This is a genomic window from Mucilaginibacter sp. P4_C11 (genome assembly GCF_056402115.1).
The window spans coordinates 1-115,343 of the sequence record NZ_JBFUIA010000009.1 but is presented as its reverse complement, the minus strand read 5'-3'; the positions used below and the strand labels follow the sequence as shown (position 1 = coordinate 115,343).

95 protein-coding genes and 1 pseudogene (1 of these 96 running past the window's edge) are annotated in these 115,343 nt (G+C 43.7%); 46 read left to right on the top strand and 50 right to left on the bottom strand.

Annotated elements, in window-relative coordinates; translation table 11 throughout:
• Positions 1 to 43 carry the 3' end of a hypothetical protein gene (locus AC1DU2_RS10510; RefSeq protein WP_477384195.1) on the top strand. It extends 155 nt beyond the left edge of the window, so 43 of the gene's 198 nt are visible here — the last part of the coding sequence; its start codon lies beyond the left edge, outside the window; it ends in the stop codon at positions 41 to 43.
• A 76-nt stretch (positions 44 to 119) separates the two neighbouring features.
• Positions 120 to 335, top strand: a pseudogene (locus AC1DU2_RS10505) (type II toxin-antitoxin system YafQ family toxin); the annotation flags it as partial.
• A 7-nt stretch (positions 336 to 342) separates the two neighbouring features.
• On the opposite strand, the gene AC1DU2_RS10500 reads toward AC1DU2_RS10505, so the two are convergent.
• The 7 genes from AC1DU2_RS10500 to AC1DU2_RS10470 all read right to left on the bottom strand — a co-directional run bounded on the left by AC1DU2_RS10500 (position 343) and on the right by AC1DU2_RS10470 (position 12,777).
• Positions 343 to 1,326, bottom strand: coding sequence for a glycoside hydrolase family 43 protein (locus AC1DU2_RS10500; protein WP_477384193.1), 984 nt, complete (start codon positions 1,324 to 1,326; stop codon positions 343 to 345).
• 116 nt (positions 1,327 to 1,442) lie between these two features.
• The gene (locus AC1DU2_RS10495) at positions 1,443 to 2,447 is read right to left on the bottom strand and encodes a family 43 glycosylhydrolase (protein WP_477353736.1); all 1,005 of its coding nucleotides are present in this window, start codon (positions 2,445 to 2,447) and stop codon (positions 1,443 to 1,445) included.
• A gap of 200 nt (positions 2,448 to 2,647) precedes the next feature.
• Complete coding sequence (locus AC1DU2_RS10490) at positions 2,648 to 4,621, bottom strand: alpha-L-arabinofuranosidase C-terminal domain-containing protein (RefSeq protein ID WP_477384191.1); 1,974 nt, start codon at positions 4,619 to 4,621, stop codon at positions 2,648 to 2,650.
• A gap of 268 nt (positions 4,622 to 4,889) precedes the next feature.
• Positions 4,890 to 6,377 (bottom strand): family 43 glycosylhydrolase, encoded by a 1,488-nt coding sequence (locus tag AC1DU2_RS10485; protein WP_477384189.1) that lies wholly within the window; start codon positions 6,375 to 6,377, stop codon positions 4,890 to 4,892.
• A gap of 220 nt (positions 6,378 to 6,597) precedes the next feature.
• Positions 6,598 to 8,154, bottom strand: coding sequence for a RagB/SusD family nutrient uptake outer membrane protein (locus AC1DU2_RS10480; protein WP_477384187.1), 1,557 nt, complete (start codon positions 8,152 to 8,154; stop codon positions 6,598 to 6,600).
• Positions 8,155 to 8,182: 28 nt separating this feature from the next.
• Positions 8,183 to 11,464 (bottom strand): TonB-dependent receptor, encoded by a 3,282-nt coding sequence (locus AC1DU2_RS10475; RefSeq protein WP_477384185.1) that lies wholly within the window; start codon positions 11,462 to 11,464, stop codon positions 8,183 to 8,185.
• Between the two features lie 218 nt (positions 11,465 to 11,682).
• On the bottom strand, positions 11,683 to 12,777 hold the full coding sequence (locus AC1DU2_RS10470) for a FecR family protein (RefSeq protein ID WP_477384183.1): 1,095 nt from the start codon (positions 12,775 to 12,777) through the stop codon (positions 11,683 to 11,685).
• A 187-nt stretch (positions 12,778 to 12,964) separates the two neighbouring features.
• On the opposite strand from AC1DU2_RS10470, the gene AC1DU2_RS10465 reads away from it, so the two are divergent.
• The 5 genes from AC1DU2_RS10465 to AC1DU2_RS10445 all read left to right on the top strand — a co-directional run bounded on the left by AC1DU2_RS10465 (position 12,965) and on the right by AC1DU2_RS10445 (position 16,928).
• Complete coding sequence (locus tag AC1DU2_RS10465) at positions 12,965 to 13,156, top strand: DUF1016 N-terminal domain-containing protein (protein WP_477353724.1); 192 nt, start codon at positions 12,965 to 12,967, stop codon at positions 13,154 to 13,156.
• A gap of 106 nt (positions 13,157 to 13,262) precedes the next feature.
• On the top strand, positions 13,263 to 14,309 hold the full coding sequence (locus tag AC1DU2_RS10460; protein WP_477384181.1) for a PDDEXK nuclease domain-containing protein: 1,047 nt from the start codon (positions 13,263 to 13,265) through the stop codon (positions 14,307 to 14,309).
• 65 nt (positions 14,310 to 14,374) lie between these two features.
• Complete coding sequence (locus AC1DU2_RS10455; RefSeq protein ID WP_477384179.1) at positions 14,375 to 15,049, top strand: cyclase family protein; 675 nt, start codon at positions 14,375 to 14,377, stop codon at positions 15,047 to 15,049.
• 84 nt (positions 15,050 to 15,133) lie between these two features.
• Positions 15,134 to 15,478: a hypothetical protein gene (locus AC1DU2_RS10450; protein WP_477384177.1), complete on the top strand. Its 345-nt coding sequence runs from the start codon at positions 15,134 to 15,136 to the stop codon at positions 15,476 to 15,478.
• Positions 15,479 to 15,608: 130 nt separating this feature from the next.
• Positions 15,609 to 16,928: an ATP-binding protein gene (locus tag AC1DU2_RS10445; RefSeq protein ID WP_477384175.1), complete on the top strand. Its 1,320-nt coding sequence runs from the start codon at positions 15,609 to 15,611 to the stop codon at positions 16,926 to 16,928.
• 16 nt (positions 16,929 to 16,944) lie between these two features.
• Here AC1DU2_RS10445 and AC1DU2_RS10440 read toward each other — a convergent pair whose 3' ends face one another.
• Both AC1DU2_RS10440 and AC1DU2_RS10435 read right to left on the bottom strand, forming a co-directional pair.
• Positions 16,945 to 17,535: an RNA polymerase sigma-70 factor gene (locus tag AC1DU2_RS10440; protein WP_477384173.1), complete on the bottom strand. Its 591-nt coding sequence runs from the start codon at positions 17,533 to 17,535 to the stop codon at positions 16,945 to 16,947.
• A 53-nt stretch (positions 17,536 to 17,588) separates the two neighbouring features.
• Positions 17,589 to 18,761: an aldose epimerase family protein gene (locus AC1DU2_RS10435; protein WP_477384171.1), complete on the bottom strand. Its 1,173-nt coding sequence runs from the start codon at positions 18,759 to 18,761 to the stop codon at positions 17,589 to 17,591.
• A 307-nt stretch (positions 18,762 to 19,068) separates the two neighbouring features.
• Between AC1DU2_RS10435 and AC1DU2_RS10430 the strand changes: the two genes are divergently transcribed.
• The 6 genes from AC1DU2_RS10430 to AC1DU2_RS10405 all read left to right on the top strand — a co-directional run bounded on the left by AC1DU2_RS10430 (position 19,069) and on the right by AC1DU2_RS10405 (position 27,618).
• Complete coding sequence (locus AC1DU2_RS10430; protein WP_477384169.1) at positions 19,069 to 19,776, top strand: NUDIX hydrolase; 708 nt, start codon at positions 19,069 to 19,071, stop codon at positions 19,774 to 19,776.
• Between the two features lie 101 nt (positions 19,777 to 19,877).
• Positions 19,878 to 21,596, top strand: coding sequence for a ribulokinase (locus tag AC1DU2_RS10425; protein ID WP_477384167.1), 1,719 nt, complete (start codon positions 19,878 to 19,880; stop codon positions 21,594 to 21,596).
• Positions 21,593 to 22,291, top strand: coding sequence for an L-ribulose-5-phosphate 4-epimerase (locus tag AC1DU2_RS10420; RefSeq protein WP_477384165.1), 699 nt, complete (start codon positions 21,593 to 21,595; stop codon positions 22,289 to 22,291). The genes AC1DU2_RS10425 and AC1DU2_RS10420 overlap by 4 nt, the downstream gene beginning before the upstream one ends.
• A gap of 2 nt (positions 22,292 to 22,293) precedes the next feature.
• Complete coding sequence (locus tag AC1DU2_RS10415) at positions 22,294 to 23,661, top strand: glycoside hydrolase family 27 protein (RefSeq protein WP_477384163.1); 1,368 nt, start codon at positions 22,294 to 22,296, stop codon at positions 23,659 to 23,661.
• 159 nt (positions 23,662 to 23,820) lie between these two features.
• Entirely contained in the window at positions 23,821 to 25,311 is a 1,491-nt protein-coding gene (gene araA, locus AC1DU2_RS10410) for an L-arabinose isomerase (protein ID WP_477384161.1), read from the top strand.
• A 600-nt stretch (positions 25,312 to 25,911) separates the two neighbouring features.
• On the top strand, positions 25,912 to 27,618 hold the full coding sequence (locus tag AC1DU2_RS10405; RefSeq protein WP_477353700.1) for a sodium:solute symporter family transporter: 1,707 nt from the start codon (positions 25,912 to 25,914) through the stop codon (positions 27,616 to 27,618).
• Positions 27,619 to 27,709: 91 nt separating this feature from the next.
• Here the strand turns inward: AC1DU2_RS10405 and AC1DU2_RS10400 are convergent, their stop codons facing one another.
• Positions 27,710 to 29,644: a PAS domain-containing protein gene (locus AC1DU2_RS10400; protein WP_477384159.1), complete on the bottom strand. Its 1,935-nt coding sequence runs from the start codon at positions 29,642 to 29,644 to the stop codon at positions 27,710 to 27,712.
• A gap of 714 nt (positions 29,645 to 30,358) precedes the next feature.
• On the opposite strand from AC1DU2_RS10400, the gene AC1DU2_RS10395 reads away from it, so the two are divergent.
• Positions 30,359 to 30,784: a hypothetical protein gene (locus AC1DU2_RS10395; RefSeq protein ID WP_477353696.1), complete on the top strand. Its 426-nt coding sequence runs from the start codon at positions 30,359 to 30,361 to the stop codon at positions 30,782 to 30,784.
• Positions 30,785 to 30,802: 18 nt separating this feature from the next.
• Here the strand turns inward: AC1DU2_RS10395 and AC1DU2_RS10390 are convergent, their stop codons facing one another.
• Complete coding sequence (locus AC1DU2_RS10390; RefSeq protein ID WP_477353694.1) at positions 30,803 to 31,204, bottom strand: hypothetical protein; 402 nt, start codon at positions 31,202 to 31,204, stop codon at positions 30,803 to 30,805.
• Positions 31,205 to 31,321: 117 nt separating this feature from the next.
• Between AC1DU2_RS10390 and AC1DU2_RS10385 the strand changes: the two genes are divergently transcribed.
• From AC1DU2_RS10385 to AC1DU2_RS10360, 6 genes are all read left to right on the top strand, one after another.
• A complete protein-coding gene (locus tag AC1DU2_RS10385) occupies positions 31,322 to 31,846 on the top strand; it encodes a DinB family protein (RefSeq protein ID WP_477353692.1) in 525 nt (174 codons plus the stop codon).
• 208 nt (positions 31,847 to 32,054) lie between these two features.
• A complete protein-coding gene (locus tag AC1DU2_RS10380) occupies positions 32,055 to 34,526 on the top strand; it encodes a TonB-dependent receptor (RefSeq protein ID WP_477353690.1) in 2,472 nt (823 codons plus the stop codon).
• A 628-nt stretch (positions 34,527 to 35,154) separates the two neighbouring features.
• On the top strand, positions 35,155 to 35,397 hold the full coding sequence (locus AC1DU2_RS10375; protein ID WP_477353688.1) for a hypothetical protein: 243 nt from the start codon (positions 35,155 to 35,157) through the stop codon (positions 35,395 to 35,397).
• Positions 35,398 to 35,673: 276 nt separating this feature from the next.
• Positions 35,674 to 36,252, top strand: a complete 579-nt coding sequence (locus tag AC1DU2_RS10370; RefSeq protein ID WP_477384157.1) for a murein L,D-transpeptidase catalytic domain-containing protein — start codon at positions 35,674 to 35,676, stop codon at positions 36,250 to 36,252.
• Positions 36,253 to 36,458: 206 nt separating this feature from the next.
• Positions 36,459 to 37,265, top strand: a complete 807-nt coding sequence (locus tag AC1DU2_RS10365; RefSeq protein ID WP_477353684.1) for a helix-turn-helix domain-containing protein — start codon at positions 36,459 to 36,461, stop codon at positions 37,263 to 37,265.
• Positions 37,266 to 37,312: 47 nt separating this feature from the next.
• Positions 37,313 to 37,792: an anthrone oxygenase family protein gene (locus AC1DU2_RS10360; RefSeq protein ID WP_477384155.1), complete on the top strand. Its 480-nt coding sequence runs from the start codon at positions 37,313 to 37,315 to the stop codon at positions 37,790 to 37,792.
• Between the two features lie 69 nt (positions 37,793 to 37,861).
• On the opposite strand, the gene AC1DU2_RS10355 is transcribed toward AC1DU2_RS10360, so the two are convergent.
• Positions 37,862 to 38,056, bottom strand: coding sequence for a hypothetical protein (locus tag AC1DU2_RS10355; RefSeq protein ID WP_477384153.1), 195 nt, complete (start codon positions 38,054 to 38,056; stop codon positions 37,862 to 37,864).
• 72 nt (positions 38,057 to 38,128) lie between these two features.
• Positions 38,129 to 39,862 (bottom strand): discoidin domain-containing protein, encoded by a 1,734-nt coding sequence (locus AC1DU2_RS10350; protein WP_477384151.1) that lies wholly within the window; start codon positions 39,860 to 39,862, stop codon positions 38,129 to 38,131.
• A gap of 181 nt (positions 39,863 to 40,043) precedes the next feature.
• Here AC1DU2_RS10350 and purD point away from each other — a divergent pair, with 181 nt between their 5' ends.
• Complete coding sequence (purD, locus tag AC1DU2_RS10345; protein WP_477384149.1) at positions 40,044 to 41,318, top strand: phosphoribosylamine--glycine ligase; 1,275 nt, start codon at positions 40,044 to 40,046, stop codon at positions 41,316 to 41,318.
• Between the two features lie 96 nt (positions 41,319 to 41,414).
• Here the strand turns inward: purD and AC1DU2_RS10340 are convergent, their stop codons facing one another.
• The 3 genes from AC1DU2_RS10340 to AC1DU2_RS10330 all read right to left on the bottom strand — a co-directional run bounded on the left by AC1DU2_RS10340 (position 41,415) and on the right by AC1DU2_RS10330 (position 45,168).
• Entirely contained in the window at positions 41,415 to 42,548 is a 1,134-nt protein-coding gene (locus tag AC1DU2_RS10340; RefSeq protein ID WP_477384147.1) for a redoxin domain-containing protein, read from the bottom strand.
• Positions 42,549 to 42,757: 209 nt separating this feature from the next.
• The gene (locus AC1DU2_RS10335; RefSeq protein WP_477384145.1) at positions 42,758 to 43,930 is read right to left on the bottom strand and encodes a redoxin domain-containing protein; all 1,173 of its coding nucleotides are present in this window, start codon (positions 43,928 to 43,930) and stop codon (positions 42,758 to 42,760) included.
• Positions 43,931 to 43,986: 56 nt separating this feature from the next.
• Positions 43,987 to 45,168: a formimidoylglutamase gene (locus AC1DU2_RS10330; RefSeq protein ID WP_477384143.1), complete on the bottom strand. Its 1,182-nt coding sequence runs from the start codon at positions 45,166 to 45,168 to the stop codon at positions 43,987 to 43,989.
• A gap of 200 nt (positions 45,169 to 45,368) precedes the next feature.
• Here AC1DU2_RS10330 and AC1DU2_RS10325 point away from each other — a divergent pair, with 200 nt between their 5' ends.
• From AC1DU2_RS10325 to AC1DU2_RS10310, 4 genes are all read left to right on the top strand, one after another.
• Positions 45,369 to 46,334 carry an NAD-dependent epimerase/dehydratase family protein gene (locus AC1DU2_RS10325; RefSeq protein ID WP_477384141.1) on the top strand — a complete coding sequence of 322 codons (966 nt, stop codon included), beginning with the start codon at positions 45,369 to 45,371 and terminating at the stop codon, positions 46,332 to 46,334.
• A 14-nt stretch (positions 46,335 to 46,348) separates the two neighbouring features.
• Positions 46,349 to 46,876 carry a PH domain-containing protein gene (locus AC1DU2_RS10320; protein ID WP_477384139.1) on the top strand — a complete coding sequence of 176 codons (528 nt, stop codon included), beginning with the start codon at positions 46,349 to 46,351 and terminating at the stop codon, positions 46,874 to 46,876.
• A gap of 90 nt (positions 46,877 to 46,966) precedes the next feature.
• Complete coding sequence (locus AC1DU2_RS10315; protein ID WP_477384137.1) at positions 46,967 to 47,953, top strand: acyltransferase family protein; 987 nt, start codon at positions 46,967 to 46,969, stop codon at positions 47,951 to 47,953.
• 282 nt (positions 47,954 to 48,235) lie between these two features.
• Positions 48,236 to 49,525: an HAD-IB family phosphatase gene (locus AC1DU2_RS10310; RefSeq protein ID WP_477384135.1), complete on the top strand. Its 1,290-nt coding sequence runs from the start codon at positions 48,236 to 48,238 to the stop codon at positions 49,523 to 49,525.
• A 92-nt stretch (positions 49,526 to 49,617) separates the two neighbouring features.
• Here AC1DU2_RS10310 and AC1DU2_RS10305 read toward each other — a convergent pair whose 3' ends face one another.
• A complete protein-coding gene (locus tag AC1DU2_RS10305) occupies positions 49,618 to 50,085 on the bottom strand; it encodes a universal stress protein (RefSeq protein WP_477384133.1) in 468 nt (155 codons plus the stop codon).
• A 196-nt stretch (positions 50,086 to 50,281) separates the two neighbouring features.
• Here AC1DU2_RS10305 and AC1DU2_RS10300 point away from each other — a divergent pair, with 196 nt between their 5' ends.
• Positions 50,282 to 51,229, top strand: coding sequence for a tryptophan 2,3-dioxygenase family protein (locus AC1DU2_RS10300; protein WP_477384131.1), 948 nt, complete (start codon positions 50,282 to 50,284; stop codon positions 51,227 to 51,229).
• Between the two features lie 30 nt (positions 51,230 to 51,259).
• On the opposite strand, the gene AC1DU2_RS10295 is transcribed toward AC1DU2_RS10300, so the two are convergent.
• The 5 genes from AC1DU2_RS10295 to AC1DU2_RS10275 all read right to left on the bottom strand — a co-directional run bounded on the left by AC1DU2_RS10295 (position 51,260) and on the right by AC1DU2_RS10275 (position 57,322).
• Entirely contained in the window at positions 51,260 to 52,585 is a 1,326-nt protein-coding gene (locus AC1DU2_RS10295; protein WP_477353656.1) for an MFS transporter, read from the bottom strand.
• Between the two features lie 357 nt (positions 52,586 to 52,942).
• On the bottom strand, positions 52,943 to 54,328 hold the full coding sequence (locus AC1DU2_RS10290; protein WP_477384129.1) for a M20/M25/M40 family metallo-hydrolase: 1,386 nt from the start codon (positions 54,326 to 54,328) through the stop codon (positions 52,943 to 52,945).
• 138 nt (positions 54,329 to 54,466) lie between these two features.
• A complete protein-coding gene (gene recG, locus AC1DU2_RS10285; RefSeq protein ID WP_477384127.1) occupies positions 54,467 to 56,569 on the bottom strand; it encodes an ATP-dependent DNA helicase RecG in 2,103 nt (700 codons plus the stop codon).
• Between the two features lie 235 nt (positions 56,570 to 56,804).
• Positions 56,805 to 57,182 carry a RidA family protein gene (locus AC1DU2_RS10280; protein ID WP_477384125.1) on the bottom strand — a complete coding sequence of 126 codons (378 nt, stop codon included), beginning with the start codon at positions 57,180 to 57,182 and terminating at the stop codon, positions 56,805 to 56,807.
• Positions 57,179 to 57,322: a DUF6728 family protein gene (locus AC1DU2_RS10275; RefSeq protein ID WP_477353650.1), complete on the bottom strand. Its 144-nt coding sequence runs from the start codon at positions 57,320 to 57,322 to the stop codon at positions 57,179 to 57,181. Before AC1DU2_RS10275 ends, AC1DU2_RS10280 begins: the two co-directional genes overlap by 4 nt.
• 404 nt (positions 57,323 to 57,726) lie before the next feature.
• Between AC1DU2_RS10275 and AC1DU2_RS10270 the strand changes: the two genes are divergently transcribed.
• Complete coding sequence (locus tag AC1DU2_RS10270) at positions 57,727 to 61,047, top strand: SusC/RagA family TonB-linked outer membrane protein (protein WP_477384123.1); 3,321 nt, start codon at positions 57,727 to 57,729, stop codon at positions 61,045 to 61,047.
• A gap of 18 nt (positions 61,048 to 61,065) precedes the next feature.
• A complete protein-coding gene (locus tag AC1DU2_RS10265; RefSeq protein WP_477384121.1) occupies positions 61,066 to 62,898 on the top strand; it encodes a RagB/SusD family nutrient uptake outer membrane protein in 1,833 nt (610 codons plus the stop codon).
• Between the two features lie 418 nt (positions 62,899 to 63,316).
• Here the strand turns inward: AC1DU2_RS10265 and AC1DU2_RS10260 are convergent, their stop codons facing one another.
• The 4 genes from AC1DU2_RS10260 to AC1DU2_RS10245 all read right to left on the bottom strand — a co-directional run bounded on the left by AC1DU2_RS10260 (position 63,317) and on the right by AC1DU2_RS10245 (position 70,114).
• A complete protein-coding gene (locus AC1DU2_RS10260; RefSeq protein ID WP_477384119.1) occupies positions 63,317 to 64,189 on the bottom strand; it encodes an EamA family transporter in 873 nt (290 codons plus the stop codon).
• Positions 64,190 to 64,826: 637 nt separating this feature from the next.
• Positions 64,827 to 66,170 (bottom strand): M28 family peptidase, encoded by a 1,344-nt coding sequence (locus AC1DU2_RS10255; RefSeq protein WP_477384117.1) that lies wholly within the window; start codon positions 66,168 to 66,170, stop codon positions 64,827 to 64,829.
• Between the two features lie 134 nt (positions 66,171 to 66,304).
• Complete coding sequence (locus tag AC1DU2_RS10250) at positions 66,305 to 66,847, bottom strand: transposase (protein WP_477384115.1); 543 nt, start codon at positions 66,845 to 66,847, stop codon at positions 66,305 to 66,307.
• Between the two features lie 96 nt (positions 66,848 to 66,943).
• Positions 66,944 to 70,114 (bottom strand): ATP-dependent helicase, encoded by a 3,171-nt coding sequence (locus AC1DU2_RS10245; protein ID WP_477384113.1) that lies wholly within the window; start codon positions 70,112 to 70,114, stop codon positions 66,944 to 66,946.
• Positions 70,115 to 70,254: 140 nt separating this feature from the next.
• Between AC1DU2_RS10245 and AC1DU2_RS10240 the strand changes: the two genes are divergently transcribed.
• Both AC1DU2_RS10240 and AC1DU2_RS10235 read left to right on the top strand, forming a co-directional pair.
• Complete coding sequence (locus AC1DU2_RS10240) at positions 70,255 to 70,488, top strand: addiction module protein (protein WP_477353635.1); 234 nt, start codon at positions 70,255 to 70,257, stop codon at positions 70,486 to 70,488.
• Between the two features lie 7 nt (positions 70,489 to 70,495).
• Positions 70,496 to 70,795, top strand: coding sequence for a type II toxin-antitoxin system RelE/ParE family toxin (locus AC1DU2_RS10235; protein ID WP_477353633.1), 300 nt, complete (start codon positions 70,496 to 70,498; stop codon positions 70,793 to 70,795).
• Positions 70,796 to 70,902: 107 nt separating this feature from the next.
• On the opposite strand, the gene AC1DU2_RS10230 is transcribed toward AC1DU2_RS10235, so the two are convergent.
• Entirely contained in the window at positions 70,903 to 72,627 is a 1,725-nt protein-coding gene (locus AC1DU2_RS10230) for a glycoside hydrolase family 3 protein (RefSeq protein WP_477384111.1), read from the bottom strand.
• A gap of 221 nt (positions 72,628 to 72,848) precedes the next feature.
• Here AC1DU2_RS10230 and AC1DU2_RS10225 point away from each other — a divergent pair, with 221 nt between their 5' ends.
• Complete coding sequence (locus AC1DU2_RS10225; protein ID WP_147053557.1) at positions 72,849 to 73,532, top strand: porin family protein; 684 nt, start codon at positions 72,849 to 72,851, stop codon at positions 73,530 to 73,532.
• A 120-nt stretch (positions 73,533 to 73,652) separates the two neighbouring features.
• Here AC1DU2_RS10225 and AC1DU2_RS10220 read toward each other — a convergent pair whose 3' ends face one another.
• Positions 73,653 to 74,678, bottom strand: coding sequence for a hypothetical protein (locus AC1DU2_RS10220; protein ID WP_477384109.1), 1,026 nt, complete (start codon positions 74,676 to 74,678; stop codon positions 73,653 to 73,655).
• 286 nt (positions 74,679 to 74,964) lie between these two features.
• Between AC1DU2_RS10220 and AC1DU2_RS10215 the strand changes: the two genes are divergently transcribed.
• Positions 74,965 to 75,870 (top strand): glycosyltransferase, encoded by a 906-nt coding sequence (locus AC1DU2_RS10215; RefSeq protein ID WP_477384107.1) that lies wholly within the window; start codon positions 74,965 to 74,967, stop codon positions 75,868 to 75,870.
• On the opposite strand, the gene AC1DU2_RS10210 is transcribed toward AC1DU2_RS10215, so the two are convergent.
• The 5 genes from AC1DU2_RS10210 to AC1DU2_RS10190 all read right to left on the bottom strand — a co-directional run bounded on the left by AC1DU2_RS10210 (position 75,858) and on the right by AC1DU2_RS10190 (position 81,701).
• Positions 75,858 to 76,667 (bottom strand): DUF5672 family protein, encoded by an 810-nt coding sequence (locus AC1DU2_RS10210; protein ID WP_477384105.1) that lies wholly within the window; start codon positions 76,665 to 76,667, stop codon positions 75,858 to 75,860. The genes AC1DU2_RS10215 and AC1DU2_RS10210 overlap by 13 nt on opposite strands.
• Positions 76,664 to 77,620 carry a hypothetical protein gene (locus AC1DU2_RS10205; protein ID WP_477384103.1) on the bottom strand — a complete coding sequence of 319 codons (957 nt, stop codon included), beginning with the start codon at positions 77,618 to 77,620 and terminating at the stop codon, positions 76,664 to 76,666. Before AC1DU2_RS10205 ends, AC1DU2_RS10210 begins: the two co-directional genes overlap by 4 nt.
• 37 nt (positions 77,621 to 77,657) lie before the next feature.
• Entirely contained in the window at positions 77,658 to 79,532 is a 1,875-nt protein-coding gene (locus AC1DU2_RS10200; protein ID WP_477384101.1) for an ABC transporter ATP-binding protein, read from the bottom strand.
• 100 nt (positions 79,533 to 79,632) lie between these two features.
• Positions 79,633 to 80,634: a glycosyltransferase family 9 protein gene (locus tag AC1DU2_RS10195; protein WP_477353619.1), complete on the bottom strand. Its 1,002-nt coding sequence runs from the start codon at positions 80,632 to 80,634 to the stop codon at positions 79,633 to 79,635.
• A gap of 71 nt (positions 80,635 to 80,705) precedes the next feature.
• Positions 80,706 to 81,701 carry a glycosyltransferase family 9 protein gene (locus tag AC1DU2_RS10190; protein ID WP_477384099.1) on the bottom strand — a complete coding sequence of 332 codons (996 nt, stop codon included), beginning with the start codon at positions 81,699 to 81,701 and terminating at the stop codon, positions 80,706 to 80,708.
• Between the two features lie 187 nt (positions 81,702 to 81,888).
• Here AC1DU2_RS10190 and meaB point away from each other — a divergent pair, with 187 nt between their 5' ends.
• On the top strand, positions 81,889 to 82,755 hold the full coding sequence (gene meaB, locus AC1DU2_RS10185) for a methylmalonyl Co-A mutase-associated GTPase MeaB (RefSeq protein WP_477384097.1): 867 nt from the start codon (positions 81,889 to 81,891) through the stop codon (positions 82,753 to 82,755).
• Positions 82,756 to 82,835: 80 nt separating this feature from the next.
• On the opposite strand, the gene AC1DU2_RS10180 is transcribed toward meaB, so the two are convergent.
• On the bottom strand, positions 82,836 to 84,128 hold the full coding sequence (locus AC1DU2_RS10180) for an aminopeptidase P N-terminal domain-containing protein (protein WP_477384095.1): 1,293 nt from the start codon (positions 84,126 to 84,128) through the stop codon (positions 82,836 to 82,838).
• A gap of 148 nt (positions 84,129 to 84,276) precedes the next feature.
• Between AC1DU2_RS10180 and AC1DU2_RS10175 the strand changes: the two genes are divergently transcribed.
• Both AC1DU2_RS10175 and AC1DU2_RS10170 read left to right on the top strand, forming a co-directional pair.
• Positions 84,277 to 85,596 (top strand): OmpA family protein, encoded by a 1,320-nt coding sequence (locus AC1DU2_RS10175; protein ID WP_477353611.1) that lies wholly within the window; start codon positions 84,277 to 84,279, stop codon positions 85,594 to 85,596.
• A 147-nt stretch (positions 85,597 to 85,743) separates the two neighbouring features.
• A complete protein-coding gene (locus AC1DU2_RS10170; protein WP_477384307.1) occupies positions 85,744 to 86,055 on the top strand; it encodes a serine aminopeptidase domain-containing protein in 312 nt (103 codons plus the stop codon).
• Between the two features lie 233 nt (positions 86,056 to 86,288).
• On the opposite strand, the gene AC1DU2_RS10165 is transcribed toward AC1DU2_RS10170, so the two are convergent.
• Genes AC1DU2_RS10165 through AC1DU2_RS10155 form a run of 3 tightly spaced genes read right to left on the bottom strand, consistent with a single transcriptional unit; the run spans position 86,289 to position 88,197 of the window.
• Positions 86,289 to 87,086 (bottom strand): ABC transporter permease, encoded by a 798-nt coding sequence (locus AC1DU2_RS10165; RefSeq protein ID WP_477353609.1) that lies wholly within the window; start codon positions 87,084 to 87,086, stop codon positions 86,289 to 86,291.
• Positions 87,087 to 87,091: 5 nt separating this feature from the next.
• On the bottom strand, positions 87,092 to 87,991 hold the full coding sequence (locus AC1DU2_RS10160; protein WP_477384093.1) for an ABC transporter ATP-binding protein: 900 nt from the start codon (positions 87,989 to 87,991) through the stop codon (positions 87,092 to 87,094).
• Entirely contained in the window at positions 87,985 to 88,197 is a 213-nt protein-coding gene (locus AC1DU2_RS10155; protein ID WP_477353606.1) for a hypothetical protein, read from the bottom strand. Before AC1DU2_RS10155 ends, AC1DU2_RS10160 begins: the two co-directional genes overlap by 7 nt.
• A gap of 236 nt (positions 88,198 to 88,433) precedes the next feature.
• Here AC1DU2_RS10155 and AC1DU2_RS10150 point away from each other — a divergent pair, with 236 nt between their 5' ends.
• The 3 genes from AC1DU2_RS10150 (at position 88,434) to AC1DU2_RS10140 (ending at position 91,901) form a co-directional block, all read left to right on the top strand.
• Positions 88,434 to 89,486, top strand: coding sequence for a sensor histidine kinase (locus tag AC1DU2_RS10150; protein ID WP_477384091.1), 1,053 nt, complete (start codon positions 88,434 to 88,436; stop codon positions 89,484 to 89,486).
• A gap of 154 nt (positions 89,487 to 89,640) precedes the next feature.
• Entirely contained in the window at positions 89,641 to 90,975 is a 1,335-nt protein-coding gene (locus tag AC1DU2_RS10145) for a 3-keto-disaccharide hydrolase (RefSeq protein WP_477384089.1), read from the top strand.
• Positions 90,976 to 91,175: 200 nt separating this feature from the next.
• Complete coding sequence (locus tag AC1DU2_RS10140; RefSeq protein ID WP_147053573.1) at positions 91,176 to 91,901, top strand: LytR/AlgR family response regulator transcription factor; 726 nt, start codon at positions 91,176 to 91,178, stop codon at positions 91,899 to 91,901.
• Positions 91,902 to 92,298: 397 nt separating this feature from the next.
• Here AC1DU2_RS10140 and AC1DU2_RS10135 read toward each other — a convergent pair whose 3' ends face one another.
• Positions 92,299 to 94,056 carry an ABC transporter ATP-binding protein gene (locus AC1DU2_RS10135; RefSeq protein ID WP_477353599.1) on the bottom strand — a complete coding sequence of 586 codons (1,758 nt, stop codon included), beginning with the start codon at positions 94,054 to 94,056 and terminating at the stop codon, positions 92,299 to 92,301.
• 73 nt (positions 94,057 to 94,129) lie between these two features.
• Positions 94,130 to 94,693, bottom strand: coding sequence for a ribosome recycling factor (frr, locus tag AC1DU2_RS10130; protein ID WP_477384087.1), 564 nt, complete (start codon positions 94,691 to 94,693; stop codon positions 94,130 to 94,132).
• A gap of 195 nt (positions 94,694 to 94,888) precedes the next feature.
• Between frr and AC1DU2_RS10125 the strand changes: the two genes are divergently transcribed.
• The gene (locus AC1DU2_RS10125; RefSeq protein WP_477353595.1) at positions 94,889 to 95,248 is read left to right on the top strand and encodes a hypothetical protein; all 360 of its coding nucleotides are present in this window, start codon (positions 94,889 to 94,891) and stop codon (positions 95,246 to 95,248) included.
• A gap of 82 nt (positions 95,249 to 95,330) precedes the next feature.
• On the opposite strand, the gene AC1DU2_RS10120 is transcribed toward AC1DU2_RS10125, so the two are convergent.
• The 3 genes from AC1DU2_RS10120 to AC1DU2_RS10110 all read right to left on the bottom strand — a co-directional run bounded on the left by AC1DU2_RS10120 (position 95,331) and on the right by AC1DU2_RS10110 (position 97,400).
• Complete coding sequence (locus tag AC1DU2_RS10120) at positions 95,331 to 95,729, bottom strand: hypothetical protein (RefSeq protein ID WP_477353593.1); 399 nt, start codon at positions 95,727 to 95,729, stop codon at positions 95,331 to 95,333.
• Positions 95,730 to 95,841: 112 nt separating this feature from the next.
• Positions 95,842 to 96,243, bottom strand: coding sequence for a DUF5655 domain-containing protein (locus AC1DU2_RS10115; protein ID WP_477384085.1), 402 nt, complete (start codon positions 96,241 to 96,243; stop codon positions 95,842 to 95,844).
• A 143-nt stretch (positions 96,244 to 96,386) separates the two neighbouring features.
• Complete coding sequence (locus AC1DU2_RS10110; protein ID WP_477384083.1) at positions 96,387 to 97,400, bottom strand: Kelch repeat-containing protein; 1,014 nt, start codon at positions 97,398 to 97,400, stop codon at positions 96,387 to 96,389.
• Positions 97,401 to 97,647: 247 nt separating this feature from the next.
• Here AC1DU2_RS10110 and AC1DU2_RS10105 point away from each other — a divergent pair, with 247 nt between their 5' ends.
• Positions 97,648 to 98,148 carry a VOC family protein gene (locus AC1DU2_RS10105; protein WP_477384081.1) on the top strand — a complete coding sequence of 167 codons (501 nt, stop codon included), beginning with the start codon at positions 97,648 to 97,650 and terminating at the stop codon, positions 98,146 to 98,148.
• A 53-nt stretch (positions 98,149 to 98,201) separates the two neighbouring features.
• On the opposite strand, the gene AC1DU2_RS10100 is transcribed toward AC1DU2_RS10105, so the two are convergent.
• Positions 98,202 to 98,360, bottom strand: coding sequence for a hypothetical protein (locus AC1DU2_RS10100; RefSeq protein ID WP_477384079.1), 159 nt, complete (start codon positions 98,358 to 98,360; stop codon positions 98,202 to 98,204).
• Positions 98,361 to 98,544: 184 nt separating this feature from the next.
• Here AC1DU2_RS10100 and AC1DU2_RS10095 point away from each other — a divergent pair, with 184 nt between their 5' ends.
• Positions 98,545 to 98,820 (top strand): hypothetical protein, encoded by a 276-nt coding sequence (locus AC1DU2_RS10095; RefSeq protein ID WP_477353584.1) that lies wholly within the window; start codon positions 98,545 to 98,547, stop codon positions 98,818 to 98,820.
• A complete protein-coding gene (locus AC1DU2_RS10090) occupies positions 98,807 to 99,505 on the top strand; it encodes an ATPase (protein ID WP_477384077.1) in 699 nt (232 codons plus the stop codon). The genes AC1DU2_RS10095 and AC1DU2_RS10090 overlap by 14 nt, the downstream gene beginning before the upstream one ends.
• A gap of 65 nt (positions 99,506 to 99,570) precedes the next feature.
• Here AC1DU2_RS10090 and AC1DU2_RS10085 read toward each other — a convergent pair whose 3' ends face one another.
• Positions 99,571 to 100,602: a HAMP domain-containing protein gene (locus AC1DU2_RS10085; protein ID WP_477384075.1), complete on the bottom strand. Its 1,032-nt coding sequence runs from the start codon at positions 100,600 to 100,602 to the stop codon at positions 99,571 to 99,573.
• A 271-nt stretch (positions 100,603 to 100,873) separates the two neighbouring features.
• Between AC1DU2_RS10085 and AC1DU2_RS10080 the strand changes: the two genes are divergently transcribed.
• Positions 100,874 to 102,379: an NAD(P)H-hydrate dehydratase gene (locus AC1DU2_RS10080; RefSeq protein WP_477384073.1), complete on the top strand. Its 1,506-nt coding sequence runs from the start codon at positions 100,874 to 100,876 to the stop codon at positions 102,377 to 102,379.
• 346 nt (positions 102,380 to 102,725) lie between these two features.
• Here AC1DU2_RS10080 and AC1DU2_RS10075 read toward each other — a convergent pair whose 3' ends face one another.
• The 6 genes from AC1DU2_RS10075 to AC1DU2_RS10050 all read right to left on the bottom strand — a co-directional run bounded on the left by AC1DU2_RS10075 (position 102,726) and on the right by AC1DU2_RS10050 (position 107,510).
• On the bottom strand, positions 102,726 to 103,577 hold the full coding sequence (locus AC1DU2_RS10075) for an anti-sigma factor (protein WP_477353577.1): 852 nt from the start codon (positions 103,575 to 103,577) through the stop codon (positions 102,726 to 102,728).
• Between the two features lie 2 nt (positions 103,578 to 103,579).
• The gene (locus tag AC1DU2_RS10070; RefSeq protein WP_477353575.1) at positions 103,580 to 104,131 is read right to left on the bottom strand and encodes an RNA polymerase sigma factor; all 552 of its coding nucleotides are present in this window, start codon (positions 104,129 to 104,131) and stop codon (positions 103,580 to 103,582) included.
• A gap of 24 nt (positions 104,132 to 104,155) precedes the next feature.
• The gene (gene lipA / locus AC1DU2_RS10065; protein ID WP_477353573.1) at positions 104,156 to 105,037 is read right to left on the bottom strand and encodes a lipoyl synthase; all 882 of its coding nucleotides are present in this window, start codon (positions 105,035 to 105,037) and stop codon (positions 104,156 to 104,158) included.
• A gap of 295 nt (positions 105,038 to 105,332) precedes the next feature.
• On the bottom strand, positions 105,333 to 105,662 hold the full coding sequence (gene ytxJ / locus AC1DU2_RS10060) for a bacillithiol system redox-active protein YtxJ (protein ID WP_477384071.1): 330 nt from the start codon (positions 105,660 to 105,662) through the stop codon (positions 105,333 to 105,335).
• A 370-nt stretch (positions 105,663 to 106,032) separates the two neighbouring features.
• On the bottom strand, positions 106,033 to 106,527 hold the full coding sequence (gene ribH, locus AC1DU2_RS10055; RefSeq protein ID WP_477384069.1) for a 6,7-dimethyl-8-ribityllumazine synthase: 495 nt from the start codon (positions 106,525 to 106,527) through the stop codon (positions 106,033 to 106,035).
• 305 nt (positions 106,528 to 106,832) lie between these two features.
• Positions 106,833 to 107,510 (bottom strand): tetratricopeptide repeat protein, encoded by a 678-nt coding sequence (locus AC1DU2_RS10050; protein WP_477384067.1) that lies wholly within the window; start codon positions 107,508 to 107,510, stop codon positions 106,833 to 106,835.
• 743 nt (positions 107,511 to 108,253) lie between these two features.
• Here AC1DU2_RS10050 and AC1DU2_RS10045 point away from each other — a divergent pair.
• The 3 genes from AC1DU2_RS10045 to AC1DU2_RS10035 all read left to right on the top strand — a co-directional run.
• Positions 108,254 to 108,616 (top strand): hypothetical protein, encoded by a 363-nt coding sequence (locus AC1DU2_RS10045; RefSeq protein ID WP_477384065.1) that lies wholly within the window; start codon positions 108,254 to 108,256, stop codon positions 108,614 to 108,616.
• Between the two features lie 78 nt (positions 108,617 to 108,694).
• Complete coding sequence (locus AC1DU2_RS10040; RefSeq protein ID WP_477384063.1) at positions 108,695 to 113,086, top strand: RHS repeat domain-containing protein; 4,392 nt, start codon at positions 108,695 to 108,697, stop codon at positions 113,084 to 113,086.
• 52 nt (positions 113,087 to 113,138) lie between these two features.
• Positions 113,139 to 115,343: DUF6443 domain-containing protein (locus AC1DU2_RS10035; protein WP_477384061.1), on the top strand; the 2,205-nt coding region annotated here is incomplete at its 3' end.

Genomic DNA, 115,343 nt, shown 5'->3' with positions numbered 1-115,343 from the left:
ACGAAAATTCAAAAGTGTCGATGAACTGTTCGGTAGTATCTGATCAAGGAAGATGTTTGAAATAGTTACTTCCACAAAATTCTTAAAAGATCTGAAACTGCTTAAAAAACGATCTAGTTAAAGATTTACAGTTATTGCAACAGGTTATTACTACTCTTGCCGAAAAAGGGCACAGTGGATTATCTAAAAAACACAATGTCCATAAGCTCAGCGGCGACTATAAAGGTTATTGGGAATGTCACGTAAAACCTGATCTGCTGCTTATTTGGGATGAAAATGAACAAATAATGCTTCTTGAGTTGGTACGCACCGGCACGCATTCCGATCTTTTTTAATGAAATCCTACTTAACCTTATTCACCCCCTCGCTTGTCATCACCACTCTTTTTATAGTACCATCTTTATTGTAGTACAAATAATCGATACATACCGAGCGATGGAAGCTGCCTGCATCGGGCACCAGGGCGCCGTTGTGGTATATAAAATAATCTTTGCCTTTAAAGTTGATGATAGCCTGGTGGTTGGTGTTGGAGTTACCGGCAATTTCGTTGATGATGCCTTTATAAACCCAGGGGCCATTGATATTGCGGCTCATGGCATAGGCAATTTTCTCGGGGAACTCATAGGCGTATGAAAGATAATACCAGCCATTACTTTCATGTATCCATGGCGCTTCGGTATAATGCGGCAGTGTAATGGTTTTAATTTCGCCGTCCAGTTCGGTCATGTTGGGTTTTAGTTTGGCGTAGTAGCAAATACCGTTGCCCCAAAACAGGTAAGCCTGCCCGTCTTTATCAATAATAACCGATGGGTCTATGTCGTCCCAGGAGTGTTTAACGGCTTTGGTCATATCGTTGGTAACCAGGGCCGTTCCGCGGGCGTCTTTGAAGGGGCCTGTTGGGCTGTCGCTTACACCTACACCAATGGCTTTGCCATGTATGGTGGCGTGCTCAACAGCTACATACCAGTAAAACTTGCCATTGCGCTCAATTACCTGCGATGCCCAGGCATCATCCCGCGCCCAGGTAAAATCCTTTACATTCATTGGCGAAGGATGTTCTGTCCAGGTAACCATATCCGAAGATGAAAAGCATGTCCAGTTATGCATTACGTACCCGTTATGGTTGGCTGGGGCCTCGTCGTGCCCGGTATACAGGTATACTTTGCCTTTGTATACCATCGCAGCCGGATCGGCGGTATATTCATGGCGGATAATGGGATTACCGTTTGTACGGATAACGGAATCTGATTTTACGGTTTGCGCTTGCGCCGAAGCGAGGCTGCATAGCGTTAATGATAATGCGAGCAGGTATTTTGATGTCTTCATAATGTATTACATGAACCGTCATTGCGAGGCACGAAGCAATCCTACATGCTAAGCACCAGATAGTTCGGGATTGCTTCGTACCTCGCAATGAGGGTAGTTTTATTTAGCGTTTTTTATCATTCTCCTATCACCGGCCATCCATTAACCCAGTTCATTTTTTTTAATTGCAATTTGGATATGCCCCTGTCTGCTGCGTCGTAACCATGATAAATGATGTAATCGTCGCCGTCAAAGTGGGCAACGCCATTATGCCCTACGCCATACCAATTACTATCACCTTCCAATAAAATGCTGCCGCCACCTTTGTTCATGGCCAGGCCGGTTTTATCCAGGTAAGGCCCCTTTAACGTTTTTGAGCGGCCAATGATCATTTTATAAGTACTTTTAGGTCCTTTGCAGCAGTAGTCTATTGATGCAAAAAGGTAAAAGTATTTATCGTGCCTGTAAATAAACGGGCCTTCAATGGCGTTACCACCGGCATCAACCGGGTTACCATCCACAGCGGGCAGGTTTTCGCTAACCGCTTTTCTGCGCGTTGCAATGGTTGGGATATTGTCTATATTTTCGTCAACGCTTAACCTGTCGTTATTAAGCTTAACCAATTTCAATCCATCCCAAAACGAGCCGAATACCAAGTAAGGCGTGCCATCTTTATCGGTAATTAAATTAGGGTCGATAGCATTCCAATTGGTTTTACCGGGGACAGATTGGATCACTTTACCATGATCAACCCATTTATAAGCCGGATCATTGGGATGTAAAGTGGTATTGGTAGCCACGCCGATAGCCGATGTGTTTTTGCCAAACGCCGATACCGAATAAAACAAGTAGTAAAGACCATTGTAATACGAGATATCCGGCGCCCAGATATGCCCCTTAAAGCCAGGGATAGCATCAACCGCCCATTGCGGCGCGCTTGCGAACACAGGCTGTTCGCGTTTCCAATGCAACTTATCTGCCGACGACCACATGGATATACCCATGCCTGTGCAAAAAATATAATACGCACTATCCTGCTTCATGATCACCGGATCATGCACCGATATACCGGTTTTTAACTCCTGCGCATGGGCAACGATGCAGGAGGTTATCAAAAGAATGGCGATGGTTAGTTTTTTCAAAATCAATTGTTTAACTGAAGTTTTACTCCCCGTCATTGCGAGGTACGAAGCAATCCCCTACATGCTCAGTCCCACAGAGTTCAGGATTGCTTCGTACCTCGCAATGACGGAAGTTTAGGACTTGGTTATTCCTTCTATACCTTACAGATTCCGTTTTCAGGCTTCTCCTGAGGATATTCGTGACATAATCATAACCGTTTCTACTTATTCTTCAGCCTGATTATTTTAAACGTATTAGGCTCCACGTTAACATTTACCGATTTACCGCTTACCGCCATGGTGCTTTGTACCGGGCTTATCGCTGTTGGGTTATCCAACGAGTTTTCGTCGCTGCCTTTTTCGCTGTGCAGTGTTATTACGGTAGCTTTTTTCTGGTAGTTTCCGCCGTCTATTTTAAAGCTCACATTTTGGGCAGTGGCGGCGGTATTCACAAATTTGATGATCAGTTCATTGGTGTTTTTATCCAAACTGGCGGTGGCATAACAGCCATCCTGCCCTGCAACCGACTCGTTGCCCAGCATCAGGGGTACTACATCGGTACCTTTGTTAAGCGAAAATAACTGCTGTACGTAGTAGTTTGGCGTACCATAGCTTTTCAGATTATCAAACCAAATCAAATCTGGGGTCCATTGCCAGCCGTCTACATGGGCAAAAAGCGGCGCGTATGAAGCCATGCTAACAACATCGGCATTACGCTCAAGGCCGGTCATAAAGGCTGCCTCGGCAAGGGCGCATTCCCATGTATTTTTGTTTAGGGGGCTACCTGTTTGTACGCTTTGCGCGGCATATTCGCCGGCAAATATTTTTGGCCCTTTGCGGTCGTAGTTATCATAACGGCGGGCATTGTCCCTAAACCATTTTGGCGATGCGTAATAATGCTCGTCCAGGATGTCGGCACCCAGGCTGCGGAAAGTTTTGTTCAGCAGATCAAACTCCGGCCCTTTAGGGAACGGACCTAAGGCGGATACTATTTTTACATCGGGATATTTTTCTTTGATGGCTTTAGTAAATATTTTCCACCTGTCAATGTACTGTGGGCCCCACTGTTCGTTACCCACACCAATCAGTTTCAGATTAAAAGGTGCCGGGTGACCAAGATCAGTACGCAATTTGCCCCATTTGGTATTTGCATCGCCATTGGCAAATTCAATCAGGTCAAGTGCATCCTGCAAATAAGGATCAAGCTGATCCAGCGGAACCATTTCGGAAGTGTTAAACTCGCAGGCCATACCGCAATTCAGGATTGGCAGCGGCGATGCGCCAATATCTTCGGCTGTCATGAAATATTCCATAAAGCCCAAGCCAAAAGTTTGATAATAATCGGGCGCCGGGCGATGTGCGAATTCGGTATTCCAGCGGTTAATAATGTTGGTACGTTTATCAATATCGCCAATACTTTTTTTCCACTGGTAGCGGGTATTCAGCTCGCGGCCTTCTACAATACATCCGCCCGGGAAACGCAGGAAGCCAGGTTTAATATCGGCCAGCTTTTGTACCAGGTCGGCGCGTAAGCCTCCGGGCCTGTTTTTCCAGGTATGTTCAGGAAACAGCGAGATCATATCCAGGTCAATTACGCCTTTGCCCGTTAGCCAAACATAAACCTTTGCTTTTTTAGCAGTGGCCGATGCAGTAAATTTCACGCTGTAGCGGTTCCACTCCTTATCGGGAGCACTCAAATCGGCTTTGCCTATAATAGCATCGTTATCACCATGCAACTCTATATTCAGTTTTACGTTACTGTCGCCATTTTGCCTTGCCATTACCGAAAAGCTGTACGTTTCGCCCTCCTTAATGCCGGTTCCTCCGCGGAAACCTTCATTTTCCAGACCGAACGATCCGGTTTCTGAGGTTATATAAGCTTTAATAAAGTGCGGATTTTCCGGCCTTTCTGTAGCGCGGTTAATTACTTCTACCCGGCCTTCGCCGCCGTCTTTTTTGTGATCGTCCCAGGCCATCATCGGCATGTTAAACTCAAACGACCGGTTTTTTATTAATTCGGCATACACACCGCCATCAGCAGCCTGGTTAATATCTTCAAAAAAGATACCGTACATGGTTTTTTGTATGGGCGTTTTAATTTTATCGGCTTGTATGGTATAAACCCGGGGCGTTTGCGCCTGTGCCGACAAAAGCATGCCTGCACCGCAAAAAGTAAAAAAAGCTTTCCTGATCATTGTTGGTTTGTATTGGTACGCTAAAACTACAAAAAATTATTAATAAGTGTAATTTTCACAATCATTATTTTGAAGGTTTTTTCTTTTTTATCCCCTCTCGAGAGGGGCGCGCTGCGGGTTGAGCGATGGCGGGGTGTGTTGTCCTGCGTTCCCAATAAACGCTGGCTAAACACACCCCTCCGCCCCTCTCAAGAGGAGATTCGCACATTGCCTCGCTTTTGTATTTTGTCCTTTATCTTTTGTGCAAAAATCCTTTATCAAAAAAAACTTATTTCTTCTTCCCCCAAACAGCCGTACCTGTATTATCCAGCCCGGTAAATATTAAGGTTGATGCAACTTTGTTTTCCCAGTCGCGTTCGCGTTCAACTTTTAATTTGTAGGTGGCGCCGGCGGCATATTTTAGGGTAATGTAAGGTGATGCATAAGTCCAGGTGTCGGTGGCGTTGCCATCTATGGTACCGGCGGCATCCAGTTTAAAGGTAGTAGCTACCTGGAAATCGGGATTGGTTTGCTCGGTGCCGTAACCCGGAACAACGTGGTAACCTAAAGTTATCTTTTCATAAGTACCTGCAACATCCGCGGCAGCAATAGCTGTTTGGGCAACATTGGCATAACGCTCCGGCGATACTACCGGCCAGCCATCAGGTGTCCATGATATTTTGCGAACATGAAGATCCATGAAATAGGAGTTAACGCCCGGCCTGCCCTGGTGAGCCATAAAATATTGTCCGCTGCCGTCGTCAAATACAGCGCAATGCCCGGTTCCCTGCCAGCCACCATGGCCGTTAAACTGGTATGGTGCTAAAACCATTGGCCCATGATCAACGTTGGTATTGATATCCTGCCCGTTATAATCATAAAACGGACCGGTTGGGCTATCGCCCCTGCCTACCCTAACATTGTATTTGGTTTGCAGCCAATCGTAACTGATAAACAGGAAATATTTTTTCAAGTCGGGACTGTAAATCACCTCGGCACCTTCAATGTTGCCATTGTATTTGCCGCCCGTAAAACCACGGTTGGCAATGCGTTTACCTTTATCGCCGGGCGATGCTGCCAGGCCGGTTGAAGCATCCAGCTTTAAAATATAAATACCATCCCATGCCGAACCGTAATACATATACTGTTCCCCCGCAGTCGTAGTTACCACCGTTGGATCGATAGCGTTGGTTTGGATGGATGCATCATTGGCCGATGTTACCACTACCCCCTTTTCTGTCCACGGCCCCTCGGGCGATGTGGCAGTTGCCATACCGATAACACTTAACCGCGCTACGGCCGATGACAGGGAATAATACAGCCGGTATTCTGATCCCACCTTCATTACATAGGGTGCCCATAACGAGTTGAACGGGGTACCTCCTTTACCTGTGATATATGCCGAGCCCTGCCCCGGTAATGTTGAAAACACCCAGCCTACAAATTCCCACTGAACCAAATCCTTAGACCGGCGAATTTGAAGACCTGAACGGACATCTATCCCAAAGCCAACATCGGTACTGTAGCAATAATAGTAATCGCCAAATTTTTTGATGGATGGATCGTGTACATTGTATACCGTCCATTTTGGGTAATAGGTAAAAGCCGAGATATCTGCATAGGTATCCGTTATGGAATTGATATCAAAAGCTGCCGGGGTTACCGGTGTTGTTTTGGTGGTATCCGTTGGTGTTGGTGTAGGCGTTTCCTTTTTTGAGCAGGAAAATAGTACTGTTGCTAAGCTTGTTATTAACCATAAGTTTCTACCTCTTTTCATATTCATAGCTTTCTTCTTATCTCCTTAAATAAAATCATGTCATTTCGAACGATAGAGAGAAATCTTATACACTATGTTTTGCAAACTTTGCATACACGCTCGTCGCTTGTTTAAGATTTCTCTTTCGCGCTCCCGCTCTTCTCCCCGCTGCTCTATCGAAATGACATTTTTATAAAAAACATTTCAAAAGCCCTCCCCTTCAGGGGAGGGCTGGGTGGGGCTAATACCCCGGATTCTGCTGCAAACCAACGTTGGTTTGTACCTCGGTAAGCGGTATTGGCAAATACTCTTTTCCTGTTGTATAAGTATTAAATTCCGGATCGCGCGATTTTAACCAGGCCAGTTTGGTTGGATTTTGTAACCATCCCCAGCGGCGGATATCATCAAAACGGTGACCTTCCAACGAGAACTCAAGGAAACGTTCGTGACCAATCTGATCGCGCATTTCGGCCTGGCTCATGTTTGGTTTTACAGTAGCCAGGCTTGGCAAACCAACACGTGAGCGAACCTGCTGAATAAACGGATAAGCGTCGCTGGTTTGGCCCAGTTCATTCAAGCATTCGGCATACATTAACAACACATCGGCGTAGCGCATCAACCTTTCGTTAATGCCAGATCTCCAGTCGTACTCATCAGCCTGGCCGCTATCGCCGTTCTCGTATTTATGGCAAAACAAGGCATTCAGTGATGAGCTGCCTGCGTATCTATCAGCAAAATTCTGGTTGTATAATTTTTCGCCTGGTTTGTTGTAATACATGGTTACATCCAGCCGTGGGTCTGTTCCACCTGTCGCGGTTTTTTCCTGCAGATACTCGTTATACAAAGCAGGTGTTGGCTGTACATCGGTAAAGCCAAAGCTTGCAGCGCCAAAAGTAATGGCCCTGGCAGATGTACGGCCCCACCCTGACGACGGATCGCCTCCCCAGCCCAAGTCTGTTCCCCCGGCATCTCTTGAAAACTGAACCTCGAATATCGACTCCGAATTATTCTCGTTATTGGCAAAAAAGTTATCGTAATAATTGGGTACCAAACTGTAAATCCCCATATCTATCACCGATTTAAATTCAGCGGCAGCTTCGGTATATTTCTTGGTGAAAAGGTATGTTTTACCCAGGTATGCAGCGGCGGCACCTTTTGTGGCGCGGCCAACCTGGCCATCAACAGATAAACCTACGTATGTAGTTGGCAGCATGCCTTCGGCAGCTTTAAAGTCGCTGATAACCTGTGCCCAAACTACATCCTGTGTTTGTTGTTTCTGAAAGTAATCGGTACTTGACGCGGCCGGCGCCAATGGCATCGGTACATTTTTATAAAAATCGGCCAGGTGAAAGTAATATAAGCCACGCAGAAAATAAGCCTGGCCTAATACCCTTTTTTTCAGCTCGGCATCCATATTAATATCAGGCACATATTTTAAAACCTCGTTGGCGCGTAAAATACCCTGGTAGTAGGCGGTCCATGAAAACAGTACGCCATCGCCGGTACTTTGCATGTTAAACTTACCCATGTTGTAAATCTGGTCCCAGGGACTGTAGCTGGTGGCATCATCGCCCCTGGTATTCTCAACAATTGGCGAAAACCGCATATACGATCCGTCTATAATTAGGCTGCCGTATGCCGCGTTAACGCCTTTAACAGCATCAGAGGCGTTTTGCCAAAAGGTTTGTGATGTTTGAGCATTGGGGTTAACAGTAGTTAAATCCCCTTTTTTACAACTCATAATAAAACCCGACAGTACTAAACCAGTAACTACCGTTTTTTTGAATATATTTTTCATTATACTAATGTTTAATGTGAACCAATAATTATAAGCCTACCTGTAAACCAACTAATAACGTACGCGGATTAGGGAACGATCCGTAATCAAAACCGCGGTTAATAGTACCATCATTAATAAAATCAGGATCGTAACCTTTGTATTTGGTTATGGTGTACAGGTTTTGACCCGACAGGTATATCCTGAAGCTCCTGAAAACATGAGTACGGTTCAATAACGTTGCCGGTAATGTATACCCCAGTTGCGCTGTTTGCAAACGTGCGTATGAACCGCTTTGTATAAACCTGTCTGAGTTGCGGTTATTAGCATTCGGATCGCCAATTATTGGCCGTGGCACATTGGTATTGGTGTTTGAAGGTGTCCAGAAATTCAGTTCATCGGTACTGGCATTGGTGTACTGGCCTGTCATTAACGCCTGGTAAACGCCATTGGCGATTTTACTGCCGTAATTGCCCTGTATAAATATGGAGGCATCGATGTTTTTGTAGTTGGCACTCAAATTAAAGCCATAATATAGTTTAGGTATCGCCGAACCTAAGTAAACACGGTCGGCATCGTTAATAACACCGTCTTTATTGGTATCCACAAACTTAACATCGCCGGGCGCTGCACCTGTTTGGGTAGCATGCGCTGTTACATCGGCTGCATCTTTAAAAATGCCCTCGGTTTTAAATGCATAAAGCTCACCTACTTCGCCCCCTACAGCTGTTTTACTGTAAGCGCCGTAAATAGGATTACCACCATTACCCAACGATAACACTTTGTTTTTAACCGTTGATGCGTTTGCACTTATAGTATAATTAAACGGCCCGGTATCCCTGCTGCGATAAGTAACCGTAAACTCGATACCCTTGTTGGTAAACGATGCCGCGTTAACCAATGGTGTATTTATTGCACCAACCGAAACCGGAATTGGAACCGGTAAAAGGATACCTATAATTTTATTTACGTAATACTCTGATGAAAAAGCAAGCTGATCATGAAACAAACTAACATCTACGCCAATATTAGTGGTACGTTTTTGCTCCCATTTATTGGTTTGGTCAAATACCTGGGTTTGGGTTGCTCCCGATGCCAGGGTATTACCAAACACGTAACTGGCGTTTGCATTAACAACAGCCTGGTATGGATAAAAAGCAAGTGCGTTAACGTTACCCAATGTACCGTAACCTGCTTTTAATTTTAATTGGCTAATAGCATCAGGTAAATGCAGGAATTTTTCTTTCGCAAGGTTCCAGCCCACAGATACACCAGCAAAATCGCCATAGCGATTATATGATGGCAGCTGCGATGATCCATCGCGCCTGTAATTGGCCGTTAACAGGTACCTGTCATCATAATTATAGTTTATGCGCCCAAATATTGGCGAATAGAACTTACGTTCGGCGCTGTTACCAAACACTGTTTTATCGGCAGTGTTGCTTACGTTATCAAACGAAAACAGGTAAGGTTGCGGCAAGTTATAGGCAATACCTGTAAGATTATCGTTTTTGTCTTTTTGGTAAGCGGTACCGGCAAGCACCTCTACATTATGCTTCCCGACACTGAATTTGTAGCTTAATGTATTTTCGATAAGCGCTGTATAGTAGTTACCGCGTGCATCACTGTAATAGGCAGATGTGTTTGGGTAAAACCAGCCCAGATCATAAATAGGATCGAAATAAGTATTCTTGAAATCGTTACGATCGTAGCTGCCGCTTAAACGGTATTTAAGGTTTTTAATAATTTCAACTTCCATCCAGGCCGATGCCAGCATGCGGTTGCGTTGGCCGGTGCTGTTCAGCAAATTATTTACGCCAATAATGTTAAGTGAAATAGCGCGCTGTGTGTTTTGATCGACACCGCCATAACCGCCAACGCGGTTAGGATCAAGAATAGGCATGGTTGGTATAGCCGTAACCAAATCAACTATTTGGTTACCCGTACCATGTAAATGCGGATACGCCAGGTTATTATAATCGCCCTCGGTATAGGCAAACTTGGTACCGAAAGATACGATCCCTTTTTTACCCTGCACATTACCGCTCAGATTATAACGGCTGTATGAGGGCCCCGAAACTGTTGTACCTGTTTGGTTAAAATAATCAAAGGCAACGTTATAGTTAACAGTTTCGGTACCGCCCGACAGGCCCAGGTCATGGCTTTGGGTATAACCGGTTTTAAACCCCGATTTTTGCCAGTCGGTATTTACGTTGCTGATAAATTTGCTTGATGATGGGTCATTACCTGGGGCCAATGATAAACCTGCATTAGTTTCGGCAGCATCGGCAATTTTCTGGTAACCTACCCTATCGGTAACAGATAAAGTTTTAGGATTTTTTTGGAAGCCTGCATACCCGTTATAGTTAATTTTCATCGGCCCGTTTTTACCTTTTTTGGTGGTGATGATAACCACACCATTAGCACCCCGGAAACCATAAATGGCACCCGCAGATGCATCTTTAATAACCTGCAAACTTTCTATATCGGTAGTAGGAAAATCAAATGGTTCCATAGTTGGCACGCCATCTATGATATACAACGGATTGTTATTTATTAATGAGCTTACACCACGGATGCGGATAGATACGCCTTCGCCCGGCACACCCGATCCGTTTACCTGCACGCCTGCCACCTGGCCTTGTAACGCCCTGGCAATATCGGGAGTGGTACGTTTGTTGGCCTCTTTAAGGTTTACCACAGTAACAGAGCCCGTAAGGTTCTCCTTTTTTTGTGTACCGTAACCTACAACTATAACCTCGTTTAATGAATTTGACGCCGCCTTAAGCTGCATATTGAGCGAAGAATTGCCATTTAAAGGCGATTCCTGGCTGGCATAACCCACAAACGAAAATACCAATACTACATTGCTGGCGCTGGCATCCGGTATGTTTAATACGTACCGGCCCTGTACATCGGTTTGGGTGGCCACGTTAGTGCCTTTTACCTTTATGGTAACGCCCGGCATGGGCTGGTCGGTTTCGTCGGTAACCTTACCCGTTATGGTAAGTACCGAAACCGTGGCGCCTTTTTCCGATAATATCACCAGGTTATTATCACTCAGCTTATAAACCAGGTTGGTTTTGGCAAGCAGTGCAGCCATTGTTTCGTCTAACGACGCATTGGTAACATTAAGGCTGGCAGGCAAATCATTTTTAGCCAGTATGTCATCATTGTACAAAAAACGGTAGTCAGATTTTTTTTCAATCTCCTTGAACGCCTTTTTTAAGGTAACATTCTGAAAATTAACATTTATAATCGTCTGGCCGTATCCTTTTGCGAAAGCCTGTAATGACGAAGCAATCACCAGGGCAAGGATAAATTTACACATAAGAAATATTTTCAAAAATTGGTTTAACCGCACTTGGTTAATGCGGTGTACATTTTTTTTCATAATTTAGCATTAAGGTTGTTTAACTATTTGGTTTTCAAAAGGGCTGGTAGTTAACTTTTACCACATATACGGGGGGATGCGTCAACATTCTCCCGTTTTTTGGTTTTAGTTTAGATACTTATTCAAGCATAGGCTGTTAATTTTTGGTTAAATGATTAATAAACTAAAATTTGATTGTTATCGGTTTTATAATGGAAATAGGTTGTGGTTTGCAGGGCTATTAAAGCTTTACCAATAGTTTCGTTTTGAAATCTACCTGTAAATCTTAATTTCTTTAGTTCGTCGTTCCTGAAGGAAATAGTTACACCATAGCGGCGTTCCAACTTTTTGGCCAGGCTTTCAAAGTCTTCGGCATCAAAAGCAAATTTATTTTCTACCCAAAGAGCTTCTGATGGCAGGCTGTCTTTTTTGGCCAGGTGGATGCGACTTAAGGCCATCAATGGTATTTCTTCGGTTATTTTAGTGGCTAATTGGGCCGGCAATTTTGCGGGGGTAAGCGCAGGCTCGTTGTTAATGGTAAGCTTATCAGCTGCCTGTAAAATAATTTTCTTTTCAGGGGTTTTTAAAACGGTAAGTTCAATGCGGCCCCGTATCAATGATGCCTCGGATGTTTTATCATTGCTATAGGCCCGCACGTTAAATTTGGTACCCAGCACCTTAATGCTGATGGTTGACGTGGTAACTATAAATGGGTGTTCGGTATCTTTTACAACATCAAACAAGGCCTCCCCTACAAGCTTAACATCTCGCTGCTCCATGCCATACCCTGCGCCATAAACCAACTTACTGCCCGAGTTTAACCAAACCCGGGTACCATCCGGCAGTTGAATTTTGCTTATGCCGTTTGCAGGCGCTGTTATCTCGTTGGTTTTGTTATTGTTGGCAGCACCTTTTTTGCTAAATATCACAAATACCAACGCGAAACAGGCTGCTATAGCCAGAGATATAATTTTAAGGTATTTCACAATACCTGATTTTGCTGTAACCTGTCCAGAGTTTTCTGATTGGGCCAACTCGCCGGCCTCTGCTTTATCGGCTGTATCAAGTTTATCTTCAAAGGCAGCCCATTTAGCTTCCAGTTTGTCGTCGGCTTTTATTTTATTTTCTTCGCGCCATAAATTTTCCAGTAAATCAACCGGATATAAATCGGTACCGCCTTGCCGCAAAAGTTCCTCCAGTTCGGCCAACTCCTCGGCGGTAGCCTCCCCACTTAACTTTTTACCAATAAGTATCCAGATATTGTTGATCATTATTTACGTCTCTATTTGTAAAGACTGCAATTAATGGAAACACCCTGGTGGGAATGTTATTTTTTTAATTAATTTCTCGTCTATCGCAGCAAAGGGTTTAGCAGAAATAATCTGATTTATATGAGGCCTTTTATACCTGAGTAACCAATGGGCGGGAAGCCTTTTCACTTATTAAGATGGGCACATCATGTTGAATATTAAAGGCCGGCATATTGTCGAGTTTGAGCAAGGCGGCGCTGAACGTGCGAAATATGGTTCGGAGTTGTTAATCAAGCTCGCAAAAGATTTGTCTGGGCTGCACGGAAAAGGATTTAGTTTCAGTAACGTCAATTATATGAGACAATTTTACATTGCTTACCTCATTGGCGCGACGGTGTAGTACCTATTGACTTGGTCATATTTAAAAGAGTATGACAACACTTTTTGCCTCATCTATATCAGATGTATAATCATTCTTAGTAGTTTTGACATAGCAGCATGCAGAAATGAAATCACAAAACAATCCCTTCCCGCTTTTAGAGAATATCAAAACCGTTATCGCCGAGACGCAACATTACATTGTGAGGAATGTTAATGCTGCTATTATCCTTGCTTATTTTCGGATAGGCAAGATGATTGTTGAAGATGAGCAACAAGGGAACCAACGGGCTGAATACGCTAATGAAACTATTGCCCGCTTAAGCAGAGAATTGAACAGAGAGTTTGGCAAGGGGTACTCTTCAGATAATCTTGAGCGGTTTCGCAAATTTTACATTGTATATCAAAATCGAATTTCCGCATCGTTGATGCGGAAATTCGATCAGTCATTAATTTCCCAATCACCGACTGGGGAATTTACTATCCCTTTTCATTTAAGCTGGACTCACTATATCCAATTACTTAAAATTAAAAACGAAGATGAACGCAACTTTTATGAAATAGAAGCTGCGGCAAATAATTGGTCGGTAAGAGAATTGCAGCGGCAATACAATTCGGCATTATTTGAAAGGTTAGCTTTAAGCAAGGATAAAGACGGAGTTAAACAGCTTGCAACAAAAGGACAAATAGTAGAAAAGCCTGCCGATGCACTTAAAAGCCATTACGTGTTAGAGTTTCTTGGATTAAAAGAAGAAATTAAGTACTCTGAAAATGACTTTGAAACCGCCATTATAGATAAGTTAGAGCATTTTATGCTGGAACTTGGTAAAGGGTTTCTATTTGAAGGAAGGCAGCGCAGGTTCACATTTGAAGGAGATAGCTTTTTTGTTGATCTTGTTTTTTATAACAGACTTTTAAAATGCTTTGTACTTTTCGACTTAAAGATTGGAAAGTTAACCCACCAGGATATCGGGCAGATGCAGATGTATGTAAACTTTTATGATAGAAAAATAAAAACGAAGGATGAAAACCCAACAATAGGTATAATTCTTTGCAAAGAGGAAAACAGAACGGTTATAGAATTCACCCTTCCAGAGGATAACAATCAAATATTTGCCAAGGAGTATAAAGCGGTATTACCAAGCAAAGAAGCCCTTAAAAGGCAGCTGGAGTAAACAGATAATTATATTAAAGCACCATTCAAATAAAATTCACCCAATAACTACCACCCCCGCAGCCAATGAAGCCGTCCTATAATAACCCCAAACTGATAGATCTGAGCCACGTTATTTTCGACGGATTGATAACCTATAAAGGTTTACCGGCGCCAATCATTTGCGATTATTTAAGCAGCGAAAAATCAAGAGGGCTTTATGAAACCGGCACAGAGTTCCAGATAGGGAAAATTGAAATGGTAACCAATACGGGCACTTACATTGATTGCCCTTTCCACCGGTTTGAACATGGAGCCGACCTGGCCGAAGTTTCTCTTGAACAATTTGCCAACCTTGATGCCATCACTATAAATGCCAGCGATGTAACAGCAATTGGCGCTGATTTTTTTCGTGACAAGAGCGTTCGGGGTAAGGCAGTAATTGTATTTACCGGCTGGAGCAAACATTGGAATACCGACGCCTATTTTGAAAACCACCCCTATCTTACAGCCGAAGCTGCCCAATACTTAAAGGAACAGGAAGTAAAGCTGGTGGGGATAGATAGCCATAACATTGATGATACTACTGGCAAAAGCCGGCCGGTACATACCACATTATTGGGTGCCGGCATTTTGATAGTGGAGCATTTATGTAACCTGGACAAACTCCCCCCGGATGGTTATAAATTTAACGCTGTGCCACCTAAGTTTAAGGGCGTAGGTACCTTCCCGGTAAGGGCTTACGCGATGGTGGCGGGCTGATGAGGAAGCTTCACGTGTTAACAAAGCAATTTTCAATAGCCTGTTTGTGTTTATATACCAGATATTTGATTAAAAAATCACCAAATGACCAGGAAAATAATATCGGTTATTGCAGGCTATGTTGTGTTTGCAGTCAGCTCGGTTTTGCTGTTTAAATTAATGGCCCAGCCACCTCATCAGGATGCATCAATCACTTTTAAACTATTGACCATAGTTTATGGCGCATTTTTTTCGGTTTTAGCCGGTTTTATATTGCAACTGATAGCCAGGCAAACAAAACTTACACTGAATTTCATTTTAGCTTTAGTGATCTTTTTGCTGGCCGCCATATCAATGCTGACATCTGCCGGAAGCCACTGGACACAGTTATTTGCTATGTTTATTTTTGCACCGGTATCTGTTTTAGGCGGGTATTTGAAGCTGCGGTAGGTGAAGTAAGGGGCTGAAAAACTAAAGAAATTAAAAGCCAAAACAATCACATTGCCTTGTATAAATGTAATTTATTAACTAATATTGCCTTGTATAAATGTAAATTAAGTCGCAAAATTGCCTTGTATAAATGTACTTATTCAGAAATATAGATAAAGAACTAACCTCATGGGGTAAAGAAAAAGAGGGTAAACCTTTGTTGTTGCGAGGAGCACGGCAGGTGGGCAAATCCACTGCTGTCAAGGAACTATCAAAACAATTCGATTATTTTTTAGAAATTAACTTTGAAGAGCAGCGACGGGTCCATCAACTTTTTGAAGGAGATTTAAACCCTGAAGAGCTTTGCGAAAACCTGTCGATATTATATAACGTTCCTATTATGCCCGGTAAAACGCTGTTGTTTTTTGATGAAATACAGGCTTGCATACCCGCCATATCTTCTTTGCGTTTTTTTTACGAAAAATATCCACGATTACATGTAATTGCAGCAGGGTCGTTACTAGAATTTGCCCTGGCTGAGACTCCCTCTTTCGGAGTAGGCAGGATAAGATCACTTTTTGTATATCCACTATCATTTAACGAATACCTTGAAGGCATTGGTGAACATCAACTTTTAACTGCAAAAAAAAACGCCTCTATTAAAAAACCATTGGCTGCGCCTATACATCAAAAATTACTGGCTCATATTAAACGTTTTTTGGTATTGGGTGGCATGCCCGAGGTGGTGGCAGCTTACGTAAACAATGGTAATCTTAATTCCTGCGGACAAGTATTGGATGATCTTATAATCTCTTTAAAGGCTGATTTTGCGAAATACAAAAAAAGGGTTCCTTCATTACGCATTTCAGAAGTGTTCAACTCTGTAATACAGCAGTCTGGAGGCAAATTCATATATAACAAAGCTGCTATAGAGGCCAATCACAAGCAAATTAAAGAAGCAACAGACCTGCTCATCATGGCCGGATTAGTTATCCCCGTAACCCATACATCAGCAAACGGGCTGCCTTTGGGGGCCGGAGCAGACCCTAAAAAACGTAAGATGCTATTGTTAGATACAGGCATCTTTCAACGTTTACTGGGTTTGCCTATTTCAGAGATATTGTTTGAAGATGATTTTGACGCCATCAACAAAGGGGCTATTGCCGAACAATATGTGGGATTAGAGCTACTAAAATCATCTTCATGCTACCGGCAGGAAAATCTGTATTTCTGGCACCGGGAAACAAAAAGTAGCAATGCCGAGGTAGATTATGTTGTTCAGCAAAATGAAAATGTCATACCCATCGAAGTAAAATCGGGTAAAAAGGGATCCATGCAAAGCTTGTTTCTTTTTTTAAGCGAAAAAAAAACGCCATTTGGAGTTCGTTTTTCGCTGGAAAATTACGCGGCTTATGAAAATATCAGAGTATATCCCATTTACGCGGTGTCCGAGCTCAACCCAGCGGTGTAAACAAGGCGATCACCTGTTATTTTTCAGAAAGCACTTTTCCGTGAGCAGCCACCTGGTCTTTTTGCGAATTAACTATCCCAACCGAAATTTGCCGCAGCGCATTGCCCATGTGGTATTCTACCGTTTTGATAGATAAGCTTAACAGTTCGGCAACTTCGCGATATTTAAGGCCATCTTCTTTTACCAGTTTAAAAACCAGTTTGCATTGGTCTGATAGCTTACTGAGCGACTTGTTGATAAGCGCTGCAGTATCACTGCATATCATTTTGTCTTCGCCTGTAGCTGCCGAATCGACAATCTCAACCTCAACATCATCAATATTTACCTGGTTCAGCTTGGCTTTTGAAACATGTGTTAACGATTTATTTTTAACCGACATGTAGCAATAGTTATTAAAGTTACCAATGTCGGCTAATCTTGCGCGCTGCATCCAAAGGTTTAAAAACACATCGTCTATGATCTCCTCGGCGGCCTCATCGGTTTTTACAAACGATTTAGCAAACCAAAATAATTTGCTGTAATAAAACAGGTACACCCTTTTAAAGGATGCCCTGTTGTTATTTAAAGCAATATCATTTAGCAGATATTTTATTTCGGTATCCAACATCTCAATTCGGGATAATAATCATCAAACGGTAACACCAATTAGCTTAAACAATCCTATTTATTGCTGAATTTGTAGATGGTTGTGGTATGATAAGTTTGCCCCGGCTTTAACAAGGTTGATGCAAACGCAGGCTGGTTTGGCGCATCAGGAAAATGCTGCGTCTCCATACAAAATGCCGAACGGTGTGGGTATGCTTTACCGTCTTTACCATCTTTGGTTGCACCGGTTAAAAAGTTACCGCTATAAAACTGCAGGCCCGGCTCATCGGTATATATGTCCATCACAATACCTGTTTTAGGGCTGCTTACCGTAGCTATCGATTTACTGATGTCATGCTTATTCAACGCGAAGTTATGGTCGTACCCTTTACCGTTTTTCAGTTGGTCGTCTTTATCGTTAATATTGGCACCAATGGCTTTTGCGGTGGTAAAATCAAAAGGTGTGCCTTTTACCGGCTGTAATTTCCCTGTCGGGATCAGTGTGGTATCAACCGGCGTTATGTTGTCGGCATCAATTTTTACTACGTTATCTAATATAGTAGAGTCGCCCGCGCCGTTCAGGTTAAAATAGGCATGGTTGGTAAGGTTTACTATGGTAGTTTTATCAGTAGTTGCGGTATACTCTATTTTCAGCGCGTTATCAGCAGTTAGGGTATAAGTTACTTTGCTGGTAAGCGTACCGGGGTAGCCACCTTCGCCGTCGTTAGATACATAGGTAAGGTTAAGGGTACTGTCATTGGGTTGCGCGGCTTCAAATACCTGCGCGTAAAAACCTTTAAAGCCACCATGCAGGGTATTTACACCATCGTTTATATCCAGCTGGTATGCTTTGCCGTCCAGGTTAAATTTTCCTTTGCCAATGCGGTTACCGTAGCGGCCTATAATAGCGCCAAAAAATGGTTCTTTTGGCTTTTGGTAAGTTTTTACGCTATCATATCCTAAAACCACATCCGTTAAAGCTCCTTTATTATCGGGTACCAGCAGGCTTACAACGCGGCCGCCATAATTGGTGATGGCTACGCTGGCGCCTTTGCTGTTTTTTAATGTGTAAAGTTTAACAGGCTTGCCATTTATGGTAGCCTCAAAGTTTTTGGCATCGGGTGCCGCGGCGGCTACTGTTGATGTGGAATCGGTGGCAGGCTTCTTTTCGGCAGGGCCGCTGCAACCAACTAATAGCGATAACGCCATGCTATAAAATAAGTACTGTTTTTTGTATACTTTTTGCATAATTCCTGAAGTTTTTTGCCGCTTTTTTAACCTTTTTTGAAGTTTTTTTAACGGTTTAACTGGTTATAATTTGGTGTTTGGTTTTGTGATCGGGGCAATTGGCCGCCCTAATTAAAATCTAAGGTAGAATAAAATTTATTTAATTGTGAAAAAAACAATTAAAATATTTTTACTTTTATTGGTGTAAGCCAAACACCAATAAAGCCCGCCAAATCAATTTTAAAGCTGTTTTGCCAGTAAAATGGCATTATATTTTACTTTTTGAGCGGTCAAAAAATTACATTTGGCGCTTTTTTTACCCCTCCACATGCAAAAATATTCGAAACAAACGCGACTTTTACTGGCAGTTGACTGCATTATATTTGGATTTGATGGCGATACTTTAAAAATTTTGCTGATTAAAAGGGGCTTCGAACCCGAGAAAGGGAACTGGAGTTTGATGGGCGGTTTTGTACAGGTTGCCGAGAGCCTTGACCAGGCGGCCAACCGCATTTTAAAACAACTTACCGGCCTTGAAGGTGTTTATTTAGAGCAATTACACACATTTGGCAACACAAAACGCGATCCTATTGAACGCACCGTATCAATTACTTACTTTGCCTTAATAGATATCAACAAATACGAAATACAGCTAAGTAAAGATTACCATGCCGATTGGTTCCCGCTAAAACGTGTACCCAAACTCATTTTCGACCAGCAGGAAATGGTAGAGACTGCAAAAAAACGCATCAGGTACAAAGCCGCCATGCACCCTATTTTGTTTGAACTTTTACCGGCCAGGTTTACAATTCCGCAATTGCAAACCCTTTACGAGAGTGTTTTTAACACCCAGATTGACAAACGGAATTTTAGCAAACGCGTTTTGGCCACAGGTTTACTCATTAAACTAAATGATAAAGACAAAGCCGGCTCAAAACGCGGCGCATACTATTACCAATTGAACATGCAAAACTATTATGCTAAATTTCAGGCATTTATGAATTTTATCCCCAACCCGGATACCCTATCAAACTAAGGTTTAAAGCCTCTGTTTTAGTAACAATTAAAATGTTTTTGAATAAAAATTTTTTATTGTAAAAAAATAAGTGTTACTTCAACACGAATTATTTAACCAATATGAGAGAAGACCAATTTGTGATTGGAGTGGACTATGGGTCCGACTCCGTTCGCTCCGTGTTAATCAACGCACACAACGGCGAAGAAATAGCCTCATCCGTATTCAATTACCCGCGCTGGCAGCAGGGTTTATTTTGCAAACCGGCCGAAAACCAGTTCAGGCAACACCCCCTTGACTATATAGAAGGATTAGAAACTACTATAAAAGATTGTATTGCAAAGGCAGGAGGCGCCGAAGTAGCCAAAGCGGTAAAAGGCTTATCGGTAGATACTACGGGATCAACCCCTATTGCTGTTGATAAAACAGGTACGCCATTAGCATTAACGCCCGGTTTTGAGCAAAACCCTAATGCCATGTTCATCTTATGGAAGGATCATACCTCGGTATTGGAAGCTGCCCAGATCAATGAACATGCCACAAAATTTGATACCAATTATTTAAAATATGTAGGCGGCATCTACTCCTCCGAGTGGTTTTGGGCCAAATTGCTGCATATTGTAAGGGTTGATGCCCAGGTACACCAAACCCTGCACTCCTGGGTAGAGCATTGCGATTGGATCCCGTTCCTGTTAACAGGCGGTACCGATGTTAAAGAAATTAAACGCGGTCGTTGCTCTGCCGGTCACAAAGCCTTATGGGCCGAAGAATTTGGCGGCTTGCCGCCGGACGAATTTTTCTCGTCGCTTGATCCGTTATTGACGGGTATTACCGATAAGTTATTTAAAGATACCTACACCGCCGATGAAGCTGCAGGAACCCTGAGTGCAGAATGGGCCGAAAGATTAGGCTTATCAACCGATGTTATTGTAGGTACAGGCGCCTTTGATGCACACATGGGCGCGGTAGGCGGCCAGATTGAGCCATACCACTTAAGTAAAGTAATGGGTACATCAACCTGCGATATTTTGGTTGCACCATCTGTTGAGGTTGAAGGCAAACTGGTAGCTGGTATTTGCGGGCAGGTAAACGGCTCGGTTATACCGGGCATGACAGGTTTAGAAGCCGGCCAGTCGGCCTTTGGGGATACTTATGCCTGGTTTAAAAACGTGCTTTTATGGCCTTTAAATAACCTGTTATCGCAATCAGCCATTATTGATACAGCCACCGCCGAGGCTTTAAAAGCCGAAATGGCCGAGCTAATCATCCCTGAACTAAGCCGCCAGGCCGATTTATTGCCTTTGGATTTTGATAATGAACTGTCTATCGATTGGTTTAACGGCCGCCGCACACCGGATGCCAACCAGGAATTAAAAGGTGCTATAACCGGTTTAGGCTTAGGCAGCGATGCGCCGCGCGTATTCCGCTCATTGGCCGAGGCTACCTGTTTTGGGGCTAAAAGCATTGTTGAGCGTTTTATTAGCGAGGGTATTCCGGTTAAAGGTATTATAGGGATTGGCGGCGTGGCCAAAAAGTCGCCATTTGTAATGCAGATGATGGCCGATGTTTTAGGGATGCCTATCCGCATTCACCAGTTTAAGCATACCTGTGCCCTGGGCGCGGCCATGTTTGCAGCTGTTGTTGCCGGCATTTATCCAACGGTTGAAGATGCCATGCAGGGTATGGGTCGCGGGTTTGATGTGGAGTATTATCCTAATAAAGAAAAAGAGGCCTTGTACCTGGCCCGTTACAACAAATACAAAACCTTAGGCAGTTTTATAGCGCAGCAAATAGTGGCAAAAGCAACCCAGGATGTTAAAGATAATTCTGTTTTGGCATGAGTAAGTATCAACACATAAAACAAGCTGCCTATGACGCTAATATGCAGCTGCCCAAATTGGGCCTGGTACTTTTTACCTTTGGCAACGTAAGCGCTGTGGATAGAGAGTTGGGCGTTTTTGCTATAAAACCAAGTGGTGTACCTTACGAAGATCTGTCGCCCGAGAAAATGGTGATCGTTGATTTTGATGGGGTTACAGTAGAGGGCGATCTGCGCCCATCGTCAGATACCAAAACACATGCGGTACTGTATAAACACTGGCCAAACATTGGGGGTATTGTGCATACGCACTCTACTTATGGTACTGCCTGGGCGCAATCGCAGCGCGACATTCCTATCTTCGGCACCACACATGCCGACCACCTAACGGCCGATATCCCTTGCGCGCCGCCCATGAGCGATGCAATGATTGAAGGCGACTATGAATACCAAACAGGTTTCCAGATCATGGATCATTTTACAGCCGGTGGATTAGATTATAACGAAGTTGAAATGGTTTTAGTAGGCAACCATGCCCCATTTACCTGGGGCAAAACAGCGCACAAGGCGGTTTACAACAGCGCCGTTTTAGAGGCAGTTGCCCAAATGGCCTACTTAACCGAACAAATTAATAACCAGGCCCCGCGTTTGAAGGATTCGCTCATCAAAAAACATTTTGAACGCAAACACGGACCAAACTCATACTACGGCCAATAATTATGAAATCACTACGCTACCTCATTATCCTTGCGGCTGGTCTACTGGGAGCAAAAACATCATCGGCACAAACGGTTGCTGCTACGCCGCCTATGGGCTGGAACAGCTATAACTGCTTCGGCTCGGCCGTGCATGAGGATGAAGTAAAGGCCAATACCGATTATATGGCCCAAAACCTGAAGCAACATGGCTGGGAGTACATTGTGGTCGATTTTTTATGGTCGTACGATAACCCTCCGGGCAGCAACATCGGTAATCCTTTTCAATTGCGCTTGCAGGATGGCTCCTACGTGCCCTGGCTTACTATGGACAAATGGGGTCGTTTAACTCCACAACCTACCAAATTCCCTTCGGCGTTCGGCGGCAATGGCTTTAAGCCCTTAAGCGATTATGTACACGCCAAAGGATTAAAATTCGGTATCCACGTAATGCGTGGTATCCCAAGGCAAGCATACTGGTCAAAATCACCCGTTAAGGGCACCAACGGTATAACTGCCGATATGGTGGCCGATACCAACAGCAAATGCCCCTGGATGAACCACATGTATGGCCTGGATATGAAAAAGCCCGGTGCGCAGGAATACCTGAATTCGCTACTGGAACTTTATGCCTCATGGGGTATAGATTTTATTAAGGTAGATGATTTATCGCGTCCATATAGTAATGCCGAGGTGGAAGGCTACCAAAAAGCCATTCAAAATTGTGGCAGACCTATAGTATTAAGCCTCTCGCCGGGCGAAACACCTGTAGCACAAGCGCCCCATGCAGTTAAGTATGCCAATATGTGGCGCATGGCCGATGATTTTTGGGATAACTGGAAAGAGATATTGCACATGTTTGATTATGCCAAAAGCTGGGAAGGCGTAAGTGGCCCCGGTCATTGGCCCGATTGCGATATGATACAGATTGGCAAGCTAAGCAAACGCGGCCCGGTTGGGCAGGAGCGTTACAGCCGCTTTACCGAAGATGAAGAAATTACCCACATGACGTTCTGGAGCATTTTCCGCTCGCCATTGATGATTGGCGGTAACATGCCCGAGAACCGTGAATTTGAGCTAAAGCTATTTACCAACGATGAGGTTTTGGCGGCCAACCAAAAAGGGGCCAAACCCAAACAACTGTACAAAAAAGATGGTGGCATGGTTTGGTACTCGCAGATACCCGGCAGCAAAGATATTTATGTAGCCCTGTTTAACATTGGCGATGTAAATAAAGACGTTGCTGTTGATTTTGCTGCGCTGGGCCTTAAAGGCAAAGTAAAAGTGCGCGACCTGTGGAAAAAACAAGATGTTGGCCAGTTTAATAAAACTTACCAGCAAAACATTAACCTGCACGGCGCAGCGTTATTAAAACTATCGCCGGCAAAATGATAATTATTGAATTATTGATTGACTGAATTATTGAATATAAAAACCATTAACAAGCATGTATCGCGATTTTAATTTCCAATTCAATAGTTACTTCAATCACTAATTTTAATAATTCACTAACTCAATAATTCATTAATTCAATAAATCACTAATTATAAAATGATCGATCTTAAAAAATTTGAAGTTTGGTTTATTACAGGAAGCCAAAACTTATATGGGGAAGAAACGCTGAAAAAAGTTGCCGAACATTCGCAGGAAATAGCCGCTGGCATTGACGCTACCGGCAACATCCCCGTTCGTGTGGTTTACAAACCTGTGGTAAAATCGACCGAAGAAATTTATGAAACCCTGCAGGCTGCTAATGTGGCCGAAAACTGTATCGGTATCATTACCTGGATGCATACATTTAGCCCGGCTAAAATGTGGATCCGCGGGTTAAGCATCCTTAAAAAACCGATGCTGCACCTGCATACCCAATATAACCGCGATATTCCATGGAGTTCGATAGATATGGATTTCATGAACCTGAACCAAAGCGCCCATGGCGACCGCGAGTTTGGCTTCATGGTATCGCGTATGCGCATGAACCGTAAGGTGGTTGTTGGCCATTGGCAGGATCCTGAGGCTTTGGCCCAGATTGAAACCTGGACCCGCGCCGCTGCCGGCTGGTACGACTGGCAAGGCGCCAAATTTGTACGCTTTGGCGATAACATGCGTTTTGTGGCCGTTACCGACGGCGACAAAGTAGAGGCTGAATTGAAATTCGGTTTCTCGGTAAATACCTACGGTGTTGGCGACCTTGTAGCCGTGATTAACGCGGTAAGCGAAGAATCGGTTAGCGAACTGATAGAGGAATATGAGGCCACCTACACCATGGCCGACGACCTTAAGAAAGGCGGCGCTAAACATCAGTCGGTATATGATGCTGCTAAAATTGAGTTAGGCTTACGCAAATTTTTGGTTGACGGTGGCTTTAAAGGCTTCTCGGATACGTTTGAAGACCTGCATGGCATGATCCAGTTGCCAGGTATTGCCGCCCAGCGCCTGATGGCCGATGGCTTTGGCTTTGCCGGCGAAGGCGACTGGAAAACCGCTGCCCTGGTACGCGCATTTAAAGTGATGGGTGCCGGCCTGCCAGGCGGCAACGCTTTCATGGAAGATTATACCTACCATTTTGACCCTAACAACGCCTTGGTATTAGGGTCGCATATGCTGGAGGTTGACGCATCATTAGCAAACGGCCAGGCAGCCTTAGAAGTTCACCCATTGGGCATTGGTGGTAAGGCCGATCCTGCGCGTTTGGTATTTAACGTGGCCGGCGGTGCAGCGCTTAATGCTTCAATTGTGGATATGGGCAACCGTTTCCGCCTGCTGGTGAATGAGGTTGAAGCCGTTGAACCCGTTGAAGACCTGCCAAACTTGCCTGTAGCCCGGGTACTTTGGAAACCACTACCCGACATGAAAACCGGCTGTGCAGCCTGGATTTACGGCGGAGGCGCACACCATACCGCTTACAGCCAGAATTTAACTGCCGAGCATATGCAGGATTTTGCTGATATGGCCGGCATTGAGTTTTTAAGAATTGGCAAGGACACAACTATTCCACAGTTCAGAAATGAGATTTTGTGGAACGAGGTAGCTTATAAATAGAAGCCGAAGCCCCCTCTAAATCTCCCCCTGAAGGGGGAGACTTTTGATTTGCATGATATCAACCCGTCATTGCGAGGTACGAAGCAATCCCGAACTATGTGGGACTTAGCATGTCGGGGATCGCTTCGTACCTCGCAATGACGGATTATTTAAGAATTTGCATAAAACGAGGAATTCTGTTAATTCTTAAATTCTGAAAATTCTGATTCAGACAAATGCGTTAGGGATAGCAGCGGATACCGGCCCGCGATTAAGGCCTGTGTAGTATGAGCGGATAGCCCGGGCCAAAGGCAACGCCGGGGAAAGAGTCAAGAGATTAGAATCAAGAGTTAAGACTTTTGAGGATTGGTGGATAACGAAGGAATACATAAAACTATGCTATTGCGAACGTAGCGCGGCTATCGCGAACTGTGCAAATCCGCTGTGCATGCGACAAGGTTGCCGCGCTACGCTCGCAATGACAAGTATTTTAGCAATGACAAGTGTTTTAATAAATTAAATGCAATTAAACACACAACCTACGATGGGATTCCGGTTGTGTGTTTTTAAATAACAGCAAAAGAGAGAACGAATACAATAAAACTAATTTAAACCCAATTTATGAACAAATTTTCAACCATTGATTACGTCATATTCGTGATCTATTTTATTGTGGTATCCAGTTATGGTTACTGGGTGTACAGCCGCAAAAAAAAGGCCAGTATATCGGCGAGTCATGATTTCTTTTTGGCCGAGGGGTCGCTTACCTGGTGGGCCATCGGGGCATCGCTTATTGCGTCTAACATATCCGCCGAGCAGTTTATTGGCACCAGCGGACAAGGTTTTGCAGTGGGTTTAGCTGTGGCGGCTTACGAGTGGGTGGCGGCTATCGCGCTTATTATAGTGGCCGTGTGGTTTATCCCGGTATACCTGAAAAACAAAATTTTCACTATGCCGCAGTTTTTGCATACCCGGTACAACGAAACGGTGAGCTTTATTATGGCCATTTTCTGGCTGTTTTTATACGTGTTTGTTAACCTTACCAGTATATTATACCTGGGCGCGCTGGCCATTAATAACCTGATAGGCGGCGACATCAGTTCGATGCACAACATCATCATTGCATTGGCCGTGTTTGCCTTATTCATTACCCTTGGCGGTATGAAGGTAATTGGCTTTACCGATGTAATACAGGTATTGGTGCTTGTAATAGGCGGCCTGGCTACTACTTACATAGCTTTAACGCTGGTAAGTGAGCATTTTGGTTTAGGCAAAGATGCTATAGCCGGTTTAAAAATGATGTTTAAGGACTCGCCCGAACACTTTAAAATGATGATGGCTAAACCAAAAATAGACGCCCCACAAGCCGAAATTACCAAATACCTGGCGCTGCCGGGCATAGCCATGTATTTTGCAGGCCAATGGATTGTGAACCTTAACTATTGGGGTTGTAACCAATACATTACCCAACGTGCTTTAGGTGCCGATTTAAAAACCGCGCGTACGGGCATCCTGTTTGCCGGGTTGATGAAACTGGCCATGCCTATAATAGTAGTAATACCAGGTATTGCAGCTTATGTATTATACAAAAATGGCGGCTTGCAACATGAGATGGCATCGGGCGGGCATTTCAATTCGGATAATGCTTACTCGGCTATCCTGGGCTTTTTGCCTACCGGGCTTAAAGGGCTTTCGGTAGCAGCGCTTACCGCGGCTATTGTGGCTTCACTGGCAGGTAAAGCCAACAGTATATCTACCATTTTTACGCTGGATATTTACAAAAAGCACATGGTGAAGGATGCCGACGAGAAAAAGATGGTTTGGGTGGGCAAGCTAACAATTTTGGCGGCGCTTGTATTCTCCATCATCCTTACCTGGAAAGATCTTTTAGGTATTGGCGGCGAAGGGGGCTTTACCTTTATCCAAAAATACACCGGCTTTATCAGCCCGGGAATCTTCGCCATATTCATTTTAGGTTTCTTTTGGAAACGTACTACAGGCGCGGCAGCTATTGCGGGGATACTTACAGGCTTTGCTATGTCGGTACTGTTTAATAACTATGCACCGGCTTTATTTGGTCACGAAACCTTCCTGTACACGGCCTTCCCTAATGGCAAAGGTGGCTGGGAAATTCCATTCCTGATCTGTATGGGATTATCGTTTATGTTTACCATTATTGTAATGGTGGCCATCAGCCTGGCCGGACCTAAAATAAACCCTAAAGCTTTTGATATTCCGCGTGCAATGTTTAAGGTTGATAAACAAACCCTGGCATTAATTATAGTAACGCTGTTATTGCTTACCATGCTTTATGCCAAGTTCTGGTAGTACAAGAATTTTGTTATAGGTTACATTGATTGAATCCCCCAATGGCTTAATTGCCAGGGGGATTTTTTATTGCACTGTTGTTGGGCCCCAATCATGATAAATCCACGGCGTCATCAATCTTGCTGTGGATTTGATGAACAATGCTATCCATCTCGTTGAGGGTAATTTTAAGCAATGCAAATATCTCCTCCTTATCTTCGGCGCTGTCGGCCATATCTGCCAGGTACATGAGGCCCAGCATGGTGGCAACCGGCCGCCTTATCTCATGCGAGCTTAGCCATGCTATTTCTTTTAAAAATTCGTTCTGCCGCTTATTTTCCTGGATAGATTGTTTTAAATCGTTGATGTCTTTAATAACCCCTATCAGCCTTATGGGCTCCTTTTGTTCGTTATAAATAAAATAGCCTTGGTCCATAATATACTTATACACGCCATTGCCGCAATTTATGCGGTACTCGCAGGCCCAGTTTGTTTTACCTTCGATTTTAATTTTTTGCTGGCTGGCTACTACTTCCACAACATCATCAGGATGGATGAGCTGGCGCCACCATGCCAGGTTATAAACTATCTGGTCATAAGCAACATCGACCAATTGGGTTAAACTGGCGTTATAAACAATGGTATCTGTGGGTATATTTAAATCATAAATTACATCTTTGGTGGCCTGTGCCAGCAGTTCGTACCGTTCTACCGCTTCCTTTAGCTTAATATCCTTTAGTTTATTTTCGGTTATATCCGAAAAATAAACCGCAACGCCATCGTCGGTTGGGTAAGCCGCCAGCCTTATCCATTTATTTAGTACCAGCGAATAATCTTCCATCCTCACAATTACCCGCTCTTCCAGTGCCTTTTGATAATAAGGGTACATGCGGTTTCGCTCTTTAGGGAAAAGCGTAAAAATACTTTCGCCAACAATTTTAGCAAATCTCCCGCCAACAATATCTTCAAAAGCCTGGTTAATGCGGGTAATGCACATGTTATAGTCCAATGCAAAAAAAGCATCACTAATACTGTTCAAGGTATTTTCAAGGTTGCTTAAATGCCTGTTTTTTTCAACCTCCAGTTGCTTAAGCTCGGTAATGTCCTGCATCGAACCAATTACTTTCAGAGGCATGCCCGGCACGGTTTCTAAACGGGCCAACTGCCGCATGTACCGGGTTTCGCCGTCGAGCACTTTAGTGCGGTGGGTTACATCAAGGGTTTTACCATTGGTCATTAAATCATTAAGGCCGGCAATCATCATTGGCCTGTCCTCCGGGAAAATATGTTCCAGGTAAATATCAAAGGGTTCCCGCCCATCATCCGGGTTAATACCCGTAAGCGTGTACAACTCATCAGACCATAGCAACTTACGGGTATCCGGAAAATATTCCCAGCCGCCTACCTTTGATATCAGTTGCGTTTCTCTTAAGTTTTGTTTTTTATTGAAAATATCCTGGTTTATTTTCTCTAACCGTTGCTCAAATAATAGCTGTTCGGTCATATCCCGAACCATTACCATCACATTTGGGCTATTATTAAAAATTATTTTATGCGATGTAACGCTGACATGAATAATGCTGCCATCTTTTTTAATATGCCGCCAGTTACCATTCAAATTCAGGCTGGCTGACAAACGTTCGGCAGCCTCAATTAACTTTTCTGCATCCTCGGCCGGGCGGATATCCAGAATACTTTTTGTTAAAAACTCGTCGTGGCTATAACCATAAGTGCTAACAGCGGCATCATTAACCGAAACAATGTTCAATGTATCGTCATATATCCACATAGGCACCGGGTTGCTCTGGTACATATTGCGGTACTGGGTTTCGCTTTGCTTGAGCTTTGCGTCGTTCTTTTTTATCAGGTAATACAAAAAGAACCCGCTGCCAATAACAAAAAAATACCCCTTGGCACTGCTAATGAGTAAAAACTGCTCACCGGTAAAATTATGCTCCAGATAAAACAGCAAACGATCACTAAAAGTGATCCAGAGCAAACTGATAATGATATAAATAAGGGCTATCCGTAAAGCACCATGCCGCATTAGCTTCGCGTTAAATTATTTATTAAATTAAACGTTTAAATACATTATTGGTTACAATAAATATTTATAGGCGCCAATATATGTATTTACAGCTTTTAATATTAAAGTGTTTTTAAAGCATGCTATTAATGTAATAAATATATTTATTCAAACATTAAAAGCTTTAAAACACAAGAATTGTGGCAACAGGGAGGGGCGGATTTTAAGAGCAACTTGATTTTTTCCATGCCGTTGCCTGCGGCCCGCGCTATCTGCTCATACTGCACGGGCATTAGGCGCGGGGCCGGTATCCGCGCCTATCGCTAACGGGAAGGGTGGTTGGCGAGGAGAACTCGGTTTTATTGATTGTTTTAGATATCTTTAGGAAATCAGACCCTATTCGTTTAAATGAAAAACCTATTCCAATTAATGCCTATCACAAGTTTTTTTCAAGCAGTAACTTTTTGCACAGAAACCTTATGTCGATACCCAAAAGAATAAATGAGACTCGAAAAAAGACCTCCTTGAGAATTTACGTTACTGTGTTAACCTTGATAACCTGCATTAACTATTGCAATGCTTACAAATCGCGATAAACTTAACTTGTTGAACTTTATACTCAGAACCGGGATGTATATAACAACTGCCGACGAAAACAATATTGTAAGTTTTATTCACGGGTACGAATTTGGGCTAAATGGAGAATGCGATTTTACCGAACAACTAAAAATATATTTGGTAAATCATTTAAAAATAAGCTCCAGCAGTGATGGTTGGTCGGGGCAAATCACACGCTACTCGAGAAAAAAATCAATTCCGTGGGCAGTTGCGTTTAAGCAACTGGGGCTTGAAATATTGGCATCAGATGAAATTGGTGGATTAAACGATCAAATGCAGCAATTGATTAAAGTGCGGGTTAACACTTTAATCACACGTATCGATGACGCCAATCCATGGTTGAATGGAAGTTGGGTTGAGGAATGCGTGGCTTTATTTGCTATAAAAAGTATTTGGTTTAAAAGTTTGTGGACCACTGCAGAATATCAATCGCTAAAATCAATTCGGCGAACGATTGACCAGGGGCGGTTTTCTGAAAACAGTTACCCTTTTAAGCCAACAAAAGCCCTTTTAGATTTAAAAAATAAATTTAGCGGCACCTAAAAACCTTACACTAACTAATCAAACCCGAACACCATAATCCAATTCAACATTAACCTCGAATGTAACGTCTGCTACCCCATCAATCATTGGTACAGCAACTAACAGGATAGGAACCTGCAATTCAGAGATATCCTCAACAACAGCCCAGCCATTCGCAACCCATACTGCTATTCTGGTTAATATTGGGGTAGGGAAATAGTATTGAGCAGCAGCATAGTAAGCGGTATCTTTTATTTTTAAAAGGATAAAAGGATCAACCATATTGGCAGTAATATTGGTGGTGCTGGTAACCGGGCGCTGATAACATTCCTGGTCGTGGATGCCGTCCTCATTAAAAGTATTTATCCAAATGGGGTATTGGAGGTAATCATTAATAGTAATGTTTTCTTCCAGTTTCGCAGAACCCGTAATGTAACTCATGGCACAAAAATATGTAAAGGATTTTTTTCATAGCCAAAGATAGTTGCACTCCCAAACATTAACTTACTGACAACCTTTTTTAAACAGCTTTGTTAACCTTTAAAACAAAAAAATACCATGAACGACAAATTGTTAGCACAGGAGTTTGTGAAAGAACTGGAGGCCGAGGTGCCATCGACCCTGAAATGCCTGGAACGTATACCGCCGGAAGTGTTTGGTTATAAACCGCACCCAAAATCAATGGAGATGGGCTACCTTACCTTGCTTGTTGCCGAAATTCCGTTATGGATAGCCCACATCATTAGGCATGCCGAAATTGATTTTGCCACCTTTAAGCACATAGAGGCCAAAACCACGCAGGATATGGTAAATCATTTTAAAACCAATGTAGCCGATGCCAAAGAAGCCCTGCTTGGTATTACCGAAGGTGCTTTGGCCGAACCTTTTTATTTAAAAGCAAACGGGCAAATACTGTTTGCATCAACCAAAGACGAGCAAATAGGATCAAGCATTAACCATATGGTACATCATCGCGGGCAGCTTACCGTTTACATGAGGCTAAATGATATTGCCGTGCCATCTGTTTACGGCCCATCGGCTGATGATAAAAGCTTTACCAGCAACAGCAGGGGGGCGAAATAACATAGTTGGTAATGGCAGAGGCATGGTTTCCCCCCTACCAACCATTAACCCCGTATATCTATCGACCAAGGGCCTGTTTGTGCCGATGAAGCGCTACCAGCTATACCTAAGCAGCCCTCCGTCATGTTGATTTGTCTTCCGGTCGATTATTTCTTTACGCCTGTCTATTGCGTTTTAGCAAACGGCCCCATTGGTTTTTATTTGGGGTATGAAACTAAAATTACAATTCCTGCTATTGTTCCTTTTACCATTCACTATGGTAAAGGCCGCTAATATAATTACCGATGCGGGCACCGGAATTACCGGTACTGTTATCGATTCGGTGAGCCAAAAACCGGTAGATTATGCTACCGTATCTGTTTTTGACCAGGCAAGTAACAAGGTTGTAAACGGCACCGTAACAGCCACCGATGGCAAATTCACCATTGATAAATTGCCAGCAGGCACTTACCGCCTAAGGATAAACTTTATGGGCTATGCCAATAAAACCATCGCCAATATTAAAGTTGAGGGCGGCATGCTTAAACTGGGCCGCATTTTACTTAGCCCCGATAGTAAATTGCTGAAAGAAGTACAGGTTACCGGTAAAAAAGCATTGATTGAAGAAAAAATAGACCGCACTGTATATAACGCCGAAAACGACCTGACAGCCCGCGGCGGCGATGCCACAGACGTAATGAAACGAGTGCCCATGGTATCTGTTGACCTTGACGGTAATGTGAGCGTGCGCGGCAGCTCAAACATTAAAGTGCTCATTAACGGCAAACCCTCGGCCATGGCATCGGCCAGCGTGTCCGACGCTTTAAAACAAATCCCAGCCGATTTGATTAAAAGCGTGGAAGTGATCACTTCTCCATCGGCCAAATACGATGCCGAAGGATCTGGCGGAATCATCAACATCATCCTGAAACAAAATACATTGCAGGGCCTTACACTTAACCTGAATGCAGCAGCGGGAACACGCGGCGCCGATCTGGGCCTTAACGGCGGCTACAAAACCGGCAAGCTTACCTTTTCATTAGGTGGCTTTGGGCGTACAGGCTACAATATCCCCGGCGAGTTTAACAATAGCCAAACAGTAACCAGCCTTACTAACGGCGATGCCTTACAAACCACACAATCGGCCAATACACACAACAAATATTTGTTTGCCCGGTATAATGCCGGATTAGATTATGATATCAGCGCGCATAACTCGCTTAGCCTGGGGGTAGTGTTTGGCGCCAACAACCACCCTACCGTTCAGGACAACTTTTTAACCAACAGCTACCTGAATGATGTGCTTACCGGTTCGTCGCTGCAAAAAAACAATATCACCAACAACTCCAACTCGGTTGATGCTACCCTAACTTACACGCTCACCGGCAAAAGGCCCGACCGTGAGTTCAGTTTTCTGACGGAGTACAGCCAGAATAACCGCCACAACAACTTTGAAAGCATTTTTCTTGATCAAACCGATGGCGCATCAACGGGTGGATTAAAAAACAATAACAACAGCGTTAATAAAGAACTTACGCTTGAGGCCGATTACCAAACGCCGCTTGCCAAAAACCAGCTGCTTGAATTTGGCGCTAAAGATATTGTAAGAACAGTAACCAGTAGCTACACCTACCTATCGGCTGCCGATGGTTCGCTTAACTATCAGCCGTTATCATCGGCCAGCCTGTCAAATGCGTTCAACTACAAGCAAAATGTGGCATCAGGCTATGTATCATTTACTTTTAACCCCTTTAAAAATTACACCATTAAAGCGGGTACCCGGTACGAGTACACGTCTATCAGCGCCGATTTTCAGAGCGGGCAGGCAGTCAGCATCCCCGATTATGGCATTCTGGTACCCAGCCTTAACATCAGCAAAAAGTTTGATAACGGCGATATGATTAAACTGGGTTACAACCGCCGCATCCAGCGCCCATCTATCGAGTTTTTAAACCCCAATATACAGGCATCCAATGCCTTAAATATAACCAGTGGTAACCCCGGCCTACAGCCCGAGTTTACCAATAATTTTGAACTGGCTTACAGCACCAATATCAAGAGCAACCATTTCAATATTTCGGCTTTTATGCGCAATACTAATGATGCTATCCAAACCATCCGGTCAAGCAGCGGCGATACCATAAAAACAAGCTATCAAAATCTTGGCAAGCAAAATGCCTATGGCATGAGCTTATCGGCCAACCTTACGCTCACCAGCAAACTAAGTCTCAACGGCGGCCTTGATATGTACTATTTAGATTTGGACAACCAGGACCCCGACCCGCTTTTCCGCGCATCAAATCATGGCTGGGTGGCCAACTACCGCATATTTGGCAGCTATGACCTGTCAGACAAGTACTCGGTACAGGCATTTGCCTTTCGCCGCTCGCGCCAAATACAGCTACAGGGTTACCAAGGCAGTTTCGGGGTGTACAACTTAAGCTTTAACCGGAAATTTGCCAATAAAAAAGGCAGCATCGGCATTGGTGCAGATAACTTCCTGACTAATGGTTTCAGGATACCAACAGTTGTTAATTCGGGCAATATCAATCAGAACGCTGTAAACATTATGCACAACCGAAGTTTCGAACTAACATTTACTTATAAGTTTGGTGGCCTGTCGGCCGAAAAGCCTAAGAAACCCAAAAAGACAATTAACAATGATGATTTGAAGGAAGGCAGTAGTAGTAACAATAATTAATAAAAAAATCGCCCCTCACTTTGGTATTATATACCGGCGGGGGGCGGATAGTTTATCACTATATCATATCTATTAATTTCCAGCTCCGCCATAGCGAAAGCGGGTAAATTCCGAAAGTTAAGATTTACTTCGTTTTATATACTTTCTGTACAAGTATTCGGCATATCCCACACTAATGTAATCTGGAAACTTCCAGGTAGGATAATACCGTCGTTGAATATATTTTACGCCGCTAAAAAACAGAATAGCCGCTATTAATAAAATACCCAAACTCAATAGTATGATCCCGAGTACTATAACAATATCCATAATTTATTCATTTTTGGTTTGTACGCATCAGCTAAAATAAAGGTTTCATTTGTTTCAATTAATAATTTTCGCTTTCTGCCCCAGAATTAACCTTTAAACAAACTTATTGATAAATCTTTGATAATTGATATGCCCCCGGGTTGTAAAATGCAAACAATTAAAACAGCCTGCGTTTAAAGCCCGTAAAAAAACATATTTTTTGACGCTCTCGGCTACCCTTTCATTTTGTAACAATTACGCAACAAGCAATCCACTCTATAATATTCACAAAATCCGGACGTTTTTAGGCCATTAGCATCTGAAATACCCCAAATTAATAATGAACATACAAGTTAACCTTGCCCAAATCCGTTTTAATACCGAAAGCGATGGTCAAAACAAATGCTGGCGGCTGGTGCTGGATGGCGAAGAGATACTGGTAGAATCTGTAAACATCCTGGCCCCTGTTTTTACCTCCCGCGATTGGATTGAGCCCATCAACAAATTTAAACACCATATTTCTGTTGCCGATTGCCTTGTGCATATCGACGACGCCGGAGCAGCGCTGATAACTGCTGTTTGATGGGCTACAGTGTGTGCCCCCTATTTTTTGGATCTGGTCCATTAATAAAACTGCTTATCGTCTTGGTTAACCAGATGCTTTTTTAAAAAAAGTACCTGGGGCCGCATACCAGACAATAAACTATTTCGATACAATAAGCATCCTCCCCTCAGACTCTTCTCTAAGGGGTAAAATATTACCAGCACCACTTAATACTAATCGCATCTTTCAAACGTTTCACATCATCACAATATTTATTAATCACCGGTGAAACCTTGTCTTAAATTCCTTGCACTATTGCAGTTACTGCTATTAACCACAGCTGCTAATGCTGAAACCCCGCATATTGATATTAGCCGCACCAGGCTAAAGGCCAAACAAAGCCTTGCTTTTTGCAAACAAAAAGGCTACAATACCCGCTATTGTATTTTAATAGATATGAGCCTGCACTCGGGTGTTAAGCGCTTTATGGTTTGGAATTTTCGTAAAAACGATACCATGATTACAGGCCTGGTAAGCCACGGCTGTGCCAGTGCCCCGTGGTCGGGCGTGTGGACAAAGGATAAACCCGTTTTTAGCAATAGTGACGGTAGCCATTGTACCGCCCTGGGTAAATACCAAATTGATGGCCGGGCCTATAGCGCATGGGGTATCCATGTAAAATACTTTTTAACCGGACTGGAGAGCACTAACAATAATGCCCTGATCAGGCAAATCGTATTCCACTCCTGGGACCAGGTTTCCGAAACCAATGTATATCCCAACGGTACGCCCGAAGGGTGGGGCTGCCCTGCCATATCAAACAATACCCTAAAAATTGTCGACGCGTTGATCAGAAAGCAAAAAAAGCGGATGCTGATGTGGATATATAGTTAGTGATACAAGCATGATACCAGTTATGCCTTAAGCCTAAATCAGGCCAAGTCGACATAAGCAATTTACTCTAAGATACTTGTACCAAAAAATAAAAACCCGTTTCTTTATATAACCGGCAAAATCGAAGGAATTGAAATTCCATACTTTCGCCGGACTACCCACGTTAGCGGTAATTTTTAACGGGCCTTATAATCAATTCCTTAAAATTGAACTACAGCTATTATATACCCCAGGAGCCGTGTTTTAAGCATGCCATCCATGCAATTTGGCAGGTTGATACCTTCCATCAGTTTCATCAGGAATACATTATACCCAAAGGAGTAGTAGAAGTTATTTTCAACTTTAGCGATAGCTCATTTATCCCGGCCCGGCTTGGCGGTAAATTACATTATTTATCAAATTGCTTTATTAGTGGATTCAACACAACGCCAATACAGCTTCATCTTCCAAAACAACAGGTTTTTTTTGGTGTCCAGTTTCAACCTTTGGCCATAAAAGATATTTTTAAGGTACCTGCCTGCGAATTTTTAAATATTACAGTCGACTTAACCCTCCTTGATTCAACATTCAACTCTCTTTGGCACCAGCTTGCCGAACAAAATGATTTCGACGCGCGGGTATCTGTTTTTTTGGCCTGGCTCAGGCCAAATTTGATTGCCTGGCAACCCAGGGAGCAATTAATGAACAATTTTATTTACGCACCCAATCAACATGATGCGTCTGTAACAGCGCTGGCAAACTCCCTATGTTATTCGCCCCGGCATTTATCAAGGAAACTCGTTGATGCAACAGGAATGAATACCGAAGAAATTTTGCTTTATAAAAAGTACCTGCGTGCAGTGGATTTAATTCACCAGGGCGAATTGTCGTTGACGGAAATTGCTTTTCAAAGTCATTTCGCCGACCAATCACATTTTATCAAAACTTTTAAAGCTTATGCCGCAATAACGCCCGGCGAATACAAACGGAACATGAGCAAGATAAAGGGGCATATTTATACAGATGTCCGTTAAATACAATTCTGCGGCCCGTCCGGCAGCCATCTTTGCAGAAAAAAAACATGAAAACAATAATTTTATTTGCCTCAATCAGTATTGCCTGCGGGCTGCTGTTTGTAAACCTGTATACTTCCCTGGTTGATGTGAAATCATGGGGAATTGATATTCCCCATTCCATTGCTGTTACAAGAGCCTATTTTAAGACGGTAAATCCCGGAAATTTTTTCAGGATATTTTCGCCCGTGAACCAGGTGCTGGGCCTGGCGGTACTTGTACTTTTTTGGAAAACGTCTCCTTCTATCCGGCTATGTTTGGGGGCTGCGCTTGTTTTATACATTTTAGCCGATGTATTTACTTTTGCCTACTTCTATCCCCGCAACGACATTATGTTTAAAACTGCTCAACTGAGCGATGTTGATTTGCTTAAAAGAACAGTATCGGAATGGAGCGGGATGAATTGGCTGCGTTCTTCAGTTATACTGGCAGGCCTCTTTTTCTCATTTATGGCGTTGCATAAAATTTATTTGCTTCGGTATAAATAACAGCATTTCATTCGTTCAGGTTCCTCTCCACGAGAACCTGGACGGATAGAAGCTATTTTCTGCTACAAATTACACCTCCTTTTTCAACGGGCTAAATTCAATTATCAACGCGGCGTCTAAAACCTGGTCATCTAATCGCCTTGATGATAAAACAAGATACCAGCCTACCGGCGCTAAAAATAAACAAAGCAAAAAACTGGTGAAGCCCCCAATAACGCGCTTCGAGCCAATTTTGGCAAAAATAAAGGCTACAATGATATTCATGTGCAAGGCAGTAAAAAGGTCGTCCTCAAAATAAACATAAAAAAGAAAAAAAGCAACATGCCGCCAACCCTACTATGGCTTATACGTCCACACATCGCCCGAACGCATGGTAACCCGCGGGCTGGTATACAGTAGGGTGGTACCATCGGTATCGTAAACAAAAAAGTGGCCGGTTTCCATATCGGTATTCATGTAAAGTACAACCTGGTTTGGCCCGTGCGCTCTTTCAATATCGCCCCAGCGAGCTTTTGTTCTGTCGCTAATAAAAATTATTTTTTTTGTAAGCCACCTGGCGTGTAACGAATTGTGGCTCAAATCGCCGGTAGGCCCTGCGCCGTAAATAATGCCGTATAACCTGTTGCTATTGGTTACAAAACCCATCGAAACAATATATAAATCGGCTGCATTGTGATTGCCCAGTAAAAAGCTGCTGGCCGGGAAACTGGTGAGGCTGTTGCTTAGGCTGTATCTTAATTCCTGCCCGTTATGGTGCATACCCATCAAATAATAAGTGGTATTGTTGTAGCTAAAAGCTTTTACATCCTGTGCAATAACATCTTCGGCCAGCACATCGCCGGTGTAGTTGAAATTAACGCCATCGGCACTTACCGCATGGTGAACTGCCCTGCGCATGGTTGCAAAATCGTTAAAGTACAAATGATAGGTACCATTTTCCAGGTAGCCCACATTTGACCCGTTTACATCGGCAGCGCTCCAGCCTGCATAATTGGCCATAGTTAACAAGGAACTTCCCGAGCCTGCATTTGGCGTCCAGGCAACGCCATCGGGTGAGGTTGCAAAGCTGGGCTTATTGGTAACCGAGTTTTGAGGTAATGATGTATAATACATCAGCCAACTGCCATCAGGCTTTTTAAGTACGGTTTCGTTATTTATATGGCGCCTGTCGCCATTGCCAATCATTAACGTGTGATTGCCAAAAGTTAAAAAATCATCTTGGGTTACGGTAGCAAATATCCGGTCGTTTTTTGCTGATGTATTATCCCAGCCTCCATAATAAATATTCCAGTTGCCGCCATTATAAACTATGTTTGGCGCATATATATTGGGGTTAACAGTAAGGGGTGTAGCCCGGATAATGGGGTCGCGGTCATCCTGTATCCAGTTAAAAATGCGGTTTGGGTTAAACGTGCCCGAGCCGGCGTTATTAACCCGGTTTTGCCTAGCGGCGTTATCGTTGCTGGTCCACTTAAAATGATTGAAACCATCATCGTATCCTGCGGCCACTTCAGCAAATTGTAAATAATAGTTGGGGCCATCGGCGCGTAGCCTGGTAACTTCTATTTTTATGCCGCTGGCATGCACGGTAACCGGCAGCGGTATGATCACAGGCAAATTGTAGCTGTCGTTTTTTTGAGGATTGGCAAAATTAGTGAACGACTTTACGGCTACCCATGATGTGCCTGTATAATAATAAATTGTAAAATTTAAGGGGAAGCATAAGCCTGCATTATTAGTGCCATACCTTGGGGTTAGCTTCACATAATTTACATCAGTTGCGCCGCTAAAATAAAACTGAACAAACTCCACGCCGTCGGGGCTCACATGCCGCACCGAACTCCAGCTGGTGGCAGCATTACTGTCAATAGCATTTGATGCACTCCAGGAAGGATAGGTTGATGATACCGAAATACTAACAATAGGTATGTTGGTATTTACCAACGGCACTTTTAAACTTTGGTTGTCAAGCGTAATGGCCGACTTTGTATTTTTTTCCGGCACATCTTTGCTGCACCCTGCCAAAAAAACAACAGTTAGAAGAAGCAGTATGCGCAAAATTTTACTCATGATAAAGGTTGGCAGGTTATTAATACGAGGTAGCGCGACTGCTATTGGGAGTAAAAATAGCTGAATATTTTATTCCCGTCAAATGCGCAGAAATAATTTTTATTTGGCAGCCCTTGTACCTAAGCAAAAAAGCCAACACTGGTACTAATGCTACTCATCCAAAAAAACTATCTTTGCCCCCATGAATATCCTGATCCTCGGTTCGGGCGGAAGGGAAAGCGCCTTCGCCTGGAAAATTGCGCAAAGCCCTAAATGTGAAAGGCTTTTTATAGCCCCCGGCAATGCCGGCACCCACCAGTACGGCACCAACGTTAACATTAAGGTTACCGATTTTGAGGGTATTAAGGCCCTGGTATTGGAACAAGGCATCAACCTGGTACTGGTAGGCCCAGAAGAGCCGCTGGTAAAAGGTGTTCACGATTTCTTTTTGGCCGATGAGCAATTAAAAAATGTACCCATAGTAGGTCCGCAGCAGGAAGCCGCCCAGTTAGAGGGCAGTAAGGATTTCAGCAAGCAATTTATGCAAAGGCATAACATACCTACGGCAGCCTACAAAACTTTTACTAAAGATACCTTGCAGGAGGGCCTTACCTACCTGGCAACTGCCGGCCTTCCGGTTGTGCTTAAGGCCGATGGCCTGGCCGCAGGCAAAGGGGTGCTTATATGTACTTCGCTTGAAGAAGCCCAGCTGGAACTTACCCAAATGCTTGCCGAAGCTAAATTTGGCGATGCCAGCTCGAGCGTGGTTATTGAGCAATTTTTACAAGGCATCGAGCTATCTGTTTTTGTGATGACCGATAGCAACAACTATAAAATACTTCCCGAAGCTAAAGACTATAAACGCATTGGCGAGGGTGATACCGGCTTAAATACAGGTGGTATGGGTTCCATTTCGCCGGTACCATTTGCAGATGCCGCTTATATTAAAAAGGTTGAAGATTTAGTTATCATCCCAACCGTAGAGGGTTTGAAAAAAGATGGAATCCCATACAAAGGCTTCATTTTTATAGGCCTGATGAATAAAGATGGCGAGCCCTGGGTGATAGAATACAACTGCCGCATGGGCGACCCTGAAACCGAAAGCGTAATGCGCCGTATCGATAGCGATTTTGTTGACCTGCTGCAAGGCGTAGCCGAAGGCAACCTTAATGAAAAAGAGTTAATTATTTCGCCAAAAACTGCTGCTACCGTAGTTATGGTAGCGGGCGGCTATCCCGGCGAATACCTTAAAAACAAGGTAATAACCGGCACCGAAAACGTGCGCGACAGTATCGTATTCCACGCAGGTACCAGTTTTGATGGCGAAAACGTGATTACCACAGGTGGCCGAGTTTTGGCAATAACTACCCTGCAGGACAATATGTTTAACGCCCTGCAGCAAGCCACAGCCGATGCCAGCCGCATTTATTACGATGGCATGTACTTCAGGAAAGATATCGGATTTGACCTTTTGTAGAAGGCAGTTGATTAGGTTGATTAAGTGAGTGGTTGATTGGGTTTTTACCTGGCTAACTTAATCAACCTAATCTAACTTAATCAACCACTCACCAAACTATATTTTCCCAAAAATCTCGGCAAGTTTATCTTCCAGATCGTCGCCGCGCAGGTTTTTGGCAATTATTTTTCCGTTGGGATCTAACAGAAAGTTTTGCGGAATACCGCGAACGGCGTATAAACCTGCAGCTTTGCTATCCCAAAATTTAAGATCAGAAACGTGGTTCCAGGTTAGGCCATCTTTGTGGATAGCAGCCAACCATTTGTCTTTAGCATTTGGCTTATCAAGCGATACACCCAAAATAGTGAATTTTTGACCTTTGTAATGGTTATAGGCTTTTACCACATTAGGATTTTCCCTGCGGCAGGGGCCACACCACGATGCCCAAAAATCAATCAAAACATACTGCCCGCGAAATGAAGACAGGTTGATAACTTTTCCGCTGGTGTCGGCCTCGGCAAATTCCGGTGCAACAGCGCCCAGGGCTACAGCCTTAAGTTTAGGCATTCTTTCGCCCAGTGCTTTACCTGCGTCGGTGCTTTTTACAGCAGGCGTTAAGGCATCGTATAAAGGTTTAAGATCAACATAATCGGCACTGTAGGCCAAAGTTTCAAGGGCGTTCAGGCTAATGATTGAGTTTGGGTTTTCCCTGATGAATTTTTTATCAGTGGCCGCGCTCAAATCGTCTATCGCTTTTTCCTCGGCTTTCTCTTTTTTAATATATTCCGGCGATGCTTTTTGCTCAGCCGTAGCTGCTTTTTGCTTTTCTTCCAAAGCAGCGTAGGCATCGTTTACAGGCTTTTGTAACAACTGGTACTTTTCGTTTTCCTGGTTGGTTTTAGGGCCGTCAACTGTGGCGTTTTCTATTTTATCTACGGCGTTTACACTAATTAAGCCAGGTTCAAGATAAATAGCCCGGTAGCCATCGGACTTACCCGTGCCCGTACCTTTTGAGTTAAACAACAAATAAGCGTTAAGCGGCGCGGCGCCAACCGAGCCTGCAAAATGGAATTTACCATTAACCACGGTACATGAATCATAAATAGGCTTGCCCTTCGGGAATCTGTATTCCAGGTACACTTTGGCAGGCGCATTAAAATCACCTATTTTACCTTGTATGTCATATTTGTTATCCTGTGCAAAAACAATAGCAGGCCATGTAGCTAATGCTAATAATATTATCTTTTTCATAAGCGATAAAGTTCAACTTGCAATATAATACGTAAAAACTATATATTACATATAGTCAGTAAAAAGTTACATTGTTTTCAATTTATACAAGTGGTACCGAATTGATGGATGAATCAACTCATCACATAACCGAATCGGCAATTTATCAATATCAGTTTTGCCAGGTCGACACAATCAAACTAATCTAACCCAATCAACCACTCACAAACCTATATCTTCCCAAAAAGCTCGGCCAGTTTGGCATCAAGGTCTTCGCCGCGAAGGTTTTTGGCAATGATCTTTCCATCCGGTCCAATCAGGTAGTTTTGTGGGATGGAGGTTACAGAATAAAGCGCCGCGGCAGCGTTATTCCAATACTTAAGGTCAGATACCTGCGTCCAGTCAAGTCCATCACTTTTGATTGCCGCAAGCCACGCCGATTTGTTTTCGGCCTTATCTAAGGACACACCCACAATGGTGAAGTTTTTAGTTTTATACTTGTTATAATTACGTACTACATTGGGGTTTTCCTGGCGGCAAGGGCCACACCATGAAGCCCAAAAATCAAGCAAAACATATTTGCCCCTGAATGACGAGAGTTTAACCGGCGTACCGTTTACGTCGTTCTGCACAAAATCGGGCGCTGTGGCGCCTATTGCCGTAACTCTTAGGGCATCAAGTTGCGCTTTCATCACTTTACCGGCTTCGGTATTCCTTACATCGGCCGAAAGCGAGTTGTACAAAGGCTCAATTTCACCCGGATCGGGCGCCGGGCCACCAACCGAGCTCAATGCCAGCAGGCTCAGGTAGCTGTTGGGGTTATCGGTTATAAAGCTTTTTAAAGTATAGCTTTGCAGCGTTTGCAATGCTTTATATTTGCTTTGTATGGCGCTTTGGAATGCAGGCGATTTTTGTTGTTCGGGTGTAGCAGCCCTAACTTCGGCCATCAAATGCTCGCCGCGCATGTTGATGCTTTTTAGCTGGGCCTGTAGTTTAATATTATCAAGGTTAAGCTGCGAGCCGGTGATTTGCGCTTTTGAAACAGAATCTTTACTGGTAATAGTCAGTGTTCCTTTATCAATAAAAAAGTTAAGGTTGTCGGCATTTTTTGATAATGACCGGCCATCGCTATATTGCTGTGTAAATTTTTCTATCCCTAAGCCTTTGTAATCAACCACCAGCGTGGCATTAACCGGGTTAAGCATCGAACCTTTGAAACTAAAAACACCATTTACAATATCGGCCGAATCAATAACGCTGTTGGCGCCCAATTGATACGATAAATAAATTTTTGCCGGTGCGCCTACGTTACCCAATTTACCGTCTATAGTAAAGGTATCAGTAGTTTGGGCAAATGTAATTGCCGGTAATAAGGTTATAATTAAAAAAAATATTTTCTTCATCAGAGTTAAAAACTATAAGGATTGATAACGTTAAAATGCTGGTATAATTGCTATTATCAGTTTAATTTTTGATAGGTGCGCCACCAAAGGTCGGGCAATTCGCCGGATGTGGCCGTTTTATAGTCGGCATAACTACAGGGCACCAGGTGAAAGCGTTCGTTTTTTGAGCCCCCTGTTGGGTAGGGTACCTGCATCCACCAGCGGTCTGATTTTTTGCTTTTTACAAACACAACCTCCTGGTCTTCATGCTTCAGGCTGGTTTTGTATATAAGGTATTGCGATTTTGGGTTGAGCGGAAAATCGCGCTTGCGACCGTAAAAACCATCAATAAAATACCAGATCATCTGCGCCAGCAACATAGCCGTTTGGCCATTATTATCGTTGGCCGGGTTAAACTCGTAAAAGCCTATCGAACTTAGCTTATCATTAAAACCGGCGTACCGGCATAGCTGGCAGGCCTCCTGCCCGTTAAAACCATTGGGGGTAGCATTCGCGTTGCCCGCAGCATCGGCCGACCTGATAGCTCCCACATCAAAACTCACCATGCTGGCATTGCGAATGGCAGGCTCGGTTACGGCAATGTTGCCGCTCAACTCGCCAAGGCGGTGTACATCAAAGTAAAGCTTATCCATCACCCGCAAACTTTCCTGGCTGGCAAAATAAGTTTGGTATCCCAGGTTACTGAAATTAAACAGGTAATTAGGCTCGTGTAAAAATATCTTGTTGAGGTATGATTGCGAAGTTGTTTCCAATCCTGCCGGGGTTTCATCCTCGTCAAGGTCAAAACGGGCATCTACTACCACCAGGTCAACCTTCTGTTCCAGGTCTTCGTAGCCCAGGTATTGGGCGTAGGTTAAATCCTGACCGCCACCTAAAATAATGGGGATAATATCTTTTTTTACCAGCTCAGAAACCACGGTTTTAAGGGCAAAGTAGGTATCGGTAACCGACGCGCCTGCTGCGATATTGCCCAGGTCGGCAATTTTTAAGTTGTAACCACCCTCATTAAGCTGGTAAAGTTTCTCGCGGATATAGTCGGGGCCAAGGGCACAGCCCTGGTTATCGGTCGCATTCCGATCGTCCATAACGCCAATGATGGCCAGGTCGGTTTTCTCTTCCAGGTCGGGAAAATCGACAGAATAATGCACAATTTTATCGCCAAGCTGACTGGTATAGTAGCCCTTTTTAGGAGTGATCTTCTTCAGATCGATGGGTTTAAAAAAATCAGCTAAGGACATTGAATACTAATTTGAAAATGCGTCAATTTGAAGATTTGAAGATGAAACATCTTTGCAAAGATGCGAATTCACATCATTAAATCTGCAACTTCGCCTCAATATGAATTTTCAAATCATCAAATTTTCAAACCATCAAATTAAAATGATATTGTGCACTTTTACATTTTCAAATAAACACATTTTCAAATCTTCAAATTGAAATGATTCTAATTACTGGCGCAACAGGTTTTCTCGGGGCCGAACTGGCAAAACTGCTGGTTACAACAGGCTCAAACATTCGTTGCACCAAACGGGCTGCTTCAAGCATACCGGCTTTACTTGGTCCTTTTCAATCGCAAATTGAATGGGTTGAGGCCGACATGCTGGATATTTTTGCTTTGGAAAATGCCTTAGCTGGCGTAACCCAGGTTTATCATTGCGCGGCGTGGGTATCGTTAAAATCGACCGATAAAAAGCCGATGATTAATACTAATGTAACCGGCACGGCCAACCTGGTTAATTTATGTGCCGAAAAGGGCATCAGGATGGTTCACGTAAGCTCGATAGCCGCCATAGGCCTGGCCAAACCCGGCGACCTTACGACCGAAAACCATCACCTGGAACAATCAACAGAAAACGACGGTTACGCCATTTCAAAGCTGGAGAGCGAGATGGAAGTATGGCGCGGTATTGCCGAAGGGCTGGATGCTGTAATTGTGAATCCATCGCTTATCATCGGTGCAAGCGCGGGTAAAGTTGGCAGCGGTGCCTTATTTGAAACCATTCGTAAGGGCCTTAAATTTTATACAGCTGGCACTATTGGCTTTGTTGATGTGGAGGATGTGGCCAAATGTATGGTTGGCTTGATGAACAGTGATATCACCGCCGAGCGCTACATTATCAGCGCCGAAAATCGCACCTATCAATCTATAACTACCGAGGCAGCAAACGGATTTGGGATTAAGCCGCCTGCCATTTTAGCCAAACCCTGGCTAATGGAAATTGGCTGGCGCGGTGCGGCAGCAATTGCCGCGTTAACCGGTAGCGACCCGGCAATCGATAAAACATCGGCGCAGGCGGCATCGGTGATCCGGGAGTTTGATAACTCGAAAATTAAGAATGCTATCGGCATTGAATTTAAGCCGATAAGTGAAAGCATTAAAGAGATTTGTGCCGTGTTGCACTAATTGAAGATGGCTTTATGGATACGGCAAAACGGTATACATTTAATCCCCGGCGCTTAATTTTTGAGTCGGTTTTTACTTTTGCATTGGTCGGTTTTGCTATTTGGTTTACCGTAAAAGCAGTATCGTTGTTTCCCCCATCAGGGCCTCTATTATTGTTTTTGCTATTGTTTTTTAGTGGTTTGGTAGCAATACTATACCAACAAATAAAGACTTTGCTTGTACTGAAGCAGTATTACCAATTCGATAGGGATAAAACAATAACACTAAGCGCTGACAGACTAACACTCAACATGGGTCAAGATGATCTTGATATACACATTAACAGTGATGAAGTTGTGAAAGTCGAGATTTATGAAGGTCAACCCTGGGGCAGATTCCAGGGTTTTAGTTATATGATATTACACACAATAAATAAACAAAAGATAATCATTACCCAGTTTACCGTACCATTGCTTGTTCATGATAAGATATTTAAAAAGTTTTTGGGGAAGAAACCAAGAAAATATTTTAAAAAGAGATTCAATTTTATCGATCTGAATTAAAGCGCAATCAGAACAGACAACCCGCCGTATTGAAGCTAATTGGTATGTTTATTTACGCCAATATCATTACCTTGCCCATTCATTTTTCACATGCAACCCGACAAAAGAAACCACCTGATAGATTTGCTGAGGATACTGGCAGCTTCATGGGTGGTTTTTTTTCATCTTAACCAGCCTATAAAACCTATTGATAACTGGTACCGCGATTTTTGCAAATACGGGCACCTGGGGGTACCTATATTTTTTATCATAAGCGGTTACTGTATACTCATTGCGCTGCACCATGCCAAAAAACCAACCGAATTTATAGTAAGGCGTTTCTTCCGCATCTTCCCTCCCTATTGGTTTAGCCTGGTTATTACCGCGGTTATCGTATTATTACTTAAGCTGATAACTCATGTAAATTCTAGCGCTATAATCCCTAAAAACATTACGGGCCTGATAGCCACAATTACACTCAGCACATCGCCCATCACCGGAGTAAAAACCATTAACTGGGTGTACTGGACATTATCATGCGAGATGCTTTTTTACCTGGCCGTTTTTGCCTGCGCCTTTTTTAAAAAGCAGTATTTTGTAATTGCTTTAATTGTGGTGACGCTTTTGAGCATCGTTTTACCACAATTTGAATCGGGACCATTGTTTTTTTTAAACCTGTGGCCATTGTTTAGCCTTGGCGTGGCAATCTACCAGTTACTGCATCAGCCTGCCTATAAATGGTTTAATATAGCCTTATTGGCTTTTACAGCAGTTGATTTTTATGCAACCCATCAATCCTATATTTACATTGTACTTTGCTTAATTACGGGGGGGCTTATCGTTATCAACCACTTTAAACCGCTAAAAAGTAATTTACTTAGCCGCTATGGCGATGTTTCTTATTCACTTTACCTGATACACGTGCCTATCGGCATCTATTTGTTTGGGCACTTGAAAACTACCGCGATACAAACCAATGTGACTTTAAATATTATTTTTGATGTTGCGCTATTGATATTCCTGGTGTTTCTTTCCAGGCTAATGCACCGGTATATTGAATTGCCCGCTATCAGATATGCCAAGAGGTTTGGAAAGTGAATTTTGGTGAGTGGTTGATTGGGCTAGAATAAGTTGATCAGGTTATATTTTTTTGATACTATGTTTTTTTCCATAAGCCTTGATCAGCTTTAAAACCACCCGTACAACTACCCCAATAATTACAATGAAAATTGCCGCACTGACTGTAGTCCAAAGTGCCAGTGCTGTTGATGGAGATAATAATTCTATATAATCTAATTTAATAATGCCACAATATATGACTAATGAACTAATAAACCAATGAACTAATGAACCAAAAAAATTCGCACATTTGCACCCAAGATGGAGCAGTACTTTATTATTGATTTCGACAGCACGTTTACACAGGTTGAGGCCCTTGACGAACTGGCCCGCATATCCCTCAAAAATCATCCCGACCGTGAGGGCATTTACAAACAGATAGAAGATTTAACCAATGCCTCGATGGAAGGCAGGCTATCCTTTACCCAAAGTTTAGAAGCCAGGGTTAAATTATTATGTGCCAACCGCGATCATTTAAAGCAACTCATCAGCCATCTTAAGAAAAAGGTATCTACTTCATTCTCGCGTAACACCATCTTTTTTAAAAATCACCAGGACGAGGTTTTGATCGTATCCGGCGGTTTTAAAGAGTTTATTACGCCTGTAGTTACCGAGTATCATATTAAAAAAGAAAACATTTACGCCAATACTTTCGAGTTTGACGACGAAGGTAATATTATAGGATATGACCGCAGCAACCCCCTGTCGCAAGAGGGTGGCAAGGTTAAATTGCTTAAAGAGTTGCAGTTACCCGGCGACATTTACGGCATAGGCGATGGCTACTCCGATTTCCAGTTGAAGGAATCGGGCATGATCAAGAAGTTTTATGCTTTTACCGAAAACATTGAACGTAAATCTGTAACCGAAAAGGCCGACCACGTTACCCCAAGCTTTGATGAGTTCCTGTACCTGAATAAATTGCCACGCGCCATATCATATCCCAAAAACCGCATTAAATGCCTGGTAGTTGGCGCAATTGATGAAGAGGCACAGGCCCAAATGAAAAAAGAGGGTTACAACATCCGTAACCGGGATGAGATTGAAGATAAATATTTAGAAGAAGCCGGTGTTTTATTTTGTGATGAAGTTCACCAGCCAACGCCCGAGCAGGTACAAAATTCCGGCCGGTTAAAAGTGATAGGTATTTTTGGCAAATGCAGTAACAAACTTGCCGAAACAGCCACCGAAAATGGCATTATTATATTTGACGATCCGAGGCATAACCCACACAACAACGATTTTTTGCCAAAAAGGGTATTAGCTTTTATGAACGAGGGCAAAACGCATACCAGCTGTAATTTTCCCGATTTACAGCCGCCAAGGGTTAACAATGCACACCGTTTAATCCACATTCATAAAAATGTGCCTGGCATACTGGCCAAAATAAACGATGTATTTGCCCGCCACAATATCAATATTGTTGGCGAATTCTTGGTTACCAACCCACAAATAGGCTATGTAATTACCGACGTTAATACAGGCTACGATACCCAGGTACTAAACGAGTTAAAGGCGATTGAGCATACTATCAAGTTCAGACTGCTTTATTAGTGTTGCGGGGATCGGGTTGCGGGGTTCGGGTATTGACCTGCGCTCCGGATTTAAAGTTTCACACACCTCACCACCCGAACCCCAGAACCTCACTAAGCAATAAACGGCACAACCAATACAGGAATAGTTGAATGCCTGACAACGTTTTCGGCCACGCTGCCCATAAGGAAACGGTCAAGCCCCGTACGGCTATGCGTGCCTAATACAATCAGGTCGGCATTAAACTGTTTAGCGCAGCTAAGAATACCATCGGCGGTAATATTAAAATCGGTAAACGAGGTAACCTCAAGCTCGCCAGCATATTCTTTTTTAATACTTTCAATTACCGATAAAGATTGCTTTGATTGTATATCAATTAACTCAGCCTGATCGATGCCAATGGTTCCCATTGGCATCCCCCCTAAGCTATCGTTAGGGTCTGATGGAAAAACAGTCGGCTCGATAATATGTACCAGGCCCACCGCGGCATTATAAGTGTGTGCAATATCAAACCCATACGCTGCAGCATTATGCGCATAAGTGCTATCATCAATGCCTATTAATATTTTACTGATTTTCATGATGTTTAAGGTTGTCTGAATCAGAATTTACAGAATTTGAGAATGAACAGGACGAGAGCTTAGTATTGGCATTCTGAGAATCCCTTAATTCTGTAAATTCTGATTCAGACATAAGACAGCCCGCATCAAAAAATGTTTTAATTTTCGGTTTTGCATTGCCTTGTTTAACCTCATCTCATTTTTGTTACCTTTGATTATGCAATTCTCTCCAGAAATTGAAGGGCGCCTGGCGCAGTTACAGGAAAAATACGAGGCCATGGGCCAGGATATGAACTCCTATCTTGACGGATTGTTATACGCCGATTTTTTAACCTACTGGGATTACATACACCTGGATACATTATTGAGCCTGCAAAGCCCTAAAACGCCCTTTCCCGACGAAGAGATCTTTATCATCTATCACCAGATAACCGAATTATATTTTAAGCTGGCATTGCATGAGTGCCAACAGATAGCTGCGACCCAACCCTTAACTGTTGATTTTTTTACTGCACGTTTAAAGCGCATTAACAGGTATTTTGGCGCGCTAACCCAATCGTTTGAGATTATGGTTGATGGGATGGAAAAAGAGCAGTTCCTGAAGTTCAGGATGTCATTGCTTCCCGCCAGCGGTTTTCAATCGGGCCAGTACAGGATGATCGAGATATACGCTACCGATTTTATTAACCTGGTAGCCAAGGATAAACGCGAGGAATTACGTACCGCCACAATTGACGAGCAATTTGAATACCTGTACTGGAAGTTTGGCGCCACCGAACTATCAACCGGTAAAAAAACCCTGACGCTTAAACAGTTCGAAAAAAAGTACGCCAAAACATTCATTGAGCTGGGTAAGGCAAATGTTGGCTATAATTTTAACACGCTGGCTTTAAAATTTGAGGCCGAAGGCCAGCTTACACCCGAATTAAAAGCCGAATTACGTCAGCTGGATGTAAATGTAAACGTAAACTGGCCGTTATCGCACTACAAATCGGCCGTGCGCTACCTTAACCGCGAACCTGAAGAAATAAAAGCCACCGGCGGTACCAACTGGCAAAAATACCTGCCTCCGCGCTTTCAGAAACGTATTTTTTACCCATCCCTCTGGAGTGCCGATGAAGTGGAGCACTGGGGAAAGGCCTGGGTGGATAGCGTGTTAGGATAAAGACCATCACCCCTTAAAGGGAAGGCTTTATTATGATTTAACAATTTCTTCCTCCGCAACTTCGGGCGGTTGAATTTGGCTTAGTGAAAGCGGCACAAGCCTTTTGGTTTTCAAATAGGTTATCCCCACAATAAGCATCGTCATACTACCGCCAAAAAGCACAGAGGGCACGGTACCCAATAACCTTGCCGCCGTACCCGATTCAAAAGCGCCAATTTCGTTTGATGAACCTATAAACATCTGGTTTACCGCCGATACCCGGCCACGCATATGATCGGGCGTTAACAACTGCATAATTGTGCCACGGATAATTACGCTAACGCTGTCAAACGCGCCTTCGGTAAATATAAAAAACAACGATAAGTAGAAGCTTTTAGACAAACCAAAGCATATAATTGAAAGCCCAAAACCGGTTACCGCTATCAGCAAATTACGCCATGGCTTACCCATGGGCGAAAACCGGGTCATTACCAACATGGTTAACACAGCGCCTAATGATGATGTTGCCCGCATAATACCCAATCCTTCGGCCCCTACTTTCAAAATTTCGTTGGCAAAAACCGGCAGCAAAGCCACAGCACCACCAAAAAATACCGAGAATAGATCAAGACTCATGGCGCCGATCATCATTTTATTCCCGAATACAAATTCAATTCCTGCTGAAAGGCTTTTCCAGATATTTTCCTTCGGTACAAATACAGGCGGATACTTTCGCAACAGCGCAACCAACACCAACGATACAACCAGGAAAAATATAATACAGCCAAATGTTGCGGTGATGCCACTTATACCAAAAAACTTATCCGAATAACCGTAAATCAATCCTCCCGCAGCCGGGCCAATGATTGACGCCACCTGCCAGCTCGAGCTGCTCCAGGTACTGCCATTAGGGTATACTTCCTTAGGGATGCTATGCGCGTAAATAGTAAAAGTAGCCGGGCCGTAAAATGCGCGGGCTATGCCGTTACAAAATATCATCACATAAATTATCGGAATAATCCATCCTACATGAATAATGCCGCTCATACTTTTAAGCGTAACCGTAAACATTACCAATGATGTAAGTATAACGCCGCTAAATATCAGCAAGAGCATTTTGCGCTTCTCCGATTTATCGGCAATATAGCCCCCGTACAGGGCAATGCTTATAGCCGGAATAGCCTCGCACAAGCCAATTAAACCCAATGCAAAAGCACTATGGGTAATCTGGTACATGTAAAAGCCAATAACCACGGCCTGCATTGAATATGCAAAGGTGAAACAAAAGCGCATGCCGATGTATGACCTGAAGTCTTTATATCGCAATGCTGCAAAGGAATCTATTTTCTGGGGTGTACTATCGCCTTCTTCAGTCACAGGGTTGTTTTAGATGAAGCGCAAATTTACAACACGATTTTCAGGATTTAACAGAATTTTCAGGATTTTTTTGATGCGCAAATAGTAGATGTGCACACTATTTACCTAAAAACTGCATGATTGCCCGCAGACCATACCAGAAAACATCACCTTATTTTCAAAATTTATGTATGGGCATTACCCTCGTTCCTCGGGTCAGGCTATGCGCTTATACTACACAGGCCTTAGCCACATTTGGCCGGTATCCGCTCCTATCCTTAATGCAAAAAACCGCCTGTGATGACACAGGCGGCGGAAAAAATTAATTCGCTAACAATTCATCATCTGCACATCTGAAATTTGAAATCTGCACATCTATCAAAACCCGTGCTGATCGATCAGGTAAATCAGTGCTGCCATACCGGCATCGCCTAATTCAAGTTCGCGTTTGTTTACGTTTTCAAAAACATCGTTGGGTGTGTGGTGAATATCAAAATACCGCTGTGAATCGGGCCTGAAGCCGATTAACACTACACCAGGTACCGTTTTCTTCATTGGTTCAATGTCTGCACCGGCACCGCCGATAGTTAATTGATCAACTTCATATGGTTCAAGTAACGCTTTCCAGTTGCTGTTTACTTTGGTTATAAAATCTTTAGATACATCCGAAAAGCTGAAACCGCGCGGTGTAAATCCGCCTTCGTCTGTTTCAATGGCGGCAATGTGTTCTTCCTTATTTTGGGCAGCAAGTTCGGCGTATTTAATACCTCCCTTATCACCATTTTCTTCGTTCATGAAAAATACGGCACGAATCGAATTTTTAGGGCGATAGCCTACCACCTTAAGCACACGCAGCACTTCGGCCGATTGCATTACACCGGTACCATCGTCATGTGCACCTTCGGCCAAATCCCATGAATCAAGGTGACCACCTACGGTGATGAACTTATTAGGATGCTCTGTACCAGTTAGTTCGCCAACCACATTATACGACAACACATCGGGCAATAACTGGCAGCTTTGTTTAAAATAGAATTTGGCTGCCGGGAATTTACGCATTTTAAGCATGGCGCTCAGCTTGTTAGCCGCTTTGGTGGAGATTGCCGCGGCCGGGATATTTTTGCCATCCTTATCAACCAACGTTGCACCGGTGTGGGGGTAATCATCCAGCGACTCGGTTAATGAGCGGACTATAACGCCTACAGCGCCATATTTGGCAGCGGCCGCAGGCCCCATAAAGCGCTGATCGCCAGCCGTTCCGTAAGCACGGCCGGTTTCAATAAACCGGGGGTCGAACGGGCGGTTGAAGAATACTATTTTGCCTTTAATAGCCGCCTCGCCAAGGGCTTCCAGTTCTTTAAGGCTCTGTACTTCAATAACATTGGCAGTTATTCCTTCTTTCGGGGTAGCAACTGTCATGCCCAGGGCGGCAATAGGCACCGGGATACGGTTTTTACCATCAATAATAAAGGCTATTTCTTTGGCTCCGCGCACCCAGTGGGGCACCATAACTTCCTGTAAATAAACCTTATCGAAGCCGTAGCTTTCCATGAGTTTCTTGCTCCACTCCACCGCTTTTTGGGCGTTGGCCGAGCCACTGATACGCTGGCCTATATTTTTGCACAGGTAGCGCAGGCTTTCATAACTTTTGCCGTTTACAAGGGCTTCGTCGTAAATTTTGCGGATCATGAGGGAGTCCTGCTGGGCGTGGACAAAGGTGGCCGACAGCATGGCGGCGCATAATAGGGTAAATGTTTTTTTCATCAAAAATTGTTAATAGGATGGTAAATAATGCGCAATAAACTTCAAATTTTGAGCAAAAAGTTTCAACTTTTCACAAGTTTATTTTAAAGTAAAGTCAGTCGGAAACAAATTTAATATTTTGCGGCAATAATGAAAGCCTCAGGAAATTTTATCCCAGCTTAAACCGGCATTTTTTGTTTCGAAGGCATGGTGCAGCACCTGGTTTTCAGGCAGGGCCAGTTGGGGGTCTTTGGCGAAGATCTGCTCTACTCTTTTGCGGGCCTTAAACAACAGCTCTTGGTCGGTAGCCAGGTTGGCTACTTTCAGGTCGAGCACGCCGCTTTGCTGGGTACCGTCCAGGTTGCCGGGGCCGCGCAGTTGCAGGTCGATCTCCGAAATCTCGAAACCGTTATTGGTTTTCACCATGGTATCCAGGCGAATTTTTCCATCGTGGCTCAGCTTGTGGCTGCTCATTAAAATACAATACGATTGCTCGGCCCCGCGTCCTACCCTGCCGCGCAGCTGGTGCAGTTGCGACAGACCAAAACGCTCGGCATTTTCAATGATCATTACCGAGGCATTGGGCACGTTAACACCAACCTCTATCACCGTGGTGGCCACCATAATTTGTGTTTGCCCCTTAATGAAGCGCTGCATCTCAAATTCCTTATCGGCGGGTTTTAATTTGCCATGAACAATGCTGATCCTATAGTCGGGCAATGGAAACTCGCGCGAGATAATTTCGATGCCTTCTTCCAGGTTTTTAAGGTCGAGCTTTTCGCTTTCCTTAATCAGCGGGTACACAATATAAATTTGCCGGCCCAGGGCAATTTCCTTTTTCATAAAACCAAACACCCGCAGGCGCTGGTTGTCAAAAAAGTGCAGTGTTTGGATAGGCTTACGGCCGGCGGGCAACTCATCAATTACCGATACATCAAGGTCGCCGTACAGCGTCATGGCCAGGGTGCGGGGGATGGGGGTTGCCGTCATCACCAGGATGTGGGGTGGCACAACGTTCTTTCGCCAAAGCCTGGCCCGCTGCTCTACCCCGAAACGGTGCTGCTCATCAATCACCACAAAGCCCAGGTTTTTAAATTGTACTTTATCATCTATCAGGGCGTGGGTGCCAATGAGTATCTTCATTTCGCCGCTTTCGAGTTTCTGGTGCAGCACCCTGCGGTCTTTTTGTTTAGTTGATCCTGTGAGCAAGGCCACTTCAATAAACCCATCGCCAACCAAATTGCTGATGGTTTGGTAATGCTGGCTGGCCAATATTTCGGTAGGTGCCATAATGCAGGTCTGGAAGCCGTTATCAACAGCAATCAGCATGGCCATCAGGGCAACAACGGTTTTACCGCTGCCTACATCGCCCTGCAGCAGGCGGTTCATTTGTACGCCGCGCTGTGTATCCTGCCTTATCTCCTTTAACACCCGCTTTTGCGGCGTGGTTAGCTGGAAAGGTAGTTTATAGTGGTAAAAATCATTAAAGTAATGACCAACTGTACTAAACACGTTCCCCTTAAACTTTTGAGTATGCAGCATTTTATTGCGCAGGAGCTTAAGCTGCAGCAAAAACAATTCCTCGAACTTAAGCCGGTGCAAAGCCTCGTTCAGCAAATTGGCATCGGCCGGAAAATGGATATTGCGGTAAGCATCGGCCCTGCCCAGCAGTTTAAAGTGCTGGATAATGTACAGTGGCAAATTCTCTTTAATATCCTTGGCGTGCAGGCCCAGTAAGGCAGCCGTTAGCTTTTGGATGCCTTTGCTATCCAACTGAAACTGCTTAAGCTTTTCGGTAGAGTTGTATACAGGCTGCAAGGTGGCGTTACCCTGCCGCTGCATATTGGCAGGCGAATAAATTTCCATTTCGGGATGCGCCATTTGGGCTTGCCCGTTAAAGGAGCCCGCCTTGCCAAATACAATATATACGGTGCCCGGCACAATGGTTTTATCAATCCAGTTGATGCCTTTAAACCAAACCAGCTCAAGCGTACCAGTATCATCACGGGTTTGTACAACCAGGCGCTTAGTGTGCTTTTCGCCAACAATTTGCTTGCTGATAACACGGGCCAAAACCTGCACGTAAGGCAAGTCGGGGTTAATATCTTTTACCTTGTAAAATTTGGTCCGGTCGATATACCGGAAGGGGAAATGGCGTAGCAGGTCTTCAAAAGTGGCAATAGCCAATTCTTTTTTCAACACCTCGGCCCGGGTTTGGCCCGCGCCTTTTAAATATGTAAGTGGTGTTTGAAAAGGATCCATAGGCCTCACCTAAATCCTCTCCAAAGGAGAGGACTTTTGATTTGCGTGTTTGTTAAACCATGTGTTATAATCGTTATCCTTAGTATCTCTCCATCACAAAGGATTATGTCATTGCGAGGAACGAAGCAATCTCCTGCTTTTCAGGGCGGATGTGCATAGTTCGCGATTGCTTCGTTCCTCGCAGTGACATATAGTCGCTCCTCCCTCTCCTTTGGAGAGGGCCTGGGTGAGGCTCTTATTTTACCGCAATAACCGATATCTCTACATTAACGCCTTTTGGCAATGCAGATACCTGTACCGTTTCGCGGGCAGGGAAGTTTGATGTAAAATAGGTACCGTATACTTCGTTCACCTGGCCAAAATTACCCAGATCTGTTAAAAATATGCTGGTTTTTACCACGTTGGCAAAGCCGATGGCTGCTTCGGTTAAAATGGCCTTAATGTTTTCCATTACTAAAACGGCTTCATCTTTAATACCGCTGGTAACCAGTTCGCCGGTGGCGGGGTTAAGGGGTATCTGGCCAGATACAAATACAAAATTACCGGCAACAGTAGCCTGGCTGTACGGCCCGATAGGTGCAGGCGCGTTATTGGTGTTTATTATTTCCATCATTTTTTAAGTATGAACACTTGTATCAGCTTGTAGATGATGCCCGCTAAAAACATAATTATGGCAATTGCATTGATAATATGCATGGCCCGCAGGTTAAAACTGGTAGGCCTGTTGGGATCTTTTTTTCTAAAGAAATACATAATACAAACTTAGTAAAAAAAAGAGCCTCACCCAACCCTCTCCAAAGGAGAGGGCTTTTGATTTGCATGTTTTAAAAACCGCCCCGCTCCCGTGAGCCTTCAACCCGTGGGTACCATGTTTGCAGCTTTCAGCTGCCCCCACGCTAAGCGGATACGGATACGTAAGCTGGAAGCTTACACCAGGTTGCTCACGAGTTACGCTTTGCTAACCTCGCGAGAGCGCACACACACCTCCACCTCCCGTTCAATACAATTAAAAAAAGTCTCCCAAAAATGAGTATCCCGTTCCTCTTTTAATGTCTTTACCATACTAATTACCTGCCCGGGGCACTAAAAATAAACCAATAATTAAACAACTGAAACCCAATACAAATTAAAATTATGAACATTAAAACCAACACTTTATGAATGTTTTTTACCAAACAAAACACCGGATACTACGGCTGTTTGCTGTACTTCTGTTAATTGCCTGCGCGGTAACAGCATCGGCCCAAAACAAGGCCGTTACCGGTAAAATTATCGACGCCAGCACCGGCGAGGCGGTTATAGGGGCCACTGTGCTGGCCGTAGGTACATCAAACGGGGTGGCGGCCGATCTGAACGGTACTTTTAAAATTACCGTTGCAGCAAATGCTTCGCTGCAGTTCAAAAGCATTGGCTATACATCGGTTACGGTAGCGGCCGATTTTGATAAGCCGATGATCATCAAACTGGAGCCATCGAACAAAGGCCTGGAAGAGGTAGTTGTGGTAGGCTATGGCCAACAAAAACGGGCTACTGTTTCAGGAGCGGTTGCCACCGTATCCTCGAAGGTTTTCCAGGACAGGGGGCCTATCAATAACCCGCTCGAATCATTGCAGGGCCAGGTTCCCGGTGTAGTGGTTACCCGCACATCGGCCCAGCCCGGCCGCGAAAACTGGAACTTCCAGATCCGTGGAGCCACATCTACCAACACACAGGATCCGCTTATTGTGCTGGATGGTGTAGCGCTGGTTAACAATGCCGAGCTAAACTCCATCAACCCGAATGATATTGACAATATATCATTCCTGAAAGATGCAGCTGCATCCATTTACGGCGCACGCGCGGCGTTTGGCGTAGTGCTTATCACCACCAAGAAAGCCAAATCGGGTAAAATGGATGTACAGTACCTTTCTACGATATCCCAAAAAAGGCTTGGCCTTCAGCCTATTTTGATCAATAACCGGCAGTGGGGCCAAAGTTTAAAAGAAGCCTTAACCAACGATAACTATGGCGTAGCCCCAACCAGCTATCTTTGGTACCAACTGGCCGACCTGGCCACCCATCCGCCTGATTCTCTTTATATTGATATCACCAAATTGCCAGGCTATGCCGGTTCGGCCAATGGGGTTTTATATAATGGCACGCCGCTGCCTTCATTTGGCGATGTTAAGGACTTTACCTTTTTTGATACCAACATGCAAAAAATGTTGTGGGGAAACGCCACATCAACCCAACAGGATCTCAGTTTTTCGGGCTCGGGCGACCGCGGCGGCTACCGCGTGTCTTTAGGTTACCTTAACGACGGCAGCCAGTTAAAATGGGGACTTAATGGAAACCAGCGTTATAACCTCCGTTTAAACCATAGCTACAAATTTAGCGACAGGGTAAACCTGGAAACCAATATATCCCTTGAAAGAAATAATATACAACAACCTACGCTATACAGCTACGGTGGTTACAGCGCACTGAGCAACTACGGCCAGCCAGGCCTGCCCGCGTTTACTTCAAAAGGGCAGCCTTATGCCTGGGGAACGGTTTACAGCGCCCCTGCATTGCTTAAATATGGTGGCGATAATAAGGAATCGAACAGCAGGGCTTTGCTTAATTCAACCTTTACCTACAATTTTGCCCAACACCTTACATTTACAGCAGTAACCGGCTACCATGTATGGTACCAGGATAGCAGGATACAGCAAAAGCAGGTGCAGTTTTACAACTATGCCGGTAACCTGTTAATACAAACTAACCCGATAAACGGCGGCAACGGCGGCAGCAATACGTTTTACAACCGCAGCAATATTACCGAGCCTTATTATAACCTGGCCGGCAGGGTATCGTACGATAACGTATTTAACAAGGTTCATGCCGTTGGGGTAATGCTCGGAAGTTCATATGAGCGCGACGAGTACAATTATTTTACCACCCGCACCTATAACCTGGGCAGCGATGATATCCCATCGTTAGGAACCGGTGTTACCAGCGGCACCGCCGGTTTTGTAACCAATGGCGAAACTCAGAACCATTATGCACTGGGATCATATTTCGGCCGGGCAACTTATACTTACAACAGCAAATATAACCTGGAGGTGCAGGGCCGTTATGATGGCTCGTCAAAATTTATTGCTGATAAACGGTGGAAAATATTTGGTTCGGTGTTGGGTTCATGGCTTATATCCGAAGAACCATTTGTTAAAAACCTTAACATCTTCTCAACCCTTAAACTGCGGGCAAGTTACGGAACCACCGGCAGCCAAAGCGGCATCGGCTTGTACGATTACCTGCAGTCGCTTAACGTAAATACCGGCGGCGCGTTATTGGGCAATAACCTGGCAACATCTGTAACTACTACCGGCAGCCTGGTTTCGCTTAACCGGACCTGGGAAACCGTAGTTAAAAAGAACCTGGCATTAGATTTCGGCATTTTAAACGACCACCTTTCGGGCTCATTTGACATCTACCGGAACCAAAACAATAACATGCTGCTTAACCAACTGTATCCGGGGGTACTTGGCGCCAGCGCACCAACACAAAACATCGGCACGTTACATACCTGGGGGTATGAAGGCAGCCTTACCTGGCGGTCAAACATTGGTAAATTAACCTACTCCATTAGCGGTACAATTACCGATAACCAAAACAAGCTGGTTCATTTTGGCGGGGCAAATGTTATTGGGCCGGGTTATAACGCCACCGTTGAGGGGTATCCCCTTGGATCGTATTTCGGTTTAAAATATGGAGGCAAGCTTCAAACCCAGGCCGAAGTTGATGCCTATAACGCACAATACGCACCTAACGGAAGCACCAACAATATAGGCCTTCCTATACCATCGGCACTTGCCAACCCTGCCGGCCAGATGAGCGGCCTGCGCCCGGGCGATAATAAGTTTGTGGATGTTAATGGCGATGGTAAACTGAGTATAGGAGGCACTACCGCCGATAAAGGCGATCTTGTTTACCTGGGATCGGATAACCCAAGATACAGTTACGGCCTTAACCTTGGTTTACAGTGGAACGGTTTCGATTTTTACTCCATTTTCCAGGGAGTTGGCAAACGGGCCGTGTTGCGTACCGGGTCGTCAGCAAACTTCAGCGTGCCTTTCCTATCTATTTTCCAGGGTCAAACAACATCGTACCTGGGCAATGTTTGGTCGCCCGAAAATCCGGATGCTTATTATCCAAACCTGCATTCGGCACAAAACAATGGTATCAACAACTATAATTACCAGCCATCAACCTGGCGTGTGCAAAACGGCGCTTATGTACGGCTTAAAAACGTAGTGCTTGGTTACACCATACCTAAAAGCCTGCTGGCACATACACATGCCATAAAAGGCCTGCGGGTTTACTTTTCAGGCAGCGACCTATGGGAAAAAACCTATATACATGACGGCTGGGACCCTGAAGTTACCAGGACAGTGGCCGGCAACGAAAGATACCCATTTTACCGCTACCTCACTCTTGGCGTAAACGTGACTTTTTAATTTAAAAAACGATATCAAATGAAGACGAAATATATCAAGTTCATGTTGGTTATAGGGGTTGCCTTTGGCTTTACTATAATGTCATGTAATAAAACGCTCAACTTAAAGCCGCTTGACCAACTATCAGATGCGGCCTACTTTAAAACACCAACAGATTATAAAACTTTTGCCAACCAGTATTACGGTTATCTTAAAAACTTTACCACCATTAACGGCTTGTCTGACAACCCACATTCCGACGGACGATCGGACCTGTTTGGTGGTGGCGGCGTTTATGGCTCGGGTACCAACATTGTACCGGTTACCGAAGCAAGTTTTGGCAATGCCGGAAACTGGACGGTTGATTACGGCAGGATAAGGGCTGCCAATTACCTACTGGATAAGGCGGTATCTTACCCAAGGCCGGCAGAAATAGCTCAATATGTGGCCGAAGCCAAATTCTTCCGCGCCTATACCTATTTTGATCTTTTACAGCAATATGGTGGTGTGCCCCTGATTACCAAGCCGCTTGACCTTACGTCGCCGGAGTTGTTTGGTGCCAGGGCCACCCGCGACCAGGTAGCCGATTTGATTATAGCCGACCTGCAGGCGGCCATACCAGCCCTGCCGGTTTCACTATCGGCCAACTCGGCAGACTTTGGCCGTGTAACCCAGATGGCAGCACAGGCATTTTTAAGTCGTGTTGCACTTTATGAAGGTACGTGGCAAAAATTCAGGTCGGGCGATGCAGCGCGGTATAATGCCTTGCTTGATAAATCAATAGCGGCAAGCGCCGCCGTAATGGCCAGTAACCAGTATGCATTGTTCGGCACGGCGGCTTCAAATGCGCTTGGCGGTAACAGCACCGTACTGGGCGACTCCTGCCTGAAATATTTATTCATACTTGAAAACATCAAATCAAACCCGGCGGGCATAACCAAAACTGCTAACCATGAATACATCCTTTCTACCCGGTACGATGATGTGCTGAAGCCGGCTAACGTATTTGTGAGCCGCAGCACTATGGCAACCGGTGTAGCGCAAAAATTTGTAAATATGTTTTTATGTAACGATGGGCTACCGGTTGAAAAATCGCCACAATTTGGCGGTTTCCAAACCTATTTATCAGAATTCCAGAACCGCGATAACCGTTTAAAATACACCATTAAAATTACTTATCAGTATTACTGGTACAGCATAAACGGTCGTGTTAACTGGACCGGCGATGCGGCCGACAGGGCTAACTCGCTGGGGCCGGCGAAACCTTACGGTTACGGCAACCAAAAATGGATATCGGAAAGGCAATTGGTTGATGGTAAGGAGTCGGAAGATTACCCGGTAATCCGCTACGCGGAAGTATTGCTTAACTATGCCGAAGCGGTATATGAGCGAAACGGAATAATTTCGGATGCTGACCTTAACAAATCTGTAAACCTTGTTCGCCTGCGCTGCAACGCTACCAATGGCATGCCGGGGCTTACCAATGCGTTGGTGAATACCAATAACCTGGATATGCGTACCGAGATAAGAAGAGAGCGTACGATAGAAGTTTACGACGAAGATTTCAGGTTTGATGATATTAAGCGCTGGCACAGCGGCACAACAGACCTCGTAACTAACGTAGGCGGCACCGCTTACGGTAATGCTACCGCTTTTGTAAGCCCATGGCCGGTTTTGTATAAATACACCGGCACGCAGGCAGAATTAGGCCCAGACCCTGTAAAACCTGTACCTACAAACGCCAAAGATGCCAATGGCAACCTGATCCTGGATCAAACCGCCCGATTATTTGGCGAAAAAAATTATTTATACCCCCTTCCATCCCAACAAATCACGTTAAACCCCCAACTAACCCAAAATCCGGGTTGGTAATCCGGTTTGGTTGTGAAGAAAGGCTGTCTCGAAAGGGACGGCCTTTTTTGTTTTTTATATGTGCCGAACCTACGGTTCTCTGCTTTTCATTGCGGGGGTTCCACGGGTTGAAACCCGTGGCTACAATATGTTGCGGGGCTACGCCCCTGGAGGAATGTAAGCTTAAAACATCCGGCGGGTGCGAAGTAGGGGATTAAGACAAAAAACAAAGTAGATCTTTTATTTCATCATAAAATGTTTTGATCCCGTATCAGAGTCCGCATAGCGGACGGATCATCTATTAGCTACGGGTTTTAACCCGTGGACAAGACAGCCACGGCTATTCAAAGTTCCGCAGGAACGGCCCATTTATCCTGACGTGTGCCTAATCTTTCGCTGTTTCTTAATATCCAGATTACAGTCATTTGGGTACCGGCGGTTAAACGTCGGGCGCTATTTTACCTATATTTTCGCGGTTACCAATTGTTGCTCCCACACTCGCGATTACCACCAGCACAACTGCGGCATATTCCTGTACCGAGAGATATTCTTTCAGAAATATTAACCCGCAAATGGCACCTACAGCGGGCTCCATGCTCATGAGGATGCTGAAGGTTTTGGTGGGAATGTATTTGAGGCCGTACATCTCTAACGAAAACGGGACAGCGCTGCAAAATAATGCCAACCCTACAGCCGGGATAATCATGCTGCCGTCAAAGTTTACCATCCCACCACTTGCGAAGGCAAAAGGCAATGTCACGATTAATGCAAACAGCATACCTATGGTAACAGCCTGCCCACCGTTTAACACCGCCGATACCCTGCGGCCCAAAACAATATATCCGGCCCAAAAAGCGCCGGCCAGCAGGGCCATGCCCGCGCCAAATAAATCAATATTGGTGTTGTTCCAGGGTGTCATCAATGCTATCCCGGCAGCTGCCAGCAATACCCATAAAAATTCGATGAGCCGTTTTGAGCTGAATACTACCAGCAGCAGCGGCCCCATAAACTCAAGCGTAACCGCTATCCCCAGCGGGATGCGTGATAATGCCAGGTAATAAATTAAATTCATGGCCCCAAGGCATAATCCGTATGGGATAACCGCCTGCCATTGTACTTTTGTCAGGGTTTTTAATCCGGGCCTGTTTACGGCAAGCAACATTAGGGCCGATAAGCCAATCCGCAAGGTGGCGGTAACTGAAGCACCGAGAGCAGGAAACAATCCCTTAGCAATAGCTGCCCCTACCTGAACGCTTAGTATCGAACCTAATACAGCTAATAATGGGCGTATGGGTATTTTGTTTTTTTGCATTGGTGGAGGCTACGCTGTAAAAAGGTAAATCGTTAGTGTGAAACAACAGTAATCATGCTCAGACAGATACAGGCTGACTCAACGATTTTCGTTTCAAATTAAAATAGAGTACTGTTAAAATTACGATATAAATTAAGAGATCATGCCAGGAATAGCTTAGGCGGTAAGCAATTCCGGTGCTGATACCTTTAAATAACACAAGAGACGATAAAAACATTATTAATAACGGGACAACCTGCAAAAATATCCTCATGCAAAAAATGCAGATTAAAGCACTCATAGACTTCCGAAATTTTTTAATCCAAAACAGTTGAGGCAACAATAACTTACTAATTATCGCTACAGCCCCTACATACCACAATGGCCCCGTGTAACGATTGAGAAAAACATACTGCTGATAATCAGTCTGTGAATAATACGCCCTAAATATCTCTGCAAGTAATGATATCAAAAAAATGGTGGAACCCAAAAGCAAGCAGGTATTAACAGCCTGTATCAATACCTGTTTATCTACCTTATACAACCGGATCTTAAAAAGATGAACAATTATAAGCAAGGGAACTATTACAAAAGTTCCGCCAAAGAGAGCAGCGGTAACTAAATTTATGATATTACTAATTTCCATATACCCTGGCAATTAACGCATCGGCTTCGGAAACACCGGCAAACTCTCATGCCCATCCGCATCTACCGATTGCACCGCAAAAAAGTAATTATCCTTTGAGTAGGCTAACGTAGCTGTTGTATCGGTTACGTAAAACTTGCGTTCCCAAAAGGCGCTGGTGGTTTCGCGCATCAGTACGTAGTAGCCTGCCGGTTTTTTTCCGGTGGCGGGCGCTTCCCAGGTAAGCTTGGTTTTGTTGGTGAGGTCGCTGGTTACAATGCCTACGTTTTGTGGCCGGGCCGGGGCGAATGCCAAGTTGGCTAATACCGAGAGGTTCATACGGGCTACTTTTTGTACATAGTTAAAATCTACAAAGTCTGGCAGGTCGCCGTAATCAACGCCGTTTTCCGTGCGGATGTTCTGGTGCTGGCGGTTAAAATCTTCATTCATTTCGGTGAAGCGTACGGCGGTAAAACCCTGCTCTAAAAACGGGAGGTGATCGCCGCCGCGCAGGTAGCGGTCGCGGCGGTAAATGAGTTTTACATCCAGTTGGTCAACATAACGTTCGCCGGTTTCCTTGGCATAGCGTGCCAGCTCGCGCGATGGGCTGTCGTTTTCGCCTCCTAATGATTTTAGCGCCGCCACCTGCTTATCGGTAGCATTGGTGGGGATGCCATCGCTAAAAACCCGCACGCTGCGGTTATCTTTCAGGTCGGTTTCCATGCCATGGGTATTGCCTACAATATCATTGTTCAGCATCGCATCTACATTCCAATTTTCGGCTTTGGCGCGTTTAGCCACATTGGTCGAGCCATAAAGCCCCTGCTCCTCGCCCACCACGGTCATAAAAATTATAGTTGCCGGGAACGAACGTTTGGCCATCACCCTGGCCAATTCCATCGAAAGCGCCGTACCCGATGCATCATCATTGGCGCCCGGCTCTGCCCCGTTGGCATCCATTACATCATTAATGCGTGAATCATAATGGCCCGATACCAGGTACACCCGGGTATCAGTGGGGTCGGTACCTTTGAGTATGGCCAATACGTTTTTCAGTTTTACCGGCTTATCAATCCGTGTACCTTTTGGCTGGGTGAATGTATCGAAGGCAACCGTCATCCTCCCGCCCGATACCGAGGCGTATTTTTCCATTTCGCCCTTGATCCAGTTTCTTGCCGCACCGCTGCCTGTGGTTTTGCTTGTAGTGTCGCTTAAAGTATGCCTGCTTTTAAAGGTAACCAGTTTGCGGATGGTCGCTTCAATGTTTTTGGACGATACCTCATCAACCATTTGCTTAATCTGCACATCCTGTTTGATGATGGTTTGGGCAGCGGTGATGGTGGTGATGAAGAGGAGGAGGATGGTGATGTATTTCATGGGTGAATGCATTTTTTATTTTTTTCTGTAGAGACACATCACATGTGTCTCCCGCGTTCAGGTACAACGTTTATATCGGGATTGCAAATTGGATTTGCATGCGGGAGACGCATGTGATGCGTCTTTACATTCGATTACAAATAAAATTTCTCGAATCCATTTTTATCCGAAAGCCAATTTCGCGGATTTTGATAAATATACTGCCTAATATTATTGTATTCTTTTTCGTTTCTTATAACTCTGTCGTGATAACGGGACTGCCATCCAAATTCAATATTATTCAGAATTGAATATTGAGTTAACGATCCCTTATAACCTCGCAAAACAGATGCTAAATTATTTCTTTGTGGGCCAAATTTGTTGGGCTCCCAATTGTTTTTGTCAGGCTTATTAAAGAACAATATACCATGGACATGGTCGGGCATAATCACAAAATCATTCAATTGCACATACGGATGAAGTTCCGGAATTCTTAACCAGTTTGTATAGGTTGCCTTACCAATATCTGTGTATTCAACAAATGTATTATCCGGATCTTCGGGTATAATAACATCGCCAAAATATGGGAGACGCGGTTTGGTACAAATGGTTATAAAATACAATCCATGAGAGCCATAATCCCATCTTGAAAGGCGGGATGAAGCTGTACGGTATTTATTTTGAAATTTATCTTCCATTTGTTGCATAGTTTGATTGTCCTGCGGGAGACGCATGTGATGCGTCTCTACGGAAAATGCATATTAGCAGACGCAATTATGCGTCTCTACAAAAAACTATTCCTCTTCCTCCTCGCTTACCCCGTTCAAAACCACCTCGGCCTGTTTAAAATTTGTTTTTACAAAATGGCACCAATCGCACTCTTTTTTGCCGCAGCCGGTGCTGAATTCGTGGGCCATAATTTTGGCGTAGGTATCGGTGATCTGTTCGGTTACCAGCTCAATATCTGCCGGGCTGATCACGTATTTTTCCCGGTAGTATTCGCCTTCGCTTACGGGTTCTACAAAATCAAAAATGGTGTCAATAACCTCCCAGTCGTTGGTGCGGTCATGATCTACCAATATTTTGTAAAACACGCCCTGGCGCCAGTAGTCGCCACCCATGGGGGCGTCAAATGTGGGGCGCAGCAGTTTGTCTTTGGCATTCCTTACCTTGCCCGTTTTATAATCAACTACGGTAACGTTTTTACCGTCGAACTCCATTTTATCCAGGTTACCTTTAATGGGTACGCCGTTTATCTCGATATTTTTGATCGATTTTTCGGTTACGGCTATTTTGTTCCAGCCGCCTACGTTTTGCTCATAATATGGTGGCAATATCTTCTCGCCGTAGGCCAGGCGCAGCTTGTATTCATCTTTGGTAAACGAATCGCGGTTACGGGCCATGTACCATTTGAATTCGTTCATGAACTGCTCTGTTGACAGGAACTCGTCCTGGTTTTCCTTCAAAAGCCGATACGTTTTGTTAAGCGCCCAGTGTACCGCCTGCCCAAACGTAGCCGACGGACTTTTGCCGGATGGCACCCTGATCAAACACTGAAAATAAAACCGCAGCGGGCAATCCAAATAGTTGTTTAAATGCGTTACCGATAGCGTGTAACTTTGCAGCAGCTGGTTAATGTAGTTTTTATCCAGCAGCTCCACCTTTGGTTTTTCCACCTCGCTAAACTGGGTGGCAATAAAATCGACCATGGTATCGGCCGGTACTTTGGGGTATTGCAGTTGTGTATCGGTACTGGCCAAAATTTCGCCAATAAACTGGCTTGCTTCCTGGTCTTTCCCTTTTTTATCCTTGCCCGCGTATGATATCATGAGGCATTGCTTGGCACGGGTAACCGCCACATAAAATAAACGGCGGGCCTCCTCTTTTTGGGCAATATCGTCAGATACGGCGCGGGTAAGGGTATCCGGCAAGCTAAAGCCGCTGTTGCGGCCCTTGCTGTCCCAGGTACGTTTGTCGCAGCCAATAAAAAAAACGTGCTCAAACTCCAGCCCTTTGGAGCCGTGGGCGGTTAAAAAGTTAACGCCGTTATCGCTGAAGATCACTTTGTTCAAATCAAGCCGGATACCGTTCTTTTTCATCAGTTCGATGGTGGCAATCAGGTCGGATAGTTTGATATCGGGATTCTTACGGCTCTCATCCTTTAAAAAATCGAAGAAACTGGTGAGCATTTGCATATAGCCACCTTTATCGGGCTGCTGCATAATATATTTCAGGATACCCATTTTGGCAATCACATCCTGGAAAAACGCCTGTAGCGTTGAATTTACGGCCGATTTTAGCAAATCATCAATATTGTTCATGAGGTACCTCATCTCCATGTACTTATCAGGCGCAAACAAATCTGCCTGGGCAGGTGGCCGCAGCTCGCTGATGTACCTACGGATGGATGTTTTAACCTTATCGCGGCTATTGGCAGCAAAGTTTTCCTGCGATACCGCTATGCTGGCCTTGGCAATTTCTATGGGTGCAATGTTAAAAAAATCGTAATGCAGTATCTCAAACAGCAGCTCATCACCGCTATAAGGCGAATCCAATTCCTGCATCAGGTAGCGCATAATGTTGATGATCTTTTCGCCAAACGGTTGAGTAAGTATATCTATTTTACGCCTGGTGTTTACGGCTATTTTCTTTACCTCCAGGTATTGGATCATTTCTTCCACCTGGCTGTGGTTGCGGTAAATAACGGCTATCTCGCCGGGCTCGGTGCCGTTATCAATCAATTGTTTTATTTGTGCCGATACGTCTACCAGTTCCTGGTCGGGGTTCTCGTACTCACGAATCACCGGCTCAACGGCCATCTCCGTGAAGCGCGCGTGCGAAGCCTGTAAATCCTTATCCAGCTTTAGCTGTTTGGTTAAGCGCTCCTGGTTATTATCAATCAGCGCCTTAGATATATCCAGGATGTGCTGGTTCGACCGGTAGTTGTGCTTCAGCACCACCGTTTTAAGGGTGCTCACATAATCGCTGGCAAAATCAAGGATATTGCTCATGTTGGCCCCCTGGAACTTGAATATCGACTGGTCGTCATCGCCCACCACAAATACGTTGGGCACATCCCAATAGTTTAGCAAAAAGCGCAGCAACTCATTTTGCGACCCACTGGTATCCTGGAACTCATCTACCAAAATATACTGGTAACGCTCCTGGTATTTGCGCAGTATCTCCTCGTTATCGCGGAAAGCACGCAGTACCCAAATGATCATGTCGTCATAATCATAACGGCCTTTGGCTTTCATTTTAACATCGTAGTTCTGGTATTCGCGTACAGCGGCAACCAGTTTTTTCATCAGTTCGTGCGCGGCATCAATATCCTTTTGTTTGGGGTCGCCTACCTTAATGCCGGTTTTGGAGTTGGCGCGTTTGTACACAAACTCTTCGCGATTGGGGATATCGTCCAGGTACTCCTGCACGGCCGCCTCGATCATCGTCGCATCCCAGTTCTCGCGCTTCATAGTACTAAACAGGTCTTTCAGGCGCTTGGTATCGTAATACACATCGCCGGTAAAACGTTTCAGCAGGTGGTCATTATCAAACTCATCTACCAATTCGCGAAACAGCATGGCCGATTCCAGATCAGATAGTGATTCCAGGTTCAGCTTGCCAAAATACTCCAGGTTTTCCTGGATAATCTCGTTACAAAAGGCATGGAAAGTATATATGTTGATGCGGTAAGCATCCGGGCCGATAAACTCAAACAAGCGCTTACGCATGGCCACGGCCCCGGCATCGGTATAGGTAAGGCACAGGATCTCGCTGGGCAGGGCATCGGTATCGGTTAATATTTTGCCAATACGTGCCGCCAGGATCTGCGTTTTACCTGTACCCGGCCCCGCTACTACCAGCACAGGGCCATCCATTTTATTTACGGCAGCCAATTGCTCGGGGTTTAGCCCGGCTAAAGCCGATTGGAATTTATCGTTGTATTTGTTGAAGTTGGATTGCATAATTGTTGAGTAAAGATAGGAAAGCAGGGGCGGGATGGCAACTTGCGGGTAGGAATGTTGTTTTAAATAAATTATTTACTGGTGTCTATATAGCATAGAACTTCACCGAAATATTTTAAATTTGTGAAAAGGTAAAATATATGCGTACATCACAAATAAGAAAACAATTGCATGAATATATTGAAACGGCAGAAGATGATAAACTAAAAGCTATTTATACCTTGTTGCAAAATGAAATCTCTGACAGTTACGAACTTACCAAAGCCCAAAAAGAGGAATTGGACAAAAGATTTAGTGACCATCAAAACGGATTAGGCCAATCATTTACCTGGGATGAAACCTTGACTATCGCAAAACAATCATTGGTAAAATAATTTATCAATGAGTTATGATTTAAAAATTCGGCAGGAAGCAACCAAAGAATTCTCAAATGCATTTTTGTGGTATGAAGAGCAACAATCGGGACTTGGCGATGTGTTTGAAACCGCCATCCGCAGAAAGCTAAATCAAATTAGCAGGAACCCTTATCACTACAAGGCCGACTATAATCAATTTCACCAGGCATTAACTGAAAAATTTCCGTTCTTGATTGTTTACGTAATCGATGAAAATCTTAAACAGATTACCGTGATGGCTATATTTCATACCAGTCGCAATCCCAGCAAAAAATTTCGGAAATAGACTTTGGGGCGTTACCTGCGGTCCGGGCTGTATGCTCATACGCCTGCAGGCATTACGCCCGGGCCGGTATCCGCGCCCATCCCTAACGCAAAATAATTCCCCCCCAACTACAACCCTATCCCAGTCCCCGTAGGGAAAAACATATTAACGCTCACCGGCAATTTACCCGTTGGCTTCAAAGTACCCATTAGTACTTTTACTACTGATTTTTGTAGCTCGGGGCTGTTTTGATAGCATACCACCAGGGCGTTACTTTTTTCGATACCGGGCAGGCCGGCTATGGTGTAGGCATTGGCAAAAACGCTGATCACCGTGTTAGGCCGACCGGCCAGGTCGGCTATCATCAATTTTACATCGCTGCTGTAATCCAGTTTGCTTTGTGGGCGCAGGCGGGTATCGTGTACGCCAACTATTACCTGCTGGTACTGGCTTAACAAGTCCAATATATTTTTGAGGCCGATAGCCGGGGTGTTTTTATCAATCATAAACAGTTTACAGTTGGGGAAACTTTTGGCGGCTTCCTGCTGAAACACGGTTGGCGAGGATACGCCAATACTCACGATGGCTGTTTTTAAAAACGGGTTTAGCTTAATGGTTGATACATCGCCTTTCAATACGGTTACGGCGGCATCGCTTAATTGCTGCACCAATTCTTTTTGCGCAGGGCTGTTAATATCGGCACTGAAATTGGCCGGAGCCGCTGCCTGGTATTGATTTAGCCCGGCCCAGTATTTGGCAGCAAGTACTTTTTTAACTTTGATTTCAAACTCGGCTTTACTAATAGCGCCATGGCGTAAGGCTTTCCGAATGAGTTTAATGGCGCGATCTGAATTTTCAGACAGCTCGATAACGTCCATACCGGCAACAAAAGCTTTTACATCAGCGTCGCCATTGGGGAAATATTTTACAACGCCTTTCATCTCCATGGCGTCTGATACCACCAGGCCTTTAAACTTCAGCGAATCTTTTAAAATACCGGTAATGATGGGGCGCGATAACGTTGACGGCAAATGGGTGGTGGTATCCAATGCAGGGATGCTCATGTGCGCTATCATCACCCCGCTGATGCCGGCTGCAATAGCTTCGCGAAAAGGGTATTCTTCCAACGAATCCAGCCGGGCACGGCTATAAGGCAACAAGGGCAAATCAAAATGCGAATCTACATTGGTATCGCCATGGCCGGGGAAATGTTTGGCGGCAGTAAGCAAACCGGCATCCTGCATGCCTGTAAAATAGGCTATGCCCTTTTTGGCCACGTTATATTTATTATCGCCAAATGAGCGGTAGTTGATCACCGGGTTATTAGGGTTATTGTTTACATCCATATCGGGCGCCAGATTAAAATGAGCGCCTATGCGTTTAAAATCGGCAGCTACCTGCCTCCCCATTTTGTATATCAGGGTATTATCCTGTATAGCGCCAAGCGTCATCTGGTAAGGGTATGATACCGTCGAATCCAGGCGCATGCCCAGGCCCCACTCGCCATCCATGGCTATCAGCAAGGGTATTTTTGCCAGTTTTTGATATTGGTTAACCAGGTTTAGCTGCCGGCCGGGGCCGCCCTGGAAAAAAACCAGGCCGCCAATTTGCTGATCCTTGATCACTTTACCAACCGAATCGGCATAGGCCTGCCCCTTATTGGTGTGCGCCCGCACAAATAATAATTGTGCAATACGGTGCTTACGGCTCAGTTTATGATAAACAGAATCCACCCAATGGTTTTGCGTATTGAGGCTTTGGATATAGCTTTCTTTTTGTGCGAAAGCCTTTATAACGATAAAATTAAGGGAGATAGCTAATATTAAACAGCAGTAAGTTTTCAATTTTGGCATGTTCAAATGTAAACACGAAACACGAATTAAGAGCTAATTAAATCGAATTTCACGAATTGATACAACACGAATTTTACGAATTAAAGCGAATTGCACGAATTGATAGTGATACAGACAAAACCTGCGCGCAGATTAGTGTAATTAGAAAAATTCGTGCAATTAGTGTCCAATTAAACCTTCGCGATATTTTTTATTCTATGGATATATAAAAACACACTAACATGAAGAAGATTATTTTTTTTGCTATCTGCCTTTTTGCGGTATATGACGCCAGCGCACAAGGATATTACGGCCCGCCACGCCGCAGGCCCCGTTACCGTGAAGAACGCCGCGAACGCCCACGCCAGAGCCAGGACGATTTTTACCGCATAAAAGTTGGCTTAACCGGCGGCTTAAACATTTCAAACACTATTGATGCCGATAACTCCAACTTCAGCACCAATTCTATCGCCGGTTTTAACGGTGGTTTAACGTTGGATATCCCTATTGCTTATCCAATATCATTTGCCCCCGAAGTTTTGTATTCGGGCAAAGGTTATACAGCCAATACCGATTACGGCAAGTTTACGCAACGCACCAATTATATTGATGTACCCTTGCTGTTAAAGGTTAAGCTGGCACCGCAATTCAACTTTTTGGTAGGCCCATCCATCAACTTTTTGGCATCAACCAAAAACACTTATGAAACCGGTTTTATTACCGAGCAGGAGCAATACTATAACAACCGCGGCGACCATACCGACGTAAGCGGCGTTATTGGCCTTAGTGTTGATTTGAGCCGAAACATTGAGCTTAGAGGGCGCTATAACATCGACCTTACTACCAGCCGCCCGGATGATAATTCCTACCTGCCTAACTACCGCAACCAGGTTTGGCAAATTGGTTTAGGGTTTAAATTTCAATAAAAGCTTTTTAAGCTTAATGCCGAAGGCCTAAAGCTTAAAGCTATTGAACAAGAGCCATACGGAATTGCCGTATGGCTCTTGTATTGAAACTCTTCAGCTTTCTGCTTTATGCTTTCCGCTTTAGGCGCGTCTAAATACCTTTTGAATATCTTGTTCAAACTGCCGCTCTTCCGTGTAAAGGACTTGCCGGTAGGGTGCAAAATCTTTTATCAACTCATGGTAGTTATTTAAACATTCATTTATCCGGTCGATAATTTCCGGGATTTGGGCATCCTCTTTATCAAATCTATATTGTTCTGGAATAGGCATATCCTGTTGATACGCCGCCGAGCCGGTTTTGCCGATAATCAAACAGCAACGCATAATACAGGCCTCGCGCGGCATACGTTCTTTGCCGGGGTGGAAACCAAAATCTACATATAGTTTGGCCCTGTTCATCAAGGCTGCTACTTCAGCAGGCGTCATGTTCTTAATGGGCACCCATTTAATAGTGGGTGTAAGGGTAATGATCTTATCTAAAAAATCGTCGTTTTTAATGGGGTTGTATATTACCAGGTTTTCTTTAGGCGCAGCTTCATCTACCATATCAAAAAAAGCACTGTTCATGTAGTCCGAGATCCGGCCAACTGGCTTTATGCCATTTTCGAGCAGGTGCACCTGCGAGTAGTAAGAATGGCTGATGTGCTGCACATCCATGCGGCGTTTAAGCCTGCCGAATGATGCTGTAGGATATTTGCCCAGGTAATTTTTCAGTTTAAAATATTTTTTGTACTGTAAACTTTGGGTAAGATTATTTTGGGTAATGTAATAATTAACCACGCTAAGCCACCAGATAACTTTGCGCACCTTTTTATACCCATTATCAAAAATGGGCAGCAGGTGCGTTTCGGGCAATATGATAATATTTGGGGCGCTGTTTTCGATGCTTCCGGCAACAGGCACGGTGTATTTTTCATAGTTTTTATGCACTATATCCACGCTATCGGGGGTAGCGTAGTAATACATAAATACGTTAAAATCCATGTGCATTAGTTTGGCGCCTAACTGGTGTAAAGCCTCGGGGCCGCCGGTGGCGTATCCTGCCGGGCAAAAAATATAAATTTTGGTTGCGGGCAGGCACTTTATTTCAGTCAAATTCTTTGTCAAAACTGGCTTGTTGTTTTTAGCAATTTAAAATCCGGCGTAATCATTATTGTCATTTTCAATTTATTGCAATACGAGATAATTTATATATCTGCTACAAATGCACAAATACTATGCTGTATTTTCCTGTAAGCTACCAATAAAATAAAAAACTTTTTTCGGCAAAAACTGTATCACATTAACAAAAACGCACGTAATTGATTTAAACACGATAAAAATTGCATTAAATGCGTTTTTTATCCGTTAGATTATTAACATCTACTTTTTTACCGGAAAAACATATTACTGAATGATATCAATTATTATTTCATCCGTTAATAAAGCTAATCTGCAACAGGTAAGTGAAAATATCAATGCCACAATCGGCGTTCCGTTCGAAATTATTGCTACCGATAACAGCAAGGGGCAAATGGGCATCTGCGAGGTATACAATAAAGCAATGCTGCGCGCTCAATATGATTTTTTATGTTTTGTGCATGAAGATGTGTTGATAAAAACCAATAACTGGGGCCAAAAACTATTAGCTTTATTTGAGCAAGACCCCAAGTTAGGTTTAATAGGCATAGCAGGCAGCAGCTATAAACCGCTGGCTCCCTCGGGCGTGGGCGGCGTGGGCGCTTATACGCACTATCATAACCTTATACAATCATTCAAATACAAAAAAGAGAAAGCGCGGCATGCCTACCATAACCCCGGTAAGCAACGCCTTGCCGAAGTAGTATGTATCGACGGTGTATTTATGGCTACTACCAGGGAAATAGCCGAGGAATTTATGTTTGATGAAATCACCCTTAAAGGCTTTCATGGGTACGATATTGATTTCTCCTTATCGATAAGTCAAAAATATAAGGTGGCTGTTACATTCGATATATTGCTCAACCACTTTTCTGAAGGATTGTTTAACGATGTATGGATGGAAGAAAACCTGAAATTACACAATAAGTGGAACAAATTTCTGCCTATAAAAGCCTGCAAGCTTACGGCCGAACAGATCTTTTTTATCGAAAAAAATACCTTTAAAAATTTTATTGATGAGTTGATCAAGTTCAACTACCCTATATCTACCGCCATTAAAATGCTTTGGAAAAACAGGCGTTTTTTTCAACTTAACTCAAAGCTGTTTTTTAAACTGAAGTTCCATATTTTTAAAAAATACATTAAATCGAAACCTTCGTTGGCAAGTTATATCTGGTAGCCGCTGGTTTTAAAAATAGGTCGCCAAAAGTCAAGGTGTAAATCCCATGCATGGCAGCCAAAAGGCAATTGGTTGTTATTTAACTCGATGCACCTTGCGGGGGGCTGCTCAACAGAAAATTTTAACGCGGTTTTGTAGGATGGAATTTTTAATAGTTTCCGCTTGCGGTTTACCTCGATGCTCCAGAAAATATCCTCATTAAACTCGTGCTCATGACGGGTTAAATAAACATCCATTTTATGGCGCATGCTAATGCTCAACTCATGAAATTTTTTAACCCGGCGCAGCGATAAGCCACCGTTGCCAACCCTGTACTCGTACTGCATTGGCGATGGCACCCCATTTTTTTGCACATTATAACGGGCGTGGTAATAAAATTGAATTTTTGATTTAATGGCTTTAACCATATCGGGGTACTTACCCGGCGGTATCCATGGCGCTCCAATGTAGTCATATGGCTGGTTGCACCAAAAAGCAAGCTCATCGCTAAATACAAAAGCATCCAGTTGATGGATAAGCATAAATTCGTACCCAAAAAAACGATTGTAAAAGATATCTGACAGCATCAGCGCATTATAGCCTTCAATGCCTTTAAAAAAATGGTCGTCAAAACTTTCTGCGGCTGTAAAATTAAAAGCGGTAATTTCATCTGATAAAATAAGCGATTCCGGCTTAACAACAATACGCGGATAAGCGGCTAACACAAGCTGCATTTGCGTAAGCGCTACTTTTTCTAAAACCGAAAGTTCATTTTTATAGATGGGAACTATTACAACAACTTTTTGGGGCGTAATCATACCTGTGTTGTTTTGGTGTAAAGTTCTGCAACTAAAGATTCAAAATGATCCTGAAAAAGAAAATCGTGCCCGCCCGGCCCTTCTGGTACCACATTAATCACATCATAACAAACCTCCAGTACCCGGGGCACTTTAAGAGCTTCGGCAATTGAGAACGGGAACGATTGGTTGCCGATAAAAAATTTACAACCGGCTATTACCCGCGCCATTTGTAAAAAATCGCTTACCTGCAGCCATTCAATATTGGGGATTTGTTTTTTGATATCTTCGTACTCCGATTCAACCCCTATAAATTTCAATTTATCGTACTTACTCAAAAATGAATAATCGGTAGTTATGTTCCGGTACCTTTCGCTGCGGGCAATAACTATGTAACCGGCAAAGGCCATATCCGGTTCAACATCAAGCCAGCTTTTCCAAAGATCGGGTGTTACGCCGGTAACGTAGGCGCACCAGTGGGCAATATTGCATCTATCCATAGGGATATGCCCGGCCCTGAAAAAATCAAGATCGACGTCAATAACCTCGTCCTTTAATTCACTCAAGGTATTGATGTAAGGTTGCGAGTTTATTAAAGGCGCCAGCATATCTATCATTTTGGCATTGAGCATTACACCACCTAAGGGGTGCTTTGCAGGGTTGGCTATCATTAAAGGCTGACCGGCCCTTAAATATAAGTTGATGGGCACCTTAACAGTTTCGGCCAGCTTTTTTATAGTGGCCATAGCGTATATGATATCGCCGGCATTGCCACTGTGATTTAAATTGAGCTGATGATTGGTTTTGGCAGCAACCCGAATTTTAGCCGGCGTGGTTAAGCGTTCATTACCGGTTAAAAACTGTATAAATTCTACTTTCTTATAATTGCTTAACTCCCACTTGTAAGTTTTATAGCCTTCCCTATTGGTGTATTTAAGCCAGTAAGTACCTATAAAACCCTTTTTTTGTATCATTTTGCTTAATCAAAAATTTGTCGACAATGCTATTTTATTAATCCGCCGTAAATGTTTGCATATCAATCAGCCTGCGGTAAACACCGTTATGGTTCATCAGCTCCAGGTGGGTGCCCTGCTCGGCAACCCGGCCGTTATCCAGTACAATAATTAAATCGGCATTTTGAATAGTACTCAGGCGGTGGGCAATAATCAGCGAGGTGCGGTTTTGCATCAGATTATTTAAAGCCTCCTGCACAAGTTTTTCCGATTCGGTATCTAAGGCCGAGGTAGCCTCGTCGAGCAGCATAATAGGTGGGTTACTTAATACAGCGCGGGCTATACAAATACGTTGCCTTTGCCCACCGGATAGTTTTGAGCCGCGATCGCCAGTGTTAGTTTCATACCCGTTATCCGTTTCTAAAATAAAATTATGGGCATTAGCAATACGCGCGGCGGCTTCTACCTGCTCCTGGGTTACATTGGGTTTACCAAAGGCAATATTGTTAAAAATAGTATCATTAAACAATATCGATTCCTGGTTAACAATTCCCATTAAAGCACGCAGCGATTCCATCGTAACATTCCTGATGTCTATTCCATCAACACTAATTAACCCTGCCTGTGGTTCAATAAAACGAGGTAGCAAATCCATTGTCGTTGTTTTTCCACCTCCGGATGGCCCAACCAGGGCAACTGTTTTTCCTTTAGGAATGGTGAGATTCAGACCCTTTAAAACCGATTTGTCAATATCTACCGGCTCAATTCCCATTGTGGCGGGAACCTTTAAAGCCGACTTATCATTATATGAAAAAAACACATTTTCAAACGTGATTTTATCATTGAAATCTTCTAATTCAACAGCATTTGGCATATTTACAATTTGCGGCTTTTCATCAATCAAAGCTAACACCCGCTCACCAGCGGCAATGCCGGAATGAATGTTGCTAAATGAGTCAGAGATGGCTTTTGCAGGTCGCATGATTTGCGAAAACATTGCAATATAAACAATAAAGTTATCTGCAGTAAGTGATCCTTCGTGGTTGATTATCAATGATCCCCCGTACAATACAATACCCGCTACCATTAAAACCCCTAAAAACTCTGATACCGGTGAAGCCATTTGTTGCCTTTTGGCCATTGAACGGGTTATTCGGGAATATTCCTTATTTTCATGATCAAACCTATTTTTGATAAACTGCGTCGCGTTAAAGGCTTTGATGATCTTGATGCCTGACAGTGCCTCGTCAAGGTTGCTTATCATATTACCATAGGTTTCCTGCGATGCCTTAGCCTGTTCTTTCAATCGTTTTACTATTCTTGAAATAACAAAAGCAGATATTGGAATAACTAACATCGAAAACAACGTTAATTTAACAGATATAACAAATAAAGTTATCAGGTAAAATAAAAGCTGAAAAGGCTCTTTAAAGGCTACCTGCAATGTACCTGTAACTGAAAATTGGACAACTTGAACGTCGGCGGATATTTTTGAAAGAATGTCTCCCTTTCGTTCATTGTTAAAATAGCCAAGATGTAGATTCATTACGTTATTGAAAACTGTACGGCGCAGATTAAGCAATGTATAAATACGCAGGTTCTCCATAATCCTTTGCGAAAAATACCTGAACACGTTACTCAATAAAACCGATACAACGATAGCCACGCAAATAAATTTGAGCGCTCCCAAAGTTCCATAATGCAGGTTTGCTACTTGGGCAAAATAATTTAGATCTTTTAATGGATTCCACCAATTTTCGGGCCGTATAAGCAACTTCTTGGCGGCAGGGTCAAAAATTGCCTTTAACAGGGGTGCCAGCAATGCGTAATTTAATGTATTAAATATGATCGATAAAAGAGTTAAAACAAAGTATGGAAATGCGAATTTTCCGATAGGACGGGCAAACGATAGTAATCTGAAATAAGTTTTCATTCAAAAAGTTGAACCGCAAAATTAACTAAATAGCGGCTATTATAAATACTTAGTTTTTGGGGCGTATTTTAAACGATAATAACGCTTTAATTATTGCTGCCTACTTTACCCAGTTGCTTATCCTGTCAAAAACCATCTCGACAGAAATACTGTCCAGGGTATCCGAGTCGCTTTCAATATGCTCGGCTTTGATGCCCAGGGGAGCCCAGCGGGTGGCGTTTATTGACCTGGAAATTGGGAACAAACCAAGCGTGTGAATGCCCGAAGCGGCCGCAACATGCAGTGGCCCTGTGCCGGATGCAAGCAAACCATCGGCGTTATATATAAAGGCAATCAATTCGTTAAGCGACATTTTACCACTTAAATCAATCACATGTGCCGGTAGTTTCGGAATCCAGCTTTTAAACAATTCATGTTCTTTTTCAGATCCTGTGATAAAAATGCGGAATTTATCTGCCGGTAAAAGCTTAATAAGGGCGGTAAACCTATCCATATCCCACTCCCTGCCATTCCCGTTTGATTTGGAGTGGATAATTAAATTAAACTTATCGTTAGTCAGCTGATCTTTAAACCGGGCGGGTAACTCAATAGACGGTTTAAAATTATCTTTATAATAGTATGCAATAGTGCCAAGCGTTGGGATATGGGTAACGCCAAGCGGTTTGCACAAATAAATATTTTGCTGTGCTTCGTGCAGGTCTGATTTGCCCCTGCTTAACCTGATTAACCGGTTACAGGTAAAAAAATGATAATTACGGCTTGTGGTACCTATCCTTAGTTTTACGCCTGCTTTTTTGGCGGCTTCGGCAATATGCCTTTTCGGAAACTCATGTACTATGGCGTCGATGCCTTTCTCCTTAAAAATGGCGGCTATCTCATTTGTTGATAAAGCGCCAATCTCATCATAATTAATAAAATGGTCAATTGCCTTGCAGGCATCAACCACGGGCTTAGTATAGCTACGGCCCAACATGCTAATGGTAACATCGGGATACAACTGTTTTAAATAAATACAGGTGGGCAGTTGCAATACCACATCGCCCATGGCATCAATCCTGTTTATTAAAATATGCTTTATCTGTTTGTTATCTATCAGGGCCATTAACTTTTATTTTTATGCGTTATGAATTGGGCAAAAGTACAATAATTGGCTTTAAAGGTCGTCGTTAATCGTTATTGCAGCCAGCTGGTTATTTTTTCTGTTACCAGGTTTACCGACAATGGCAGCAGATTATCTGTCCCGCTTTCTATAAAACCGGCCTTTTTGCCCAATGGCGCCCAACGCCCCGGATGAATAGGCTTTACCGATGGGAATAAACCAAGGGTGTTTATCCCCGCCATAGCCGCTATATGCAGGGGCCCGGTACCCGAGGCTATCAGCCCGTCTGCCTGGCTGATTAAACTAATAAGTTGTGGCAAACTCATTTCACCAGTCATATCAACTACTGTAGCGGGCAGGGTTACAATCCAATCGGCCAGCAATATTTTTTCTCTATCAGACCCGGTTATAATAATATTAAATATATCTGAAGGCAGGGCATCAATAAGCCCCGCATAATTATCAAGTCCCCATTCCATCCCGCTGCCGTGCGATTTTGGGTGGATGATGAGGTTAAATTTATCGGCTGATAATTTACCGGCTAACGCTGGAGGAAGCAACGCCCTGCTTTCAAAACTGATGTGCTCAATTATATCCTGCAACGATGGTACAGCCTTCAAACCCAACGGCTTTAATAAAATAAGATTGAGTTGCGCTTCGTGCAGATCGGATTTTTTACGGCTTAGTTTTACAAGCTTGGTACAGGTAAACCAATGAAAAACACGATTGGTAGTACCAATACGCAGTTTAATGCCGGCTGCCCCGGCTATTTGAGCTACGTGCTTATTGGGGAACACGTGGATAATGGCATCTATTTTTTTATCTTTCAAATAGCTAACCTGCTCCGCCTGGGATAGCTTTTTTATTTCGTCGTAGTTAATAAAAATATCAACCGCTGCACAGGTATTTATAACGGGCTGGGTATAAGTGCGCCCTAAAAACGAAACCACAGCCCCTGGTAACAGCTCTTTAATATAAGCAGCCATGGGCAAGGTAAGCACCACATCGCCAATAGCATCTGTACGGCTTATCAATATGTGCTGTATTTTTGACTTAGGGGGCTGGGGCATTGTTGCAAACGTTGAATATGCTGTTGGGGCCGAACGCCGTATTCATTCTTTTCTTTTACTCAGAACTTAAAACTCAACACAGGCCGTACAAGTGCAATAATAAAGATTAAATTGCCTTTTATTATGATAATTTTCGTCATTTGCATTTACAAATATGAATGTGGCAGCTGTTTTTAACAAAACCCGAATGACGAATAGCATTAACTTTAAACAGGTTGCCCGCGCACTAACCATTGTTGAAAACTACCTGCCCGGAAGCCAGGAACTATTGAAGGGCCTTACATTTAATAAACCTGCGCCGGTAATTGGCATAACCGGCCCCCCGGGCGCCGGCAAAAGCACGCTGGTGAATGCTTTAATAGATTTACTTTTAAAGGACGGCAACAAAATAGCCGTTTTGGCCATTGATCCCACATCACCATTTAACTTTGGCTCGTTGCTGGGCGATAGGATCCGGATGTCTTCGCACTTTAACCATCCTGATGTTTTTATCCGCTCGCTGGCTACGCGCGGTTCGTTGGGCGGTTTATCGGCCAAAACCATCGAAATGAGCGATGTATTACGTGCCGCCGGATTTGATTATGTACTGATAGAAACCGTTGGCGTTGGCCAGTCGGAAATTGAAATAAGCGGCCTGGCCGACGTTACCCTTGTGGTATTGGTGCCGGAAGGGGGCGACGAAGTGCAGCACATTAAATCGGGCCTGATGGAAATTGCCGACGCCTTCATTGTTAACAAAGCCGACCGGGCCGATGCCGATGTATTTGCCAATAACCTGAAGAAAATAATAGGGCAAAAAAAAGATGGACAGCCACCGGTATTCAAAACAACAGCATCGCTGGGGGCGGGGATTGCCGAAGTTGCTGAGTTTATAAAAACACCTGCACAAATAAAAAACCCACGCAGAAAGCTACTACTTACCGAGAAGGCTTACAAGCTGTTAGCCTATAAATTAACGCAGCATATAGATAAAAAAAAGCTTCAGCAAGATGTTGCCGAAGCTTTGAAGCATCAAGATTTTAACCTTTACAGTTTTGTCGATTCGTATTTATAGTGACTCGACCAGTTTTAAGTCGAAAGCCTTAAGTTCTAAGTCTGGATTATCGTTTTCGTCTTAGAATTTAGGGCTTCCGTCTAAAAACCATTCATGATCTCTTCAATATGCTCCGCCTCTACAGGGATATCGGCCATCAGGTCGCGGTTACCGTTTGCAGTAATTAAAATATTATTCTCAATTCTTATCCCGAGGCCTTCAGCCTGGATATAAATACCAGGTTCGCAGGTTAGTATATTGCCAACCTCAAATTTTTTATATCGGCTTGCAAAATCGTGCACATCCAAACCAAGATGGTGCGATGTGCCGTGCATAAAGTATTTTTTATACAACGGGGTATTGGCATCCTGCTTTTCAACATCATGTTTATCAAGCAGGCCAAGGCCTATCAGTTCGCTGGTCATTATCTTGCCAACTTCATCCTGGTATTCGCTTAAAACGGTACCAGCCACAATCATACTGGTTGCCTCGCGCATTACCCGTAGTACAGCATCATAAACGGCACGCTGGCGTGGGGTAAACCTGCCGTTAACCGGCACCGACCGGCTCATATCGGCATTGTAATTGGCATACTGGGCGCCAAAATCAAACAGGATAACGTCGCCATCACTGCAAACCTGGTTGTTATCAATATAATGCAGCACGTTGGCATTTTTACCCGAAGCAATTATGGGGCTATAAGCGTGGCCGGTAGCACGTTGCCGTAAAAACTCATGTATAATTTCGGCCTCAATTTCATATTCGGCAACACCGGGTTTTAAAAATTTAAGTACGCGTACAAAAGCATCGTTGGTGATGTTGCAGGCTTTTTGGATCAGCTCAATTTCCGGTTCCGATTTTACAACCCTCAAATCCCGTAATATCAATGCCGAGCGCTCATATTTATGCAGCGGGTATTTTTGGCGTAAAGCTTCATACATCCGCATATCCCGGTATGGTACGGTATGTGCATACCTGTCGTTTTCGTTAGTGTTGATGTAGATATTTTCGGCATAATTAATAATGCTATGTAAAATAGCGTCATATTCATGCAGCCAGTAAACACTCTCGATACCAGAAACTTGTCTTGCCTCCTCTTTTGTATACTTGTGTCCTTCCCAAATGGCTATGTGTTCGTTGGTTTGTCTTAAAAAAAGTACTTCTCTGTATGCTTTATTAGGACAATCGGGGTACAACAGCAATATACTTTGTTCCTGATCGATACCGGTAAGGTAAAAAAAATCGGGATTCTGTTTAAAAGCAAAAACCTGGTCGCCACTCACCGGAAACTCATCATTGGCGTGAAAAATCGCCAACGAGCCCGATTTTGTTCTCGAAACGAAATTTTTTCTATTATTTGTAAACAAGGAATTTAAAAGTTCCAAATATTTCATATTTAAGTGCCGATTATTTTAATAAATCATTTTTTTTTCCTTATTTGTGTAACTATTACAATTTTTGGAACAATGTTTGGTCATCGTTTCAAACATAATTACTAAATTTGAAAAAAATCACAATTAAAATCGTTTAATCTTAAAAACTATGAATTATTCTACATTAAAGAAAACAGCAGCACTGTCAATTGCTTCTTTGATGGTTGCGGGTATGGCTAGCGCCCAAACCGACTCCACAAAAACTGGATCTGCCAAATTGTTTGGCGGGATCGGACAGTACAACACATTAAGTATCGGCGTAAACGTTGGTATAACTGATGGATTAGTGCCATTTACAATTAACACCACCAACAAATTTGCAGTTGATCTGGGTTACGGTGTTTCGTTAAGGCAGCAATTATCGCACACCTTTAGCTTACAATTAGACTATTTGGGTGGTAAAGTACACGGTAAAGATGAGGACGGCAAACCGAAATTTGGTTACACTGATTACAAAACCTCGTTCAATTCAGGTGCTCTTAGTGCCGTATTTAACATTGCTAGTGTTAGCTTTTTGCATCGCGCAAACAGTGTTAACTTTTACACTTCTGCAGGTTTAGGTTTAGACATGTATAAGATTAAAGAAAACACAACTGCAGCAGGTGTTGTTACCACGCTACCTTTCGGCGATAAAACAGTTAAAGAATTATTTGCTCCGGTTGGTGTTGGTGTAAAATTCAAACTATCTGATGCGTTAGCCCTAAACTTAGGCTACACAGTTAGCTTTGTACAAGGTTACAATTTTGGTGGTATCCATACCTATCCTAACTTTAGCCACTACTCTTATACCTATGGTGGTTTGGAATATACTTTTGGCCCAAGTTCAAAAAAGAACCTGGAGTGGGTAAACCCAGTTGCTGTAATGTATGATGAATTGTACGATGCAGCTTTACGTCAGGAAGTTGAAGCTTTGAAAGGCCGTGTAACTAACGTAGAAACTGCTGTTAACGACCTGAAAAAAGATTCAGACGGTGACGGTGTTGCTGATCAATTTGACAAATGCCCTGGTACTGCTGCAGGCAGCGTAGTTGATGGTTCTGGTTGCGTTATCGTGTTCCCTAAAGACACTACCAAAATGGATGGCATGGGCTCTAAAGTTGGTACTGCTTACTCAAACATCCAGTTTGAATTTGATAGCTCAGTATTACGTACTTCATCTTACCCAGTGTTAGATGCTACATCTGCTGATCTGCGTGCTTCTGGTAAAGGTGTTGAGGTTGATGGCTTTGCTTCATCTGAAGGTACTGCTGCTCACAACCTTTCTTTATCAAAAGATCGTGCTAACTCTGTAAAAACTTACTTAGTTAACTCAGGTGTTGATGCTAAAAAAGTAAAAATCAAAGGCTACGGCGAAACTATGCCAATTGCTGATAACTCAACAGAAGATGGTCGTGTATTAAACCGTCGTGTTCAGTTCAAACAAAAATAATCGTTAACAGAAACATTATTTGCGAAAGCCCCGGATAACCCGGGGCTTTCTTCGTTTTACACGATTTCTGACACGATTTAGGGATTTTGCAGGATTGACAGGATTTTAGAAACGCATGGCATGTGCTCCGGGTAGCGACATCTTTCGATAAGTACCGGTCATATCAAATCGCAGCAGCAACTTCTTGACGCTGTAAAAATGGCATACCAACATGTCAAAACATTATACTCCGAAAACCGAATTGTCATATTAGGCTATTCTGTCGGCACGGGCCCGGCAGCCTGGCTGGCATCACAAAATTATCCGCAAAAGCTCATTTTGCTTGCCCCTTATTATAGCCTGGCTGATGAGGCGAAAACTCTGTATCCATTTTTGCCTTCTTTTATTTTAAAATACCCGCTCCAAACTCATAAGTACATTCCAACATACATCTGCTTCTATTATCATTTTTCACGGTGATGCAGATGAGTTGATAAACCACTCTTCGTCCTTGCGCCTCCAAAAATACTTTAAGCCCGGCGATAAGCTAATTATCCTGAAAGGGCAGCATCATAACGGCATAAATGATAATACCGATTACCAGGATTCATTGAAAAAATTCCTGTAAACAAAAAAGACGTGCGCTACACGTCTATCCAATTTCTATTCTGCAGGTAATCTGCACATCTGAAATCTGCACACCTGCACATCCATCACTTAACACTCTTCTTCTGCACAATAAAGTATCCCGCAATAAATACAACAGCTGCTACTGCCATACTTACAAAAACATCTTTGGTAAACACATCTATTTGAATGCCTTTTGGCGCACCTTCCCCGCGGTGCATCATAGTCGTTATAGCTTCCATGGGGTGCGAATAAGGGAAAAGATAACAATACTCCCAGTTTTTTGAGGCCAGTATAACGCCCGTTATAGTACATACAAAGCCGATGCCCATTGGCTTTAAAAAATCGGCCCAAAGTAAACTGAGCAGGAACTGGATGGATAAGATGCCCAGCGATGACAAAAACAATTTAAAATATATCTGCGCCAGCTCCTTTTCCATATGGTAATTATCAAACCTTAGTTCGGGCTTTACAATGCTTAGTAAATTGCCAAACCCTATGGTAAACAGCACAAAAAGCGCAAGCGTTAAAAACACCAAAAATATAGCATATGTATATTTAGCGCCATATACGGCCCAGCGCGAAATTGGCAGGCTAAACAAGCTTTTCCAGGTATCGGCCTTGTGCTCAATACTATTTACCGAGTAGGCTATAAAAATAATAAACATAGGCAGCAGTAATGAACCCATTACGCCTAATATGGCACCGGCAAATTGCAACCACAGCATCATGGGTGGCGTACCCGTAAGCTTTTCGGCCTTAAGGTAAAAGCCCACAAAAAGTAAAGTGCAAATAAATAGTGGTAGTATGATGGCCGCCCAAAAACCCAACGTTTTACGGCTTTTGTAAAATTCCGACCGGAACGATAGTATAAATCCTTTCATGGGGCTCAGGCTTTTTGGGTAATATCTAAAAACAGGCGTTCCAAATCTTTTTGCTGTTTGCCTATACTGAATATGGCATGGCTGTTACCATGCAATAGTGCGTTAATATCGGCAGTTTTCTGTTTACTGATATAGGGCACATACAGGTAACTATCGGTAACATCGCTAACGGTATAACCGTTACGGGTAAGCAGGTTTGCTGCATCAACGGTATTATCTGTCTCGATGCATACAAGGGGCTGGCTCAGGGCCTGTAACTCGCCGATACTGCCCTGAAACAGCAGCTCGCCATGGTTGATGATACCCACGTGGGTGGCCATACGTTCAACCTCGGCAAGTAAATGGCTGGATATAAACACCGTTTTTTTATACTGGCTAACAAGCTTAATGAGCAATTCACGTACTTCGATGATGCCGTTAGGATCAAGGCCATTGGTAGGTTCGTCCAAAATTAAAAGTTTGGGGTCGGCAAGCAAGGCAAGCGCAATGCCCAGGCGCTGTTTCATACCCAACGAGTATTGCCCGGCTTTTTTATGGGCTGCATTGGTAAGCTGTACAAGCGCCAGCATTTCGTCAACGCGTTTAACGGGCACCTGTAATAACAAGGCCCTGTTTAATAAATTCTCTTTCCCGGTCAGGTGCTGGTATATGGCAGGCTGCTCAATAAGCGAACCTATTTGCGATAATATTTGGGTGCGGTGATGTTGAATGTCCTGTTCAAATATCTGGATGCTGCCGCTTTGAATTTTGAGCAGGTTTAACAGGAGTTTGATAGTAGTGGTTTTCCCGGCACCGTTTGGGCCAAGAAAACCATATATGCTTCCTTCGGGTACCTGTAGCGCAAGTGATTTAACCACTTGCTGGTTACCGAAGTTGAAGGATAACCCTTCGGTACTAATTACCATACATTGTTGCTTTTGGCAACTGAGCAAACAGTTTTAACAAGGGTAATACCTTTGTAAAACAACGAAGTAGCGTGTACAGATGATGTACCCATTACTGCTGATTCCTTTTTTTGTTCAAACTGGTAGCTTACACCTAAAATAAGGGCAAACATTACCGGTATCAACAACATGATAAAAGGATTAGAATTTTTGATAAGCGTTTTCATTGCGAGTGATTTGATAGAACAAAGAAATACTTATTTTACCACCCGCTAAAAAGTATTAGACCAACACACGGAGTTTATAGATGAACGCCTTTTTAAACATTTTAACCAGTTCATCGATTATAAAAGCCAGTTCATCGACAAATTGATTTACTATATATAAATAAACACCCGTATAACAATCAAAATACTAAATTACATCAGATTAAACCTTTTTATTTAGGGAAATAAAAAAGCACATGCAGCATACAATTTCACCGGATAACCAAACACGCGTTTTAAAAACAGCCTGGCATATTTTCTGGCATTTACTTTTTTGGCTGGGGATGATCTCGCTGTTCATTTTCCTGGCCCGGATGAATGATCATATCTCATTCAGAGATTTAATTGTAATATTTCTGATATTCCCGGCAATCAATATAGGCCTGTTTTACATTAATTTTCTTGTTTATATCCCGCGTTTTTTAGATAAAAAACGTTATTGGGCTTACGCATGTATAGTTTTGGTAACCATTGTAATTTTTGGCGTTATCAAGTATGGGGTGGGGCTGGTATTTAAAGATGTAATACTGATGCGTAACAAAGGGCACGAGGTAAGCTTCCCACACTATTTTTTTAGCACAGTTTTTACAAGTCTTATTTTCTTCTTTTTAAGCACCGTGCTCAAGTTTACTACAGACTGGTTCCTTAACGAACGCGTTCAGCGTGATTTAGAGAACCAGCGGCTGACTGCCGAACTGGCTTTCTTAAAATCGCAGATAAACCCGCATTTTTTATTCAACTCGCTTAACAGTATTTACTCACTGGCCTATCAAAAATCCGACACCACGCCCGAGGCTATACTCAAGCTATCCGAAATTATGCGCTACATGCTTTATGAGTGCAACGATAACCGGGTTGATTTAAGCAAAGAACTTCAATACCTGCATAACTACATCGATTTGCAAAAAATCCGTTTCGGCAATAAGGCTTTTATTGATTTTAAGGTAATGGGCGACGTAACCAACCAGCAAATTGTGCCCTTATTGTTAATAGCCTTTATCGAAAATGCTTTTAAACACGGCGTGGCCAATGATGTGATGACACCCATTAAACTGCTCATCAACGTTGACGAATGCAAACTGCACTTTTACATTCAAAATAAAAAACACACCCATAACCGCGATGCCATTGGCGGCATAGGGCTAACCAATGTGCAACGGCGTCTTAATCTTTTATACCCCGGTAAGTATACTTTAAATATCAGGGATACAGAAGATACCTATACTTGTGAATTATCGATAGTTTTATGACGCACGAATTATCACGAATGTATTCGAATTTCACAAATCGGGGCGGAGAGAAATTAAAAAAAACATTCCGAAAGGCCGTGTGAATTGGTGTTTTTTCAAAAACTCGTGTAATTAGATTTAATTCGTGATAATTAGTGTGCAATAAATATCTACTATGAACCAGTTAAAAACCACCTTATTAATGCTGATGTTAGCCCTATCCGGGTACAGCGCGTCGGCACAAAATGATCCAAAACTTACCGAAGTTTGGGATCCGGAACCAGCCATAGTGCAACCGGGTGTTGGCAACAAAGCCCCATCAGACGCCATTATTTTGTTTGATGGAAAAAACCTGAACGAATGGACAGATCAAAAAGGGATGCCCCCAGGCTGGGCAATTAAAAACGGTATCCTTACCGTGAAACCAGGTAGCGGCTCCATCATCAGCAAAAGAAACTTTGCCGATTGCCAGCTGCACATTGAATGGCGCACACCGGCCATTGTAAAAGGCGAAGGCCAGGAGCGCGGCAACAGCGGCGTAATCATGCAAAGCCGTTACGAGCTTCAGATACTGGATAGTTATAAAAACCGAACCTACTCCAACGGGCAGGCAGGCTCTGTTTACAAACAGCATGTGCCTTTGGTAAACGCTTCCCTTAAACCCGGCGAGTGGCAAAAGTATGATATCATATACACAGCCCCGCGTTTTAATTTAGATAGCTCGCTTAAAACACCGGCGTACATTACGGTTTTACACAACGGCGTACTGGTGCAAAACCATGTTGCCATAAAAGGCACGGTGGCCCATGTTGGCCAGCCTAAATACACCAAGCACAATTTTGCCCAGCCCTTATTGCTGCAGGAGCATGAATTCCCGGTATCGTTCCGCAATATCTGGATCAGGGAAATCAATGTGCAAAAGCTTTTTAATGGCCGGGATAAAACAGGCTGGTATTCGTTTTTAGATACACTGGGCAAAAACAACGATATCCATAATAATTTCATCGTAGAAAATGGCGCGGTGCATGTTATGGGTAAATATTTTGGCTATATGAGTACCCTGAAATCCTACTCCAATTATTACCTTAAAGTAGTATTTAAATGGGGCACCAAACAATACTATCCGCGCAAGACTGGTAAGCGGGATGCCGGTATTCTTTATCATTTTAGATTGATGGAAAAAGACACCGTCTGGCCAAAATCAATAGAATTCCAGATACAGGAGCAGGATTGCGGCGATTTTTGGTGCGTAAAACATACCAATGTAGATTCGCCCAATAAATGGGAGTTTGCCTGGGATCAAAAGCACATTTTTCGCACGGCAAATTTTGAAAAACCCCGCGGCGAATGGAATACCCTGGAGATTATTTGCAACGGCAACCAAATTGAACATTATGTAAACGGGCACCTGGTAAACTGGGGCACAGGTTCGGTAACAGAAGGCAGGATACTATTACAATCGGAAGGGGCCGAGATATTTTACAAGTCGGTAGAGTTAACACCATTATAGACACGAATTTCACGTATTAGGCGAATTTCACAAATCAGGACGCTTATGAATTATAAGGCAGCTAAATGGTAATTTCTTCCAATTCGTGTAATTCGAAAAATTAGTAGCATTCGTGTTTATTTAAATTAGTGCCATTAGTGTTTATTTAAAAATTCGTGTAATTCGTTTCAATTCGTGCAATTAGTGTTTATTTTTACAGCATGATCAGATGCCTGGTAGTTGATGATGAGCCTTTAGCGCTGCATATTTTGGAAGATTATATATCCAAAATGCCTTTTTTGCAATTGGTGAAAGCCACAACCAACCCCATTGAAGCCCTTACCCTGGTACAGGCCGGCAATGTGGACCTGGTATTTTTAGATGTACAGATGCCGGAGCTTACCGGCATCCAGTTTTTAAAAATAGCCAATGGCAAAGCCAAAGTAATACTTACCACAGCTTACCCCCAGTACGCGCTGGAAGGTTATGAGTTGGATGTGGTTGATTACCTGCTTAAACCAATAGCTTTTGACAGATTTTTTAAATCGGTACAAAAAGCGCAAAGCATCATACAGCCCGTTACCAAAACGGTTATCCAGGCCGAGCCTGCGCAGCAGGATGATTTTTCGACGGATTTTATCTTTGTAAAAACGGAGCACAAAATTCAAAAGGTTTACCTGCACGATATTTTGTTTATCGAGGGGCTGAAAGATTATATCTCCATCTTCACCCCTGCCGAGCGCATTATTACCCTGCAAGGCATGAAAAAAATGGAAGATGCCCTGCCCGAAAGACATTTTGTAAGGGTACATAAATCATACATCGTAGCACTTAACAAAATTGACAGCATTGAGCGCAGCCGCATCCAGATAGGCGACAAAATTATCCCTGTAGGAGATACTTACCGCGATGAGTTTTTTAAAATCATTGATGATAAAAACGTTTAGCCCCCTAACCCCCTGAAGGGGGAACTATGGTTGGGATGGCTGTGTCTGCCGGGGTATGATGTCCAAAATATCAGGATCGTTATACTCAGTCGTAAAACCTCGCGAAATTCTGAAGGAAAATTACATTCAAAAATAAAAGACTGTCATCCTGAGGTACGAAGGATCTATTGGCGAACTTTTCTATCGGTCATGCACAGCTGATAGATCCTCCGTACCTCAGGATGACAGGAAAATTGGATATGTCAGTGCAAGCTACAACGTGACAATCTCGTCGCACGCACGGAGGCTTTCCATTGTTCGCGATTGCTTCGTGCCTCGCAAATACATAAATTTATCTCTAACGTCCCAATTCAAAACATCTGCACATCTGAAATCTAAAATCTGCACATCCGCACCCCTACTCCACTTCCACGGTAATCTTTTCGCCTATTTGCTGCCTCCACATGGCATAATATAAGCCCTTTTGATTGAGCAGATCAAGGTGGCGGCCAGATTCGATGATACGGCCTTTTTCGAGCACATAAATGCAATCGGCATGCATGATTGTAGATAAACGGTGGGCAATCAATATGGTGATATGATTTTCGTTTTCAGATACGTTACGTATGGTTTCGGTGATCTCCTCTTCGGTGATAGAATCCAAAGATGAAGTAGCTTCATCAAATACCAGGATATCGGGTTTGCGTAACAGTGCACGGGCTATCGAGAGACGTTGTTTCTCGCCGCCGGATACTTTTACGCCACCCTCGCCAATAACTGTGCTCAGGCCTTTATCGGCCCTTGCCAGCAAGGTTTGGCAGGCGGCACGCTGCAATACGTTCATACACTCTTCATCGGTCGCATCAGGACGAACGAACAATAAGTTTTCGCGGATGGTACCCGAAAACAACTGGGTATCCTGCGTTACAAAGCCAATTTTTTCGCGCAACTGATCAAGGTCAATCTCCTTGCTTAAAATATTGTTGTATAAAACATCGCCTTCCAAAGGCTGGTACAAACCAACCAACAGTTTTACCAGTGTAGTTTTACCCGAACCCGACGGACCAACAAAGGCGATGGTTTCGCCGGTATTAGTTTCAAAACTAATGTGGTTAAGCGCGTTGCGGTTGGCGGTTAAATGCTTAAAAGTAACGTTGCTAAAGGTTAGCGTATTTACTTTATCAACCATTACGGGTTTTTCGGGTTTTTTATCAATAGGGGTGCTCAAAATGCCTTTGAAATTCCCTAATGAAACCTCGGCCTCGCGCCATGACAATATTACGTTGCCAAGTTCCTGCAGCGGGTTAAACAAAAAGAACGAGTAAAACAAGAAGCTAAAATACTGTCCCGGTGATAACGATCCTTTAAATATCAGCATCAATAGCACAACCACCATTACACTCCGCACAAAATTTACAGTAGTGCCCTGTACAAAGCTCATGCTGCGTACATATTTTACTTTCTTTAATTCCAGGTCGAGTATTTTGTAGGTGGTGTTATTCAGCCTTTCTATTTCCTGCTTAGCCAAGCCAAGGCTTTTTACCAATTCAATATTTCTTAATGATTCGGTAGTGGAACCGGCCAATGCGGTGGTTTCAGACACTATTTTCTTTTGAATGGTCTTGATTTTGCGGCTCATGGCCATGCTCACAAAAGTAATAATGGGTATAGCAGCAAAATAAACTAATGTTACCTGGTAATTTACACTTACCGAGTATACAATTACAAATACCATCCCGATAAGGGATACAAATAATATACTGATAAATGAGGTGATAAACTTTTCGCAATCTAACCGTACCTTTTGTAAAATGCCCAGCGTTTCGCCGCTGCGCTGATCTTCAAAAACCTGGTAAGGAAGCTCTAACGAGTGTTTCAGGCCATCAGCATACATTGCTGCACCAACCTTTTGGGTTATAATATTGGTAAAGTAATCCTGAAAATTTTTTGCAATACGCGATACCATGGCTACGCCGATAGCTGCACCAACCAGCATTAACACCTGCCGCAGGTACTCTTCGTAATGCAGCGTCCCCCGTTTTTCAATAACGCGGTCAACAATGCGGCCGGTTATCCACGGATCAAGCAATGAAAAACCAATATTCATGGCAGCCAGAAACAGCGCCATTACCACTATCCAGCGGTGTTTTTTCAAGTAAGAAAGTAATATATTCATGTTTCGGCAGTAAAAATAAAAAAAGGGAATGGCTAAGTAGCTCATTCCCTTTTAATTTGACATAAGGTTAATATTAAACCGTCATGATATCTTTTTCTTTGGCTTCAGAAAGCTGATCAACTTTGATGATATAAGCATCGGTAAGTTTTTGAACTTCTGCCTCGCCTACTTTTATTTCATCTTCAGATACGCCTTCCGATTTTAATTTTTTAATCTTCTCGTTGGCATCTTTACGAATGTTGCGGATAGCTATTTTACCGGTTTCGGCTTCGCCTTTTGCTTTTTTAACTAAATCGCGGCGGCGCTCTTCGGTTAACGGCGGTACGTTTATACGGATGATGATGCCATCGTTTTGCGGGTTAACACCAAGGTTAGCCGCTATAATTGCTTTTTCTATAGGGGCAAGCAATGATTTCTCCCAGGGTTGTATAATAATTGTGCGGGCATCGGGGGTGTTTACGCTACCAACCTGGCTTAAAGGGGTTGCCGTACCGTAATAATCAACCGTAACGTCATCCAGCATTGATGGGCTTGCTTTACCGGCACGTATTTTATTTAATTCGTTATCGGCATGCTCAACGGCCCTATCCATGGATGCCTTTGCATCAGTAACTTGTTTTTTAATGAGTTCGCTCATCGGTTTAAATTTTTCACAAAAATAATAAAATCTACCATTTAACAGCAGGCCATCTGTTTTATCATTTGATGGCCGCCACAGTTTGCCAACTAACGTAATTTTTGCAACTATGTTTTTTACTACAAATGTTAAATAACTTTTTTTAACATTTGTAATGCTTATTTGTATTTATCTTAGTGTAAACCTATTACAGCTATGAAAAAAACATTGTTAATTATTATTTTGGCAACATGTGTAAGCCAGGTAAAAGCGCAAATATCACTTAATCCGTTTTTTAGCAATAAAATTACCTGGAGCCCTACTTTAAAACCCAAAACAGCAACTACTTTTTTCGCTACCAAACCGGTAACACCACAGTTAAAAGATTTTTTATCGGGCAGCGTGCAGCAGATGCCTGATGCCCAACCTATGCGCTATTTAATGCCGGTTGCTAAGGTTTCAAGTACCGACAGGATGCCTATAGTAAAAACTGATGAGCCAGGTATGCATTATACCATGCTGATAAAAGGATATGGATCGCCAAAATTGGATAGCCTGGCAAATTCAACACCGTAATTAAGGTAGAACACGGGGGAGAGAGGGCAACCGGGTGCAGCCTCGCCACATGAGTTTTCACCAAACTGCTCACTACTCAACCCTATCCCCTCAACCTTACATCATCAGCCACAATCCGCTCAACCATAATACTGCGTGTACCGGCGTTATTTTCATCAACAGCATTTACATCTATAGCGCCGTAATTATTAAGTGCATCAACAGCCTCCTGGGCCAGCCTGGCCGACGGCGCATGTACAGTTACAATGGTGCCATTACGGCCGGCAGTGGCATGGGCTTCGGCCTCATGTTCGTTATCAAACAAGTGGTTAAAAAACGCGGCAATACGGTCAATGGTGCCCGGCTCGTGCACATCGTGACCCACCAGGGATTTGTGGGTGTGCTGGTCTAAACTATCGGCGTCAAATTCGTTGCCCAACAGGTACTCGCACACATCGTCGGCAAGGTTAACATCTTCAAAAATACCTACTACTGTAATCATATGTTAGTAATATGTGGTAGGGGTAAATTGTTTGAGGGGCTGAGTCGGAAAGTCCGGAAGTCGGGAAGTCAGAAAAGTCGGACTTTTGTTTACGGCCGCTTATCTAACAATACTATAAAAGGTGGTATGATTCCCGCAGATAAGTAAACAATTTGGGGCGCAAATCATCCAACACCGCAATACGGATATGATTCTCAAACTTATTCCCCGAAGCCACACTTTTAAGAATTGGTTTTTCGGTATGGGCCACTTTGGAATAAAACTTAATATCCAACTCCTTTTTCATCGGCCGGATTACCATGAAGGTGAGCCGCCTCGTGAAAACGATACAATTCGGGGTATTGCCAACCAGCACATCCTCCCAGCCGGCCACCTCGGCAAGTATCCTGTCAAACGCCAGTACAAGCTCGGGCGGGCGGCCCCCAAGCAAACTGTCAAGGCTAACCTGAGCACAGTAATGCCGCTGTTCGGGCTTCGGCAGCTCGCGTTCACATTTCGGGCAGGTCCAGCTCATTACTCATTTTTGGGCTAAATTACCAAAATGCATCTAACAACTTAAAAACACCTGTGAATTCTGATTTGTTGCGGGATTACCTCCCGGCCAGCAACCTTATACAGCCGGCTATTGGTAAGATTGACATTTATGTTGAGGGAAACCTATGGGTTAAATTTCCAGAAATCGTTGAAGTAAACCGGATACTTGGCTCCGCCCGCCATTTTACTACCGGCTCCAAGGCCAAAATAGGCGGTGTCGGCAATTACAAATCCAACAGCGGCTGATCTTTCCTGCCCTTTAAAATCTTCGGCTTTAATCCACTGGTCTGTCGCCGTATCGTATATCAATACCGCTTTACGAAACTTCAGATCCTGGCCAACTCCGCCAATAACATAAATTTTGGTGCCTTTGGTAAAAACAACCGGGTTATAAAGCGGCTCAATAATATCAGCCTTCTTTGTCCATTTATCTAAAGCCGGCTCGTACTCCCAAAAATCACTTACAACGTTATCCATACTGGTACCCGCCCCGATATAAACTTTGCCATTAACAGAAGCACTGATCATTTCGGCAATGCCCGTTCCTGGGTAATCTGCCATTTGGGTCCATTGATCAGTAGCGGGCGTATATTTCCACACATCCTGTTTTGTTCGCAAAAGGCCGCCAACTAAGTAGCCATAACCACCTATCGAAAAAGATATTGAGCCTTGTCTTTTACCACCGGGAAAATCTTCTTTTTGTATCCATGTATCGTTGGAAGGATCGTATTCCCAAAAATCGCTGTATAAAAGATTGGTGCTGTAGTTAAACCCGGTACCCAGGTACGTTTTGTTGTTTATTGAGAATCCTGCCATCAGACCCATCCCTTTACCGGGATAGTCATTTAGCTTATGCCATTTATCAATCAAAGGATCGTATTGAAATACATTGGCGGTATTATTGCCAGCAGCCTCTTCATATTGCCCGCCAATAACATACCCTTTATTACCTGCGGAAAATCCAAACGTCCAGCGAAGTGCGGTACCGGGATAATTTTGCAGCTGAACCCATCCCTTCGGCTCTGTTTCCGTTGTATCGGTATTATTACCCACACCCGGTTCGACATGAAGTTTTCTACATGAGGTGATGACAAAAAGCAGTGAAATTGCAATTACTGCCAGATTTAATTTAGGCATAATAATTCAAGATAGGTTTACTATATAAATCTACAATAAAAAACAACAAAACCAAATGGAAACTTCCGGCTGTTTGAAGTATCCTATTAGGCCCGTTATTTTGCAGCTACAGTAACCCCTTCATGTTTTTATGTGGTAATAATTCACAAAGCCGAGTAAGCACCAAAACTGTTGCGAATGTTTTTCATTTTTTCATCTACCAATTTCGGCGCTCAATTTAGCTACCTTTAATATAAAATTATTGCTGATGAAAAAAATCACACTTGCCGCCTTATTGTCACTTGCGTTTTTGTTGGGCTATGGCTTCAATCAATTAACCCGCCCACCTGTCGGCGCCCCAAGGATAACAGGGCTTGGTGGCATCTTTTTTAAAGCCAAAAACCCGGCGGTGCTAAAGGCCTGGTACGAAAAAAACCTGGGTATGCGCATGGTGGGCAGTGGCACCAACTTTGAATGGCACCAGGGTGTGGACAGTACCAAAAAAGGCTTTACGTTATGGGCACCATTTAAAGAAACAACCAAATACTTTCAGCCCTCAGAAAAGCAATTCATGATCAATTACCGGGTAGAACAGCTGGATGCGCTGCTTATCAAACTGAAAGCCTCCGGCATTTTGCCCACAGATTCGGTAGAAAGAGTCAGTTATGGCAGTTTTGTCCACCTGGTGGACCCGGAAGGCAATAAGATTGAACTTTGGGAACCCAATGATGTAGAATATGCCAAAATGGGTACGATAACTACCAAATAGGTATTCACCCCGCCAAAAACAACGAAAGGGCCGGAGGTTGGAATTTTGATTACTTATCGATCCTGAATTTCCTCTTTATTCCAGCGCTTCCCTTTATAAGATACCACGGTGCCGTTAAACAAATCAACATCCTTTGGCGCAACCCATTCCTCAACCCGCCTTACCATGTTATAAGGCGATGTTGTGCGCAGCGCCCCAATTTTGAAAAACATCCTTTTGATAAATCGAAAGCTAAAGGACGGCATGACAAGGGTGAAGATTCTTCCGTATCATTTGTGGTTCTAATTGGAAAACTTATAAGAAACAATGTTTAATTAACATAATGTTGGTAAAGCATATAACCTTACAAATTGTATTTATAACCATATTTTTGTATTTTTACGTAAGATCGAAAGTATGGCTATGGGAATTGTTGATTTAGAAGTTACTACAAAAAACGAAAAATACCTGCTTACAATTAGAGAATTGCGTTCAAAGAATTTTAGCAATAACCTGCCTTTCCTGATTCTCTCGGACAAATTGCCCGATGGGCAGGTTTACCGGGAGTTTCCCGATGGACATATAGAGTTGCAGCAGGTTTTTTTTGCTGGTTCTAATTACACTTATAATTTGATCCGGGTGCTATCGGCGTCTGACGCCAATAAGGTACGTGAGGAAAATGGATTATTCTAAACCAACCTTACTGGTTATCTCCGGCCCAAATGGTGCAGGCAAGTCTACGCACATTCAAACCATGCTTCCTGTTGAGTTCGAGGGGATATTATCATTTGACCGGGACAAAGCCAGAACAATGTTTGAGAAGCAATTGATTGATACAGGTACACCGGCAACCGTGATCACCGCAAAAGCAACCCGAATGATGGAAGAACGGCTTGTGGAGGAAATGAAAGCCGCAATAAAGGAAAGAAAACATTTCGTATTAGAAACACCTTTATCTCATCCAGATTACTGGCGCTATATCGATTTGTTTGAAAATAATGTATACCAAATTCAGCTGAACTACCTTTGTCTCGATAAGGTAAATGATTGTATTGCAAGGGTTGGGCAAAGAGTATTGGAGGGCGGACATTATGTTGAACCTGCAACTATAAAAGGTGTTTATCAAAAAAATCTGGAACACATTAACGAATTTATAGGTACATTTAAGGTTATAGAGTTGTATGACGGTATGAGAGTGCCAACCTTATTAGTTAGGATAGAGGACAACGTAATCGCCACAGTTCAATCTCACGCAATAAAAAAGACCTGGATTAAAACCGGGTTACCTGCTATTGCAAATAAAATCAACCGGTATTTTCAATCTGAAATTACCCCGGCCCGAAAAGCTCCGCGCAGAAAATTAGGAAGAAAGCCTTAAAACGTAAGTTGCTATGTTTTGGCGATATATAAGTACCCTGAGAATTATACCCAACCTTTTGCAATCTAAACCCCCACCGCCTTAAAAATATGGATTACCCCTGCCGGATAGCTTGCAACGGTAAGCGCATCAAGATCGGGCTTTAAATTGGGCACCATAACTTTAAGCGTTTTTTGTTTAAAATCAGCGCCTTTTAAAGGATTTTCGTTATCGTCTGCCAATATTTTCAGCAGTTTATTAGTTTCGGATAATACTATAATAGACTGGCCGATAACGTGCTTATCGCCCAGGTTTAACATTTTTTTCGCCTCCTGGTTTACAAACAGAATTTCCTGATTTTCGTTGATGCCAATTACGGCATCGGGCATTTCTTCTGCCAGTGTTTTTATCCGCAGTTCGGCTGCTATGAGTTTGGTAAGGCTGGCATTTTCCTGTTCGCCAAGTTTGGTTGCCATGGTATTAAATGCCTCGGCCAGGTGTGCAAACTCATCGCTTGTTTTAAAATGCAACCGGGTATCGTAGTTTTTTATGCTGATTTGCTCCAGCCCATCCGCCAGCTCCTCTAAAGGGTTAAGGATAAATCCCGGAAAATTGACAATTAATATAAAAAGGATCAAAAAGGTGATAAATACCATCCCCCCGAGGTACAGGGTAGATTTATTGACGGTGGAGTGAGTGTAATTATTTTTAAGCTCGATAGCATGCATGTTCAGGCCTTCGATATCTTTCAACTGTAGCCTCGCATCCCGCTCGGAAGTTTGCTGCTGATTTAAAGGCAGGGAGGGCGTACTTAACAAAACAAAGGCTTTGCGCAGTTGGGCTGTCGCTGCGCTTTCGCCGGATTCGGTAATGTTGTTCTCTTGCTTTTTTAACGACTTGTCAAATATGTCGGCTACTGCAGGCTTTAGCGGCAGGTCGTTTTCATCCAGAACAGCACGCATCTGGCGGGTATAAGTTAATGTTGCATAGTTGTTTTTTAAGGTGATGCTGGCGGTTTCGGATATTACTTTAATGTAATAGATGGAAACAATGCCAAAAATAACCACCACAATAAACAAGAGGCCAAATCCCAGTAAGAGCTTTTTTTTGATTTTCATAGCTATACAATGTGTTAAAATGTAATAGTACCTTAAGCAGGGGAGGAAGACTAAGCGTAAAGGTAACCAAAAATATATCCGGATTTATAAGGTTTTTGAAGCAAGGAGTACTATTTGATTTCATTTAGCGCCATCTGTTATTTTTTAGTCCGTCCAATAACCTGGCTCGCGCTTTCTGGTTATTACACCATTTACACGCGGACTATGTGTAATTAGTTTTCAATATCATTTCAGCCCAAACAAAACATATAATTCTTAACTTTAAAGTTATATGCTGCCTTTACTCCTCTCCGAACAAATACGCCAGGCTGATGCCTTTACCATCGCCAACGAGCCTATAGCTTCTATCGATTTGATGGAACGCGCTTCGAAAGCATTTGTAGGCTGGTTTATCAATCATTTTCCGGATAAAAACACAAGCATCTCCTTTTATTGCGGCACCGGTAATAACGGCGGCGACGGATTGGCCATCGCCCGGCTGCTAAACGATCATCAATATAAAAAACTAAGCGTTAAAATAGCTTACTTCAGCGAACGGCAGACCGACGAATTTAAGATCAACCTGCAAAGGCTAAAACAAACAGGCATTGATATTATTGAAATAAACAAAGGCGCTGCGCTGCCACCAGACGAAGGCGCTATTTTAATTGACGCGCTACTTGGCACCGGCTTAAATAAGCCGCTAAGCGGCGACTATGAGCGCCTGGTGAGCTGCATCAACAGCCTTGACAGAACGATAGTCGCCGTAGACGTGCCAACCGGGTTTTTCTCGGAACGCGAGATATTACCTAATGCCGCGGCAATAACGGCCGACCTTGTAATCACCTTTCAACAGCCTAAAATCAATTTCCTGCTGCCCGAATCGGCACCCTATATTAATTGTTGGGAAGCGGTAAATATTGGCATTAATGAAAGTTTTGTACAATCGTTAAACGCCGAATACCAGTTTATTGAAGAGAAAGACATTCGTAAAATACTGAAACCCCGCCGCCCTTTTAGCAATAAAGGCACTTATGGCCACGCGCTTATCATAGCCGGGCAGGAGAAAACCATGGGGGCAGCCTTACTTAGCGCATCGGCCGCGGCACATGCCGGGGCTGGTTTAACAACGGCCTGCGTACCCGCGAGCGGGCTAACCGCTTTAAATAGCTACCTGCCCGAAATTATGGTAATTGTACGTAATGAGCGTGAATGGCCGGAAGTTGAATGGGAGAAATTTAATGCAGTAGCCATTGGGCCCGGTTTGGGCCAGGGCGATGATGCAGCAAAACTGTTAACAGTCCTCATCAAAAATTATAAAAAACCATTGGTTATTGATGCTGATGCTCTTAATTTATTGGCGGGAGATAAAGACTTGTTAAGAAAACTGCCCGCAGGAAGCATTTTAACGCCCCACATGAAAGAGTTTGACCGCCTGTTTGGCGAACACACCAGTTGGTGGAAACGACTGGAAACCGGCCTGGAACAAGCCAAAAAACTGGATATTTATATTGTATTGAAGAACGACTATACCATAACTATAACACCCGAGGGCAAATGTTATTTTAACCCCACAGGGAATGCAGCAATGGCTACAGGAGGAATGGGCGATGTGCTTACCGGCATAATTACTGCTTTGCTGGCCCAAAAATATACTCCTTTAGAAGCTTGTTTGTCAGGAGTTTATATACACGGAAAAGCCGGGGATGAACTTGCCTTGCCAAGCCGCCTTAATGTAGTGTTGCCGGGCAAACTCACAACTCAATTGCCCGTTACCATGGCAAAGTTAATGGCATAAAAAAAGGATGCAAGTATCATACATCCTTTTTTATTAACTATTAACTGATCTTATAAAGAACTAAATACTCATGTTTATGAGTTAGATCTATCACTTTCATTTTCGTTACTTCACAGGCTCTGTTTAATCTAACTGGTTATAAGACGTCGGTGACATCCTAATAGTTACAAAAAAACGAATAAATGGTTTGGCTTATTGTTAAATAACCATTAAATAATTCACAAATTGGGTAACTACTTAACAAACAGACTCCAAATTACCACAAAATGACAATCAGCGAATATTAAAAAGCTCATAATACAGCATATTATATGCTTAAACTATAATAATCAAGAAAGTTTGGGGATTAAAACTTACCAATAACCATCATTTGGTCCATAGTTGGATTAACACTGCCGCCACGCGGCTCAAGTGTTACCGCAAATGCATCTGCCGAAGCGAGCGATTTCATCTCTTTGATATTCGTAAGCGTATCAGCCGACGAATCAAATACACCCAGATCAACAGGCTTGCCACCTACCAAGGCCCAAAGCTGGTATTGATGCGCTTTATCATTTACCGGCATTTTCATGTTGGCCATGTCAATAACCACTTTTTTATGTACCGGGCTAAATGCCACAGTTAATGCAGACCCAGGCGTTTTCGCGGTGCCTTTTAATCTTAGCAGCTTGAAGGTAGTATCGCGGTAAACCGTCAACTCGCCGTCCATCAGCTTCACCTGGTTGGCAAAATGCTGCTTATCTGATTGCAGGGCAACCAATTGCTCGTTTGAGGCCTGTAGCTTACTGTAAACATTCACCAAAGCGATGGTGCTTGCTACCAAAAGTGCAAGGCTGGCCGCAAAAGCATATTTATAAAAACCACTTTCCTTTTTTTGAACAGGCAGGGTTACAATATTATCGTCATCCTCCTCGTCCGTCTCATTATCCTTTTGGGGATGCGCTTTACTAAAATTCCTGTCATCGCCCAGGTTGATAAGCAGGCTGCCCAATACGCGGTCGCGTAAATTTTCTGATGGTTCAATCGCGTTTTCCTGTGCATATAATTCCATCGAGCGTTCAATTTCATCCAGTTCGGCTTTTATCTCCGGATATTTTGAAGCCATCTCTTCCACCTGGCGCTTTTCGTCGGGGGTTACATCCCCCAAAACGTAAAGTTCCAGTATCCCTGTCTCTATATATGCTTTTAAATCTTCCACTTTCAATTAAAATGTTTTCTGAGTTCCTGTATGCCCATTCTCAACCTTGTTTTAATAGTACCCAGCGGGATGCCCAGCTCTTCCGCTGCTTCCACGTGTGTATACCCTTTAAAATAAACCAGGTCGATAATTGATTTCTGATCAGGCTTCAACGTCTGAACTAAATCTTTAACACCCATTAACTCAGGCTTGTAAACTGTGCTCCTTTGTTCGTCAATAAAAGTTACGTTATTTTCAATCTCCTGGTTTTTGTTTTGGTTTTTAAAATCTTTTGATCTGATTTTGTCAATTGCCAGGTTGCGGGCAATGTTAACCATCCAGGTAAATAAACGGCCTTTCTCGGCACTGTAACTCGAAAAGGAATGCCAGATTTTTACGAAAGTTTCCTGCAAAATATCTTCTGCTACGGCGGTATCAATAACAATGCGGGATATTACACCATATAATGATGCCGAATACATGTCATAAAGTGCCTCGACGGCAATTTTTTCATGGTTCCTTAATGCAAGCACCAACTCATCTTCCGAAAGCGATATTTTGTGTTTCTTACTCAACGGGGTGAATATATAAAGGAAATGTTATAATTCAAATAAGTGTTTTTCAGCATGATATGATGACCTTACAAGCGGACCGCTTTCTACATATTTAAAACCCTTATCCAGGCCAATTTGTTTTAACCGCGCAAACTGATCCGGATGAATCCAATCCAAAACAGGGTGATGGTTACGGGTTGGCTGCAGGTACTGGCCCAGGGTTAATATATGCACACCAGCTGCCAATAAATCGTCCATAGCTTCCAGCAAATCATCTTCAGTTTCGCCCAGGCCAAGCATAATGCCCGATTTGGTACGCAAACCAGCAGCCGATACATGTTTTAATGCCTCTAAACTACGGTCATATTTAGCCTGAATGCGTACTTCCTTGGTAAGGCGCCTTACGGTTTCCAGGTTGTGCGATACCACCTCGGGGCGGGTTTCCAAAACGCGGGCAAGGTTATCCCAATTACCACGAAAATCGGGCAACAAGGTTTCTAAAGTCGTTTCGGGGCTTTCGCGACGGATGGCATTGATGGTTTCGGCCCAGATGATGGAACCGCCATCTTTAAGGTCGTCCCTATCTACAGAGGTTATCACACAATGCTTTACCTGCATTAATTTAACCGAAGTAGCTACGCGGTTGGGCTCATCAACATCAACAGCCAGCGGCCTGCCGGTTGCTACAGCGCAAAACGAGCATGAGCGGGTGCAAATATTACCCAATATCATAAAGGTGGCCGTGCCGGCACCCCAGCACTCGCCCATGTTAGGGCAGTTACCACTTTCGCAAATGGTGTGTAGTTTGTGCTCGTCAACCAGGCCGCGCACATGAGCGTATTCTTTTCCGATGGGGAGCTTCACCCTAAGCCAATCGGGCTTACGTTGGATCTGGCTCGCAGCAGGAACTACCGGCAATTCAATCATGGTACAAATGTAGTTAAAAACCGTATAACCAATTATAAGGTTACACGCAGGTTGTAAGAATTATTACAGAATACTGATGCGCAAATATGCAGATGTGCAAATTTCAAATGAGCAGACATGCAGGTTTTTGATGACAGGGTCTTCACTTTTACCCCACATGATACCTTGCTTAGCTGTTACCAACTATCAGCCGGGCAATTGGCGGTAAGTTTAAAGTTAAATTTTTCCCTTTTTTTGACTTAGAGCTTAAGACTTTAGGCTAAAAACAACCCGTCAATTTATCGATGACATTGCATTAGCTTAAAACGCTCAGTGCTTCTTCTACCGAGATGGCTCCGTGCGATTGATCGAGCACACACTCGCCGTCTTTTATCAGCAGCAATTGCGGCGATTCGTGGTGAACCTGGAAAAGCTGGGCCACCTGGGCCGATAACTCGCGATAGCTAATCAGGTCTAAAAAGTAAAGGGGCATATCTTCGGGAAGGTCTTCCCAATCCAGCTCAAAACGGCGCTTGGCCATCATGCTGATAGAGCAGCGGGTGCTATGTTTGAAAATCAGGCTGTAACCCTCACGGTTCTTTATCTCGTTCAACTGATCGGCCGACGTAAGCAATATCCAGTTCATATTTTTATATTAGAGTCAAGAATTAAGAGTCAAGAATCAAGAGAACTACATAAAGCGGTCAATTAACAAGACAAAATAGCTCCTTTAAGTTTGAGGCAACACCATCATTAAACGGTTGCTTTTTTGTTTTGATTCTTGACTCTTGATTCTTAAATCTTCTTCACAAACGTAATTATAACACAAAATCTGCCGATAGCGACCGGCAGATTACAAAAATGACATTTGCCTGTTAGCGGCCACTCTTAGGATATGAACCGTAAGCAGGGCACAATTTATTGGAGCATGATGATATGCTGCCAACCGCAAGAGCTATAATAGCTATGTAAATAAGTTTTTTCATTGTATTTTATGCTTAACAGTATAACGTAAATCAGCCCTTCAATGTTTCGGCCAGCGCTGCCATTTTTATAGCGGTAATTGCGGCCTCGTCACCTTTATTGCCATGTTTGCCGCCTGCGCGATCAATGGCCTGTTGCTGATTATCAGTAGTTAACACCCCAAATATAACAGGTTTTGCATATTTTATGGCAACATTACTTACACCATTTGCAACCGCATTACAAATAAAATCAAAATGGCGGGTTTCGCCCTGTATTACGCAGCCTAAACAAATTACGGCATCAAGCCTGCCGGTTTTTAGCAATAGGTCGGCGCCCGATGTAAGCTCGAAGCTGCCAGGCACCGTGTAGCTCATGATATTAGCATCCAATGCCCCGTTAGCAACCAAGCTGTTGTAAGCGCCCCGGTATAGCGCATTGGTAATTTCGGCGTTCCACTCGGCCACCACAATGCCAAACCGGTACGGCGCGGCAGACGGGATGGTGGTATGCGAAAAATCTGAAAGGTTTTTTAATTGCGATGCCATTGTTGTTTAAATAATTATGATCATTCCGTTATTGCGAGGTACGAAGCAATCCCCTACGTGCTAAGTCTCCACATAGTTCGGGATTGCTTCGTACCTCGCAATGACGGTAGTTTAGTGCATTCGTTTAACTATATCCGTCGCGCGTCATAACATTTTTTTCAGGTTTTACCTGATAGATACTCGCAATGACGGTTCTTTATAAAAAAAATGTTCGATTCCCGATTCGCGCAAAGGTAATATTACCTATCTGCAAATCCAAAATCGAACATTCTGTAAATCCGAAATCGCAATTCCGAAATCCGAAATTAAAGTTTCGCGTCTACACGAGCAATATACTCGTCAATATTTTGTGCTTCGGCGCTTTCAGGATATTCTGTTTTAATCCTGTTGTAAGCCTCGCTGGCCGATTTATTGTCTTTAGTTTCTTCGTAAACCAAACCTAATTTTTTAAGGTAAAGCGGCGACAGGAATTTATTTTTTGCCTTATCAACAGCTTTGTTAAAATAAGTTGCGGCATTGCTGTAATCCTTCAGTTCAACATAAGCATCACCAGCGCTTCCGTAAGCCTCGGCAGCAACCATGCTGTCGTCGCCACGGTAATTGGTCAGGTTTTCTATCGCTTTATGATATTCGCCTTTGTTCAGGTAAGCAGTGCCCAGGTAAAAATAAGCCAGGTTTGCGGCTTTGGTATTGCTGTAATCGGTTATTATCTTTTTAAAGCCAGGGTAGCTGGCATCGCCGTTAATGGCTTTGTCCCAATCTTTTTTAGCCCAAAAATCCTGCGCAACATACATTTGGTTGGCCGCCTTGGTTTCCAGCGGACCTAAGTACACTTTAAGGTATAAAAAGTAAATTACAATAAGGGCCACTACAGCACCACCTATAAAAAGCAAGCTTTTTTGATTCTCGCGTACGAAGTTGCCACTCTGGCCGAAAGTAGTATCCGGTGCAGCAACTTTGGTATTCGCCTGGGTTTTTGACATTGTTATAACAAAATTAAGTTTGCAAAGTTACGGTTTTCAAAATTTCTGGCAATAGCTTATTGTTAATTATTTAAACGACGTTTTTGGGGTGTGGTTGATTGGTTGGATTTGGTGAATGGTTGATTAAGTGAGTGGTTGTTTGGCAGTCCTCGTAAAACACTCGCCACACACAATATTATAATCTAATTAACCGCTCACTTAATCAACTACTCTCTTAGTCAACCACTCACCCGCCAAGCAGACTTTTGGCTTTTAAATTTTTACTTTTGACTTAAAACAAGGCGTTTCCCCGTTGGTAGAAACGGGGCCAGGCCTTCCATTCATACTACACAAGGCCTTAGCCACGGGCCGGTATCCATTGCAGTCCTTAACGCGCTTATCTGAACCGGGATTTATCAGATTAACAGATTCTCAGGATTTTTTATTTACTAAACCATTCACTCCTCACCTTTTCTTCTTGCTACCTGATACTAACTACTTGCTACTAAAAAAGCTACTGACAAGGTAGTGTCACCAGTAATTTTTAACAGTTGCCGTAAGTTTGGAGTATGTTTGAACCGAATGCGTTGCTTAAAATTCATTTATCTTTGCTCCTTCATTTCAAAATCCATCGTCTAAAAAGCCGGGGCATTTCCCGCTCCTTTAAGTTTAAAAAAAATTAAAAAACTTGCAGGTTTGCCCGTAAGTAATATCTTTGTTACCTAACTACTATTGTTACCAACCTACTAAATAACCTTATCACAATGAAAATAAGACCATTCGTCGCGGCCGTGCTATCGGCATCAGCCGCTCTCTGTCTTGCCGCCGCACCGTTCAACCTTCAGGGTAAGTGGACGGGCAGTCTTCGCCAAACGGACAGCACCGCCTACCCTTTAACCTATAATTTTACGCTTATCGGCGATTCTCTTGCCGGTACTGCCAAAAGCCCGCTGGGCGAGTTTCCGATTGACCAGGGCAAACTGGATACCGCCGGGCTGCACTTTAAAGTTACCGTAAACGGGCTTGATTTGTACCACAACGGAACGGTGTACGCCGATTCTATCGGGATGAATATCAGCCTGAATGGCTCTGTTGTTCATTGCACCCTTCGTCGCGACAGTATTTAAAGATTTTATCGAATCCCCTTTTGTAGCCCGGAATCAGGCTGTTGCTTCTTTATTTAATAGATTATATACATTTTAAAAATGACCTTTAACCTTAAACGATTATTGCTTTTTGTTTTGCTGATAACAGCATGCAAAACCATGCTTGCACAGGCGCCAACTTTGGCAAAAGTGGTACCACCATCGCCTAACATGCAGGCGTTTCAAAAATATGGTAACATTCCGATAAGTAATTATACTGGGTTGCCCAACATCAGCATACCGTTATACAATATCAAATTCAGGGATATCAGCTATCCTTTGTCATTAAGCTATCATGCCGGCGGCATTAAGGTATCGGAGGAGGCCAGCCAGGTTGGTCTTGGTTGGGTTTTAAATGCAACGGGATCTATTTCGCGTAACGTCATAGGCGACGATGACTTTTACGGCTCTGGATATTTCCACAGTGCTTTTAACAGTGTACCCGATTTCTCGGGCGGTCAGGGCCCCCGCGATTTGATGAGTTATGGCGTTATAATGAACCTGTTTAATAAAAACCAGTCGCCAACCATGTTTACCAGGGATATGACCCCGGAATTTACGTCCATCCCACCCTATGATTTCCAGCAGGATCAATATAATTATAATTTCAACGGCCACTCGGGCAAGTTTGTGTTAAACCGCGATTACCAGGCTATTATCCAAAAACAGGAAAAACTTAAAATTAGCTGCACCACAGATGCAACAAGTTGGAAAATAGTGGGTGATGATGGCTTTATATATGATTTTACTGCTTATGAAACATACCATGATGAAACGGGCGACCATAAATCGGCCTGGTATTTAACCAAAATAACTTCACCAACAGGTAATTTTATTACACTTAATTACACATCTGTTAACCGCACGGTGAAAACTATCGGAAGTTGGTCAGAAAGCTGGGATTATTACGATCCGCCGGTATATTCTGGTATAGAACAACCTATGTTTATGACTCACAATACCGGGCACCAGGTGGGTACAGTACCCGGCAAAGAATACGCGCTGGTAGTGTTGGATAATATTGATTTTAACACCGGGGTGGTTAAATTTAACTACTCGGACCGCGATGACGTTGTTGATGATAAGAAATTAGATGGCATCAGCATTTTTACCAAGGACGTAAATGGGGTAGTGAGCACAACACCATTTAAAACAGTTTCACTTACTTATGGGTATTTTGACCATGGTTTAACAGATGATGATGCCGGCACCGGCACCGCCAATAACTCCAAAAGGCTGGAACTGCTACAGGTACAGCAAACCGGATATTATGGCGGCAACACCGTTTCTGAGAATCCTTATGTTTTCAAATATAACGAAACTAATTTTATGCCGGCCAAAGGCTCCTTCGCCAGGGACCACTGGGGATATTACAACGGTATAACCATTACTTCTTCCCTGGTACCATCTGTAATAGAATTAAGCTCACCTGACCCTATCACAGCTTATATGGGTGTGCCGGGGCCTGAAAGAGAACCCAACGCTAACCTGGTAGGCACTTATTCCCTCACCGCGATACAATACCCTACGGGCGGGCTGACGGAATTTCAATACGAGGCGAATGATTTTGACGAACAGCAATCGCGGGTAAACGATTTCAGCTACTTTAATAAAACCTTTACCGTTCAGTCAAAATCTGTCGTACTAAACTATGACAACCAGGTTGGACAACAGATATACCCGTCGAATATCCTGGATATATCCGACGAATATATGTATGTGCCCAATCAATTCCAGCCAAGCGCCAACAGTACGGTTAAAGTAAGATTTGACATCCGCTTTTCTGATTTTAACGCCTGTACAAATTTGCCGTATCCTTTCCCTACTACCGATAAGGTAACCTTTGATTTTTATGATGTTACAGGTACTAATCTTATATTTCATAAGGATGCATCATATTTCCCTACCTGCACGGGAGGAAATACCGAAAACTGTATGAGTTGCAGCGGGCCGGTATTTACCTATACCATGACTAACCTTACCCTGCCACCAGCTAAATACATGCTCAAGGTGCATGTCGACCCCTCTTACTCTGCGTCTATCCAGGATATTCATTTTACGTTTACGTATTATACCCAAACAGGGTCTCAAAACCTCAACGCCGTTGCCGGAAACGCCAACTACTCTACCGGCGGGGGGCAGCGCATCAAAAGGATCATTGATCATGATGCGGCCAACCCGGCAAACATCAACGTAAAAAAGTTCAACTATCATTATTTTGCCAATAAGAATAATACCGGTACGCAGGAGTATAGTTATGGCAGGCGTATGTCGCACCCTGTTTATACCAATTTTTCATTTTCAAATGATGTTCACGTGAGGCATTACGGAGGGTATACTGAGGTATATCCGGTAATAGGCACCCACATGATGCGATCTGCTGATAGCAATATACCGCTTGATGGCTCTGCCGGCGGCGCGGTTGTGGGTTATGACCAGGTGGAAGTGCTGGATGGTGAAAACGGGGAGAACGGGAAAACGATTTATACTTATGTTAACCAGCCCGACAATGTCTCTGACTACAGCATGTACGGGCTGCCCATCCAGGCGCCCTTCGCCTCTAACGTTCCGGAAATTAACAATGGCAATTTACTCACGGAAACCACTTACAAAAACGTATCAGGCCAGTTTATAAAAGTTAAACAGGTAACCAATACCTATTATGAAATTCCGGCCATACAAAACGATGTTTTCGGCCTGGAAAACAGGGTGCCCGCGTGTTATCATTTTGAAGACGAAACCCTGTCAAATTCGCTCCCTACCGACCCGGCCATGCGTAATATTGTTACTTATTTTAATATGCGGTCGAAATTTATTTACCAGGGGCAAACCAATGAACGGGTTTACGATCCGCTGGATAACACCAATACAAAGTACTATGAATCCAATACGGTTTACAACTATGACAACGTAGCACATTTGCAGCCCACCAGTATAGTAACCAGCAACAGTAAGGGCGAAACCGTTACCACCTATAACAAATACCCGCTTGATTATACCATTACCGGTACTGCTACCGATGCTAAAGCTTTGGGCGTGCAAAACCTGGTAACCAAAAACCTGGTTAAGCCGGTAATTGAAAAATACGTTAAAAAAATAAATGCCGATGGTACCAATACCAGGATAACCAACGGCGTGTTTACCTCCTACAAAGCCACGCAGCCATTACCTGATGTACTGCAGGCTACCAACAGCATATCGCCAATGGCCAATTTTGTTCCGGCAACTATTACGGCATCTTCGTCTACTATCGATTCCCGTTATAAACAATATGTAATTTTTGACGCTTATGACAGTTATGGCAATTTACTGCAGCAGCATAAATTAAACGGTGTTAGCAGCTCCTATATATGGGATTATAAATCAACCATGCCTATAGCCGAGGCCATAAACGCCACACCGGCCAATATAGCCTATACCAGCTTTGAATATGACGGAACCGGTAACTGGACTATCGCTTCAACCGCACGGGATATTACAACAGCAGCCAAAACAGGGAAGGCATCCTATAACCTGGCCAACGGCAACATCACCAAAAGCGGCCTTACCGCGGCCAGCAGTTACGTGGTATCCTATTGGAGCAAAAGCACCACCCCGCTTACCATAACCGGTACCATTAGCGGTTACCCCATAAACGGCACCACCGCGCAGGGTTGGACTTACCATGAGCACCGCGTTACCGGGCTTACCACGGTTACCATATCGGGCACAGGCAATATCGATGAACTGCGGCTTTACCCGGTAAACGCGCAGATGACTACCTATGCCTACGAACCGTTGGTGGGCCTTACCAGCAGCACCGATGCCAAAAACAACACCACTTATTACGAATATGACGGACTGCCGCGTTTGTTAAACATCCGCGACCAGGACGGTAATATCCTTAAAAACTATACTTATAGCTATGTATCCTTTGCCCCCACCTGGACAGATAATACAAACAGGATGTGTGTACTGGGAGCTAACGGAGGCAACACCGGCGAGCAGTTAAGGCAGGAAACCGACACCAACCCTTTGAGTACCACGTATAACCAATCGCGATGGGTGAGCAACGGTACCAACACTACGGCCTGCCCTTTACCGGCAGCTGTGTATGTAAAACAAACGGTAGGCAGCACCAGTGTAAGCAACGGGCTTACCTACAATACCCTGAAGTTTAATACCTATAGCGATGTCAACTGCACTAATTTAATAAACGCGCCGGTAGCGCTCACTGTTAATTACAAGTATGTGACAACGGCAAGTTACGCCGACGGGCGAACACCCAACCCGGTAGCCACAACCACCAATACAACCATCACCATTGCAGCAGGCACCAACCAGGCAACCAGCGGCTCCATTATTATTTCGGGTTGTTTTGGTATTGGCACCAAGCAAATTTGTTATACGCCCAATACGGTGATAACGGTATTGCCGGGCACGGGTTATACACCATGGGTACCGGATATTTGATGTTTGTATAACTGTAACAGAAATACCTATTTAACCTTACCAAACCTAGCAAATGGAATTAATACAAAAGATATATAAAAGCAGCCTGCTGATGGCAGGTTTGCTTTGCATTATACAAGCCGGACAGGCCCAGACAGCCAGCCCAAACTACATCCGTACGCGGGTACCCCGTACGCCGATTACAACAGTAGCCCAGCTGGATGCCGCCACTACAGACAAGACACAGGTGATGACGACCATGGACTATATTGACGGCCTTGGCCGCCCGCTGCAAACAGTACAAAGGCAGGCGTCGCCATTGGGTAATGATATTATCCAGCCCTTTAGCTATGATGCCTACAGCCGCGAGGCGCAAAAATCCCTGCCCTATGTAAGCACATCTACCAATTATGGCAGTTACCGCGCCGATGCGTTTGGCGCCACTACGGGTGTAAAAGCTTTTTATAACCCGGCAAACGGAACGGCAGAAGGCAAGCAGGCCAACGGTATAGTGCTTACGCAGTACCCTTATGCGCAAACAGGCTTCGAGAACTCGCCAATGAATACTGTTGTAGAACAGGGAGCGCCAGGCGCCGCCTGGCAAATTCCGGGCGCGCCGGATGCCGCCAGCAATAACCATACGGCACGCTCTGTACAAACCCTTAATGATCAAAGCACTTTCAGTACAGCCACGACGGGCAATGCCGGCAGCCATACGGTTGCCTTGTACCAGGCACCCATTAATGCCAATGGCAGTCGTTCGCTCACGCGTACGGGCAATACGGCAACCTACGATAACGGGCAACTGCTTATAACCATCAGCCGTAACGAGAACTGGAAAAATACCGATGGCTGTTTTGGTACTACCGAAGAGTATAAGGATAAAGAAGGCCATGTGCTGCTAAAGCGCACCTACAACATTAAGGCGGGAACCACACCCACGGCCGAAATGCTAAGCACCTATTATGTGTATGATGATATGGGGAACCTGGCTTTTGTACTGCCGCCGGGCGCAAACCCCGATGCCACAGCAGCCATAAGCCAAACCACGATAGATACCAAATGTTACCAGTACCGTTATGATGCCCGCGGAAGGCTTTATCAAAAAAAGATACCGGGCAAAGGCTGGGAGTTTGTGATCTATAACGGTTTAGACCAGCCTGTAGCCACCCAGGATTCGGTACAGCGGATGAAGGCTACCCAGGAGTGGACTGTAACCAAATACGACCCTTTGGGGAGGGCTGTGCTTACCGGTGTTTACCAGTACGGAACAACGGCAGGTGCCGATAACCATGTTGCCGTACAAACTGCGGCCGATGCGGTAGCTACGCTATGGGAAACCCCCGTAAGCACCGGCACCGGCTATACTGCCGCAGCCTGGCCCACTGCATGGACAACTACGCTGAGTGTAAGCTATTATGACATTTATAACAATATCCCCGGGCTGCCCAGCCTTTACAATCAGCAAGCCAATGTGCTGTACAGCCCGCAAACCACAGGGCTTGCCACGGCAAGCAAGACACTGGTGCTGAACACCACGGCCGACTACCTGTGGAGCGTGCCTTATTACGATAAAGAGGGCAAGGCAATCCGTACGTTCAATGAGCATTACCTGGGTGGCAGCACCTGGTTAAGCCCGTATAATTATGACGATGTACAAACGGTTTACAATTTTGTAAAACAACCTTTAACAGTTACCCGCCTTCACTATAATAAAAATAGCGGCGGCACCGCCGCGGTACTGATCCTGACGACGGCCGACAGTTACACCTATGACCATATGGGCCGACGGTTAAAAAGCTCGAATCAGCTGACTGATGGCACAAACACAGCCCAGCAGCAGGTAGTGGTTTCGCAGAGCGTTTATAATGAAATAGGGCAGCTGAAGCAAAAAGGACTACACTCGATTAACGGCACCAGCTTTTTGCAAAACGTAAACTATAGATACAATGCCAGAGGTTGGCTTACCAATATCAATAATGGAAGCCTGACCAACGACCCGCTGACCAGTACCGACCTGAACGACCAGTTCGGCATGGATTTAAAGTATGACGATGCGGCAACGCCTCAGTATAATGGCAACATCGGCAGTGTGAAGACCCTGACCGGGGCATTATCGGGGGCCACCCTGCCTGCGCTCACCTATAACTATACTTACGATAAGCTGAACAGACTAACGGATGCGATATCGACCACTTCGGCAGCAAACGACGGTTTTTACAGTGAAACCCTGGTATATGACAATATGGGCAATATCCAGACGCTGAAACGTTATGAC

Excerpts from the sequence above, each read along its gene's own strand:
- AC1DU2_RS10500 (WP_477384193.1), bottom strand. The coding sequence starts at position 1,326 with ATGAAGACATCAAAATACCTGCTCGCATTATCATTAACGCTATGCAGC.
- AC1DU2_RS10490 (WP_477384191.1), bottom strand. The coding sequence starts at position 4,621 with ATGATCAGGAAAGCTTTTTTTACTTTTTGCGGTGCAGGCATGCTTTTG.
- AC1DU2_RS10485 (WP_477384189.1), bottom strand. The coding sequence starts at position 6,377 with ATGAAAAGAGGTAGAAACTTATGGTTAATAACAAGCTTAGCAACAGTA.
- AC1DU2_RS10480 (WP_477384187.1), bottom strand. The coding sequence starts at position 8,154 with ATGAAAAATATATTCAAAAAAACGGTAGTTACTGGTTTAGTACTGTCG.
- AC1DU2_RS10475 (WP_477384185.1), bottom strand. The coding sequence starts at position 11,464 with ATGTGTAAATTTATCCTTGCCCTGGTGATTGCTTCGTCATTACAGGCT.
- AC1DU2_RS10470 (WP_477384183.1), bottom strand. The coding sequence starts at position 12,777 with ATGATCAACAATATCTGGATACTTATTGGTAAAAAGTTAAGTGGGGAG.
- AC1DU2_RS10465 (WP_477353724.1), top strand. The coding sequence starts at position 12,965 with ATGTTGAATATTAAAGGCCGGCATATTGTCGAGTTTGAGCAAGGCGGC.
- AC1DU2_RS10460 (WP_477384181.1), top strand. The coding sequence starts at position 13,263 with ATGAAATCACAAAACAATCCCTTCCCGCTTTTAGAGAATATCAAAACC.
- AC1DU2_RS10455 (WP_477384179.1), top strand. The coding sequence starts at position 14,375 with ATGAAGCCGTCCTATAATAACCCCAAACTGATAGATCTGAGCCACGTT.
- AC1DU2_RS10450 (WP_477384177.1), top strand. The coding sequence starts at position 15,134 with ATGACCAGGAAAATAATATCGGTTATTGCAGGCTATGTTGTGTTTGCA.
- AC1DU2_RS10445 (WP_477384175.1), top strand. The coding sequence starts at position 15,609 with ATGTACTTATTCAGAAATATAGATAAAGAACTAACCTCATGGGGTAAA.
- AC1DU2_RS10440 (WP_477384173.1), bottom strand. The coding sequence starts at position 17,535 with ATGTTGGATACCGAAATAAAATATCTGCTAAATGATATTGCTTTAAAT.
- AC1DU2_RS10435 (WP_477384171.1), bottom strand. The coding sequence starts at position 18,761 with ATGCAAAAAGTATACAAAAAACAGTACTTATTTTATAGCATGGCGTTA.
- AC1DU2_RS10430 (WP_477384169.1), top strand. The coding sequence starts at position 19,069 with ATGCAAAAATATTCGAAACAAACGCGACTTTTACTGGCAGTTGACTGC.
- AC1DU2_RS10425 (WP_477384167.1), top strand. The coding sequence starts at position 19,878 with ATGAGAGAAGACCAATTTGTGATTGGAGTGGACTATGGGTCCGACTCC.
- AC1DU2_RS10420 (WP_477384165.1), top strand. The coding sequence starts at position 21,593 with ATGAGTAAGTATCAACACATAAAACAAGCTGCCTATGACGCTAATATG.
- AC1DU2_RS10415 (WP_477384163.1), top strand. The coding sequence starts at position 22,294 with ATGAAATCACTACGCTACCTCATTATCCTTGCGGCTGGTCTACTGGGA.
- araA (WP_477384161.1), top strand. The coding sequence starts at position 23,821 with ATGATCGATCTTAAAAAATTTGAAGTTTGGTTTATTACAGGAAGCCAA.
- AC1DU2_RS10405 (WP_477353700.1), top strand. The coding sequence starts at position 25,912 with ATGAACAAATTTTCAACCATTGATTACGTCATATTCGTGATCTATTTT.
- AC1DU2_RS10400 (WP_477384159.1), bottom strand. The coding sequence starts at position 29,644 with ATGCGGCATGGTGCTTTACGGATAGCCCTTATTTATATCATTATCAGT.
- AC1DU2_RS10390 (WP_477353694.1), bottom strand. The coding sequence starts at position 31,204 with ATGAGTTACATTACGGGTTCTGCGAAACTGGAAGAAAACATTACTATT.
- AC1DU2_RS10385 (WP_477353692.1), top strand. The coding sequence starts at position 31,322 with ATGAACGACAAATTGTTAGCACAGGAGTTTGTGAAAGAACTGGAGGCC.
- AC1DU2_RS10380 (WP_477353690.1), top strand. The coding sequence starts at position 32,055 with ATGAAACTAAAATTACAATTCCTGCTATTGTTCCTTTTACCATTCACT.
- AC1DU2_RS10375 (WP_477353688.1), top strand. The coding sequence starts at position 35,155 with ATGAACATACAAGTTAACCTTGCCCAAATCCGTTTTAATACCGAAAGC.
- AC1DU2_RS10360 (WP_477384155.1), top strand. The coding sequence starts at position 37,313 with ATGAAAACAATAATTTTATTTGCCTCAATCAGTATTGCCTGCGGGCTG.
- AC1DU2_RS10355 (WP_477384153.1), bottom strand. The coding sequence starts at position 38,056 with ATGAATATCATTGTAGCCTTTATTTTTGCCAAAATTGGCTCGAAGCGC.
- AC1DU2_RS10350 (WP_477384151.1), bottom strand. The coding sequence starts at position 39,862 with ATGAGTAAAATTTTGCGCATACTGCTTCTTCTAACTGTTGTTTTTTTG.
- purD (WP_477384149.1), top strand. The coding sequence starts at position 40,044 with ATGAATATCCTGATCCTCGGTTCGGGCGGAAGGGAAAGCGCCTTCGCC.
- AC1DU2_RS10340 (WP_477384147.1), bottom strand. The coding sequence starts at position 42,548 with ATGAAAAAGATAATATTATTAGCATTAGCTACATGGCCTGCTATTGTT.
- AC1DU2_RS10335 (WP_477384145.1), bottom strand. The coding sequence starts at position 43,930 with ATGAAGAAAATATTTTTTTTAATTATAACCTTATTACCGGCAATTACA.
- AC1DU2_RS10330 (WP_477384143.1), bottom strand. The coding sequence starts at position 45,168 with ATGTCCTTAGCTGATTTTTTTAAACCCATCGATCTGAAGAAGATCACT.
- AC1DU2_RS10325 (WP_477384141.1), top strand. The coding sequence starts at position 45,369 with ATGATTCTAATTACTGGCGCAACAGGTTTTCTCGGGGCCGAACTGGCA.
- AC1DU2_RS10320 (WP_477384139.1), top strand. The coding sequence starts at position 46,349 with ATGGATACGGCAAAACGGTATACATTTAATCCCCGGCGCTTAATTTTT.
- AC1DU2_RS10315 (WP_477384137.1), top strand. The coding sequence starts at position 46,967 with ATGCAACCCGACAAAAGAAACCACCTGATAGATTTGCTGAGGATACTG.
- AC1DU2_RS10310 (WP_477384135.1), top strand. The coding sequence starts at position 48,236 with ATGGAGCAGTACTTTATTATTGATTTCGACAGCACGTTTACACAGGTT.
- AC1DU2_RS10305 (WP_477384133.1), bottom strand. The coding sequence starts at position 50,085 with ATGAAAATCAGTAAAATATTAATAGGCATTGATGATAGCACTTATGCG.
- AC1DU2_RS10300 (WP_477384131.1), top strand. The coding sequence starts at position 50,282 with ATGCAATTCTCTCCAGAAATTGAAGGGCGCCTGGCGCAGTTACAGGAA.
- AC1DU2_RS10290 (WP_477384129.1), bottom strand. The coding sequence starts at position 54,328 with ATGAAAAAAACATTTACCCTATTATGCGCCGCCATGCTGTCGGCCACC.
- recG (WP_477384127.1), bottom strand. The coding sequence starts at position 56,569 with ATGGATCCTTTTCAAACACCACTTACATATTTAAAAGGCGCGGGCCAA.
- AC1DU2_RS10280 (WP_477384125.1), bottom strand. The coding sequence starts at position 57,182 with ATGATGGAAATAATAAACACCAATAACGCGCCTGCACCTATCGGGCCG.
- AC1DU2_RS10275 (WP_477353650.1), bottom strand. The coding sequence starts at position 57,322 with ATGTATTTCTTTAGAAAAAAAGATCCCAACAGGCCTACCAGTTTTAAC.
- AC1DU2_RS10270 (WP_477384123.1), top strand. The coding sequence starts at position 57,727 with ATGAATGTTTTTTACCAAACAAAACACCGGATACTACGGCTGTTTGCT.
- AC1DU2_RS10265 (WP_477384121.1), top strand. The coding sequence starts at position 61,066 with ATGAAGACGAAATATATCAAGTTCATGTTGGTTATAGGGGTTGCCTTT.
- AC1DU2_RS10260 (WP_477384119.1), bottom strand. The coding sequence starts at position 64,189 with ATGCAAAAAAACAAAATACCCATACGCCCATTATTAGCTGTATTAGGT.
- AC1DU2_RS10255 (WP_477384117.1), bottom strand. The coding sequence starts at position 66,170 with ATGAAATACATCACCATCCTCCTCCTCTTCATCACCACCATCACCGCT.
- AC1DU2_RS10250 (WP_477384115.1), bottom strand. The coding sequence starts at position 66,847 with ATGGAAGATAAATTTCAAAATAAATACCGTACAGCTTCATCCCGCCTT.
- AC1DU2_RS10245 (WP_477384113.1), bottom strand. The coding sequence starts at position 70,114 with ATGCAATCCAACTTCAACAAATACAACGATAAATTCCAATCGGCTTTA.
- AC1DU2_RS10240 (WP_477353635.1), top strand. The coding sequence starts at position 70,255 with ATGCGTACATCACAAATAAGAAAACAATTGCATGAATATATTGAAACG.
- AC1DU2_RS10235 (WP_477353633.1), top strand. The coding sequence starts at position 70,496 with ATGAGTTATGATTTAAAAATTCGGCAGGAAGCAACCAAAGAATTCTCA.
- AC1DU2_RS10230 (WP_477384111.1), bottom strand. The coding sequence starts at position 72,627 with ATGCCAAAATTGAAAACTTACTGCTGTTTAATATTAGCTATCTCCCTT.
- AC1DU2_RS10225 (WP_147053557.1), top strand. The coding sequence starts at position 72,849 with ATGAAGAAGATTATTTTTTTTGCTATCTGCCTTTTTGCGGTATATGAC.
- AC1DU2_RS10215 (WP_477384107.1), top strand. The coding sequence starts at position 74,965 with ATGATATCAATTATTATTTCATCCGTTAATAAAGCTAATCTGCAACAG.
- AC1DU2_RS10210 (WP_477384105.1), bottom strand. The coding sequence starts at position 76,667 with ATGATTACGCCCCAAAAAGTTGTTGTAATAGTTCCCATCTATAAAAAT.
- AC1DU2_RS10205 (WP_477384103.1), bottom strand. The coding sequence starts at position 77,620 with ATGATACAAAAAAAGGGTTTTATAGGTACTTACTGGCTTAAATACACC.
- AC1DU2_RS10200 (WP_477384101.1), bottom strand. The coding sequence starts at position 79,532 with ATGAAAACTTATTTCAGATTACTATCGTTTGCCCGTCCTATCGGAAAA.
- AC1DU2_RS10195 (WP_477353619.1), bottom strand. The coding sequence starts at position 80,634 with ATGGCCCTGATAGATAACAAACAGATAAAGCATATTTTAATAAACAGG.
- AC1DU2_RS10190 (WP_477384099.1), bottom strand. The coding sequence starts at position 81,701 with ATGCCCCAGCCCCCTAAGTCAAAAATACAGCACATATTGATAAGCCGT.
- meaB (WP_477384097.1), top strand. The coding sequence starts at position 81,889 with ATGACGAATAGCATTAACTTTAAACAGGTTGCCCGCGCACTAACCATT.
- AC1DU2_RS10180 (WP_477384095.1), bottom strand. The coding sequence starts at position 84,128 with ATGAAATATTTGGAACTTTTAAATTCCTTGTTTACAAATAATAGAAAA.
- AC1DU2_RS10175 (WP_477353611.1), top strand. The coding sequence starts at position 84,277 with ATGAATTATTCTACATTAAAGAAAACAGCAGCACTGTCAATTGCTTCT.
- AC1DU2_RS10165 (WP_477353609.1), bottom strand. The coding sequence starts at position 87,086 with ATGAAAGGATTTATACTATCGTTCCGGTCGGAATTTTACAAAAGCCGT.
- AC1DU2_RS10160 (WP_477384093.1), bottom strand. The coding sequence starts at position 87,991 with ATGGTAATTAGTACCGAAGGGTTATCCTTCAACTTCGGTAACCAGCAA.
- AC1DU2_RS10155 (WP_477353606.1), bottom strand. The coding sequence starts at position 88,197 with ATGAAAACGCTTATCAAAAATTCTAATCCTTTTATCATGTTGTTGATA.
- AC1DU2_RS10150 (WP_477384091.1), top strand. The coding sequence starts at position 88,434 with ATGCAGCATACAATTTCACCGGATAACCAAACACGCGTTTTAAAAACA.
- AC1DU2_RS10145 (WP_477384089.1), top strand. The coding sequence starts at position 89,641 with ATGAACCAGTTAAAAACCACCTTATTAATGCTGATGTTAGCCCTATCC.
- AC1DU2_RS10140 (WP_147053573.1), top strand. The coding sequence starts at position 91,176 with ATGATCAGATGCCTGGTAGTTGATGATGAGCCTTTAGCGCTGCATATT.
- AC1DU2_RS10135 (WP_477353599.1), bottom strand. The coding sequence starts at position 94,056 with ATGAATATATTACTTTCTTACTTGAAAAAACACCGCTGGATAGTGGTA.
- frr (WP_477384087.1), bottom strand. The coding sequence starts at position 94,693 with ATGAGCGAACTCATTAAAAAACAAGTTACTGATGCAAAGGCATCCATG.
- AC1DU2_RS10125 (WP_477353595.1), top strand. The coding sequence starts at position 94,889 with ATGAAAAAAACATTGTTAATTATTATTTTGGCAACATGTGTAAGCCAG.
- AC1DU2_RS10120 (WP_477353593.1), bottom strand. The coding sequence starts at position 95,729 with ATGATTACAGTAGTAGGTATTTTTGAAGATGTTAACCTTGCCGACGAT.
- AC1DU2_RS10115 (WP_477384085.1), bottom strand. The coding sequence starts at position 96,243 with ATGAGCTGGACCTGCCCGAAATGTGAACGCGAGCTGCCGAAGCCCGAA.
- AC1DU2_RS10110 (WP_477384083.1), bottom strand. The coding sequence starts at position 97,400 with ATGCCTAAATTAAATCTGGCAGTAATTGCAATTTCACTGCTTTTTGTC.
- AC1DU2_RS10105 (WP_477384081.1), top strand. The coding sequence starts at position 97,648 with ATGAAAAAAATCACACTTGCCGCCTTATTGTCACTTGCGTTTTTGTTG.
- AC1DU2_RS10100 (WP_477384079.1), bottom strand. The coding sequence starts at position 98,360 with ATGTTTTTCAAAATTGGGGCGCTGCGCACAACATCGCCTTATAACATG.
- AC1DU2_RS10095 (WP_477353584.1), top strand. The coding sequence starts at position 98,545 with ATGGCTATGGGAATTGTTGATTTAGAAGTTACTACAAAAAACGAAAAA.
- AC1DU2_RS10090 (WP_477384077.1), top strand. The coding sequence starts at position 98,807 with ATGGATTATTCTAAACCAACCTTACTGGTTATCTCCGGCCCAAATGGT.
- AC1DU2_RS10085 (WP_477384075.1), bottom strand. The coding sequence starts at position 100,602 with ATGAAAATCAAAAAAAAGCTCTTACTGGGATTTGGCCTCTTGTTTATT.
- AC1DU2_RS10080 (WP_477384073.1), top strand. The coding sequence starts at position 100,874 with ATGCTGCCTTTACTCCTCTCCGAACAAATACGCCAGGCTGATGCCTTT.
- lipA (WP_477353573.1), bottom strand. The coding sequence starts at position 105,037 with ATGATTGAATTGCCGGTAGTTCCTGCTGCGAGCCAGATCCAACGTAAG.
- ytxJ (WP_477384071.1), bottom strand. The coding sequence starts at position 105,662 with ATGAACTGGATATTGCTTACGTCGGCCGATCAGTTGAACGAGATAAAG.
- ribH (WP_477384069.1), bottom strand. The coding sequence starts at position 106,527 with ATGGCATCGCAATTAAAAAACCTTTCAGATTTTTCGCATACCACCATC.
- AC1DU2_RS10050 (WP_477384067.1), bottom strand. The coding sequence starts at position 107,510 with ATGTCAAAAACCCAGGCGAATACCAAAGTTGCTGCACCGGATACTACT.
- AC1DU2_RS10045 (WP_477384065.1), top strand. The coding sequence starts at position 108,254 with ATGAAAATAAGACCATTCGTCGCGGCCGTGCTATCGGCATCAGCCGCT.
- AC1DU2_RS10040 (WP_477384063.1), top strand. The coding sequence starts at position 108,695 with ATGACCTTTAACCTTAAACGATTATTGCTTTTTGTTTTGCTGATAACA.